Annotated in this window: 98 protein-coding genes and 2 pseudogenes (2 of these 100 only partly in view); 49 read left to right on the plus strand and 51 right to left on the minus strand. The window is 64.9% G+C overall.

The features are described from left to right. On the minus strand, positions 1 to 378 hold the 5' portion of the coding sequence (locus ACVWY5_RS08680; protein WP_028334464.1) for an MFS transporter. The gene continues 969 nt to the left of window position 1, outside the view; 378 of the gene's 1347 nt are visible here — the first part of the coding sequence; it begins with the start codon at positions 376 to 378; its stop codon lies off the left edge, out of view. Between the two features lie 126 nt (positions 379 to 504). Further along, a complete protein-coding gene (locus ACVWY5_RS08685) occupies positions 505 to 1377 on the minus strand; it encodes a phytanoyl-CoA dioxygenase family protein (RefSeq protein ID WP_028334463.1) in 873 nt (290 codons plus the stop codon). A 98-nt stretch (positions 1378 to 1475) separates the two neighbouring features. Between ACVWY5_RS08685 and ACVWY5_RS08690 the strand changes: the two genes are divergently transcribed. Then, positions 1476 to 2486 (plus strand): LacI family DNA-binding transcriptional regulator, encoded by a 1011-nt coding sequence (locus tag ACVWY5_RS08690; protein WP_028334462.1) that lies wholly within the window; start codon positions 1476 to 1478, stop codon positions 2484 to 2486. A 49-nt stretch (positions 2487 to 2535) separates the two neighbouring features. Here the strand turns inward: ACVWY5_RS08690 and ACVWY5_RS08695 are convergent, their stop codons facing one another. The 8 genes from ACVWY5_RS08695 to ACVWY5_RS08730 form a co-directional block, all read right to left on the minus strand. Next, positions 2536 to 3069, minus strand: coding sequence for an NADH-quinone oxidoreductase subunit B family protein (locus tag ACVWY5_RS08695; RefSeq protein ID WP_028334461.1), 534 nt, complete (start codon positions 3067 to 3069; stop codon positions 2536 to 2538). Positions 3070 to 3081: 12 nt separating this feature from the next. Then, positions 3082 to 4593, minus strand: a complete 1512-nt coding sequence (locus ACVWY5_RS08700) for an NADH-quinone oxidoreductase subunit D-related protein (RefSeq protein ID WP_028334460.1) — start codon at positions 4591 to 4593, stop codon at positions 3082 to 3084. A gap of 18 nt (positions 4594 to 4611) precedes the next feature. Beyond that, entirely contained in the window at positions 4612 to 6060 is a 1449-nt protein-coding gene (locus tag ACVWY5_RS08705; RefSeq protein ID WP_028334459.1) for a hydrogenase 4 subunit F, read from the minus strand. Beyond that, positions 6057 to 6719 (minus strand): hydrogenase-4 component E, encoded by a 663-nt coding sequence (locus ACVWY5_RS08710; RefSeq protein WP_028334458.1) that lies wholly within the window; start codon positions 6717 to 6719, stop codon positions 6057 to 6059. The genes ACVWY5_RS08705 and ACVWY5_RS08710 overlap by 4 nt, the downstream gene beginning before the upstream one ends. Continuing rightward, a complete protein-coding gene (locus ACVWY5_RS08715) occupies positions 6719 to 7675 on the minus strand; it encodes a respiratory chain complex I subunit 1 family protein (protein WP_028334457.1) in 957 nt (318 codons plus the stop codon). The genes ACVWY5_RS08710 and ACVWY5_RS08715 overlap by 1 nt, the downstream gene beginning before the upstream one ends. Then, on the minus strand, positions 7666 to 9681 hold the full coding sequence (gene hyfB / locus ACVWY5_RS08720) for a hydrogenase 4 subunit B (protein WP_028334456.1): 2016 nt from the start codon (positions 9679 to 9681) through the stop codon (positions 7666 to 7668). Before hyfB ends, ACVWY5_RS08715 begins: the two co-directional genes overlap by 10 nt. Beyond that, positions 9678 to 9950, minus strand: coding sequence for a helix-turn-helix domain-containing protein (locus tag ACVWY5_RS08725; RefSeq protein WP_038377518.1), 273 nt, complete (start codon positions 9948 to 9950; stop codon positions 9678 to 9680). The genes hyfB and ACVWY5_RS08725 overlap by 4 nt, the downstream gene beginning before the upstream one ends. Positions 9951 to 10115: 165 nt before the next feature. After that, the gene (locus tag ACVWY5_RS08730; protein WP_244978632.1) at positions 10116 to 11015 is read right to left on the minus strand and encodes a CHAD domain-containing protein; all 900 of its coding nucleotides are present in this window, start codon (positions 11013 to 11015) and stop codon (positions 10116 to 10118) included. Between the two features lie 299 nt (positions 11016 to 11314). Between ACVWY5_RS08730 and ACVWY5_RS08735 the strand changes: the two genes are divergently transcribed. The 3 genes from ACVWY5_RS08735 to ACVWY5_RS08745 all read left to right on the plus strand — a co-directional run bounded on the left by ACVWY5_RS08735 (position 11315) and on the right by ACVWY5_RS08745 (position 13575). Then, positions 11315 to 11749 (plus strand): MarR family winged helix-turn-helix transcriptional regulator, encoded by a 435-nt coding sequence (locus ACVWY5_RS08735; protein ID WP_028334454.1) that lies wholly within the window; start codon positions 11315 to 11317, stop codon positions 11747 to 11749. A 77-nt stretch (positions 11750 to 11826) separates the two neighbouring features. Further along, on the plus strand, positions 11827 to 12594 hold the full coding sequence (locus ACVWY5_RS08740) for an enoyl-CoA hydratase-related protein (RefSeq protein ID WP_028334453.1): 768 nt from the start codon (positions 11827 to 11829) through the stop codon (positions 12592 to 12594). Positions 12595 to 12705: 111 nt separating this feature from the next. Then, positions 12706 to 13575, plus strand: a complete 870-nt coding sequence (locus ACVWY5_RS08745) for an aldose 1-epimerase family protein (RefSeq protein WP_028334452.1) — start codon at positions 12706 to 12708, stop codon at positions 13573 to 13575. 11 nt (positions 13576 to 13586) lie between these two features. Here the strand turns inward: ACVWY5_RS08745 and ACVWY5_RS08750 are convergent, their stop codons facing one another. The 4 genes from ACVWY5_RS08750 to opgC form a co-directional block, all read right to left on the minus strand. After that, complete coding sequence (locus ACVWY5_RS08750) at positions 13587 to 13787, minus strand: hypothetical protein (protein ID WP_028334451.1); 201 nt, start codon at positions 13785 to 13787, stop codon at positions 13587 to 13589. Between the two features lie 83 nt (positions 13788 to 13870). Next, a complete protein-coding gene (gene trpS / locus ACVWY5_RS08755; protein WP_028334450.1) occupies positions 13871 to 14872 on the minus strand; it encodes a tryptophan--tRNA ligase in 1002 nt (333 codons plus the stop codon). A 314-nt stretch (positions 14873 to 15186) separates the two neighbouring features. Continuing rightward, positions 15187 to 16035, minus strand: a complete 849-nt coding sequence (locus ACVWY5_RS08760; protein WP_038377531.1) for an Npun_R2479 family HD domain-containing metalloprotein — start codon at positions 16033 to 16035, stop codon at positions 15187 to 15189. A 281-nt stretch (positions 16036 to 16316) separates the two neighbouring features. Further along, positions 16317 to 16631 (minus strand): OpgC domain-containing protein, encoded by a 315-nt coding sequence (gene opgC, locus ACVWY5_RS08765; protein WP_321176830.1) that lies wholly within the window; start codon positions 16629 to 16631, stop codon positions 16317 to 16319. A 77-nt stretch (positions 16632 to 16708) separates the two neighbouring features. Between opgC and ACVWY5_RS08770 the strand changes: the two genes are divergently transcribed. Further along, positions 16709 to 17395 carry a hypothetical protein gene (locus ACVWY5_RS08770; protein ID WP_028334447.1) on the plus strand — a complete coding sequence of 229 codons (687 nt, stop codon included), beginning with the start codon at positions 16709 to 16711 and terminating at the stop codon, positions 17393 to 17395. A 77-nt stretch (positions 17396 to 17472) separates the two neighbouring features. On the opposite strand, the gene ACVWY5_RS08775 is transcribed toward ACVWY5_RS08770, so the two are convergent. Next, the gene (locus ACVWY5_RS08775; RefSeq protein WP_028334446.1) at positions 17473 to 18078 is read right to left on the minus strand and encodes a CarD family transcriptional regulator; all 606 of its coding nucleotides are present in this window, start codon (positions 18076 to 18078) and stop codon (positions 17473 to 17475) included. Positions 18079 to 18172: 94 nt separating this feature from the next. Here ACVWY5_RS08775 and ACVWY5_RS08780 point away from each other — a divergent pair, with 94 nt between their 5' ends. After that, entirely contained in the window at positions 18173 to 18592 is a 420-nt protein-coding gene (locus tag ACVWY5_RS08780) for a hypothetical protein (RefSeq protein WP_321176829.1), read from the plus strand. Here the strand turns inward: ACVWY5_RS08780 and ACVWY5_RS08785 are convergent. Next, the gene (locus ACVWY5_RS08785; RefSeq protein ID WP_028334445.1) at positions 18553 to 19020 is read right to left on the minus strand and encodes a MarR family transcriptional regulator; all 468 of its coding nucleotides are present in this window, start codon (positions 19018 to 19020) and stop codon (positions 18553 to 18555) included. The genes ACVWY5_RS08780 and ACVWY5_RS08785 overlap by 40 nt on opposite strands. 155 nt (positions 19021 to 19175) lie before the next feature. Here ACVWY5_RS08785 and ACVWY5_RS08790 point away from each other — a divergent pair, with 155 nt between their 5' ends. The 3 genes and pseudogenes from ACVWY5_RS08790 to ACVWY5_RS08800 all read left to right on the plus strand — a co-directional run. After that, positions 19176 to 20039: an isocitrate lyase/PEP mutase family protein gene (locus tag ACVWY5_RS08790; protein ID WP_028334444.1), complete on the plus strand. Its 864-nt coding sequence runs from the start codon at positions 19176 to 19178 to the stop codon at positions 20037 to 20039. Positions 20040 to 20047: 8 nt separating this feature from the next. Next, complete coding sequence (locus tag ACVWY5_RS08795) at positions 20048 to 20593, plus strand: cytochrome b (RefSeq protein WP_028334443.1); 546 nt, start codon at positions 20048 to 20050, stop codon at positions 20591 to 20593. 193 nt (positions 20594 to 20786) lie between these two features. Then, a pseudogene (locus ACVWY5_RS08800) lies at positions 20787 to 21009 on the plus strand (IS5/IS1182 family transposase); the annotation flags it as partial. On the opposite strand, the gene ACVWY5_RS08805 reads toward ACVWY5_RS08800, so the two are convergent. Further along, entirely contained in the window at positions 21006 to 21740 is a 735-nt protein-coding gene (locus ACVWY5_RS08805; RefSeq protein ID WP_028334442.1) for an SDR family NAD(P)-dependent oxidoreductase, read from the minus strand. The pseudogene ACVWY5_RS08800 and the gene ACVWY5_RS08805 overlap by 4 nt on opposite strands. A 196-nt stretch (positions 21741 to 21936) precedes the next feature. Between ACVWY5_RS08805 and ACVWY5_RS08810 the strand changes: the two genes are divergently transcribed. Next, positions 21937 to 22350, plus strand: coding sequence for a DUF3830 family protein (locus ACVWY5_RS08810; protein ID WP_016843084.1), 414 nt, complete (start codon positions 21937 to 21939; stop codon positions 22348 to 22350). A gap of 1 nt (position 22351) precedes the next feature. Beyond that, complete coding sequence (puuE, locus tag ACVWY5_RS08815; RefSeq protein ID WP_028334441.1) at positions 22352 to 23290, plus strand: allantoinase PuuE; 939 nt, start codon at positions 22352 to 22354, stop codon at positions 23288 to 23290. A gap of 300 nt (positions 23291 to 23590) precedes the next feature. Here puuE and ACVWY5_RS08820 read toward each other — a convergent pair whose 3' ends face one another. Genes ACVWY5_RS08820 through ACVWY5_RS08840 form a run of 5 tightly spaced genes read right to left on the minus strand, consistent with a single transcriptional unit; the run spans position 23591 to position 28966 of the window. Further along, positions 23591 to 25123, minus strand: coding sequence for an ABC transporter ATP-binding protein (locus ACVWY5_RS08820; protein ID WP_028334440.1), 1533 nt, complete (start codon positions 25121 to 25123; stop codon positions 23591 to 23593). Beyond that, a complete protein-coding gene (biuH, locus tag ACVWY5_RS08825) occupies positions 25120 to 25803 on the minus strand; it encodes a biuret amidohydrolase (RefSeq protein ID WP_028334439.1) in 684 nt (227 codons plus the stop codon). Before biuH ends, ACVWY5_RS08820 begins: the two co-directional genes overlap by 4 nt. Before the next feature lie 19 nt (positions 25804 to 25822). Then, on the minus strand, positions 25823 to 26749 hold the full coding sequence (locus ACVWY5_RS08830; RefSeq protein WP_028334438.1) for an ABC transporter permease: 927 nt from the start codon (positions 26747 to 26749) through the stop codon (positions 25823 to 25825). A 1-nt stretch (position 26750) separates the two neighbouring features. Continuing rightward, complete coding sequence (locus tag ACVWY5_RS08835) at positions 26751 to 27860, minus strand: ABC transporter permease subunit (protein WP_028334437.1); 1110 nt, start codon at positions 27858 to 27860, stop codon at positions 26751 to 26753. Further along, complete coding sequence (locus ACVWY5_RS08840) at positions 27857 to 28966, minus strand: BMP family ABC transporter substrate-binding protein (protein ID WP_028334436.1); 1110 nt, start codon at positions 28964 to 28966, stop codon at positions 27857 to 27859. The genes ACVWY5_RS08835 and ACVWY5_RS08840 overlap by 4 nt, the downstream gene beginning before the upstream one ends. A 373-nt stretch (positions 28967 to 29339) precedes the next feature. Between ACVWY5_RS08840 and ACVWY5_RS08845 the strand changes: the two genes are divergently transcribed. The 3 genes from ACVWY5_RS08845 to ACVWY5_RS08855 all read left to right on the plus strand — a co-directional run bounded on the left by ACVWY5_RS08845 (position 29340) and on the right by ACVWY5_RS08855 (position 32420). Further along, entirely contained in the window at positions 29340 to 30611 is a 1272-nt protein-coding gene (locus tag ACVWY5_RS08845) for an allantoate amidohydrolase (protein WP_028334435.1), read from the plus strand. 199 nt (positions 30612 to 30810) lie between these two features. Continuing rightward, on the plus strand, positions 30811 to 32049 hold the full coding sequence (locus tag ACVWY5_RS08850; RefSeq protein WP_028334434.1) for an ATP-binding protein: 1239 nt from the start codon (positions 30811 to 30813) through the stop codon (positions 32047 to 32049). Positions 32050 to 32198: 149 nt separating this feature from the next. Further along, complete coding sequence (locus ACVWY5_RS08855; protein WP_038377517.1) at positions 32199 to 32420, plus strand: hypothetical protein; 222 nt, start codon at positions 32199 to 32201, stop codon at positions 32418 to 32420. Here the strand turns inward: ACVWY5_RS08855 and ACVWY5_RS08860 are convergent. Continuing rightward, the gene (locus ACVWY5_RS08860) at positions 32368 to 33339 is read right to left on the minus strand and encodes a LysR family transcriptional regulator (protein ID WP_028334433.1); all 972 of its coding nucleotides are present in this window, start codon (positions 33337 to 33339) and stop codon (positions 32368 to 32370) included. The genes ACVWY5_RS08855 and ACVWY5_RS08860 overlap by 53 nt on opposite strands. An 86-nt stretch (positions 33340 to 33425) precedes the next feature. Here ACVWY5_RS08860 and ACVWY5_RS08865 point away from each other — a divergent pair, with 86 nt between their 5' ends. Further along, complete coding sequence (locus ACVWY5_RS08865; protein WP_028334432.1) at positions 33426 to 34496, plus strand: YeiH family protein; 1071 nt, start codon at positions 33426 to 33428, stop codon at positions 34494 to 34496. Between the two features lie 63 nt (positions 34497 to 34559). Here the strand turns inward: ACVWY5_RS08865 and ACVWY5_RS08870 are convergent, their stop codons facing one another. Beyond that, a complete protein-coding gene (locus ACVWY5_RS08870; protein WP_028334431.1) occupies positions 34560 to 35573 on the minus strand; it encodes a formamidase in 1014 nt (337 codons plus the stop codon). A gap of 145 nt (positions 35574 to 35718) precedes the next feature. Between ACVWY5_RS08870 and ACVWY5_RS08875 the strand changes: the two genes are divergently transcribed. Continuing rightward, on the plus strand, positions 35719 to 36396 hold the full coding sequence (locus ACVWY5_RS08875) for a cysteine hydrolase family protein (protein ID WP_028334430.1): 678 nt from the start codon (positions 35719 to 35721) through the stop codon (positions 36394 to 36396). Here the strand turns inward: ACVWY5_RS08875 and ACVWY5_RS08880 are convergent. The 4 genes from ACVWY5_RS08880 to ACVWY5_RS08895 form a co-directional block, all read right to left on the minus strand. Next, complete coding sequence (locus ACVWY5_RS08880; protein WP_028334429.1) at positions 36393 to 37217, minus strand: carbohydrate ABC transporter permease; 825 nt, start codon at positions 37215 to 37217, stop codon at positions 36393 to 36395. The two genes, ACVWY5_RS08875 and ACVWY5_RS08880, sit on opposite strands and share 4 nt — an antisense overlap. Further along, positions 37214 to 38152: a carbohydrate ABC transporter permease gene (locus tag ACVWY5_RS08885; protein WP_028334428.1), complete on the minus strand. Its 939-nt coding sequence runs from the start codon at positions 38150 to 38152 to the stop codon at positions 37214 to 37216. The genes ACVWY5_RS08880 and ACVWY5_RS08885 overlap by 4 nt, the downstream gene beginning before the upstream one ends. Then, positions 38149 to 39471, minus strand: coding sequence for an ABC transporter substrate-binding protein (locus tag ACVWY5_RS08890; RefSeq protein WP_028334427.1), 1323 nt, complete (start codon positions 39469 to 39471; stop codon positions 38149 to 38151). The genes ACVWY5_RS08885 and ACVWY5_RS08890 overlap by 4 nt, the downstream gene beginning before the upstream one ends. Positions 39472 to 39588: 117 nt before the next feature. Beyond that, positions 39589 to 40443 (minus strand): VOC family protein, encoded by an 855-nt coding sequence (locus ACVWY5_RS08895; protein ID WP_028334426.1) that lies wholly within the window; start codon positions 40441 to 40443, stop codon positions 39589 to 39591. A gap of 77 nt (positions 40444 to 40520) precedes the next feature. Between ACVWY5_RS08895 and ACVWY5_RS08900 the strand changes: the two genes are divergently transcribed. From ACVWY5_RS08900 to ACVWY5_RS08910, 3 genes are all read left to right on the plus strand, one after another. Then, the gene (locus ACVWY5_RS08900; RefSeq protein WP_028334425.1) at positions 40521 to 41888 is read left to right on the plus strand and encodes an NAD(P)/FAD-dependent oxidoreductase; all 1368 of its coding nucleotides are present in this window, start codon (positions 40521 to 40523) and stop codon (positions 41886 to 41888) included. Between the two features lie 218 nt (positions 41889 to 42106). After that, positions 42107 to 43294: a 6-phosphofructokinase gene (locus ACVWY5_RS08905; protein ID WP_028334424.1), complete on the plus strand. Its 1188-nt coding sequence runs from the start codon at positions 42107 to 42109 to the stop codon at positions 43292 to 43294. 142 nt (positions 43295 to 43436) lie between these two features. After that, on the plus strand, positions 43437 to 44654 hold the full coding sequence (locus tag ACVWY5_RS08910) for a fructose-1,6-bisphosphatase (protein ID WP_283063110.1): 1218 nt from the start codon (positions 43437 to 43439) through the stop codon (positions 44652 to 44654). A 16-nt stretch (positions 44655 to 44670) separates the two neighbouring features. Here the strand turns inward: ACVWY5_RS08910 and ACVWY5_RS08915 are convergent, their stop codons facing one another. The 4 genes from ACVWY5_RS08915 to ACVWY5_RS08930 all read right to left on the minus strand — a co-directional run bounded on the left by ACVWY5_RS08915 (position 44671) and on the right by ACVWY5_RS08930 (position 49991). Then, on the minus strand, positions 44671 to 46296 hold the full coding sequence (locus ACVWY5_RS08915) for an ABC transporter ATP-binding protein (protein ID WP_028334423.1): 1626 nt from the start codon (positions 46294 to 46296) through the stop codon (positions 44671 to 44673). Further along, entirely contained in the window at positions 46293 to 47123 is an 831-nt protein-coding gene (locus ACVWY5_RS08920; protein WP_028334422.1) for an ABC transporter permease, read from the minus strand. The genes ACVWY5_RS08915 and ACVWY5_RS08920 overlap by 4 nt, the downstream gene beginning before the upstream one ends. Positions 47124 to 47125: 2 nt before the next feature. Further along, positions 47126 to 48103 carry an ABC transporter permease gene (locus tag ACVWY5_RS08925; RefSeq protein WP_028334421.1) on the minus strand — a complete coding sequence of 326 codons (978 nt, stop codon included), beginning with the start codon at positions 48101 to 48103 and terminating at the stop codon, positions 47126 to 47128. A gap of 274 nt (positions 48104 to 48377) precedes the next feature. Further along, on the minus strand, positions 48378 to 49991 hold the full coding sequence (locus tag ACVWY5_RS08930; protein WP_028334420.1) for an ABC transporter substrate-binding protein: 1614 nt from the start codon (positions 49989 to 49991) through the stop codon (positions 48378 to 48380). A gap of 433 nt (positions 49992 to 50424) precedes the next feature. Here ACVWY5_RS08930 and ACVWY5_RS08935 point away from each other — a divergent pair, with 433 nt between their 5' ends. Further along, positions 50425 to 50724 (plus strand): HU family DNA-binding protein, encoded by a 300-nt coding sequence (locus tag ACVWY5_RS08935; RefSeq protein ID WP_021077434.1) that lies wholly within the window; start codon positions 50425 to 50427, stop codon positions 50722 to 50724. A gap of 167 nt (positions 50725 to 50891) precedes the next feature. Here the strand turns inward: ACVWY5_RS08935 and ACVWY5_RS08940 are convergent, their stop codons facing one another. The 3 genes from ACVWY5_RS08940 to ACVWY5_RS08950 form a co-directional block, all read right to left on the minus strand. Then, the gene (locus ACVWY5_RS08940) at positions 50892 to 51671 is read right to left on the minus strand and encodes an SDR family oxidoreductase (RefSeq protein ID WP_028334419.1); all 780 of its coding nucleotides are present in this window, start codon (positions 51669 to 51671) and stop codon (positions 50892 to 50894) included. Positions 51672 to 52008: 337 nt separating this feature from the next. Further along, positions 52009 to 52995, minus strand: a complete 987-nt coding sequence (locus tag ACVWY5_RS08945) for an ABC transporter substrate-binding protein (RefSeq protein ID WP_157345688.1) — start codon at positions 52993 to 52995, stop codon at positions 52009 to 52011. Between the two features lie 18 nt (positions 52996 to 53013). Next, positions 53014 to 53337 (minus strand): hypothetical protein, encoded by a 324-nt coding sequence (locus tag ACVWY5_RS08950; RefSeq protein WP_157345689.1) that lies wholly within the window; start codon positions 53335 to 53337, stop codon positions 53014 to 53016. A 130-nt stretch (positions 53338 to 53467) separates the two neighbouring features. Between ACVWY5_RS08950 and ACVWY5_RS08955 the strand changes: the two genes are divergently transcribed. The 8 genes from ACVWY5_RS08955 to ACVWY5_RS08990 all read left to right on the plus strand — a co-directional run bounded on the left by ACVWY5_RS08955 (position 53468) and on the right by ACVWY5_RS08990 (position 62404). Continuing rightward, positions 53468 to 54565, plus strand: coding sequence for an ABC transporter substrate-binding protein (locus ACVWY5_RS08955; protein ID WP_430648912.1), 1098 nt, complete (start codon positions 53468 to 53470; stop codon positions 54563 to 54565). Beyond that, positions 54543 to 55559 (plus strand): ABC transporter permease subunit, encoded by a 1017-nt coding sequence (locus ACVWY5_RS08960; protein ID WP_028334416.1) that lies wholly within the window; start codon positions 54543 to 54545, stop codon positions 55557 to 55559. The genes ACVWY5_RS08955 and ACVWY5_RS08960 overlap by 23 nt, the downstream gene beginning before the upstream one ends. After that, positions 55553 to 56350, plus strand: coding sequence for an ABC transporter ATP-binding protein (locus ACVWY5_RS08965; RefSeq protein WP_028334415.1), 798 nt, complete (start codon positions 55553 to 55555; stop codon positions 56348 to 56350). The genes ACVWY5_RS08960 and ACVWY5_RS08965 overlap by 7 nt, the downstream gene beginning before the upstream one ends. Then, a complete protein-coding gene (locus tag ACVWY5_RS08970; RefSeq protein WP_028334414.1) occupies positions 56344 to 57516 on the plus strand; it encodes an acyl-CoA dehydrogenase family protein in 1173 nt (390 codons plus the stop codon). Before ACVWY5_RS08965 ends, ACVWY5_RS08970 begins: the two co-directional genes overlap by 7 nt. Positions 57517 to 57548: 32 nt before the next feature. Beyond that, positions 57549 to 58643 (plus strand): LLM class flavin-dependent oxidoreductase, encoded by a 1095-nt coding sequence (locus tag ACVWY5_RS08975; protein ID WP_028334413.1) that lies wholly within the window; start codon positions 57549 to 57551, stop codon positions 58641 to 58643. After that, positions 58640 to 59581: an ABC transporter substrate-binding protein gene (locus ACVWY5_RS08980; RefSeq protein ID WP_028334412.1), complete on the plus strand. Its 942-nt coding sequence runs from the start codon at positions 58640 to 58642 to the stop codon at positions 59579 to 59581. The genes ACVWY5_RS08975 and ACVWY5_RS08980 overlap by 4 nt, the downstream gene beginning before the upstream one ends. A gap of 521 nt (positions 59582 to 60102) precedes the next feature. After that, positions 60103 to 60948, plus strand: a complete 846-nt coding sequence (locus tag ACVWY5_RS08985) for a CmcJ/NvfI family oxidoreductase (protein WP_028334411.1) — start codon at positions 60103 to 60105, stop codon at positions 60946 to 60948. Positions 60949 to 61165: 217 nt separating this feature from the next. Next, positions 61166 to 62404, plus strand: coding sequence for an MFS transporter (locus ACVWY5_RS08990; protein ID WP_028334410.1), 1239 nt, complete (start codon positions 61166 to 61168; stop codon positions 62402 to 62404). Here the strand turns inward: ACVWY5_RS08990 and ACVWY5_RS08995 are convergent. Genes ACVWY5_RS08995 through ACVWY5_RS09010 form a run of 4 tightly spaced genes read right to left on the minus strand, consistent with a single transcriptional unit; the run spans position 62401 to position 65623 of the window. Then, positions 62401 to 63165 carry an anti-sigma factor family protein gene (locus ACVWY5_RS08995; RefSeq protein WP_028334409.1) on the minus strand — a complete coding sequence of 255 codons (765 nt, stop codon included), beginning with the start codon at positions 63163 to 63165 and terminating at the stop codon, positions 62401 to 62403. The genes ACVWY5_RS08990 and ACVWY5_RS08995 overlap by 4 nt on opposite strands. Then, entirely contained in the window at positions 63162 to 63689 is a 528-nt protein-coding gene (locus tag ACVWY5_RS09000; RefSeq protein ID WP_028334408.1) for a sigma-70 family RNA polymerase sigma factor, read from the minus strand. The genes ACVWY5_RS08995 and ACVWY5_RS09000 overlap by 4 nt, the downstream gene beginning before the upstream one ends. Next, positions 63686 to 65143, minus strand: a complete 1458-nt coding sequence (locus tag ACVWY5_RS09005; protein ID WP_028334407.1) for a YncE family protein — start codon at positions 65141 to 65143, stop codon at positions 63686 to 63688. The genes ACVWY5_RS09000 and ACVWY5_RS09005 overlap by 4 nt, the downstream gene beginning before the upstream one ends. A gap of 12 nt (positions 65144 to 65155) precedes the next feature. Beyond that, entirely contained in the window at positions 65156 to 65623 is a 468-nt protein-coding gene (locus tag ACVWY5_RS09010; RefSeq protein WP_028334406.1) for a DUF305 domain-containing protein, read from the minus strand. A 271-nt stretch (positions 65624 to 65894) separates the two neighbouring features. Between ACVWY5_RS09010 and ACVWY5_RS09015 the strand changes: the two genes are divergently transcribed. From ACVWY5_RS09015 to ACVWY5_RS09025, 3 genes are all read left to right on the plus strand, one after another. After that, a complete protein-coding gene (locus ACVWY5_RS09015) occupies positions 65895 to 67547 on the plus strand; it encodes a hydantoinase B/oxoprolinase family protein (RefSeq protein WP_028334405.1) in 1653 nt (550 codons plus the stop codon). A gap of 6 nt (positions 67548 to 67553) precedes the next feature. Further along, positions 67554 to 69593, plus strand: a complete 2040-nt coding sequence (locus ACVWY5_RS09020) for a hydantoinase/oxoprolinase family protein (protein WP_028334404.1) — start codon at positions 67554 to 67556, stop codon at positions 69591 to 69593. Between the two features lie 108 nt (positions 69594 to 69701). Beyond that, a complete protein-coding gene (locus ACVWY5_RS09025; protein ID WP_028334403.1) occupies positions 69702 to 70934 on the plus strand; it encodes an ABC transporter substrate-binding protein in 1233 nt (410 codons plus the stop codon). A 79-nt stretch (positions 70935 to 71013) separates the two neighbouring features. Here the strand turns inward: ACVWY5_RS09025 and ACVWY5_RS09030 are convergent, their stop codons facing one another. Both ACVWY5_RS09030 and ACVWY5_RS09035 read right to left on the minus strand, forming a co-directional pair. Continuing rightward, positions 71014 to 72228 carry a mandelate racemase/muconate lactonizing enzyme family protein gene (locus tag ACVWY5_RS09030; protein ID WP_028334402.1) on the minus strand — a complete coding sequence of 405 codons (1215 nt, stop codon included), beginning with the start codon at positions 72226 to 72228 and terminating at the stop codon, positions 71014 to 71016. A 257-nt stretch (positions 72229 to 72485) separates the two neighbouring features. Next, positions 72486 to 73745 carry an amidohydrolase family protein gene (locus ACVWY5_RS09035; protein ID WP_028334401.1) on the minus strand — a complete coding sequence of 420 codons (1260 nt, stop codon included), beginning with the start codon at positions 73743 to 73745 and terminating at the stop codon, positions 72486 to 72488. 153 nt (positions 73746 to 73898) lie between these two features. On the opposite strand from ACVWY5_RS09035, the gene ACVWY5_RS09040 reads away from it, so the two are divergent. Next, positions 73899 to 74318, plus strand: coding sequence for a nuclear transport factor 2-like protein (locus ACVWY5_RS09040; RefSeq protein ID WP_028334400.1), 420 nt, complete (start codon positions 73899 to 73901; stop codon positions 74316 to 74318). Positions 74319 to 74504: 186 nt separating this feature from the next. Here the strand turns inward: ACVWY5_RS09040 and ACVWY5_RS09045 are convergent, their stop codons facing one another. Both ACVWY5_RS09045 and ACVWY5_RS09050 read right to left on the minus strand, forming a co-directional pair. Further along, positions 74505 to 75263: a GntR family transcriptional regulator gene (locus tag ACVWY5_RS09045; protein ID WP_028334399.1), complete on the minus strand. Its 759-nt coding sequence runs from the start codon at positions 75261 to 75263 to the stop codon at positions 74505 to 74507. Positions 75264 to 75304: 41 nt separating this feature from the next. After that, positions 75305 to 75466 (minus strand): hypothetical protein, encoded by a 162-nt coding sequence (locus ACVWY5_RS09050; protein WP_160321815.1) that lies wholly within the window; start codon positions 75464 to 75466, stop codon positions 75305 to 75307. Here ACVWY5_RS09050 and ACVWY5_RS09055 point away from each other — a divergent pair. The 11 genes from ACVWY5_RS09055 to ACVWY5_RS09105 all read left to right on the plus strand — a co-directional run bounded on the left by ACVWY5_RS09055 (position 75465) and on the right by ACVWY5_RS09105 (position 91320). Continuing rightward, a complete protein-coding gene (locus tag ACVWY5_RS09055) occupies positions 75465 to 76319 on the plus strand; it encodes an ABC transporter ATP-binding protein (protein ID WP_050387287.1) in 855 nt (284 codons plus the stop codon). The genes ACVWY5_RS09050 and ACVWY5_RS09055 overlap by 2 nt on opposite strands. 2 nt (positions 76320 to 76321) lie before the next feature. Continuing rightward, positions 76322 to 77098 (plus strand): ABC transporter permease, encoded by a 777-nt coding sequence (locus ACVWY5_RS09060; RefSeq protein WP_028334397.1) that lies wholly within the window; start codon positions 76322 to 76324, stop codon positions 77096 to 77098. Positions 77099 to 77142: 44 nt separating this feature from the next. Beyond that, positions 77143 to 78168 carry an ABC transporter substrate-binding protein gene (locus ACVWY5_RS09065; protein WP_028334396.1) on the plus strand — a complete coding sequence of 342 codons (1026 nt, stop codon included), beginning with the start codon at positions 77143 to 77145 and terminating at the stop codon, positions 78166 to 78168. Between the two features lie 109 nt (positions 78169 to 78277). After that, complete coding sequence (locus ACVWY5_RS09070) at positions 78278 to 79714, plus strand: amidohydrolase family protein (protein WP_038377516.1); 1437 nt, start codon at positions 78278 to 78280, stop codon at positions 79712 to 79714. A 173-nt stretch (positions 79715 to 79887) separates the two neighbouring features. Further along, complete coding sequence (locus ACVWY5_RS09075; RefSeq protein ID WP_028334394.1) at positions 79888 to 82320, plus strand: CoA transferase; 2433 nt, start codon at positions 79888 to 79890, stop codon at positions 82318 to 82320. Then, entirely contained in the window at positions 82320 to 83396 is a 1077-nt protein-coding gene (locus tag ACVWY5_RS09080; protein ID WP_051376172.1) for an ABC transporter ATP-binding protein, read from the plus strand. Before ACVWY5_RS09075 ends, ACVWY5_RS09080 begins: the two co-directional genes overlap by 1 nt. Further along, the gene (locus tag ACVWY5_RS09085) at positions 83393 to 84397 is read left to right on the plus strand and encodes an ABC transporter ATP-binding protein (RefSeq protein ID WP_028334392.1); all 1005 of its coding nucleotides are present in this window, start codon (positions 83393 to 83395) and stop codon (positions 84395 to 84397) included. Before ACVWY5_RS09080 ends, ACVWY5_RS09085 begins: the two co-directional genes overlap by 4 nt. A 20-nt stretch (positions 84398 to 84417) precedes the next feature. Continuing rightward, entirely contained in the window at positions 84418 to 85965 is a 1548-nt protein-coding gene (locus ACVWY5_RS09090) for an ABC transporter substrate-binding protein (protein WP_028334391.1), read from the plus strand. Between the two features lie 3 nt (positions 85966 to 85968). Then, positions 85969 to 86925 (plus strand): ABC transporter permease, encoded by a 957-nt coding sequence (locus ACVWY5_RS09095; RefSeq protein WP_028334390.1) that lies wholly within the window; start codon positions 85969 to 85971, stop codon positions 86923 to 86925. Then, positions 86922 to 87806, plus strand: coding sequence for an ABC transporter permease (locus ACVWY5_RS09100; RefSeq protein WP_028334389.1), 885 nt, complete (start codon positions 86922 to 86924; stop codon positions 87804 to 87806). The genes ACVWY5_RS09095 and ACVWY5_RS09100 overlap by 4 nt, the downstream gene beginning before the upstream one ends. A gap of 211 nt (positions 87807 to 88017) precedes the next feature. Further along, positions 88018 to 91320 carry a carboxyl transferase domain-containing protein gene (locus ACVWY5_RS09105; protein WP_028334388.1) on the plus strand — a complete coding sequence of 1101 codons (3303 nt, stop codon included), beginning with the start codon at positions 88018 to 88020 and terminating at the stop codon, positions 91318 to 91320. A 210-nt stretch (positions 91321 to 91530) separates the two neighbouring features. Here the strand turns inward: ACVWY5_RS09105 and ACVWY5_RS09110 are convergent, their stop codons facing one another. Further along, a complete protein-coding gene (locus ACVWY5_RS09110) occupies positions 91531 to 93165 on the minus strand; it encodes a flavin-containing monooxygenase (protein WP_038377514.1) in 1635 nt (544 codons plus the stop codon). A gap of 234 nt (positions 93166 to 93399) precedes the next feature. Between ACVWY5_RS09110 and ACVWY5_RS09115 the strand changes: the two genes are divergently transcribed. From ACVWY5_RS09115 to ACVWY5_RS09130, 4 genes are all read left to right on the plus strand, one after another. Further along, a complete protein-coding gene (locus ACVWY5_RS09115) occupies positions 93400 to 94623 on the plus strand; it encodes a cytochrome P450 (RefSeq protein WP_028334386.1) in 1224 nt (407 codons plus the stop codon). A gap of 117 nt (positions 94624 to 94740) precedes the next feature. Beyond that, on the plus strand, positions 94741 to 96339 hold the full coding sequence (locus ACVWY5_RS09120) for a GMC family oxidoreductase (RefSeq protein WP_028334385.1): 1599 nt from the start codon (positions 94741 to 94743) through the stop codon (positions 96337 to 96339). A gap of 17 nt (positions 96340 to 96356) precedes the next feature. Continuing rightward, complete coding sequence (locus tag ACVWY5_RS09125; RefSeq protein ID WP_028334384.1) at positions 96357 to 96806, plus strand: gluconate 2-dehydrogenase subunit 3 family protein; 450 nt, start codon at positions 96357 to 96359, stop codon at positions 96804 to 96806. Positions 96807 to 97030: 224 nt separating this feature from the next. Next, entirely contained in the window at positions 97031 to 98065 is a 1035-nt protein-coding gene (locus ACVWY5_RS09130; RefSeq protein WP_028334383.1) for a trypsin-like peptidase domain-containing protein, read from the plus strand. A gap of 410 nt (positions 98066 to 98475) precedes the next feature. Here the strand turns inward: ACVWY5_RS09130 and ACVWY5_RS09135 are convergent. Both ACVWY5_RS09135 and ACVWY5_RS09140 read right to left on the minus strand, forming a co-directional pair. After that, a pseudogene (locus ACVWY5_RS09135) lies at positions 98476 to 99854 on the minus strand (SagB/ThcOx family dehydrogenase). Positions 99855 to 99947: 93 nt separating this feature from the next. After that, positions 99948 to 102194 (minus strand): TOMM precursor leader peptide-binding protein, encoded by a 2247-nt coding sequence (locus ACVWY5_RS09140; RefSeq protein WP_028334381.1) that lies wholly within the window; start codon positions 102192 to 102194, stop codon positions 99948 to 99950. Positions 102195 to 103178: 984 nt separating this feature from the next. Here ACVWY5_RS09140 and ACVWY5_RS09145 point away from each other — a divergent pair. Next, positions 103179 to 104066, plus strand: a complete 888-nt coding sequence (locus ACVWY5_RS09145) for a VOC family protein (protein WP_028334379.1) — start codon at positions 103179 to 103181, stop codon at positions 104064 to 104066. An 899-nt stretch (positions 104067 to 104965) separates the two neighbouring features. On the opposite strand, the gene ACVWY5_RS09150 is transcribed toward ACVWY5_RS09145, so the two are convergent. After that, the gene (locus ACVWY5_RS09150) at positions 104966 to 105991 is read right to left on the minus strand and encodes a helix-turn-helix domain-containing protein (RefSeq protein ID WP_028334378.1); all 1026 of its coding nucleotides are present in this window, start codon (positions 105989 to 105991) and stop codon (positions 104966 to 104968) included. Positions 105992 to 106466: 475 nt separating this feature from the next. Between ACVWY5_RS09150 and ACVWY5_RS09155 the strand changes: the two genes are divergently transcribed. Next, a complete protein-coding gene (locus ACVWY5_RS09155) occupies positions 106467 to 110441 on the plus strand; it encodes an autotransporter domain-containing protein (protein ID WP_321176827.1) in 3975 nt (1324 codons plus the stop codon). 674 nt (positions 110442 to 111115) lie between these two features. Here ACVWY5_RS09155 and ACVWY5_RS09160 read toward each other — a convergent pair. From ACVWY5_RS09160 to ACVWY5_RS09175, 4 genes are all read right to left on the minus strand, one after another. Further along, a complete protein-coding gene (locus tag ACVWY5_RS09160; protein WP_028334376.1) occupies positions 111116 to 111895 on the minus strand; it encodes an alpha/beta fold hydrolase in 780 nt (259 codons plus the stop codon). A gap of 4 nt (positions 111896 to 111899) precedes the next feature. Next, complete coding sequence (locus ACVWY5_RS09165) at positions 111900 to 113195, minus strand: O-acetylhomoserine aminocarboxypropyltransferase (protein ID WP_028334375.1); 1296 nt, start codon at positions 113193 to 113195, stop codon at positions 111900 to 111902. 44 nt (positions 113196 to 113239) lie between these two features. Continuing rightward, positions 113240 to 114544, minus strand: coding sequence for a nicotinate phosphoribosyltransferase (gene pncB, locus ACVWY5_RS09170; RefSeq protein ID WP_028334374.1), 1305 nt, complete (start codon positions 114542 to 114544; stop codon positions 113240 to 113242). Between the two features lie 61 nt (positions 114545 to 114605). Beyond that, positions 114606 to 114942: the end of a molybdopterin cofactor-binding domain-containing protein gene (locus tag ACVWY5_RS09175; protein WP_028334373.1), read on the minus strand. Its footprint extends 3206 nt past the window's final position; the window shows 337 of its 3543 coding nt (coding positions 3207–3543); the start codon falls outside the window, past its right edge — the gene reads right to left on this strand; it ends in the stop codon at positions 114606 to 114608.

Here is a 114942-nt window from a genome sequence, read left to right on the forward strand (position 1 = left end):
GACGCGCATCGCGACCAGGAGGATCGGCGCCCAGATCCCGATCTGCCCATAAGTCGGCAGGAAGCCGATCGCGGTGGTGCCGATGCCGATCATCAGGAGTGTGGAGACCAGCACCGGCTTGCGGCCATAGCGATCGCCGAGGATGCCGAACAAAAGGCCGCCGAACGGCCGCACCACGAAGCCGACGCCGAAAGTCAGGAACGACAGCAGCGTGCCGACCACCGGATCGCTCTTCGGAAAGAACAGCTCGCCGAACACCAGCGCCGCTGCGGTGCCGTAGAGGAAGAAGTCGTACCATTCGAGCGCGGAGCCGATGCTTGCGGCCAGGATCACACGCAGGCGCGATGTGCGAGCGCCATCTCTTGCCATCTCGGTCATTCGTTTCCCCGTTGTTTTGGTTTTTATGGTCGTTTTGATCGGGCACGATCTCCGCAGTTGTCGCGGCGGATCGTGCTCGTGAAAGCGGCAATGCCCGCGGCCTGGCCGCGGGCATTGTGGTCGGTCTTAAGCGGCGCGCGTGAAGTAGGATTTCTTCGATGCCGACTGGGTCTCGTAGATCGATCCCTGTCGCTTGGCCGGCGGCAGTGGCATCCGCACCGGCACGTCGGTGAGCCGCGGCGCGACCACTGGAGGGCCCGCCAGCAGGCGGCTGTTGAATTCGTCGAAGTCCTTGACGCCCATCAGCGGCCAGGCGTCGCTGGCGGCCACTTCATAGAGCAGCAGGTTGCGCGGCCGGTTCGACGTGTTGGTCGCCGAGCCGTGCAGCGCGCGCACGTGATGGAACGACATGCTGCCGGCCTTGCCCATGCAGGGCACCGCGCGCTTGATGTCGTCCTGGATCTGGTCCGGATCGATCAGGCCCGCGAAGTGGCCGTCCTCGCCGTGATGATCCCACATCGTGGCGCCGGTGTGCGATCCCGGCGTCACCAGCATCGGGCCGTTCTCGATGTCGCAATCGTCGAGCAGCACGCCGATCGCGAGGATGTCGTCATTGGTATGCGGATAGAATGCCCAGTCCTGATGCCACTCGACCGGCGAGCCGTATTGCGCTGACTTCATGTTGAGCTTGGAGCCGTGCAGGCGAAGGCCGGGGCCGATCAGCTTGGTGAGGATCGAGATCACGGCGGGGCTGCGCACGATCTCGTCGAAGATCGGATGCACCTTGTGCGGCGCCTTGATGCGGCGGACGCGCGGATTGTCAGGCGAATGGCCCGGCTCGAGGTCGTAGACGTCGGTGTGCTCGCTCACGCTGGCGGCGCCGGCCACGAGCTCCGCGAGGACCGTGCGCACCTTGCCTAAGGTCTCCTGGTTGAGCACCTCGGGGACCACGATCACCCCGTCGCGCTTGTAAGCCTGGGCCTGTTCGTCCGAAATCATGCCGTTTCTCCATTTTTGTTTCATGTTAGCGCTAACATAAGGTGATGCTAGCGCTAACATCATGGCTTGGCAACCCGGAATCGTGCAGGCTCCAGCCCATGAGCTCCGAACTGACCGCCCCCGGGACCGGCCCGGCCGGTGCCGCGCCCACCCTTTCAGAGGTGGCCAAGCGCGCCGGCGTCTCCTCGATCACGGTGAGCCGGGTGGTGCGGATGCCCGACCTGGTCGCCCCGGAGACCCGGGCGCGGGTCGAGCGGGCGATGCGCGATCTCGGCTATGTCCCGAACCTGGTGGCGGGCGCGTTGGCGAGCGCGCGGACCAATTCGGTCGGCGTGCTGGTGCCGACCATCGCCAACTCGATCTTCGCCGACACGGTGCAGGGCCTGTCCGACAAGCTCGAGCCGCTCGGCTTCTCCGTGATCCTGGCGCAGTCGCGCTATGACGCGGCACGCGAGGACCGCATGCTGGCGGCGCTGTTGTCGCGGCGGCCCGAGGCGATCATCATGGTCGGCTCGCCGGCGACCGAGGAGGGCAGCCGCCTGCTGCGCAATGCGCGCATTCCGATCGTCGAGACCTGGGATCTGCCGGCAAACCCGATCGACGCGGTCGCGGGCTTCGACAATTACAAGGCCGGTGTCGCCGTCGCGAAGCATCTGGTCGCGCAGGGCCGCAGGCAGCTCGCCTTCATCGGCGGCGACGATCCGCGCGGCACGCGCCGCTGGTTCGGCTTCAGGGACGAGGCGCTGGCCAGCGGCCTTGCCGAGCCGCGCCGGTTGATCCTGGACCGCAAGGATTCCGGCAGCGTGGCGGCGCATGCACGCCTGCCCGGTGTCGACGCAGTGTTCGCCGCCAACGATGCGCATGCGATCGGCTTCATGTCCGGGCTGCGCAAGGCTGGGCTGCTGCGCGACGGGCCTGCATCGGCGCAACCGGTCGCCGTGATCGGGCTTGGCGATCTCGAAATGGGCCAGTTGATCTCGCCGACGCTGAGCACGATCAGCGTGCATGGCGACGCGATCGGCCGCACCGCGGCGACGCTGACGCTGGAGCGCGGCGGCGAGCGCCGCGTCGATCTCGGCTTCGAGCTGGTGCTGCGCGACAGCGGCTAGCGCGCCTCGTCCATGGTGCGGGCGGAGGTGCTCGTCCCTTTCCGCGCTTTCACCTTGCCGCGACCCCGGAGTCAACCGCCTCGAGCAAGGTCACGAGGCCCCGCAGGATGGCGATCGGCGAAGGCGGGCAACCCGGAATGTGGAGATCGACCGGAACAACCGCGGAGACCCCGCCAACCACGGCGTAGCTGCTGGCGAAGCATCCGCCATCCCTGGCGCAATCGCCCGCAGCGATGACCCATTTGGGATCCGGCGTCGCACGGTAGGTGCGCTCCAGCGCCTCGCGCATGTTCTTGGTGACCGGACCCGTGACCAGCAGCACGTCGGCGTGACGGGGCGAGGCGACAAACCGGATTCCAAACCGTTCGACGTCGTAATACGCATTGCTTAACGCGTGTATTTCCAGCTCGCATCCATTGCAGGAGCCTGCATCAACCTCGCGGATCGAGAGGCTGCGGCCGAGGCGTCGTCGTGCGGTGTGGCCGACCATGGCCGCGAGCTCCGCGAGCGCAGCGTCGTCCGGGCGCGGCGCCTGCTCCGTCAATGGCTGGCGAAACAGGCTCTGGAACAGAAGTTTGCGCATCGCCTCAAGCCCTCAGAGATCCTGCCCGGAATAGGAACAGTTGAACGACTTATTGCAGAGCGGGAAGTCCGCCACGATGTTGCCTTCGATGGCCGCCTCGAGCAGCGGCCACTGAAACCACGACGGATCGCGCAGATGGCATCGCTCGATCCGATCGCCGTTCAGGCGCAGCCAGGCCAGGATGTCGCCGCGGAAACCTTCGACGAGCGCCATGCCTTCGCAGGGCTCTGCCGCACTGTGCAGCGGCACTTTGACCGGGCCGGCCTCGAGGCCAATGAGGATCTGGTACGCCAGCGCAAGACTCTGCTCAACCTCGCGGATCCGGATCCAGACCCGGGCGTTGACGTCGCCGTCGCTGAGGACGGGGACTTCGAAGCGGAGGCCGTCATAGGGGAGATAGCCGGGCTTGCGTCGGGCATCATGGTCGCGGCCGCTCGCGCGCCCGACATAGCCCCCGGCGGCGAATTGCCGGGCGAGCGTTGGAGCAACGATGCCGGTGCTGACGGTGCGGTCCTGCAACGAGGCGGTGTTGTCATAGAGCTCGACCAGCGCAGGGAAATGCCGGCGGATCTGGTCGAGCGCGGCCCGGATCGCGTCGGCTCCATCGCCGGCGATATCGCGCGCGACGCCGCCGGGCACGACAAGGTCGCGCATCAGGCGGTGGCCGAATGCAGCGTCGGCCGCGCGCAGCACGGATTCGCGCAGCACGGCGCAATGCGCCTGCATCAGCGCAAATGACGCATCGTTGCAGATCGCGCCGATATCGCCGAGATGATTGGCCAGCCGCTCGAGTTCGGCCATCAGCGCGCGCAGCAACAGCGCGCGCGGCGGCACGGCAATCCGCTGCGGGGCCTCGACGGCTTGCGCGAACGCCAGCCCATAGGCGACCGTGCTGTCGCCGGAGACCCGGCCGGCGAGCCGCGCGGCCTGCTCGATCGTGCTCCCGGTCATCAGCCCTTCGACGCCCTTGTGGGTGTAGCCGAGCCGCTGCTCGAGGCGGACCACCGTCTCTCCGCTCGCGGTAAAGCGGAAATGCCCAGGCTCGATGATGCCGGCATGCACCGGACCGACGGCGATCTGATGCAGACTGTCCCCCTCGGCCGAAAGGAATTGATAAGGCGCGGCGTCCGCCGATGCATCGAGACGTTCGCCCAGCGGGAAGCGCGTTTGCCAACGGCCATGGTCGAGCCAGGGGCGGGAATCCGGTATGCCCATAGCCTGCAATCCGAAGAGGTCATGCAATGTGCGCTCCAATCGAAGCGCCGGCGGATGATGGGCCGCAACCGAAGGAAATTGGCGATCGGGACAATCCAGGCTGATCACGCCGATATCGGACGTGCGCTCGTCGAGGATGGCCATGTGCACGCGCGACGGCTCACCCCACAGCCCGAGCAGGCTCAGGCCGCCATCCGCAAATGCGTGAGCTGTGGTGCGCCAGGTATCGCCGTCCACCACGGCGCGCGGCCATGGATGATGCCGTTCGATCCTGTGGCCCGCCCGGATCAGATCGATCAACCTCGGCATATCCCGTTCTCCCTCGCGCTAACCCAGCAGGTTGGCGACGTGCTGGAACCAGACGACCAGCGGTCCCGGAAGGTAGATGCCCGCAGTCAGCACCAGCGCGAAATGCGCGAACATCGGCAAATAGGACGCATCCGCCGGCGCGGCATTGCCGCGCGGCTCGCCGAACGCAAGGCTGGTCAGGCGCAGGATCAGCGCGCCGAAGGCGAGCAGCAGGCCGAACACCAGCGGGATGGCGAGCAGCGGCTGGCGCGCGAAGGTGGAGCTGACGATGAGGAATTCGCTCATGAAGATACCGAGCGGCGGCAGGCCGGCGATCGCGACCACGCCGATCACGAGACTCCAGCCGAGTGCCGGATGCGACTCGGTCAGGCCGCGAATGTTGGCGATCCGCTGCGTGCCCTTCACCTGTGCGATGTGACCGACCGCGTAGAAGATTCCCGACTTGGTGAGGCTGTGCATCACCATGTGCAGCAGGCCGGCAAAGTTGGCGAGCGGGCCACCCATGCCGAACGCAAACACGATGATGCCCATATGCTCGATCGAGGAGTAGGCGAACAGCCGCTTGATGTCGCGCCGTCGGTAAAGCATGAAGGCGGCGAACAGCAGCGAGGTCAGCCCCATGGTCACCATCAGCGGGCCCGGCGATATCGCATCCGGATTGGCGGCGAGCAGGATCTTGAAGCGGAGCACCGCGTAGAGCGCGACGTTGAGCAGCAGGCCGGAAAGCACGGCGGAGATCGGGGTCGGGCCCTCGGCATGTGCATCCGGAAGCCAGGCGTGCAGCGGCGCCAGGCCGACCTTGGTGCCGTATCCGAGCAGCAGGAAGATGAAGGCGACGTTGAGCAATGCCGGGTCGAACGTCGCCGCACGGCTGATCAGCACCGTCCACACCATGGCGTCCTGACCCTCGCCGACCACCGGCAGGGCCGCCATGTACACCAGGATCGTGCCGAACAGCGCCAGCGCGATGCCGACGCTGCCGAGGATGAAATACTTCCAGGCCGCTTCCAGCGCCGCATGGGTCCGGTAGATGCCGACCATCAGCACGGTGGTGAGCGTCGCGATCTCGACCGCGACCCAGATCAGGCCGATATTGTTCGACACGAATGCGAGGTTCATGCCGAACATCATCACCTGATACATGGCATGGTAAAATCGCAGATAGCCCGGCGTCAGCCGTCCGGTCTCGAGCTCATGGGCGATATAGCTCGCGCTGAACACGCTCGTGGTGAATCCCACGAAGGTGTTGAGCACGATGAAGACGATGTTGAGATCGTCGATCAGCAGGTACTGGCCGGGTTGCGGGCGCTTGACCACGAGCAGCGAAAGCGCTGCCAGCAAGGTGCCGAGACTGGCCACGATGTTGAGACCCGCGGTCAACCGGTAGCCGGGCAGCGCGGCCAGCACCGCCGCGGCGGTGATCGGTATCAAAAGAACCCAGGTGACGGCATCCGACGCGGCAGTCATCGGCGCTCCCCCCTGAATTCATCGAGCGCGCCGACGTCGACGGTGTCGAACCGCTCGCGAATGCGGAACAGGAACACGCCGATCACGATGAACGCGATCAGGATCGAGAAGGCGACGCTGATCTCGACGACGAGCGGCATGCCCTTGGCGCCGGTCGCCGCCAGCACCAGGCCGTTTTCCAGCGACATGAAGCCGACGACCTGGCTGACGGCGTTGCGCCGCGTCACCATGACGAGCAATCCCAGCAGCACCACCGACAGCGCGAAGGCGAGGTCTTCCCGCGCCAGCGGATCGGCCGCGCCGGTGACGCGCAGCATCAGCACCATGGACAGGGCGACGAGCCCCATGCCCGCAAGCATGGTCGGACCGATGCTCACCGCGGTCTCGATATCGCGATGAATGCCGAGCTGCTTGATGATCCGATGCAACGCCACCGGGATGACGATCGCCTTGAAGACCAGTGCGATGGCCGCGGTCACGTAGAGATACGGCGCATTCTGGATGAAGGCCTGCCAGGCGACGGAAGCTGCGAGCACCACGGCATGAAGTGCGAAGATGTTCAGCAGCGCATACAGGCGGTCCTGGTACAGCATCATGAAGCTGATCAGCACGAGCCCGCCGGCGAGCAGATGGGCGATGTCGAAGGCGAGGTTGTGCATCAGAAGCCCCGTGACACGAACCGAAGCAGCGTGCCGAGCAGGCCGAGCATCAGCGCCGCGCCGAGGAATTCGGGGACGCGGAACACCCGCATCTTGGCCGTCGCGGTCTCGAACACGGCAAGGAGAAAGCTCGCGACCGCAAGCTTGAGGATGTAGGCGGCAACGCTGACGAGATAGGACAGCGGCCCCGCGCCTTCCGTGGTGATCTGCCACGGGAAGAACACGCAGATGATCAGGGAGATGTAGAGCAGCAGCTTGAGGAAGGCGCCGAACTCGATCATGGCGAGGTGACGCCCGGAATATTCGAGGATCATCGCCTCGTGCACCATGGTCAGCTCCAGATGCGTCGCCGGGTTGTCGACCGGGATGCGGGCGTTTTCGGCGAGCGCCACCATGATGAGGGCGATCATCGCCATGCCGAGCGAGACGCGCAGTCCGACCTCCGACGACGCCATGAAGGTTGCGACCGTCGATAACTGGGTCGAGCCGGCAATCAGCGCGACGCAGAACACCATCAACAGCATGGCCGGCTCGGCGAGCGCGGCAATCATCACCTCGCGGCTGGAGCCGATGCCGCCGAAGCTGGTGCCGACGTCCATGCCGGCAAGCGCGAGGAAAAACCGCGCGCTTCCGAGCAGGGCGACGATCGCGATCAGGTCGGCGCTCCAGTTGAATTGCAGTCCGGTCGCAAATGTCGGGACCAGCGCCGCCGCGACCCAGATGGCCGCGAACGTCACATAGGGCGTGACGCGGAACAGCCAGGATGCGTTTTCGGCGAGCACGACCTCCTTGCGCAGCAGCCGCAGCAGGTCGCGGTAGGGTTGGAAGATCGACGGTCCCTTCCGCCGCAACAGGCGGGCCTTGATCTTGCGCACGACACCGGTCAGCAGCGGCGCGAGCAGCAGCACAAGCGCCATCTGGCCCAACTGAACGAGGATGTCCGAGATCACGACCATATCGCGAGCGCCAGCAGCAATGTGACGAGGGTTGCGAACACCAGGCTGAGATAGCGGCGGATGGTCAGGAACTGGAGCTGGTTCAGCCGGTCGGCGAAAAACCACACCATTTCAGTCACGGGTGTGTAGAGCCGCTCCCAGACCAGATCGTGCATATCGACCTTGAGGCGGGCCGGCCGCATCTCGCCCGGCGCGGGCATGTCGACATGCTCGCGGGCCTGGAACACCAGCGTGCCGAACACGCGCCGGATCGGCTGCACGAAGCTCACGCCGGAATACTGCGCTGCCGGTGTCGGGTCGGAGAAGCCGCAACCCCAGGCCGGTCCGCGCCGGATCGCGCGCGACGCAAAGCGATGGATAAAATACACCGCGAGCGACGCCGCGGCGGTGATGAAAGCAAAGACGAGCAATCCGTTGTAGGAACTGCGGCTCTCCGCAATCGGAACGATCGAGAGCCAGGCGTCGTCCAGCTGAACCGGCATCCGGTGGCCGATCACGGCCTGCGCAACCGGCGAAAGCGCGTCGATCACCAGGCCCGGCACAATGCCGGCGAGGAAGCAGAGTGCGGCGAGGCTGAACATCGCGGCGAGCGACCAGCGATCGACCTCGCGGGCGGCTTCTGCGGCCGGGCTCCGCGCGCGGCCGAGGAACGTGACGCCGAAAGCCTTGACGAAGCATGCGGCGGCAAGCGCCGCGGCAAGCGCCAGCAAGGCGCCGACCGCGGGCACCATGATCTTCAGCAGCCATTGCGGCAGATCGGGGCTCTGCAGGACGGCCTGAAACATCAGCCACTCCGACACGAACCCGTTGAACGGCGGCAGCGCCGAGATCGCGACGCAGCCGACCAGAAAGACGAAGCTCGTGAGCGGCATGCGGTGGATCAGGCCGCCCAGCTTCTCCATGTCGCGTTCGCCGGTCGACGTCAGCACCGCGCCGGCCCCGAAGAACAGCAGGCTCTTGAAGAACGAATGGTTCAGCACGTGGAACAATGCGGCCGTGAAGGCGAGGGCTGCCGCGAGGCCGAGGCCGTTCGCCTGAAATGCCAGCGCAAGGCCGAGGCTTGCGAAGATGACGCCGATGTTCTCGATCGTGCTGTAGGCGAGCAGGCGCTTGAGATCCTTCTCCATCAGCGCGTAGAGGATCCCCATGACGGCGGTGGCGCCGCCGAGGATGAGAACCGCGACACCCGCCGACCAGCTTGGCGGCCCGAGCAGATCGAATACGATCCGGATGAATCCGTAGATCGCAACCTTCGTCATCACGCCGCTCATCAGCGCCGAGACATGGCTCGGCGCGGCGGGATGAGCCAGCGGCAGCCACACGTGCAACGGGATCAGGCCGGCTTTCGACCCGGCGCCGAGCAGCATCAGCGCGAGCACCAGTGCGGCTTCGGACGGGGTGTGCTGAGCAGCGCGGATGGCCGCAAAGCTGTAGCTGCCGCCGGCTCCCGCCAGCAGGCCGAAGGCAAGCAACAGAGCCAGCGTTCCGAAGCTTGCCATCACGAGATAGACGTAGCCTGCGCGGGCGTTATCCGCGTCACGGTGATGCGCCATGACGAGCGCCCACGACGCGAGCGACATGAATTCCCAGCACAAGAGGTAGGTGAACGCATCGTCGGCGAGCACGACGAGATTCATGCCGGCCAGGAACGCCGGGAAAAAGGGAAGGATGCGCTGCGGCGCGGATTCGTGGCTGCCGTAGCCGAGGCCATAAAGACTTGCGGCCGCACCGCCGAGATTGACCACGACGAGAAAGAATGCGGCGAGCGCGTCAAGGCGAAAATGCGATCCCAGCCAGGGCAAGCCGATCGGCAGAGCCAGTTCTGTCGCGCTGGTACGGGAGATGAGCGCGAGCAGGGCCCCGGCCAAGGCGACCAGCGAAATCGAAAAGGTCGTGCCGTAGACGATGGCTGTCGATTGGCGCGATCTGCTCGCTGCAATCGCGAGAGCGGTCGTTCCCAGCAGGGCGGCTACACACCAGATCTGCTGAGTGACCGCCGGGATCATGTCTGCACCGTCGGTGAGCCTGATCCGGCCTTCAATCGCACCCCGCGGCCGCCGCCGTTGCTGACGGCACCCTCATTGATGACCTCGACGCCGGCTGTGCCGAGCGCGTCGATCAGTTTCACGAGCGAGTCGACGTTGCCGCGAATGGTACCTTCGCTCGCCTCCATCCGCTGGATGGTTGGCACCGAAAGTCCGGACAGCTCGGCGAGCTGCCGTTGGTCGATGCCGAGCAAGGCTCTGGCCGCTCGTAGCTGCGCCGCGGTGATCATCGATTAATGGCCGTCGATGTGAGAGTCGCGTCAATTTGGATGTCATTTATACACACCAAGTAATGATGTTACAAGTACAACAAATGATGTTTTATACGTCATTCCAATGTGCGGTCCTCAACGCGAGCGGTATCCGCGCGCCGACGAGGCTTCGCTGATGCGCACTCAGTCGGAGATTTTTCGATAGACCGCCGCGGCGTGGCGCAGCAGCCGGCTCTTGCGCTTCCGCTCGTGGACGCGCTGGTGCTTGGCCTTGCGCTCGTGGGCACGTTGCGCGGGTGCATCGACGCTCTCGAGCAGCCCGCGACGGACCTCGTCATCGTTCAATTCGCCGAGCAATTGCTGTCCCTTGCGCAGATGCTTCAGGATGATCCGCCATGACGCGTATTCGTCGGGGGGCAAGCCGCCCTCCGAGAACTCGATCGCGTAACGCAGCCGCTTGCTGGCGAGACGGACGCGGTGGCGCTTGTTCTTGCCCATGCCTTGCAGCCCGCGGCTCTTCTGGCACAGCTTGCCATGCCATCGCGCCAGCCGCCGCGCGTGAAACACCGCAACCGGCACGGCTCGCCGCTGCGCGGCGCGGGGGTCCTGCCGCGTGGTCCAGGGGCCGCTGCCGACCCAGTCCCACATGCCGTCGAACCATCGCCAGTATCGATCGCTTTGCAACGCCTCCTTGAGCGCCTCGAACGCGTCTGTTCGCGCCGTCTGGAGCATGCCTTCTTCAGGCAGGCCCTTGCTGTTCTCGATCGCGACGTCGAGGTCGCGCGTGGCGCCGAGATGGGCGCTCAGCCATTTCAACTCGGATTTCAGTCGCGTCCATTCGGCGTCCGCCACCATCGGCCCATAGAAGGCGATCGCCGCCTTCAGCCGCGTCAGCGCGATACGGGTCTGGTGCAGCGCGGCGGGATCGCCGGAGCTCATGGCCTCGTGATTGGTCGAGACTTCCTCGAGGCATTCGGACAGGATCAGGCGGAACGCGGTCTCACAACGCATGGCTTCGCTGAGATGGCGTGGCCGCTTCGGGCGGACAACACGCTCCCTGGCCGGACTTGCCGCTAACGTCATGACACTCTCGTGACCCCGCGAGAGCTGCAACGCGGCTCCCGGATGCAAAGATTTCCCGTTTGATCGATGTCGATCAAGCGTTTTCTGCTGGCTGCAGCGCAGCGATGCGGCGACGCGATCAAAATGTCGCAATCAATCCGACGGCAGGAGCTCGTTTCGGTCGATATCCCGGCTGAAACTTTCCGGGGAACATCAAGGTTTCGAAGCCGCGGCAAAGGGAGGGTGGAGTTCGCCGCAGCGCCGGATATTTCGTGCACGAAATATCTTGATATTTCGCATACGAAATATATAACGGCGTTATGAAAGCGGAACACCGGCTGATCTTTCTCCTGACCGTGGGCTATCGCCGGTTGCAGCGCGCCATCGAGCAGGAGACGGCCATCCACGATCTGACGTCGGCCCAGGCCGGCGTGCTGTTCTTTCTCGGGCGCAATGACGGCGCGCTGATCGGCGACGTCTCGCAGGCGCTCGACATCGTGCCGTCGGCGATGAGCGGCCTCGCCGACCGGATGGAACGTGCAGGTCTCGTGAAGCGCCGGCGCGATGGCGAGGACGGGCGCAGCCAGCGGCTCCATCTGACCGCGGCGGGGCAGGAACTCGGCAAGCGCGCCGCAACGCGGACCAGGGCGATCAATAGCCGCCTGATGGACGGCTTCTCGGACGCGGAGATCGAGGTGGTGTCGCGCTGGCTGACCAGCCTGCAAGACAAGTTTCCGAAAGACAAAGACAGCTAGAGCGTCTTCAAGCGAAGTGGCTACCGGTTGGCGTGAAGAAGGCGCGTCAAACACGAACCGAGCAACAGGAGTGAAGCATGAGTGAAGTGGTCGTAGTGCTGGACGGTGGCGTCCTCACCGTGACGATGGCGCGCCCGGACAAGAAGAACGCGATCACCAACGCGATGTATGGCGCGATGGCCGATGCGCTCGAGCGCGCGGAGGGCGATTCTGCGATCCGCGCCGTGCTGTTGCAGGGCGACGGCGACAGCTTTACCGCAGGCAACGATCTCGCCGATTTCGCGGCGGTGTCGCGCGGCGTGCAGGGCGAGCGCCACGTGACGCGCTTCCTCGCCGGGCTAGCCAAGGCGACGCGGCCGCTGGTTGCCGCCGTGCAGGGCAATGCGGTCGGCATCGGCACCACCATGCTGCTGCATTGCGACCTCGTCTACCTCGCGCCGACCGCGCGGCTGATCACGCCGTTCGTCAATCTGGCGCTGGTGCCGGAGGCGGCCTCGACCTATCTGCTGCCGCAGCGCATCGGCTATGCGCGGGCCTATGCGATGTTCGCGCTCGGCGAACCGGTCGAGGCGGAGACGGCGGTCTCGATCGGCCTCGCCAACGCGGTTGTGCCGCTCGCGGACCTGCGCGCCAAGGCCCGCGCGGCGGCGGACGCGCTGGCGAAGCGGCCGTTCGGCTCGCTCCAGCACACCAAGGCGCTGATGCGCGACCCCGCCAGGATCAGCGCGCAGATGGCGCGTGAGGGCGAGATCTTCCAGGAGCGGCTGATGAGTGCGGAAGCACGCGAGGCCTTTGCCGCCTTTGCCGAGCGCCGCCAGCCCGATTTCTCCAAGATTACCGGCTAGGCCCGAAGCGTGGGCCGCCACGCAAGGGCGGCCCCATTGCTTTGGGGTTGACGGCCTCGCCGGCTTCGAACATCTCCTGTCGGGGCATAGCGCAACCCGGCGAGGCGAGGCATGAGCGACAGTCACACGCTGCGCGGCGATGGAATCGCCGCGACCATTTCGGCGCAGGGCGCCGAATTGTCGTCGCTCAGAAATGCCGACGGGACCGAACTGTTGTGGCAGGCCGGCCCGCAATGGCCGCGTCATGCGCCCATCCTGTTCCCGATCGTCGGCCGATTGAAGAACGATACGCTGCGCCACAACGGCACGACCTATCCGATGACGCAGCACGGCTTTGCGCGGGATCGCCGCTTTGCCTGGGTGGAGCAGGGGCACCGATCCTGCAAGCTTGCGCTCACCGACGATACGGAGACGCGTGCGCGCTATCCCTTCGCGTTCAGGCTCGAGGTCACCTATACCATTGATGGCGCCGATCTCGATGTCGCCTTCGACATCGTCAACACCGGCACCGAGACGCTGCCGGCCTCGCTCGGCGGTCATCCCGCCTTCGACTGGCCGCTGCTTCCGGGGGTGCGGAAGGAAGCCTACGCGCTGACCTTCGCGAAGGATGAGCCGGCGCCGATCCGGCGGCTTGAGGGCGGGCTGATGCGGCAGCAAGCCGAGCCGAGTCCGATCAGGGGCAGGGTGCTGGCGTTGTCCGAGCAATTGTTCGACGACGATGCCATGATCCTCGATCAGGTTGCGAGCGCGTGGGTCCGCTTTGCAGCCGGTCGGGGACCCGCGATCGAGCTGTCCTGGCGCGGCTTTCGCGAACTTGGCATCTGGTCGAAGGTCGGTGGCGCGGCGTTCCTCTGCATCGAGCCATGGCACGGTTTCGCCAGCCCGGTCGAATTCGACGGCGAGTTCGCCGGCAAGCCCGGCCTCATGCACATCGCGCCGGGCGCGCGGCAGTCACTGGGCTATCGCATTCGCGTGAGCTGACGAAGAACAGGTCAATGTGCGCGGGGGCTGAGTGCACTGGTGATCGCGCCGACCGATGGCGGGTTCTCGTTCGCCCAGGCCTCGTGCGCGGCCAGGTCGCGGTAATGCTCGGCCATGCGTAGCAGCCGCTCGCGGATGCCGGCTTCTTCCTCGCCCTTGGCCTGATCGGTCAATTGCGCGGCGCGTTCGAGAAGCGTTTTCGGATCGATCACGACAAGCTCCAAATCCGGTTTTCGCCAAGCGGACAACTGTTACAGGCAAGCACAGTTCCTGCCATGGTTTGATGACAGCGCATTCAGAGCTGGAACAAGCCGAGTCGCGCCGTCACATCGCGCTTGGTGCGCTCGGTGATCTCCCGGGCTTTGAAGGTTCCGCGCCGGATCACGTCAGCGATATGGTCGCGATTGCTTGCCAGCTCGGCGCGCCGGGTCCGGATCGGTGCGATCAGGGCTTGCAGGATGTCCTCCAGCCGCCGCTTGACGGCTGCGTCGCCGAGACCGCCGCGCCGATAGCGCGCCTTCAATTCCTCGACGGCATGCTGATCGTCATCGAACGCGTCGAGATAGAGGAAGACGACATTGCCCTCGATCTTGCCGGGGTCGCCAATGCGCAGATGATCGGGATCGGTGAACATCGCACGCACCGCGGCCGAGATGTCCTTGGGCGAGGCCGAGAGAGCAATCGCATTGCCGGCGGATTTGCTCATCTTGGCGCGCCCGTCGACGCCCGGCAGCCGTCCCGCGCGTGGTATGACGGCCACTGCCTCCTGCAGGATCGCACGGCCGGCGAGTGCGTTGACGCGCCTGATGATCTCGTTGGTCTGCTCGATCAGGGGAGCCTGGTCCTCGCCGACCGGCACGACGGTGGCCCGAAACGCGGTGATGTCGGCGGCCTGCGCCACCGGGTAGCACAGGAAGCCTGCCGGGATGTCGCGTCCGAATCCGCGGGCGCGGATCTCGTCCTTGATGGTGGGATTGCGCTCCAGCCGCGCGACGGTGACGAGATTGAGATAGAGCATCGACAATTCCGCGAGCGCCGGAAGCTGCGACTGCAGGCAGATCGAGGTCCGTTCGGGATCGATGCCGACGGCGAGATAATCCAGCGCGACCTCGATGACGTTGCCGCGGACCTTGCCGATGTCGTGCGCATTGTCGGTCAGCGCCTGCATGTCGGCGAGCAGCAGGTATTGCTCATGGCTGTCCTGAAACGCGAGGCGGCTTCGAAGCGAGCCGACGTAATGGCCGAGATGCAGCGGCCCGGTGGTGCGGTCGCCGGTGAGGATGATCGGTTTGGTCACGGCTTATCTCCATTCGGTTGAATGGGGACACCGCATGCGGGCTGGATGAGGTGAAAGAAAAAGGCCGCCCATGCGGCGGCCCCGAAATGCATGAACGCGTTCGGCCCGCCTGTCAGTCGGCGAGCCACCAGAGATTGACGATCAGGATCGAGCGGTTCATGGCTTGAGGCGTAAGGCAATCGAGCGATCCGGTCAAGACGGCGTAGCCAGTCATTCTTGCTAGAATCGTGACGGACCATCTGTTGCACGGGAACGCTGCATGAGCGCTTATCCCGGATCCACACGTTAAGATTTCCATGGATTGGTCCACCCGGCTATGCTCGAGTAATCGCTCCCCGGTGCTCCTCCGAGAACACGTGCGCATAAAGGTTGGCGATCCATTGCTTACCTTCCTGCGTGACCCGCAGATATCGAAGTGCGTCGCCGATATAGGGGCAGACGGCCTTCCAGAAGAAAGCAGGGTACGCTGCACGTAGATCATCGGGAGTCTGATATCCGAGTTTCGCGCTTGCGCCAGTCTCCTGAAATTCGGCAAACAAGGCTGACGTCTTCCGCAAATAGTCAATGTCGGCCAATTGGCCGATCAAATCTGCGGCACGAAGCAGGCCGGGATAATCTGCCGTACTGGCATGCTCCTCTTCCCCCGGTACCGGAAAGCGCGTGTGCTCGATGTTTGCCTCGATTTCTTTTGTGTCGATGGAGGTCAAGCTCACCTTGCCGAAACGCTCGCGGACGAAGAGCTTGGATCGTGTCACATGATAGGGGGTCAAGGATGCGTCCGTGGCTCCAGCAGATATCCGGACGCGATCACCGTTTTCGTTGCAAACATAAAGTCCGTCTCGGTCGCCTCGACATACCCCGCGTACATAGCCGATGTCGTGGCATAAGAGCGAAATCATGAAATGGAGCCAGTCGCGCGGCCTGACGCCGCCTTCGCTCGTATGCTTCCCGAGTAAAATGTTCTGTCCCACCAACGTCACCATGATGGTGTGGTTCATGTCGTGGTAGGCCGCATCGCTATTGGCGATATTCTCCAACGCGAGGCGCCCAACGAAACCGATGATGTCCGGATAGGCGGGCTCGAGGATTCCGTAGATTTGGCCGTATGTACCTTTAAGTTGATCGACAAACGCTTGGATGACAATTTGAGTTGGGTTGAACATGATCGCCTCCAATGCGCGGATGCTATGCCGGTTTGAGTGCGTCGTCACCGGGTTGTTGGTCCCGCGAATTGGGCCGGAGCCTGGGAGCCGGAGGCCCGTCGAGCCCGGTTTTGAGAGCTACCCGGGATGAGGCAAGGCTGAACTGTTGCTGATGGCCCATCGCGATCAATGCACCCGACCGCCAAACTGTCCGCTGTGAGGTGCATGCCGGATTTTGCTGAGACCGGGCGAAACGGTCGCGCTTGACCTGAAGCTGACGCGAGAGCCCTAGTCAATGCCCTTCAAAGACTAGCGCGGTCTTTGGGTCCGAACTCGAGCTTGTCGCTCTCGGAGGTCTCCGGTACCGCGAAGAGCGTCGGTAGGCTGCGGTACCAAGTTGCCAACCAGGCGATGCCCACCAGAAGTACGATGCCCAAGACACTCACGAGTATCTGGGCAAAAATTCCGCCCGAGACTTGAACAAGTATCCAGTGAGCAGCGAACGATAGGAACCGCCGAAGCAAAACACAGGGAGGGAGCGTCGAAATCCGGCAGGGCGGTCCTGGCGCCACCAAAGTCCACGTTGAACCGTCATCAATCCAGCGGGGACTAACCATTCAGCGCGGCTGGTCCAACCGCAAGCGGAAAAGACCGCGAAGCCGCCGCAGCCGAATGCCTTATATGGACCCTTTCCATGCCCGACACCCATGTCCGCGACTCCTCGTGGAAAACCGATCTAATCTGGCACTATTTCCACACCGTCACGACGGTGGCCAAGGCACCCACCGCCTATCGCAAGTTCTACAGCAATCAGGACGCCAGCGACGTATTGGACAACCGCCATCGCGTCTATGAAATGCTGGTGGATGAACAGCTGCACACCCTTCCCGCCCTGGCGGCGACCGCTGACGCGTCGATGGAAAACTACAAGAAGAGCAAGCTGCCGTGGAACCAGAACAATGGCGGTTTCCTCAAGGCAGTTAACAATGAATATTGGTGCGGTTCGATCATCAAGATCGTGTTTGTCCGCTACATGGGCTGGAAAATGGCCGAACCGACGGCGCGCGACCAGGTGAGCGCGGGCCGCGATCCCAGCAAAGCGGTGGATTGGACAATCAAGAATCTCGAAAACAAGGTGCCGGTGAGGGCCTCCCTCGGCGGCGCTCATTATGTGGGCATCGTCGGGCACCGCACATCGGGAGCCGACGGCAAGATCACCGAGTTTCTGTGCCTCGACCCATGGGCCTACGGCATCGACGGGGGCAATCGGGACATGAAATATGCCGGTACAAAGACCGCCTTTCTCGGGATCAGCAAACGCGACGGCGCGATATGGACCTACAGCAATAAGGCCGTCGCCTTCGTCGAACGGCCATCCTAGGAAATCATATCTGGCCAGGGCGCCGGAACGTCGGCCAGGACCCGGACGCAGACGTTCCGAGGATGTCCGATTGGTCTCTATGCGCTCCGCCTGACCTCAGCAATTATGAGGCTTTCAAGCTCCCTGACGGCTTCTGCTTCAGTAATGCCGCTAACAAGCGCCACTTCTCCTGACAGGCGTTCGACTGCCGCAGCGTACAGCTGTCGTTCGCTGTAGCTCTGCTCGGAATTGACCGCGGGCCGATACAGATCGCGCATGACCTCCGCGATAGCGACAATATTGCCCGAATTGATCTTGCTTTCGTATTCTTGGGCAAGTCGGGACCAATTACCCCGCGCTTTGTGCGGCGCCTGCCCCAGAATTCGTCGCATGTGCTCGATGGAAACGGGATCGGACAGTTGACGCATTCCGGCGTTTGCCGCCTTCCTCGTCGGAACGCGTAGCGTCATCTTGCTCTTCGCGAAATAGACGACAAAGAACTCGAGGCAAGCCCCTGCCATTGTCTGTTCCTCAATCGCTACAATTTGGCCGACGCCGTGCGCAGGGTATACGATCAAGTCCGTTGCTCTAAATCCAAAGCGTGTCTCGCCGTCCTGGCCCTTATTCGTTTCATCGGCGGAGGTCGCTGATGCTGAATGTGTGTGGTTCGAATAACTAGATCTGGTCTGATTATTGAAATTCATTTCGCGAAACTCCATGGCTTCTGGAATGGGCTCGTGCCAATTCCAGCTCTAATCAATCAGCGTCTGAAACAAACTGCCGGGCTGGAAATGATTCATGTTGCCCGATCTGATCCCTAAACCAATAAGCCGTGAGCGCGCGCGCCGCCACGAGAATGACGGCTCCAATTTCTATTCCCTTCAATCGCTGTGGCTTCTTGGCAACGTGTTCCCACTCGGCGAAATCAATCGTTCCGTGCCGATGAAACGAACACTTGCCAAACCCAAGAGACGCGATCTCTCATGCCTCGATCAGCTCACTCATTCGTACCGCAGGCGCGATGATGCCGCGACCGCTTGGGGTCAAAAGCCGCCGATAGCGACCGAACCCATAGATTCCCGGTTCACTTCGGAGAGCCGTCATTCTCGTTGGTCATCCAAAGACCGTCAGCTATGGGCCAATTGCGACATTCAAACTGAAATCAGTCCTACGGAATCTCACGATTTTCGGCTGCGCCGCGTTGCCGCTTTGGAATAAGCCGTGACGCGGTCGAGCAAGGCCCCGGCTTTGATCAGGTCCGAGCGCTCGCTGGCCGTGAGGCATGCATCCATGGCTTCGGTGAGCCAGTGCTCGCCGCGGGCGCGGCTGTCATCGAGAAATCGCTGCCCGGCTGAACTAAGCCGGAGCCTGACTTTGCGCCGGTCCTTGGTGTCCGGCGTCCGCACGATCAGCTTGCGCGCTTCGAGGGAGCGCAGCGCTGCAGCAAGATTTGAAGAGCGCATGCCTTCGTCAGCCGCGAGCACCGAAGGTGTGGCCGACTCGCCGTGGCGGTCGATCGCACCCAGCACGAGCAACCGCGCCCAGGATCGATCGTCCGCGGTGGCTTCACGACGCAGCCGGCGGGAAGCGTCCATCAACTGTTTTCGCAGTTGCGTGATGTCGCGGTTCCGGCGTTGAATTTTCATATTGCTACTATCAAATAGCTATTGACGGATAGCAATAGAGGCCATGAGCGATCTGTTGAATGCTTCCGTGCAGGAGGACTGCTGCGCTGGCCGCCTCCGGCAATCGTGACGATCGCAGCCCACCTCATCATCCAAAATCAGTTGAGGAGATCACGATGACGTCCAAAACCCTGAGAAAGATGATCGAGGAAAAGCCGTTTGTGACCTGTCCCGGTGTCTTCGATCTGGTCTCCGCCAAGCTCGCCGATCGCACCAAGGCCGACGCGCTCTACATGACAGGCTATGGGGTCGCGGCGTCCTACCTCGGACTGCCTGATGCCGGTCTAGCGACCTATTCGCAGATGCTAGATCGCGTGCAGGTTATCGCCCAAACCGTGCGCAAGCCGCTGATCGCCGATGGCGATACCGGTTACGGTGGTCTGCTGAATGTTCATCATACGGTCCGCGGCTACGAGAAGGCTGGAGCCGCAGCGATCCAGCTTGAAGATCAGCAGAGCCTTAAGAAATGCGGGCATACGCCGAACCGGCACGTGATCTCTGCCAAGGAGATGGTCAACAAGTTGACCATCGCGAACGATGCCCGCTCGTCGAAAGATTTCCTAATCATCGCGCGCACGGACGCTCGCACGCAACTTGGTCTCGATGAAGCGATCCGCCGCGGCGAAGCCTATGCTAAAGCCGGGGCCGACATTATTTTCATCGAGAGTCCGGAATCGGAAGCGGAGATGCGAAAGATCGGAATGGCTTTGGGCGTGCCGCTGGTCTCGAACCAACTACACGGGGGTCGGACCCCCATTCTCAGTCAGGATAAACTTAGGGAAATCGGCTACCGGATGGCTATTTATCCGACGGCGGGCCTGCTCGCTACCGCTTATGCTCTGAACAACGTCTATAGTGCGCTGGCCGAAGACAAGCCGGTGCAGGAGCCGCTCTATGACTTCAACGTGTTCAGCTCGTTGATTGGTTTTCAGGAGGTGTGGGCTTTCGAGGAAAAATACGCCTCATTGGAAGCGGATTGAGCCGCGACGTGACCGACACATCTGGAAGCCAGCCGGAAGTCTATGACCGCACGACGATCACGCTGCACTGGGCGACCGCAATTCTCGTCGCGATCCAGTTTCTGATCGGTAGGACAACTAACCTTCTGCAGCGGGGCCCGCTTCGGGTCGACATCTGGTCCGTGCATGTCCTGTTTGGTTTTGCGTTCGCGAGCGTAGTGATCTTCGGAATGTTCTGGCGCGCCACACGCGGCCGTAGATTGCCGCCGATTAACCGCGGCGTCCTCCATGTGACGGCAGTGGCAATGCACCGGCTGATCGATCTGCTGCTCGTGATCATGGTCGCACTAGGTATCGCCAATGTGTTTGCGCACGGTTTCCCACTGTTCAATATTCTGCACTTTCCGAAATTCGGCGGTGACGAATTCATGCGTAGCGTCAATGCCTGGCACGGATTGATCGCAAATATCATCGTCGTCGTGGCACTGCTTCATTCCGCGGCCGCGCTTTTCCACCGCCATGTGATCAAAGACGGTGTTTTGCGCAGGATGTGGCCAACCCTGACTGAGCGGTGAGCCCGATGACGGCGATTTGGCCGTCTCGAACCGCCGCGCCGCGCGCCCGGGGCGGGCGGCGGGGTTGGACAAAGAGTGACTTTCAGTTCGGCAATGGGTCACGAACGACAAAACTCAAAGTGAGCATGACGCGTCCGCTTTCGGGCGCATCGTGGCCAGAGCATTCCTTGGCCGGGCATGTTGCCTTGCGGTCGAGAAGGGTGCATGGGCCAACATCCCGCCACGATGCAACTGAGCCTATCCGCTTCAGCCTGTATCTCTGCCGCGCCCGGAACTTGGTCGAGCGCTTCTTCAACAAGATCAAGAACTGCCGCCGGGTTGCGACGCGCTAGGACAAGCTCGCCGCCAACTACCTTGCTTTCGTTCAACTCGCGTCGATCAGGCTATGGCTGCGCGCTGATGAGCCTGCGTCCTAATTGAACGCCATGCCACCGCTCATCGCGATGGTCTGTCCGGTCATGTAGGGATTGTTGACCAGCAGCATCACGGCCTGCGCCACCTCTTCCGCTGTGCCGAAGCGGCCGACCGGGATCCGGCTGACGAGCTCGCTCTGTCCCTTCATCATGTCGGTCTCGATCAGCGACGGCGCGACGGCGTTGACGGTGATGCCTTCCTTGACGAGGCGCGCGGCATAGCCGCGGGTCATCCCCTCCATCGCCGCCTTGGATGCATTGTAGTGCGGCCCGATCGAGCCGGCGCCGCGCGCCGCGCCGGAGGAGATATTGACGATACGGCCCCATTTGCGGGTGCGCATCATCGGCAGCACCGCCTGCGTGCAGAGAAACGCCGATTTGAGATTGACCGTGATGGTGCGGTCGAAATCCTCTTCGGTGAGGTCGTCGACACCCCTGACGATGGCGATGCCGGCATTGTTGACGAGGATGTCGACCGGGCCGAGCTCGGATTTGGCGCGCTCGACCAGCGCGGCCACGGCGGCAGCTTCCGAGACGTCGGCGGCGATTGCGACGGCGCGGCCGCCGGCGGCGGTGATGCCCTTTGCCAGCGTCTCCGCCTCGGCCGAGCGCTCGCGATAATTGATGGCGACGGCGGCGCCGGCATCCGCCAGCATCTTGACGATCGCAGCACCAATGCCGCGCGATCCGCCGGTCACCAGTGCCACATGTCCGTGCAGACTGCTTGTTGTCATCAAAGTCACCCTGTTCGATGTACCCTCGCAGGCTCGCAAACGGGAAGGCGCGGCGCAATGCAACTCTGCTCAAATCTGCGTTGGAGGCCGCAGCGCGGCGAAAAACCGGCTTCCGGGGCCGGAATCGGCCTTGCGTCCGGCCCGGGCCGGCGGCAATGGTTGGGACATCACTTCTTGGCCCACCCACGAGAGATCGATGAGCAAACTGATTGTCCGCGCCGGCGAGTTCACCTTTGACGCCCGTTTCGAGGAGCAGCTCGCGCCGAAGACGGTCGCCGCGTTCCGCAAGGCGATGCCGTTCGAGAGCCAGGCGATCCACGTGCGCTGGAGCGGCGAGGGCGTCTGGATGCCGCTCGGCGATCTCGACTTCGGCGTGTCCTACGAGAACCACACCAGCTACCCGGCGCCGGGCCAGATCATCCTCTATCCCGGCGGCATCAGCGAGACCGAGATCCTGCTCGCCTATGGCGGCGTGCACTTCGCCAGCAAGATGGGCCAGCTCGCCGGCAATCACTTCATTACGCTGACCTCGGGGCTGGAGAACCTCACCGCGTTCGGCAAGACCGTGTTGTGGAAGGGCGCGCAGAACATTCGCTTCGAGGAAATCTGATGTGACCGAGGCCCGCTATCCGCGCGATCTCCGCGGCTACGGCCGCAATCCGCCCGATCCGAAATGGCCCGACGCGGCGCGCATCGCCGTGCAATTCGTGGTCAATTTCGAGGAGGGCGGGGAGAACAACATCCTGCATGGTGATCGCGCCTCGGAAGCGTTCCTGTCCGACGTGCTCGGCGCACAGCCCTGGGTCGGCCAGCGGCACGCCAATATCGAGACGATGTTCGAATATGGCGCGCGCGCCGGCTTCTGGCGGCTGTGGCGGATATTCACCGAGCGGAAGCTGCCGGCCACGGTGTTCGGCGTCGCGATGGCGCTGAGGCGCAATCCGGACGTCGTTGTCGCGATGCAGGAGGCGGGCTGGGACATCGCAAGCCACAGCCTGCGCTGGGTCGAGCACAAGGACATGTCGGAGGACGAGGAGCGCGAGGAGATCGCTCGCGCCATTGCCGTGCATGCCGAGGCGACCGGCGCGCGGCCGCTCGGCTGGTACACCGGCCGCTCCTCGATCAACACGCTGCGGCTTTTGATGGAGGCGGGCGGCCTGCGCTATCTCTGCGATTCCTATGCTGACGATCTGCCGTACTGGATCAAGGCAGCCGGCACCGAGCCGCATCTCGTGATCCCCTATACGCTCGATGCCAACGACATGCGCTTCATCAACGCGCAGGGCTTCGGCGGCGGCGAGGAGTTCTACACCTACCTGAAAGACAGTTTTGACGTGCTCTATGCCGAAGGCGCGACCTCACCGAAGATGATGTCGGTCGGGCTGCATTGCCGCGTCGTCGGGCGTCCTGGCCGCGCCGCCGCGCTGATGCGCTTTCTCGACTACATCCAGAAGCACGAGCACGTCTGGGTGCCGACGCGGCTTCAGATCGCCGAGCATTGGCACGCCAATCTCAAGCATCTCGCCGCGGACGCGTTCGAGATCGGGTAGCGCGGTCGTTAGCGAGCCGCGGCCGCTTCGCCTCGCCTGCGGCAGGGCAATCGCATATGGCAAAGAACTTCGTCGTCCCGGACAAGCGCAGCGAAGCGGAGCGCAGATCCGGGACCCATAACCACAGGGCGTGGTGATAAAAGCGAGCTGGGGCCACGGCCTTGTTCAACAACAAGGTTCTGTGGCTATGGGTCCCGGCCTACGCCGGGACGACACCAAGCTTTGCATATGCGATTGCCCTGCCGCCTGCGGGGAGAGACCGGAACGCATCGCCAGATGCGTTCCGGGTGAGGGAGAGCCTCAATGCCCGGCCATATGCCGGCCGATCTCGGTGAGATCAGCCTCGCTGGCGCGGGCCTCATGCACGAACGCGCCGTGGAACATCACGACCAGCCGATCCGACAGCTCCAGCAACTCATCGAGGTCCTCGCTGACCAACAGCACCGCAGCGCCCCGGTTGCGGGCGGCCATGATCTCGGCGTGGATTTGCGCCACCGCCGCGAAGTCGAGTCCGAAGCAGGGATTGGCGGCGATCAGCACCTCGACGTCGCCGGAGAGCTCGCGCGCCAGCACTGCGCGCTGCACATTGCCGCCCGACAGTGCCGCGATCGGCGTCTCCGGCGTGCGGGTCTTGATCTTGTAGCGGTTGATCTTGCGCTCGGCGTCGTTGCGGAAGGCGGCACGGTTCAGCCACCAGCCGCCGCGCGCGAACGGGGCGCGATCGAACTCGCGAAATGCGATGTTGTCGGCGACGCTCATGCCGCCGACGCAGGCGTTCTTCAGCGGCTCTTCCGGCAGCAGCGACATCCTGTGGCGCCGCATCTCAGTGCGGCTCGCCGCATAGGTCTCGCCCTGGACGCGGATGGTGCCGCTCTCGGCCTCGCGCTGGCCGGCCAGGACCTCCACGAGCTGGGGCTGGCCGTTGCCGGAGACGCCGGCGATGCCGACGATCTCGCCGCTCTTCACGGTCAGCGACACCCCGTGCACGGCGATCGCGCCGGCATCGTCAAGCGCGGTGAGCCTGTCGAGTTCGAGCCGGGCCGCTCCGGTCTCGCCGGTGCGCGGCGGTTGCACCGTCAGCTGCTCGGCGCCGATCATGGTCCGGGCCATCTCGTCCGGCGTCAGCTCGGCGACCCGGCCGCTGCCGGCGAGCTTGCCGCGGCGCAGGATGGTCACCTCGTCGGCAAAGGCCATCACCTCGCGGAACTTGTGCGTGATCATCAGGATGGTGAGCTCGCCCGCGACCACCATGCCGCGCAGCATGCCGAGTACCTCGTCGGCCTCGCCCGGCGTCAGCACCGAAGTCGGCTCGTCCAGGATCAGGAAGCGGCGCTTCAGATAGAGCTGCTTGAGGATCTCGCATTTCTGCCGCTCGCCGGCGGAGATGTCGGAGACTTTTGCGTCGAGCGGCACCTTGAACGGCATCCGCGCCAGGAAGGCCTCCAGCTCCTTCTTCTCCTTGCGCCAGTCGACCACGGCAGGAACGTCGTCGCGCGCCAGCACCAGATTTTCGGCAACCGTCATCGCCGGCACCAAGGTAAAGTGCTGGTAGACCATGCCGAGCCCGAGCGCATGCGCGTCCTTCGGATTGGCGATGGCCTGCTGGCGGCCGCCGACAATGATGTCGCCTTCGGTGGCGTGGTAATAGCCCATGATGCATTTCACGAGCGTGCTCTTGCCCGCGCCGTTCTCACCAAGCAAGGCGTGGAACGAGCCTGGACGCACCTTGAGCTCGACATTGTCGAGCGCTGTGAAATCGCCGAACCGCATCGTCATGGCGATGGCGTCGACGCCGAATGCGCCTGATGGTGCGGGCGGCTCGCCGATGATCACGACAGCGCCCCGATCAGGTCGGCGGATCTGGTCACCGCGCCGAACACGCCGCCCTGCATTTTGATCATCTTCAGCGCGTGGTCGTGGTTGCTCCGGTCGGTCGCGCCGCAGCAGTCCTCGACCAGCACGCATTCGAAGCCGCGGTCATTGGCCTCGCGCATCGTGGTATGGACGCAGACATCGGTGGTGATGCCGGTCAGCACGATGTTCTCGATGCCGCGCAGCCGCAGCATCAGCTCGAGATCGGTGGCGCAGAACGAGCCTTTTCCGGGCTTGTCGATAACAGGCTCGCCCGGCAGCGGCGCGAGGTCGGGAATGATCTCCCAGCCCGGCTCGCCGCGCACCAGGATGCGGCCGCAGGGGCCGGGATCGCCGATGCCGGCGCCGATCTGGCGCGAGCGCCAGCGCTTGTTGGCGGGCAGGTCGGCAAGGTCGGGCCGGTGCCCCTCGCGTGTATGGATGATGTGAAAGCCCTGCGCGCGCATCACCGCGAGCAGCTTCCTGATCGGCTCGATCGGCGCCCGCGTCAGCGAGAGGTCGTAGCCCATCTTGTCGACATAGCCGCCGACGCCGCAGAAGTCGGTCTGCATATCGATGATGATGAGCGCGGTATTCTCTGGCCGCAGGTCGCCATTGTAGGGCCAGGCATAGGGCTCGGACTTGATGAAGCGCTCGGGCATGAAATGATCTCGCGAGATGCTATCGGGTGATGGACAATTCGGCGGGCGCGCCGGTCAGCGTGCGTCTCGGCGAGCAGGTGATGATCATGATCGCGAGCGTCAGGATGTAAGGCGCGGCGTTGAACAAATGATAGCCGGAGGTGATGCCGACCGATTGCAGCGCGGGCCCGAGCGCGGCGGCGCCGCCGAAGGCGAGCGAGGCCCACAGGCAGAGCATCGGGTCCCAGCGCGCGAAGATCACCAGCGCCACGGCCGTGATGCCCTGTCCCGAGGAGAGGCCTTCGTTCCAGCTGCCGGGATAGAACAGCGACAGGAACGAGCCGCCGATGCCGGCGAGGAAGCCGCCGACCATGGTGGCGCGCAGCCGGATCAAGAGCACCGAATGGCCCATCGCGCGCGCGGCATCCGCGCTCTCGCCGGCGGTGCGGATCAAGAGGCCCCAGCGCGTGGTCCTGAAGGCCCAATAGAGCAGCGGTGCGATCGCGACGCCGATCAGGAACAGCACGTTGATGCGCAGCGCCGCGCGCAGCTGCGGCACGTCGCTCCACCAGCCGAAATCGATCGCCGGCAGCCGGGCCGCCGTGGGCTCGATCAGCGGCTTGCCGAGGAAGAACGCGAGCCCGGTGCCGAGCAGCATCAGCGCGATGCCGACCGCGATGTCGTTGACCCGCGGCAGCGAGCAGATGCCGGCATGCAGCGCGCCGAACAGGGCACCGGTGATTCCGGCCGCGAGCACCCCTAACCACGGCGAGCCCGACAGGTAGGAGATGCCATAGGCGCTCATCGCGCCCATCACCAGCGTGCCCTCGAGGCCGAGATTGATGCGGCCACTTCTCTCGGTGATGCATTCGCCGAGGCTGACGAACAGGAACGGCGTCGAGACGCGGATGGCGCCGCCGAATACGGCGAGCGGAACGGTCCAGAGCCCGAGCGATGCGTCCGCCATGTCAGGACTTTCCCTTCAGGAAGCCGATGCGCCCGTAGAGCGCGTCGCTCGCCAGCACGAACACGAAGATGATGCCTTGCAGCACCAGCACCGAAGCGTCGGGCAGGCCGAGCCGCCGCTGCAACAGGCCGCCGGAGGCCGAGATGCCGCCGAGCAGGATTGCCACTGGAATGATCGCCAGCGGATTCTGCCGCGCCAGGAACGCGACGAGGATGCCGGTGAAGCCGTAGCCCGCCGCAAGATTGGCATTGGTGCGGCCCTGCACCGCCGCGACCTCGATCATGCCGGCAAGCCCGGCGCAGCTGCCGGCGAGGAAGCAGACGGTCAGGATCAGCTTGCCGACACTGAGGCCCACGATCTTCGCGGCGCGGATGTTGCCGCCGGCGACGCGCGCGGCGAAGCCGAAGGTGGTGTGATAGATCAGGATGTACGCGGCAACGGCGGCGACGAGGCCGAACGCCAGGCCCCAATGCACGTCGGTGCCGGGAATGGTGCCGATCATGTTGGCGGCGCCGATCTCGCGCGTCGACGGCTTGTTGAGGCTCGCCGGATCGCGCATCGGCCCCTCGACCAGATGGTTGAGGACGGCAAGCGCGATATAGACCAGCAGCAGGCTCGAGATCGTCTCGTTGACCCCGCGATATTGCCGCAGGCCGCCCGACAGCGTGATCCAGAGGCCGCCGCCGATCATGCCCGCGATCACCATGGCGATCTGCACGACGATCGGCGCCGCGCCTTGCAGCGCCAGCGCCGCGGCGGTCGCCGACAGCGCGCCGATCAACAGCGCGCCTTCGCCGCCGATGATCACCATGCCGAGCTGCGCCGGCAGCGCCGTGCACAGCGCGGTCAGGATCAGCGGCGCGGCGCGGGTCAGCGTGTTCTGCCAGGAGAAGGCGGTGCCGAACGCGCCGTAATACATGTAGAAATAAAGATCGAGCGGGTTCTTGCCGTAGAGCGCGACAAAGCCGCCGAACACCGCGAGCGCGCCGACCAGCGCCGCGCCCGGGATCAGGATGTATTCGATGCGCGCGCCGTGGCGCTGGAGGAATCCGGGATCGGCGGCCGGAGCGATGCCGGCCGCCTCCACCGATTCCGCCGTCTCGGTCGTCACGCGGTGGCTCCGATTACGCCCTCGACGAGATAGTCCATCTTCTCGAGTTCGGGATCCTGCTGGCCGCGATCGGTGCCGGACGCGATCACCGTCTTGCCCTTGTTGTCGACCAGCGGGCCCTTGAAGATCGTAAACTCGCCGGCCATGAACTTGGCCTTGACGTCGTCGGCATGCTTGCGCGCCTCGGCGGACACCATCTCGCCATAGGGCGACACCTTGACGATCTCTTCCTTGAGGCCGCCGCGATAGAAGTTCGGGATCGCTTCACCCGCGGTGATCATCTTGACGAATTTCGGGTAGAGCGCCTCCCAATTCCACTCGGCGCCGGTGAGATAGGCCTTCGGCGCCAGCGGCGACTGGTTGACGTGATAGCCGCATACGAAAGCGCCGCGGCGCGCGGCGTTCTCGACCATCGTCTTCGGTCCGTCGACATGGCAGGTCAGCACGTCGACGCCCTGGTCGATCAGGCTGTTGGTCGCCTCGGCTTCCTTGACCGGCATCGACCAGTCGCCGGTGAAGATCACCTGCGTGGTCGCCTTTGGGTTGGCGAGCCGCGCGCCGAGCGTGAATGCATTGATGTTGCGCAGCACCTGCGGGATCGGCTTAGCGGCGACGAAGCCGAGCTTGCCGCTCTTGGTCGAATAGCCGGCGACGATGCCGGAGATGTATTGCGCCTCGTCGATATAGCCGAAATAGCTGCCGGCGTTCTTCGGGTCCTTGTCGGACCACAGGCCGCCGCAATGCTCGAAGCGCAGTTTTGGAAACTTGCCCGCCATCTTGAGGACGTGCGGGTTGTAGTAGCCGAACGAGGTCGGGAACATGAGCGTGGCGCCGTCGAGATTGATCATGGACTCGATGGTCTTCTCGACCGCATCGGTCTCCGGCACCTTCTCTTCCTCGATGACCTTGACGCCACGAAGCTTCTTCACCGCCGCCGCACCCTGGGCGTGGGCCTGGTTGTAGCCGTAGTCGTCGCGCGACCCGACATAGATGAAGCCGATCGTGGTTTCGGCTGCCGCCGCGCCACGAATGCCGAGCGTGCTGCCGAGCGCCAGTGCGGCGCTCCCTTGCAATAAATGCCTTCTTGAAATCCTGCCAAAATCCATCGCTCGCTCCCTCCGGCGGGTCCGGCCCGCCTATCCCTGTCGCGACCGCCTGTCGGCGGAGCATGAGGGAAGTGTCGCAAGCTTCATGCCAGAGCATGTTTGGCGGTCATTCCTCCGTAAGCGGTTGAATGTACGTTGGAATGATGATCGGCCCCGGAAAGGTCGGAAGCTGATTGAGATTCATTTGCCTATTTTATAAGCGATCGATCGCTGTTGTATGCAATGCCGTTAAGCAGTCGCTAACCGCTGGACTGCCGGTGCGCGCCCGGTCGGGGCCTGGGCACGACGCGCCAATTGCCGGCTGGTGAATCGGATCGGGCCTGCTACGAGTGAAGCGAGCTCCGCCGGCCGCGTTGGACTGATGGGAAACAGCATGAGCGAGATAAAACCGTCATCGAAATCGTCTTCCCTTGGCGAGGAGATCGTGGCGCGGATCGATCAGCTCGCGTCGATCTCCGAGACGCCGGAGCATCTGGCGCGAATCTTCCTCACCGACGAGCATCGCAAGGCAGCCGATCTCATCCTGTCCTGGATCCGCGAGGCCGGCATGAGCGCGCATCTCGATGCGATCGGCAATGTCTGCGGCCGCTATGAGGGCGAGCGGCCGGGGCAGCCGGCGCTGATGCTCGGCTCGCATTACGACACCGTGCGCGACGCCGGCAGATGGGACGGCCCGCTCGGCGTCATCACCGCGATCGCCTGCGTCGCCGATCTGAACCGGCGCGGCAGGCGATTGCCGTTTGCGATCGAGATCGTGGGCTTTGCTGACGAGGAGGGTGTGCGCTTCGCCTCGACCCTGCTCGGCAGCCGCGCGGTCGCCGGCACCTTCGACGAGAGTGTGCTCAACACGCGCGACCGCGCCGGCACGTCGATGCGCGATGCGCTGATCCAGTTCGGGCTCGATCCCGATCATATCGGCAAGGCGGCGCGCGCCCGCCGCGAACTGCTCGGCTATGTCGAGCTGCACATCGAGCAGGGCCCCGTGCTGGAAGAGAAGGCGCTGCCGGTCGGCGTCGTCACCGCGATTTCGGGCGCGACCCGGCTGGCCGCTAGGCTCACCGGCGTCGCCGGCCATGCCGGCACGGTGCCGATGAAGCTGCGGCGCGATGCGCTGGCGGGCGCTGCCGAATGCATCGTTGCGATCGAACAGTTTTGCAGGTCCGACGAACAAGGCCTCGTCGGCACCGTCGGCTATGTCAACGCGATGCCGGGCGCCACCAATGTGATCCCGGGCAAGGTGTCCTTCACCATGGATATCCGCTCGCAGAACGACATGCATCGCAAGCGCGCCGTCGCCGACATCGTGCGGCAGATCGAGGCGATCGCAAAACGCCGCGACCTCGCCTTGCAGATCGACGTCACTCACGAGAACCGCAGCGTGCCCTGCGCGCCATGGCTGAAGTCCCAGATCGCCGAGGCAGTCGCGGCCGAGGGCTATGCCGCGTTCGAGCTGCCGAGCGGGGCGGGGCATGACGGGATGGCGATGGTCGATGTCGCCGATATCGGCATGATCTTCGTGCGCTGCCGCGGCGGGATCAGCCACAATCCGGCCGAGCATGTCGAGCTCGCCGATGCCGACACCGGCGCGCGGGTGCTGCTGCGCTTCGTCGAGAATTTTCGTCCGCACGGTTTAGTGAATAGCTAAAATTGCGCGCTTCGCAGGCCTTGGCCGAGGAGCGCTTGCTGTCCACGTTGCGTCAGCACGCCGCAGGCACCGGTCCAGGGGCCGCTGCCGGCCCCCTCGTGCCTAATCCGGACAGATCAGACCACCGTTTCCGGCCCAGCTGGCCTATTTGCGAGCCGGGCGTGAAGCGCTAGACTTGGTGCAACGGGGGGTAGTGGACATGAGGTCGTCCGTCGTCCAGGACGTTCAGTTCCCAAAGCAACCGGCGCTGCAGCTGATCTATGACACGGCGCCGATCGGTCTTGCCTACCTCTCACCCGATTGCCGTTACCTTCAGATCAACCAGCGGCTCACCGAGATTTGCGGCATTTCGGTCGAAGGCCACCTCGGGCGCACGGTGCACGATTGCGTGCCCGCACTGGCTTCGGCCGTCGAAGGTATCGTTCAGTCGATCATGGAGACCGGGGAGCCCGTGACCGACGTGGAGGTCTACGGCCAGCGCCCTGGCCACAATGACGAGCGATGCTGGATCACGCATTGGCATCCGCAGCGCGAACCGAACGGGAGCATCGTCGGCGTCAACGTTGCGGCCGAAGAGATCACCGATCGCAAGCGCAGCGAACGCGAGATCCGCGCCGCGCGCGATGCAGCCGAGAAGGCCTTGCACCATCTGCAGGAGACCCAGGCGTCGCTGATCGAGGCGGAAAAGCTCGCGGCGCTCGGCCGGCTGGTGGCCGGCGTCGCGCACGAGATCAACAGTCCGGTCGGCACCAGTCTCACCGTCGCCTCGGTGCTGGAGCAGAAATGCGCCGACTTCGCCGCCGAGGCCGCGCGCGGCAAGCTGAAGCGATCCAGCCTGAGCGATTTCATCGAGGTCGTCGAAAGCGCCTCGTCGCTGCTGGTTGGCAACCTCCAGCGCGCGGCGGATCTGGTGCAATCGTTCAAGCAGGTGGCCGTCGATCGCAGCTATTTCGACCGGAGCCAGTTCGATCTCGGCGCGGCGACCGAGCAGGTTCTCTCGAGCCTGCGTCCGGCCTTGCCGAAGAACAACCTCGCGCTTGAGGTCGATTGCCCGCCCGGTCTTGCCATGAATAGCTATCCCGGCCCTTACGGCCAGGTGCTGACCAACCTGTTCGTCAATTCGGTGGCGCACGCGTTTCCGGACGGCAAGGGCGGCATGATCACGATCCGGCTGCGCGCCTCAGGCGCGGACCAGGTCGAGATCCTGTTCGCCGACAACGGTTGCGGGATGGACGACGACGTGCTGCGGCAGGCCTTCGATCCATTCTTCACCACGCGCCGCGATATCGGCCGCATCGGGCTCGGTCTCCACATCGTTCATAACATCGTCACGAACCGGCTGGGCGGAGAGCTCAATCTCGACAGTGCGCCGGGCATGGGGACACGCATGCGGATCACGCTGCCGCGCGTGGCGCCGCGGCGCGTGACCGATAGTTGATGGCTACAGGGGAGGCCGAGAAGGAAATGCTCCCCGGCTTTCGGGCCGGAAAACGTCCTTCCAAGTAACCGCCGCAAAAGGCATTCCACTACCCTTGCTTCCGCCCCCGTCGTCGCGACATTCTCAGGGTATTCCTGATGGTTACGACGATGAGCCAATCCGCATTCGATCCCTTCGGCGAGCCGGTCCCCGCGGTCGATCCTTCGATCGCCAGCGAGGGCGTGTCGAAATGGCTGAAGACCGCGGGCACCAGCGTGTTCTGGGTGCTGGTGGTCGGCATCGTGCTGGCACGGGCCGTCTATTTCGAGCCCGGCGTGTTCAGCTTCGAGCATGCCGTTGCCTGGGCGCAGGGTCTGTTCGCCGCGCTCTAGCCGCAGGTCCGCGCGGGGCCGTCCTGGCCCTTTGTGCTTCCCGAATGATCCCCTCGAACGCCACCGCCGCCGGCACGTCCAGCCGGCCGGGCGATTTCAGCTGCCAGAGCGTGCGCTCGATATGGATGCCCTTGATCGGGATCACCTTCAGTTTTCCGAGCTTCACTTGATCGTCGATCGTTGCGATCGACACGATGGCGACGCCGACGCCGGCCGCCACCGCCTGCTTGATCGCCTCGGTGCTGCCGATCTCGAGCGTCCGCTGCGGCTCGACGTGGTGGGCGGCCAGCGCCTGCGCGACCACCTCGCGCGTGCCTGAGCCGGGCTCCCGCACGATCAGGATCTCGTCGTTCAGCGACCGGATGTCGATCGGCCCCTGGACCGCCGCGAAGCGATGATCCGGACCTGCGATCAGCGCCATCACGTCGGTACGCCAGGCTTCGCTGATCAAATTCTCGTCCTCGACCGGCCCCTCGACCAGCGCGATCTCGATCTCGTGCCCCAGCATCAGCGTGGCGATATCGCTGGTGTTGGCGCTCACGACGTGCAGATCAATGCCGGGAAAGGCGCGGTGGAACACACCGAGATATTCCGGGATCATGTAGGTCGCGATCGTGGTGCTGGCGCCGATCCGCAGCGAGCCGCTGCCGAGATTGCGCAGCGCCTGCAATTCGTCCTCGGCGGCGCGTTCGGCCGCGAACAGGGTCTCGGCATGCCGCGCCAGCGCCGCGCCCTCCCGGGTCGGCCGCACCCCCTTCGGCGTGCGGTCGAGCAGCCGGCAGCCGACCTGCAGCTCGAAATCCCGCACGCCCTTGGAGATCGCGGGCTGGCTGATGTGCAGGAGGTCGGCGGCACGGGAGAAACTTCCGGTTCTCGCCACGGCCGCGAACAGGCGGAGCAGATGCAGGTTGAGGGACATAACTTCTCTCTATCGGGGCAGTCCGAAAATATATTAGCCAAGAGGTGCGCCTTGGCGCATAAAATCTTCTCCGAAAAGAGGATTTTGTGCCGGAACAAGAACAAGACCAGGGGCAGAAGCAGGGGGCGCTGCGGCGCATATTCCAGCTCATTCCGGGGATTCTGCTCTGCGGGGCGGTCACCGTCATCTCGCTCGGCGTCCAGGCCGCCGAGGAGCGCGTTTTCGACCATCCCTATATCGAGGCCCTCGTCGTCGCGATCCTGCTTGGCATGGCGGTGCGCACCGCCTGGGAGCCGTCGGCGCGCTGGCGCTCGGGCATTGCCTTCAGCGCCAAGCAGCTGCTCGAGGTCGCGGTGATGCTGCTCGGCGCCTCCATCAGCTTTGCCGCGATCGTGGCGTCGGGCGGACTGCTGATCGGCGCCATCGCGGTGACCGTCGTGATCATGCTGGCGGTGAGCTATGGCCTCAGCCGGATGCTCGGGCTCAAGACCAAGCTCGCGATCCTGATCGCCTGCGGCAATTCGATCTGCGGCAACTCGGCGATCGCGGCGGTGGCGCCGGTGATCGAGGCCGATGGCGACGACATCGCCTCGTCGATCTCGTTCACCGCGATTCTCGGCGTGCTGATGGTGCTTGGCCTGCCGCTCTTGATTCCGCTGCTCAAGCTGACGGCGACGCAATACGGCATCCTCGCCGGCCTCACCGTCTATGCCGTGCCGCAGGTGCTGGCGGCGACCGTGCCGGCGGGCATCGTCTCGACCCAGATCGGCACCCTGGTCAAGCTGGTGCGGGTGTTGATGCTGGGTCCGATCGTGATCGGCCTCTCGCTGCTGGTGGCGCGGCGGCGCAAGGCCGGCGCCGCCAGCGACGGCGCCTCAAAGGCCGCCTCGATCAGCCCGTTCAAGCTGGTGCCCTGGTTCATCATCGGCTTCCTGGTGCTGGCCGCCCTGCGCTCGTTCCAGCTCGTGCCTGACATCGCGATCGCGCCGGTGACCAAGGCGGCGGCGATCCTCACCGTCGTCTCGATGGCAGCCCTCGGGCTCGGCGTCGATGTGCGGGTGCTCTCGACGGTCGGCGGCCGGGTGACGGCCGCCGTCACGCTGTCGCTGTTGTTGCTGCTGGCCTTGAGCATCGGTCTCGTGCATTTCTTCAAGTAGAGCATGATCCGGAAAAGTGTGGAGCGGTTTTCCGAAGAGATCATGCTCACATCAAAGGGCCGGCTACTCGGCGGCCTTCGCGGTCTTGCCGAACATCCGTGTCGGCGCCGGGAAGCCGCAGGACGTGCCGTCGGTGATCTTGACCTGATCTTCCCACGGAAGGCGGAAGCGGCCGGACACCATGTCCTGCATGAACGTGTACGGGCAATCCATCGCACCGCCCTTCACCGCGACATAGCCGCGGTGCCAGAGCTGATAGATGTTGTTCTCGACGCCCCAGTTGATCCGTGCCTCGCGCACGAGGTCGGGCCGCACCTCGGCGGTGATGATCTCGTCGGCCCGTCCCGTGGTCCCGTGCGCGATGATGCTGCCGTCGAAATTGACGATCATGCCTTCGCCCATCGAGTCGAACGACCCGTCCGAGCCGCACATGCAGACATTGGCCGTCACCATCAGGTTCTGGAACGCGTTGGCCTGGTTGGTGAAGCGCCAGCTGTCGCGGATCGGCGCAGTGTAGCCTGCGGTGCGGATCATGAGCTCCGCGCCCTTGTAGGCGCATTCGCGGGCCATTTCCGGGAACATGCCGTCATGGCAGATGATCAGCGCGAGCTTCGCGCCCTTCGGTCCGTCGATCACGGGAATGCCGACATCGCCCGGCTCCCACGGCTCGACCGGAATCCAGGGATGGAATTTGCGGTAGTACAGCTTGATATCGCCGTGATCGTCGATGATCAGGCCGGAATTGTAGGGGTTGCCGTGCGGATTGAACTCCATGATGGAGAAGCAGCCCCAGATCTTGTTGTCGATGCAGGCCTGCTTGAAGGCCGCGACTTCAGGCCCGTCGAGCCGGCACATGATCTCCGGATTGGTGTCCATCGAGAGGCCGTGCAACGAGTATTCCGGGAATACGACAAGATCCATGGTGGCGAGATTGCGCCGTGCCTTGCCGACCATCCAGACGATGCGCTCGGTCTGTCGTGCCAGATCGGCCTTGGTCGCAACCACGGCCAGCTGTAGCTGCACCAGCCCGATCACCACACCGTTGGGTGATTTGTTGAGACCGCCAAGTCCATTCATGCTGTCCTCCCGCTTGTTTGAGACGCTTGGGTGCTTCGTTCGATCCTGCCTTAGGCTAGCAACGATCATGCCAGCACCATTGTTGCGCCATGGCATGCGGTTTGCTTAACCAGGCGCGGGTCTTCTCACATTCAAGGCGTGGGTCATGGCGAATTCAAGCGGTACGATCGCGGCGGAGCCGGAGCCGATCACGCTCGACTGGAGCAGGACCGCGCTCGTCATCATCGACATGCAGCGCGATTTCATGGAGCCCGGCGGCTTCGGCGAGACGCTCGGCAATGACGTCAGCCAGCTCGCCCGCGCGGTGAAGCCGATCGCCGCGGTGCTCGCGGCGGTGCGCGACGCCGGGCTGCTCGTGGTCCACACCCGCGAGGGCCATCTGCCCGATCTCTCCGACGCGCCGCCCGCGAAGCTCGAGCGCGGTGCGCCGTCGCTTCGGATCGGCGATCCCGGACCGATGGGACGGATCCTGATCCGCGGCGAGGCCGGCCACGACATCATTTCGGAGCTCTATCCCCTCGACAGCGAGATCGTGATCGACAAGCCCGGCAAGGGCGCATTCTACGCCACCGAGCTCAGTGACATCCTGCAGAAATACGGCATCGAGAATCTCCTGGTCTGCGGCGTCACCACCGAGGTCTGCGTCAACACCACGGTGCGCGAGGCCAATGACCGCGGCTATCGCTGCGTCGTGATCTCAGACGGCTGCGCGTCCTATTTCCCGGAATTCCACGAGATGGGCCTGAAGATGATCAAGGCCCAGGGCGGCATTTTTGGTTGGGTCGCTGATTCAGCCGCGGTGCTGGAGGCGCTCGGGGACTAGCCACCTTTGACCGCACCCGCCGTCAGCCCGGCGACGATCTGCCGCTGCGCCATCACGGTGAGCAGCAGCACCGGCGCGGTCACGATCAATGCGGCGGCGGCGAGCGGGCCCCAGCTCAGCTGATCGAACGAGATCATGTTGTAGACCGCGACCGGCAGCGTGCGGGTCTCGCGCCCCGCCAGCACGATGCCGAACACGAAGTTGTTCCAGGAGAAGATCACCGCGAGGATGAAGGCGACCGCGAGCCCGGGCCTCGCGATCGGCAGCGCGACATGGCGGAACACCTGCCAGCGCGTCGCGCCGTCGATCAGCGCGGCTTCCTCCAACTCCAGCGGCGTGGTCTCGAAATAGCCGATCATGATCCAGATCACGATCGGTACCGTGACCACCAGATGAATGATGATCTGCGGCACCAGCGTGCCGAGCAGGCCGAGCCATTGGAACAGCAGGAACAGCGGGATCAGATACGACAGGCCGGGCGTGATGCGCGCGATCAGGATCACGATCGCCGATTTATGCGCGGCCATCCGCGCGATGCCGTAGCCGGCGGGTACGCCGACCAGCATCGCAAGTCCCGTGGCGCAGCCGGTCACGATCAGGCTGTTGCTGAAATAGGTCAGGAAGCGGTTGGAGGCGAATACGTCGGCATAGTTCTTCCAGGCAATATGCTCCGGGAAGAACACCGGCGGATAGGAGGCGTTGTCGATCTCGAACTTGAGCGACAGGGAGGCCATCCAGAGGAAGAACAGGATCGCCGGCGAGACGATGACGAACACCGACAGCCACAGTCCGATCCGACCGAGGATGTAGCGCGGGTTCATGCCTCGCTCCCGAGCTGTGAGGTCCACAGCAGGCGCTTGCGCAAGTAGAGCAGCAGCGCCGCCAGCGCCACGATCAGGAGGAAGAACACCACCGCGATCGCCGAGCCATAGCCGAGGTCGTAATAGACGAAGGCGACGCTGTAGAGATAGACGTTGATGGTCTCCGAGGCCGAGCCCGGTCCTCCTTGCGTGATCGCGAAGATGATGTCGAAGCTTTTCACCGCGTCGATCATCCGGATCATGCCGGCGATGAACAGGAACGGCATGATCAGGGGCAGCGTGATGAAGCGGAACACCTGCCAGAAATTGGCGCCGTCGATCTGCGCACTCTCGTAAGGCTCGGTCGGGATCGCGGCGAGGCCGCCGAGCACGATCAGCATCACCAGCGGCGTCCATTGCCAGGTCTCGACCAGCACCAGCGAGGGGATCACCGTCGCGGGGTTGAACACCCAGAGCTGCGCCGGCAGCCCGACCAGCGACAGCAGATAGTTGAGCACGCCGAGCTGCGGGTGGAACATCATGGTCCACACCAGCGCGATCGCCACGGGAGTGGCCATCATCGGCATGATGAAGATGCCGCGCAGGAAGCCGCGCGCCGCGAATTTCTGGTGGAACACCACCGCCGCCAGCGTGCCGAAGACCAGTGGCAGCAGCACCGACAGCGCGGTGTAGGATAGCGTGTGCCCGACCGCCTCGACGAAGCGCGGATCGGTCGGCAGCCGCAGATAGTTGGCGAGCCCGACGAAGACGGTCGGCGAACCGACCTTCCATTCCTGCAGGCTCATCCAGATCGTGAACACCCACGGAAAGATGATCACCGCCAGCACCACGACGAGCGCCGGGATCACGAACGGCCAGTAGGACGGCGGACGCCATTCACGTGCCGGCGCGGCGTTATCGGCCGCCGCCGGCGAAGCTTGTGTCACCACACTCACGCTTTTTCGCTACGCTCCAGGATGGGGCGGAATTGCTCGTGCGCTTTTTTCAGCTCGGTGGCGGGGTCGGCGCCCGACAGCGTCGCGGTCAGCGCGGCGCCGACGATGTCGCGGAATTCGGCGACCGGGATGATGACGGGCAGGCCGAGCTTCGAAATCTTGGCGGAGTCAACCACCGACTGCAGCCATTCCTTGGTCTTCACGCCCTTGGCGACTTCGGCATCGTCGACGATGGAGTTGCGGAACGGCACGCCGCCGCCGGCCTGCAGCAGGCGCGCGCCCTGTCCGCGCGAGACCACCCATTGGCAGAGCAGATAGGCGGCTTCCTTGTTCTTGCTCGCCGCGGCGATACCGACGCCGTCGCCATAGGTCGAGGAGAACTTGCCCTTGGGACCGGCGGGCACCAGCGTGTAGCCAACCTTGCCGACGACGCGCGAGGCGGCGGGATCTTCCAGCGGCGGCGCCCAGCCGTCGGCGTCGATCCACATCGCGGACCTGCCCTGCGTGAAGGACGCCATCGACTCCATCCAGTTGAAGCCGGCGACGCCGGGAGGCGCGCATTTCGTCAGCAGCCGCTGATAGAGCTTGGTGGCCTCGATCGCCTCGGGGCCGTCGGTCAGGATGTTGCCCTTGGCATCGAGGAATTCGCCGCCATAGTTCAGATAGAAGTTGGTCCACATCGCCATGTTGGCGTTGCGCAGGCCGCGGCCGACGAAGCCGTAGATGCCTTCCTTCGGATCGGTCAGCTTTTCGGCCGCGATTGCCATCTCCTCGAGCGTCTTCGGGACCTCGACGCCCTTCTTCTGGAACAGCTCCTTGTTGTAGTAGAGGATGAAATAGTCGACCGACCACGGCAGCGACAGCATCTGGCCCTTGTCGTTGCGGGCATATTGCAGCCCGGCCGCCGAGAAATCGCTCTCGACGAGATCCGGCGGCGTCATGCTCGGATCCTTGAGATAGGGCGACATGTCGGCGAGCCAGCCGGCCTTCTCGAACTGCCGCTTCTGCACGTGATAGCTCAGGTGCACAACGTCGAAGCTCGGCTTGCCCGAGGACAGCTCGATCACGCATTTCTGGCGCTGCTGCTGCTCGGGGATCTGCTCCGACTCGACCTTGATGCCGGTCAGCTCGGTAAATTCCTTGATGTATTTTTGCAGATTGTCGCCGCGCGGCCCCTTGGCGAGGATCACCTCGAGCGTGGTGCCGGAATATTTCTTCCAGTTGACGTCGGCGCGGGCCGGAAATCCGGTCAGTCCAACCGCGCCAGCCGCGGCGGTGCCGGCCAGCATCTGCCGGCGCGAGATCAGGTGATGCGACATGTTTCTCTCCCCTGGGACGGTTCTTGTTTGGGAGAGATACTAGCGCCTCAACTTTCTGTGCCTAGTCCCACATGCGCGGCGACGTTGCATAACGCTGCGCCGCGCATGGTATGGCAGCTATGCCTTGACGAAAGCGAGCAGGGTGCCGTTGCCGGAAGCCGGCGGCACGGTGATGCTGTTGCCGCTCTTCACGCCGGCTGAGCCCAGCGCCTTTTCGGTCGCGGCAAGATCGGCCGCGATCACGAGGCCGGCGCCGCCGCGATCGGGCAGGCCGTCGAGCGATACGCCGGGATAGCGCTTGCCGAGCTGGTCCCTGGTCAGGAACACGAAGTCGGCGCGGTCGCCGCCGGACGGCACGGCAACCGCACCGTCGGCATCGTGCCTGACGGCGATATCGATCATCTTGGAGAGATGCGCGGCATCGGTTGCGGGATCGGGCGAGACGATCAGCACCTGCTTGAGGCGTTTTGCCCCATTGGCGTGCGTCATCAATTCGGGAATCCACACCGTTTCGCGGGTCTTGTGCTGGCAGGCGAAGATGCGGACGCCGCCGGGCGCTTCGGCGGTCGGCCACTGGAAGGTGCGGAATTTCGCCGCGGAGATCGTGCCGTTCGGTAAGGTCACCGGGCGTTCGAAATCGGTCGGCCCGATTGGCGCATAGCCGCGCACGCGGATCTCCTCGGCACCTAGCGCGGAATCCACCGCGGTGAATGCGATGCGTTCGATGCCTTCGCCGCGCTTCTCGAGGAAGGCGCGCGCCGGAGCATTGTGTTCGGTCGGCGTCAGCACGCCGAGCAATTCCATGTAGTCGGGGTCGAACATGATGGTGTAATTGCCCGATCCCATATGCGCGCTATGGGTGCCGCGCGGCGACACGGTGAAGCCGAGCCGCTTGTAGTTCTCGGCGGCCTTGTCGAGGTCCTTCACCATGACCACGGCGTGATCGATTCCGATGACGTTCTTGAGTGCCACTTGTTGTCTTCCCGGCTGGAATAGGAGAGTAGAATTAGCTAACCAGAATGACCGGGCGCCCGCAAGAAAGGATCATGATGAACAGCAATGCCGTGCGCTGGCCCAATTCGCTCTGGGCGGCAGTGACGCCCTCCGGCCCTGATTGTCCCGAGCTGACCGGCGCGCAGCAGGCTGATGTCGTGATCATCGGCGGCGGCTTCACGGGTCTATCGACCGCGCTGCATCTGCGCGAGGCCAGTGTCGACGTCGCGATCGTCGAGGCCGCCGAACCGGGCTGGGGCGCCTCCGGGCGCAACAATGGCCAGGTGATCCCGACGCTGTCGCGCCCCGATCCGGATGACATCATCGCGAGGCACGGTGCGGCCGGCGAGCGCTTCGTCGCGATGCTGCGCGACAGTGCCGCTGATCTGTTCGACGTCGTCAGGCGCTACAACATCGCGGCCGAGCAGGAGCAGGCCGGCTGGGTGCAGCCGGTGCATTCGCCGGGCCGCATCAGGATCGCGGAGCGGCGGGTGCAGCAATGGTCGAAATTCGGCGCGCCGGTCGAATTGCTGTCGCGCGATCAGACCAAGGACATGCTCGGCTCGGATGCGTGGTACGGCGGCTTCTGGAACAGGACGGGCGGTCACGTCAATCCGCTGGCGCTGGCGCGGGGCCTTGCGCGGACCGTGGTCGGCCTCGGTGCGCGGATCTATGCGCGTTCGCCTGCACTCAGTTTCGAGCGCCGCGGCGATCGCTGGGTGGTGAAGACCGAGAAGGGTGAAATCTCCGGCCGCTCGCTGGTGGTCGCCACCAATGCCTATAGCGGCGAGTTCGCGAAATCACTGGTGCCCGAAATCGCGACCGAGGTGATGCCGGTGCTGTCCTGGCAGATGGCGACGCAGCCTCTGTCGGACAATGTCCGCAAGACCATCATCCCCGGCCGGCAGGCGATGTCGGATACCCATGGCGAGCTGTATTTCGCGCGCTACGACGCCCGCAATCGCCTCGTCACCGGCGGTGCTGTGCTCGGTCCGGGCGACAAGACCGGGCGGCTGAAGGCACGGGTGACCGAGCGGTTGCAGCGCCTGTGGCCGCAGATCGGCGAGGTCTCCTTCAACTATGTCTGGAACGGCTATGTCGGGATGACCGCGGATTTCCTGCCGCGCATGCATCGGCTGGGTCCCAACGCCTATGGCTGGACCGGCTGCAACGGCCGTGCCGTCGCGCTGACGATCCCGCTCGGCCGCGAATTGGCACGCGCGGTCCAGGGCGTGCCGGAAAGCGAACTGGCGCTGCCATTCTCCGAGCCGGTGCAGTACATGGCGCATGGCTTGCTGCGCAAGCTCGCTCCCTGGATGCTGGTGCTCTACCGGCGCCGCGATGCACAGGAGCTGGTCAAGGGCGATCGTTTCGAGTTGCTGCGATGGGCGGAGTATTTCCTCGCCTCGCGCCGTTCGCGGTGAACGCGGAGCAACGTCGCGCCGCGCATGCGAGATAAAGGGCATGGAGGGGCAAGCCGCCCGAGGTGGGGCTGGTCGGAGAACGTCGCTGGAAGAATGCGGGCCCAAGCAGGTTCGGCCGGGTGCCGCGATCACGAGGATTCCGCCGTTGGCGGATAGCGTTGTGGAAACCCCGACGCGACGCAGGCGTTATTGCCAGATAGCAACCCTGGGAGGTGGGCATGGCGAGGAAGCGCATTGGTATTCTCACGGGAGGCGGTGACGTCCCCGGCCTTAACGCGGTGATCAAGAGCGTGACCTATCGCGGCAGCGAGGACGACATCGAGGTTGTCGGTCTCCGCCGAGGCTGGGAGGCCCTCACGCACCTGAACCTCGACGACCCGTCGAGTAAGTCCCATTACATCATCCCGCTGAACCGCGAAAACACGCGCGTGATCGACCGGCGCGGCGGCACCGTGCTGCACTCGAGCCGCACCAATCCCTCCAAAATGAAGAAGTTGCCCGATCATCTCGCGGGCCGCGACTTTCCGGCTTCCCAGAGCACCAAGGGCGGCATCGCAACCACGACGTGGGACCTCACCAACGAGGTGCTCGCGAACCTCGCGGGGCTCGGTATCGAACATCTGATCGCCATCGGCGGCGACGATACGCTCAGCTACGCGGACAAGCTCAACAGGCGAGGCGTCAAGATCATTGCCATCCCGAAGACGATGGACAACGACGTTCGCAACACCGAATACTGCATCGGCTTCTCGACCGCGATCACCCGTGCCAGCGATGCCATCCAGCGCCAGCGCACCACCGTCGGCTCGCACGAACGAATCGGCATTTTCCGCGTCTTTGGTCGCGATGCCGGCTTTACGGCACTCTATACCGCATACGCAACCTCGATCCGATGCGCCATACCGGAGTTCAAGGTCAATCTCGACAAGCTGATCCAGCTTCTCCTCGATGACAAGCACGGCAACCCAAGCAACTACGCGCTGATCGTGCTCAGCGAGGGCGCCGAGTGGGAGGGCTACAAGGTGCAGGAATTCGGCGAGCCTGACGCCTACGGTCACCGCAGGAAGACGAGCGTGGCCGAAGCGTTCGCGGACGAGATCAAGCGGCGCACCGGCGAGGAGACCATCGTCTCTGACCTCACCTACGACCTGCGGTCAGGCGATCCGGACTTCATCGACAAGCTTGTGGCGCTGACGTTCGGCAACATGGCTTACGATGCGATCCTGGAAGGCAAAACCGGCCTCATGTCGGCGCTGGTCGAGGGCCGCTACGACCTCGTGCCGATCCCTGACGCCAAGCTCGGGCCACGCAAATTGGACGTCGCAAGCGCGTACAACACCGAGCGGTACCGCCCTCTCTATTCCAACAAGCGGGGCCTGCCGATCTTTCTCAACCGCGCTTCATAGGGTTGGTGGTAACCCCATCGAGCATGACGAGCTATTCCAGATGCGTCGATAGCCCGTATCGACACGCGGTGACGGAGGGGGCATAGTTCCGCAAGGAATTTGCTCAGGGAACCTGTCGCACCACACGACGTTCTTTTCGCAAATGAGCGCGCCGTCGCCCCCGGCGCAGCGAGCGCCGAGGCGAAGGCGCTGCGCTGCGGTCGGAGGGATGCTCATGAAACTCACCATTTCGGTCATCAAGGCTGACATTGGCTCCGTTGGGGGCCACACAAAACCATCTGCGCGCATGATGGCGGCTGTCGAAGGGGAGGTCGCGAAAGCGATCGACAACGGTCTCCTGATCGACGGTTTCGTGCGCCATACCGGCGACGATATTGCGATCATCATGACGCACACGCGGGGCGAAGGGAGCTCCGAAGTCCACCAATTCGCCTGGAAGACGTTTCTCGCGGCCACTGCGGTTGCGAAGACCTCCGGGCTCTACGGCGCCGGCCAGGATCTTCTTGTCGACGCCCCTTCCGGAAACGTTCGCGGCGCGGGCCCGGCCGTCGCCGAACTCAGCTTCGACCACAGCCTCTCGGGCGCGAGACCCGCGGAGTCCTTCATGGTGTTCGCCGCAGACAAATGCGGCCCCGGCGCTTACAACCTGCCGCTCTATCTGGCTTTTGCCGATCCCATGTATTGCGCCGGGCTGATGCTGCCCCCGATGATCAAGGGCTTCCGTTTCCATATCATCGACATGGACAACACGGCCGGCGACAGCGTGATCGAACTCGATGCGCCCGCGGACGGCTACCACATTGCGGCGCTGCTTCGCGACAACGAGCGCTTCGGCATTGATCGCATCGTCTCGAAAACCTATGGCGAGGTCGCCGTCGCCGTTTCGGCGCAGCGCCTTCACTCCATCGCAGGCAAGTACACCGGCAAGGATGATCCGGTCGCGGTCGTCAGGAACCAGGGCATTTTCGCGGCGCCCGAAGAAATCATCTCGCCCTTTGCCAAGGCGCACTTCGTGGGCGGCGATGCGCGCGGCTCGCATGTGATGCCGCTCATGCCGGTGCCGCTCAACACCCCGGTGACGGGGATGTACTGCCTGCCGATCGTTTCCTGCGTCGGCTTCTCGATCGACCGGGACGGGAAGTTCTCGGAGTCCTATACCGATTTCTTTGACAACCTCGCGTGGGACGAGGTCCGCCAGCGCGCGCAGCGCAAGGCGATCGAGATGCGCAGCCAGGGCTGGTCCGGTGCTGCGATGCTGCCCTATTCAGAGCTGGAATATGGCGGCTTCCGCGACACGGTATCCGGATTGCTGAAGCGCTTCCGGCTGCGCGAGGAGCCCAAGCCGCAAGCGGCGGAGTAGGGCCGCGCGTGCCCGGCTATTCGGTTGCGGTGCCGTGCTCGCGCGCGAACGCGCCGCCGGGGATCGCCGACAGCAGCGCCTGCGTATAGGAATGCTGCGGCCTGCCGAACACCTCGGCGGTCAGGCCTTGCTCGACCACGGCGCCATCCTTCATCACGGCGACGAGATCGCAGATCTGGGCGGCGACCCGCAGATCGTGGGTGATGAAGATGATGGAGAGGCCAAGCTGCTGGCGCAACCCGGCGAGCAGTTTCAAGACCTGCGCCTGCACCGAGACGTCGAGCGCCGAGACCGGCTCGTCCGCCACCAGCACATCCGGCTTCAACGCCAATGCCCGGGCGAGCCCGATGCGCTGGCGCTGGCCGCCGGAGAATTCGTGCGGGTAGCGATCGCCGGCGGACGGATCGAGCCCGACCAGCCCGAACAGCTTTCGCGCTTCCGCAATCGCGGTGGCGCGATCGGTGCCGTGCACGATCGGTCCCTGCGCCACCAGCTCGGCCGCCTTGCGGCGCGGATTGAGCGAGGCGAACGGATCCTGGAACACCGTCTGGATGTGGCGGGTCTCGCGCCTGATATCGTCGCGGCCGAGCTTTGCCCAGTCCTTGCCGTCGAGCACGATCGACCCGGTGTCGGGATCGATCAGCCGCACGATGCAGCGCGCGAGCGTCGATTTGCCCGAACCGGATTCGCCGACGATGCCGAGCGTCGCGCCGCGCGGGAGATGCAGCGACACGTTCTTGACGGCTTCCGTGATCCGCGCGCCGCGGCCAAGGAAGCCGCCGGTGCGGTAGGTCTTGGAGACGCCGTCGATGGTCAGGATATCCTTGCCGGAAAGGATGCGCGGCGGCGGTGCCTTCAGCGGCGGCACGGCCGCAATCAGCTGCTTGGTGTAGGCGTGCTGCGGATCGTTCAGCACCTTGTCGGCCGCGCCTTGCTCGACGATCGAGCCGTGCTGCATCACCACGACGCGGTCGGCGATCTCGGCGACGACGCCGAAATCATGGGTGATGAACAGCACCGCCGTCCTCTTGCGCTGCTGCAAATCGCGGATCAGCTTCAGGATCTGCGCCTGCGTTGTGACATCGAGCGCGGTGGTCGGCTCGTCGGCGATCAGGAGCTTGGGGTCGAGCGCCAGCGCCATCGCGATCATCGCCCGCTGGCGCTGGCCGCCCGACAGCTCGTGCGGGTAGGCTTTTGCGGCAGCCCTGGGGTCGGGGATGCGGACGTCCTCGAGCAGCGCCAGCACGCGCGCATTGATCTCGGCCTTCGAGAGAGCGGTGTGGATCGCAAACATCTCACCGATCTGGTCACCGATGGTGCGCAGCGGGTTGAGCGCGGTCATCGGTTCCTGGAAGATCATCGCAATCCCGGCGCCGCGCACATCGCGCATTTCGGCGCTATCGGCGGCGCAGAGGTCGCGGCCGTCGAACATCATCCGGCCCCGTTCGATCGTCACCTCGTTCGGCAGCAGCCGCATGATGGCGTTCGCCATCATCGACTTGCCGGAGCCGGACTCGCCGACCACGCAGAGGATCTCGTTGGAGGCAATTGAAAGCGAAACGTCGGACAGCGCATGCGGCCGGTCGGCGCCCTTGGGCAGGCGCACCGTCAGGGCGTCGAGGGAAAGGACCGTCTCGCTCATCGGCTCTTCAGCCTCGGATTGAGCGCATCGTTGAGGCCCTGGCCGACCAGCGACACCGCGAGCACGGTGACGAGGATCGCAATGCCGGGGATCGCCGAGACGTACCACTGCACCCGGAGCACGTCGCGGCCGAGCCCGATCAGATTGCCCCAGGAGGCGACGTTGGGATCGGACAGCCTCAGGAAGGCGAGCGCGCTTTCCAGCAGGATCGCGACCGCCATTACCACGCTGGCATAGACGATCACGGGCGGCAGCGCGTTGGGCAGGATTTCGCCGAGAATGAGCTGGACGTCCTTCATGCCGAGCGTCTTGCCGGCCTGGACGAATTCGCGGTTGCGCAGCGACAGGAACTCGGCGCGGGTCAGCCGTGCCGGCGCCGGCCACGACACCACGCCGACTGCAATGGTCACCGTGGTCAGGGTCGATCCGAACACCGCGACCAGCACCAGCAGCAGCACGAAGTTCGGCAGCGTCTGGAACGCCTCGGTGATACGCATCAAGACATTGTCGACCCAGCCGCCGTAATAGCCGGCGAAGGCGCCGACCAGGATGCCGATCAGGATCGCGATCACGGTGGCGACGCCGCCGATCAGCAGCGAGATCCGCGCGCCGTAGAATATCTGGGCGGCGATGTCGCGGCCGGAATTGTCGGTCCCAAGCAGGAAGCGCGGGTTGGAGAACGGCCAGATCAGCGGCCGGCCGGCAAGGGCGAGCGGATCGCGCGGATAGAGGACACCCGCGCTGATTGCCATCGCGATGACAAGCAGCAGCAGGATCAGGCCGATCACCGCGGCCGGGCTGCGGAAGTAGCGCTTCACGGCATCCATCGTCAGCCCTCCGCCGCGATGCGCGGATCGAGCCGCGCGTAGAGCAGGTCGACGACGAAGTTTACGGATATGACGAGTAGTGCGGACACGAAGACGATGCCGAGCAGGGTGTTGAGGTCGCGCTGCACCACGGATTCATAGGCAAGGCGACCGAGGCCGGGCAGGGAGAACACGCTCTCCACCACGACCGAGCCGCCGAGCATGGTGCCGGCCTGCAATCCGATCAGCGTCACCATTGGCAGCAGCGCGTTGCGCAGCACATGGCGGGTGATGACATGGGTCTCGTCCAGCCCCTTGGCGCGGGCGGTGCGGACGAAATCGAGGTTCAGCACCTCCAGCATCGAGGCGCGCATGATGCGCAAATAGATTGCGAGGAAGATCAGCCCGAGCGTCAGCGTCGGCAGCACCAGATGGGCCGCGATATCCAGCACGCGCCAGATCCCGGTCTGCACCGTGCCGATGTCCTCGAAGCCGCCCGGCGGCAGCCACTGCAGGTAGACCGAGAACACCACGATCGCCATCAGCCCGAACCAGAACGAGGGCGTGGCGTAGAAGATCAGGCCGAGGGTCGAGATCATCGTGTCCGGCCAGCGGTTGACGCCGCGCGCGGCGATCACGCCGAACACGAGGCCAAAGAAGAACGCGAATGACAGCGACGCCGTCATCAACAGGATGGTCGGCGGCAGCCGTTCCAGGATCACGGTCGCCACCGGCTTGCCGTAGATCGAGGAGAAGCCGAGGTCGAGCCGGACCAGGTGCCACAGATAGTTCCCGAGCTGCGCCGGAACGGAGAGGTTCAGCCCGTAGAATTTGCGCAGCGCCTCGGCGGTCGCGGCGTCGCCGCCGCCCATCTGCGCCATCAGCGCATCGACGGTGTCGCCCGGCGCGAGCTGCAGCAGCAGGAACACGCCGATCAGGATCAGGAACAGGGTCGGGATCGAGGCGGCGAGCCGCCGCCCCGCAAGGCTCAGGATACGCATGCCTTATCTATAGCGTTTTCGAAGGAAGTGGCCACCGGTCGCCGTCATTGACTTGAACCAGCGTCGGCCGCTCGGTCAGTTCGCCCCGCTTGCGGGGTCGAGACGAGCGAAGCTCGCTCTTAGAGGTCGGATCGCATCGTCAGATGCGATCCGGGTGAGGGGGTACCGGACCATCCACCCGCATCACTTGCGGAGACAGCCCCTCACCCCAGCCCTCTCCCCGCGAGAGCGGGGAGAGGGAGAAGTTGGGCGTACGCCGTTGCCGGAAGCAGCCTCATGCGCTCAGCCAAAGATCGTGCCAGCTCGTCGAGCCCCAGCGCGGGGTATTGGAGTGGTTGCGCGCCTTGGCCGTGATCACGGTGACGAAGATCTGCTCGATCGGCATCCAGACCGGCAGCTCGGTGTTCACCTCCTTGACGAAATCGGCGTAGAGCGCCTTGCGCTTGACCGGATCGACTTCGGTCGCGGCATCGTCGATGGTCTTGTCGACGGTCTTGTCCTCCCAGCCCCATTGGTTGGTCCACGGCGCGCCCTTGGGCTGGCCGGAGCGGTACCATACCGTGGTCGAGACCGCGGGGTCGTTGCGGTACTGGTGCCAGCCGGTCGCGAGATCGAAGGCGTGCTCGTCATAGACCTGCTTGAGGAAGCCGCCGCCGTCGTTGCGCACGATGTCGACCTGGATGCCGACTTCTCCCAGCGACTGCTGGATGAAGGTCGACCACAGCGAGATGTCCTCGCCCCACGGCGCCGGCAAGAGCCTCAGCGAGAAGCGGTTGCCGCTACTGGCCTTGAAGCCGGCCTCGTCGAGCAGCGCGATCGCCTTGGCCTTGTCATAGGGGTATTGCGGCGTGTTCGGCCCGGGATAGAAGTCGGTCGAGGTCGACGGGATCGGGCCGGTGCCGAGCTTGGCGAAATCGCCCAGAAAATTGTCGATGAAGAACGGCACGTTGATCGCGTGCGCGATGGCACGGCGGACCCGGATGTCGGCCAGCTCCTTGCGGCGGAAGTTGAACTCGATCGTGTTGGTGCGGGCGTTGCCCTCATTGCCCTTGGTCTGGACGATGAAGCGCTTGTCCTTGCCGAGCCGCGCCATGTCCGAGATCGTGAGGCCCGAGAACGGGCTGTAGTGCAGTTCGCCGGCCTCCATCTGGGCGGCTGCGGCGGCGCGGTCGGTGATCACCTTCCAGACGATGCGGTCGAGATAGGGCGCGTTCGGCCGCCAATAGTCCGGGTTGCGGTCGGCGATGATGTATTGCCCGCGCTCGTATTTGACGAATTTGAACGGGCCGGTGCCGACCGGCGCCAGATTGGTCGGGTTCTGCCTGATGTCGCCGTTCTCATAGAGATGCTTGGCGGAGACGTAGCCGAGGTCGGGCAGGGCCCGGAGCAGCAGGTTTAGCGGCATCGGCCGCTCGTAGCGGAAGATCGCGGTCTGCGGATCGGGCGTATCGACCGATGTGAGGAACAGCTGCAGCGTCGATCCGTAGTTGAGGATCTTCTTCCACATGTTCATCGCGGTGAAGGCGACGTCATCAGAGGTGAACGGCTTGCCGTCGTGCCAGGTAACGCCCTTGCGCAGCTTGAAGGTGACGGTCTTGCCGTCCGGGGTCGCCTCCCAGCTCTCGGCGAGCACGCCGACCGGCTGGCCGTTGGCGTCGAGGTCGACCAGATTCTCCTGGATCTTGCCGCCGATGATGTAGACGCCGGTCGAGGCCTGGATGCTGGGGTTGAGCTGGCGCTGCTCGGCGCCGTAATGGACGTTGAACACGCCGCCCTTGCGCGGGGTTTCCTGCGCGAATGCCCGCATCGGATTGATGACGTTGGCCGCAATCGCGGCCGAGGTCAGAAGGGCCGTGCGGCGGTTGATCTCGAGGCGGCTCAAATCCATACGCGGGTCTCCGGTACTTACATAAAGGCTTGCATTGGGCGGCCAGCCGATCGGTCGTGGCCGTCATTCGGCGATGTTAGCTTGGAATGGGAACCCAAGTCATTTTCTAATGCCTCGGCCTTTTGGAGGATCGTTTCCGAAACCTGAAGTGGCGCACTGGGGCGCTTCGCAACCGCGATTGCGCGCAACTTTGTCGCGCGGCGGCGGCTCAAGACGCGCGCAGTGATTCTCTCAAGGGGACGTTTCGGGAGCGCCGAAGCCGCGCAAACCCTGTAATTTTAGGGGTCGGAAGCGCCTTGACTTGAAAAAACACTGGAAAAATCCCTGATTCGGGGGCTGTCCACAGCGATATTCGTGTGGTGAATGCAGAAAACACTGTTTTTCTCGGCGTTTTCCGCCATATCGTGCCCACTCCAGAATCAATGGAGCAACCATGGCTACCCAACTGTCGAAGTCGCAAGTGATCGAGAAGATCGCGACCACCACCGAACTCTCCAAGCGCGACGTCAAGAACGTTTTGGACTCGCTCGTCGATGTCGGCCACAAGGAGCTGAAGAAGGCCGGGGTGTTCCTCGTCCCCGGCTTCGCGAAGTTCGTTGTGGTCAAGAAGCCTGCGACCAAGGCGCGCAAGGGCACCAACCCCTTCACCGGCGAAGAGATGATGTTCAAGGCCAAGCCGGCCCGGAAGATCGTCCGCGCACGGCCGGTCAAGGCCGCCAAGGACGCGGTTTAAGACGAAAAGGCCTCCGGTGACGGGGGCCTTTTGCTTTTGAGCCGTCGCTTCCTGCCGTTGGTTGCCCGCTTGAGCGTTTTCGAGCGCAGCGGACACCGGTTCGCGTGAAGAAAACGCGCCAAAGCAGAATCTGGAGCTCCGGACCGGGTTGAACCGGGACCGGGGCTCTAGACCACCGGCGACCGGCCACCATCGACATTGATGGCGGTGCCGGTGATGTAGGAGCCTTGCTCCGAGGCCAGGAAGCAGGCGAGGTTGGCGAACTCCTCCGCCGTGCCGATGCGGCCGAGCGGGGTGCCCTTGGCAAGGCCCTTGGCGAATTCCCCGAAATCCGTGTTCGGCGCCTGGGCAGCATGCCGCTTGACCCATTGATCGCTCATGATCAGGCCGACCAAGAGCGCATTCACCAGGATGTTGTGCTCGCCGCCTTCATTGGCCATGACCTTGGTCAGCGCCATGCCGGCGGCGCGCGAGACCGAGGTCGGCGCGGAATTGCCGGCCGGCGCCTTGGCAAAAGTGTTGAGCACGTTGATGATGCGGCCCCATTTGCGCTGCTTCATCCCCGGCCACACCAGCCGGCTGAAGCGGATCGCGGCGAACAGCTTCAGGTCGAGGTCCTCCTGCCAGGCCTCGTCGCTGATGCTCTCGAACGCCAGCGTGCGTGCCGTGCCGGCGTTGTTGACGAGCACGTCGATCTTGCCGAGATCGGCAACGATCTGGTCGTGGGCCTTGCTGATGTCGGCGGCCTTGGCGACGTCGCAGACATAATCGCGCACCACAAGGCCATCCCTGGCGAGCGTCTCGCGCGCCGCGGCGAGATCGGCGGCGCCGCGGGCGAGGATCGCGACCCTGGCGCCGGATTCGGCAAACCGCCGCGCCACCGCGATCCCGATGCCCTTGCTGCCGCCGGTAACCACCGCGACGCGGTCCTTCATTGATAGGTTCATTGTTGTTCTCCCTGGGGCTGGCCCGGAGAGGACGCTATCAAACCGACAGCGCGACCAACAAGGTCATGCAGAGCAGGTGTGCTGTGACAATCAGTGCGAGATGGAGCGGGCCGGACATCGGATGTCTCCATGGTGGTGCGTGCGCGGCTTGATGCTCCGTGAGGTGGGCACCGCCGCTCGTCTCCCTCCCCCTGAAAGGGGGAGGGCGGGGTGGGGGTTGCTCTCCACGGCGCCGGCGCTTGTGGAGGCAGATCCCCACCCGGATTACGCTTGCGCGCAATCCGACCTCCCCTTTTCAAGGGGAGGTGAGGAAAGAGCGCGCCAGTTCAGGCGCGCGTCAGTTCAGGTTCGCGCTCGCCGTGAAGCTGCGGTCGACGGCCTTGCCGACATCCAGCGTCTTGCCGAGGATGCCGTAGCGGGTGGCGCGGTCGGAGGCGGCCTGCACCTCCTTGACCACGGCTTCGTCGATCGCGATCGGGCTCGTCTTCTGCGCGGTGTAGGCGGCGAGCAGCACGTCCTCCGGCAGTTTTGTGAGCTCGGCCGTGTTCCTGGCATACTCGGCGAGATGGTCGAGCGACCACAGCCGCGCCTTGTTGAGCCGCTGCACCAGGTCCTGCACCGCCGCGCGCTTGGTTGCGATCGCGTTGTCGGAGGCGACGATGAAGGTGATGGTCGGCGTCAGCCCCTCGCCATCGGCGACGACGCGCGCCTTGTCCTTCAGCGTGGCGTAGGAGATATACGGCTCCCACACCGCCCAGGCGTCGATCGAGCCGGCGAGCAGCGCGATCTTGGCGTCGACCGGGCCCAGCGGCGCGAAGGTCGCGTCCTCGATCCTGCTTCCGGCTTTTTCCAGCGTCGCATTGATGAGGAATTGGCCCCAGCCGCCCCGCGTGCCGGCAAGGCGCTTGCCCTTCAGATCGGCCGCGGTCTTGATCGGCGAATCCCCGCGCACCAGGATCGCCTGCGTCCGCGCATCGGAGCGCGTGCCGCCGATCGCCTTGATCGGCGCGCCCGACGCATAGACGGTGAGGAAGGACAGATCGCCGGTGTAGCCGACGTCGAGCGCGCCGGCATTGATCGCCTCCAGGATCGGGGCCGCGGCGGGGAATTCCGACCATTCGATCTTGTAGGGCAGATCCTTGGCGAGGCCGGAAATCTCCAGCAGCGAGCGGTTGCCGCCCTTCTGGTCGCCGACGCGCAGCACGATCGCGTCGGCCGCGAGTGCCGCGGCCGACGTCGACAGTGTGATCACGGCCGTGATCAGCGCGGCCGCCGTGCGGCGGGTGAGAGAATAGGCAGGGCCCGAGCGGGTCAGTTTGCGCATTTGAATTTTTTTCCTGATTCATTCGCTGCGCGGCGGAACGCGTGGCAGCGTTCGATCAAGTCTATGAGCAAGCCGTTCGCCGTCAACGAAACGGAAATCTGAATTCGGCGGCTGCGCGGCAAGGATGATCTCGTCAGGCATGCCGCGCGTAGAAGACATGGCGCATGCGGCCGCAGAACGCTCAAATTTGATGCAGTCACGGTGATCGCGCCGCATCTCCGTGTGGGACGATCGTGAAAATCCTTTCATCGCCGCGCGATGCGATCGTGGAGAGTTCAGCTGTGGCGCCGACAACATTCGAAATTCCATTTCATTGACGATGATCTTGTCGCGCCGCATCATTTGCACGTTGCTTTGAGTGCAATCGCGCCGGAGAAATCCGCTTTTTCTAAAACCATGAGCTTCGAACGACGGGGCGCGCAAACGGAGACGTTTTGCGCGCGGGGCGGAGCCTTGCCGAAATGCAGGAGTGATGATGTCGACGGATAACAAGAAGACGGTGATGGATCGCCGCACATTGCTGCGTGCGGGCGCTGCCGCGGCCTTTGCCGCGCCGATCGGGGCGTATAGCGCGCAGGCCTTCGCGCCACGGGCGATCACGCCGGCGATCGACTTCTCCGAATTCCCGATCTGCAAGACCGCGTCCGATGCACCGGCTTTGACCGGCGCGCCGCGCAAGCTGAAACTGTCCTGGAACGCCGGCGCGGTCTGCCTTGCGCCGCTGCCGGTCGCGATCGACCACGGCTTCTTCCAGAAGCAGAATCTCGACGTCGAGCTGGTCAACTATTCGGGCTCGACCGACCAGCTGCTGGAAGCGATCGCCACCGGCAAGAGCGACGCCGGTCTCGGCATGGCGCTGCGCTGGCTGAAGCCGCTTGAGCAGGGCTTTGACGTCAAGATCGCCGCCGGCACCCATGGCGGCTGCATGCGCGTCCTGACCCGCACCAATTCCGGCATAGGCAAGCTCGCCGATCTCAAGGGCAAGATCGTCGCGGTCGGCGATCTCGCAGGCCCCGACAAGAACTTCTTCTCGATCCAGCTCGCCAAGCTCGGCATCGACCCGATCAAGGACGTCGACTGGCGTGCCTATCCCGGCAATCTCCTCAACGTCGCGGTCGAGAAGGGCGAGGTGCAGGCCTTCCTGTCGTCGGACCCGCTGGCCTATCTCTGGCTGAAGGATGCGCAATACAAGGAGGTCGCCTCCAACCTCGACGGCGAATATCGCGACAAGAGCTGCTGCATCGTCGGCCTGCGCGGCAGCCTGGTGCGCGAGGAGCCTCAGGTCGCGCGCGCCATCACCCAGGCGCTGCTCGACGCCGCGATGTTCACCTCGCAGAACCCGGACAAGGCGGCGAAGTCGTTCCAGCCCTATGCGCCGAAGGCGGCGAGCCTCGCCGATCTCGAGGCAATGGCGCGCTACCACACCCATCATCATCACCCGACCGGCGAGGTGCTCAAGCGCGAGCTGAAGGGCTACGCCGACGACCTCAAGACGGTGCAGGTGTTCAAGCAGAGCACCGACACGGCCAAATTCGCGGAGCGGATCTATGTCGACGTATTCAGTGTCTGACGCGACCGCCGCGGCCGCGCCGCGCGCGGTGATCACGCTCGCGGACCTCTCCGGCAGTTACGGTGTGGGCCTTGCGGCGAGCCTCGTCTGGCTCGCCTTCGGCCTCTCCTGCCTTTATTGGCCCGATGTCGGCGACTGGTCGCGGACCGGATCGCTCGGCATCGGCGCGATCGTCATCGCCGCCTTCATCCTGTTCGGCACATTCAGCGCGGATTATCTCGGCGGCGCCGGGCAGGCGTTGCGCAAACGCGCGCCGTGGCTGGTGGCGTTCGGCGCCTTCGTGACGTTGTGGGAGGTCGCCACCGCAAAGTTCGCGTGGCTGCCGCTGCCGTTCTTCCCGCCGCCGCAGTCGATCCTCGAGGTCTATACCGACGATCTGCCGAAACTGCTCGACAGCGTGTTTGCCTCGATCAAGCTGCAGCTCGGCGGCTACATCATCGGCGCGACCGTCGGCTTTATCACCGGTGTCTCGATCGGCTGGTCGCAGAAGATCGGCTACTGGGTGCATCCGGTGCTGCGCTTCATCGGCCCGCTGCCGGCCACTGCCTGGTTGCCGATCGCCTTCTTCACCTTTCCGTCGAGCTGGAGCGCCTCGACCTTCCTGATCGCGCTTGCCACCGGCTTTCCGGTGACGGTCCTGACCTGGTCGGGCGTCGCGAGCGTCAGCAGCGCCTATTACGACGTCGCGCGCACGCTCGGCGCAAAACCGTCATTCCTGGTGCTGAGGGTCGCGATCCCCGCCGCGCTGCCGCATGTGTTCGTCGGCCTGTTCATGGGGCTCGGCTCGTCCTTTGCGGTGCTGGTCGTCGCCGAGATGATCGGCGTCAAGGCCGGGCTCGGCTGGTACCTGCAATGGGCGCAGGGCTGGGCGGCGTATGCCAACATGTATGCGGCGCTGATCGTGATGTCGCTGCTCTGCTCCGGCGCGATCACGCTCTTGTTCCGCACCCGCGACCGCCTGCTGGTCTGGCAGAAGGGCGTCGTCAAATGGTAGTGCAGTCCGCAGCTGAGGCGATCACCTATCCGGCGGTCGGCGCCGAGCTCGATATCGAAGGCGTCAGCCACGCCTTCGATATCGATGGCGCCACGCTTCCGGTGCTCGATAATGTCAATCTCGCGATCGCGCCGGGCGAGTTCGTCGCGCTGCTCGGCCCGTCCGGCTGCGGCAAGTCGACCTTGCTGCGGCTGGTCGCGGGACTGGAGAAGCCGCGCGCGGGCACGCTGCGCGAGGATGAAGTGCGCATCAGTGGCCCGCATCCGTCGCGGGTCGTTGTGTTCCAGGATCCGACGCTGTTTCCGTGGCGCACGGTGTGGGACAATGTCGCGCTTGGCCTCGAAGCGCAGGGCATCCTGAAGGCGCAGCGCCACCGCGTCGATGACGTCATCGAGCTGGTCGGCCTGTCCTCGTTCCGCAACGCTTATCCGCACCAGCTGTCCGGCGGCATGGCGCAGCGCGTGGCGCTGGCGCGCGCGCTTGTCAACGATCCGAAGATCCTGGTGCTCGACGAGCCGCTCGGCAAGCTCGACTCGCTAACGCGGATCGCCATGCAGTCGGAGCTCGTCGCGCTGTGGCAGCGCAAGGGCTTCACCACGCTGTTGGTCACCCATGACGTCGAGGAGGCGCTGGTGCTGGCCAACCGCGTCATCGTGCTGTCCGATCGGCCGGCGCGGATCAAGGCTGACATCGCCGTCGCCCGGCCGTACCCGCGGCATCGCGGCGATCCCTATCTGGCGGAGCTGCGCAAGCAGATCCTCGGCCTGCTCGGACTGGAGGCGACATGGTGACATCAGCGGCGAGGGAGCTGCCGCCGGCGAACGAGCCGGAGTACATCGCGCGCGCGTTGCTGCTCGCCGCTGTGTTTGCTGCGCGCGCGCCGGCGCACGACCGCGACGCCAGCTTTCCCTTCGAGAATTTCGCCGATCTGTCGCGCGAAGGCCTGCTGGCGCTGACGGTGCCGGCAGCGCTCGGCGGCGGCGGAGCGGGTGTCCGCGACGCCACGCGCGTGCTCGGCATCATCGGCAAGGCCGATCCGTCGACCGCGCTGGTGCTGTCGATGCACTACATCCAGCATCTGGTGATGGCGCGCAGCACGCGCTGGCCGGCGCGCCTTTCGCGCAAGCTCGCCAAGGAAGCCGTCGAGGGTGTGGCGCTGATCAACGCTTTGCGCGTCGAGCCCGAGCTCGGCTCGCCCGCGCGCGGCGGCCTGCCGGCGACAACGGCGCGCCGCACCGAGACCGGCTGGCGGTTGACAGGCAAGAAGATCTATTCGACCGGTGCGCCGATCCTGAAATGGTATTCGGTCTGGGCAAAGACCGATGAGCCGGAGACCCGTGTCGGCTTGTTTCTGGTTCCCGCCGGGTTGCCGGGAACGCGGATCGAGGAGACCTGGGACCACCTTGGCCTGCGCGCCAGCGGCAGCCACACCGTGATCTTCGACGACGTGGTGTTTCCGCTGGATTACGAGATCGACGTCCGCGGGCCCGACGACTGGAAGGTTCCTGACGTCACCCAGGCGACCGTGCACGCGATTTTCGTCGCCGCGATCTATGACGGCATCGCCCGCGCGGCCCGCGACTGGCTGGTCACATTCCTGAAGCAGCGGGTGCCCGCCAATCTCGGCGCGCCGCTCGCGACCTTGCCACGGATGCAGGAGGTGGTCGGCGCGATCGAGGCGCGGCTTGCGGTCAATGCGCGCCTGATCGACAGCTTCGCCGCCGATTTCGATAACGGCTTCCCGCTTTCTGCGATCGAGTCTAACATCATCAAGCTGACGGTGACCAACAACGCCGCGGCAGTGGTGGAGGATGCCTTGTCGCTGACCAGCAATCACGGCCTGTCGCGAACCAATCCGCTGGAGCGGCATTACCGTGACGTGCTGTGCGGCCGCGTCCATACCCCGCAAGACGATGCCACCCGTGTCTCCGCCGGACGCTCCGCGCTGGGCGTCTGAAAACAACAGCCAACAACAACGGAGTTCCCGTCATGCCGGTCGAATTCATCGGCTTCATCACCAACAACAATGCTTCCGAGACCATCGTCCGCTCAGGCCCGGTGCTCGATCCGCCCTATATCGAGACGGTGGCCAAGGCGCATGAGCTCGCCGGTTTCGACCGCGCGCTGCTGGCGTTCCACTCTACCACGCCGGATGCGTTGCAGGTCGCGCAGCATGTCCTGACCATCACCAGGCAGCTCAAGGTGATGATCGCGCAGCGCCCGGGCTTTACCGCGCCGACGCTGCTGGCGCGCCAGCTTGCGACGCTGGATCAATTCTACGGCGGCCGCGTCTCGCTGCACGTCATTACCGGCGGCAACGCCATCGAGCTGCGCCAGGACGGCAACACGCTCGACGACAAGGACGAGCGCTACGCGCGCACCAGCGAATTCCTCGACGTGGTGCGGCTGGAATGGACCAGCGAGAAGCCGTTCAACTACAGCGGCAAGTATTACAACGTCGAGAACGGCTTCTCGCAGGTGAAGCCGTTGCAGAAGGGCGGCATCTACACCTTCGTCGGCGGCGGCTCGGACGCCGCGGTCGAGGTCGCGGGCAAGCACGCCGATACGTTCGCGCTGTGGGGCGAGTCCTACGCGCAGGTGCGCGACGTCACCGCGCGGGTGCGCGCGGCCGCGGCCAGGCACGGAAGGCCGACTCCGCGCTTCAGCCTGTCGGTGCGGCCGATCCTCGCCGATACTGAAGAGAAGGCGTGGAAGAAGGCGGAACATATCCTCGAGCGCGCCACCGCGCTGCAGGACCAGACCGGCTATCGTCGTCCCAACCACGCGACCGACGGCGCCAAGCGGCTGCTGGCGCTCGCTGATCAGGGCACGCGCATCGACAAGCGGCTGTGGACCGAGATCGCCAAACTGACCGGCGCCAACAGCAACACCACCGCGCTGGTCGGCACACCCGAGCAGGTCGCCGAGGTATTCGGCGACTATTACGATCTCGGCGTCAGTCACTTCCTGATCCGCGGCTTCGATCCCTTGGTCGATGCGATCGACTATGGCCGGGCGCTGATTCCGCTGACCCGCAAGCTGATCGAAGCGCGGGACCAGCAGCGGGGAATTGCCGCCGAATGATCCGTCTCATTGTTGCGGCAGCGCTTGCGCTCGCCGCCATCGACGCGGCCTTCGCGCAGACCACGCTGCGCGTCGGCGACCAGAAGGGCAATTCGCAGGCCGTGATGGAAGCGGCCGGTGTGCTCAAGGACGTCCCCTACACGATCGAGTGGAAGGAGTTCGCCGCAGCCGCGCCGCTGCTGGAGGCGCTTGCGGCAGGCGCGATCGATACCGGCCTGGTCGGCGACGCGCCGTTCACCTTCGCGGCGGCCGCCAAAATTCCGGTCAAGGCGATCGCGGCGGTGCGGCAGTCGCGCGACGGGCTCGCGGTCGTGGTGCCGGAAAACTCCGCGATCAAGAGCTTTGACGATCTGCGCGGCAGGAAGATCGCAACCGGCCGCGGTTCGATCGGCCATCAGCTGATCCTGGCGGCGCTGGAATCCAGGGGTTGGCAGGCGAGCGACGTGCAGATCGTGTTTCTCGCGCCGTCGGACGCGAAGGTCGCCTACACGCAGGGCGCGGTCGACGCCTGGTCGACCTGGGAGCCTTATGTCAGCCAGGAAGAGGTGCTGTTCAAGTCGCGCCGCGTCATCACGGCCGACGGCATCACGCCCGGCCTCGGCTTCCAGGTCGCAACCCCCGATGCGATCAAGGGCAAGCGCGCCGAGCTCGAGGATTTCGTGCGGCGGTTGGCGGCCGCGCGCGCATGGTCGCAGAACAATGTCGAGGGCTACGCCGCCACCTGGGGCAGGCTGATGAACATCCCGCCCGCGGTGCCGCTGAACTGGCTGACGCGGGCCAAGATCCGCATCGCGCCGATCGACGACAGCGTGGTCGCCGACGAGCAGAAGACCATCGACCTCTACGACCGCTGGGGCCTGATCCGGCAGAAGATCAACGCCGCCGACATCGTCGACCGCTCGTTTGGTGCGGCCGTCGAGAAGGGCGCGGGACTGTAGGCAATTTGCAAGCGATACATTCAACGTCGTCCTGGCGAAAGCCAGGACCCATTACCCCGGATGGCAGTTGTTGCACGACGCCGGGGCCGCGATCCTGCTCATTATCAAATTTAATGGTAATGGGTCCTGGCTTTCGCCAGGACGACGGTGCTTGCACGATTTCGGAATACTGGAAATATATTCCTGATTTGCCCGACGTGTCAAGCTGCCCTGTCGAAGGCCGGCAGCCGCGAGCTCCTTTGCATGGGGTTGTTTTCGATATTTTGCCAGCGCACCTGCGGCGGCCCTGCAAGCGGGAGATGCAGACCGTCTGCGCGGAAGCGGATTCAACTCCGCACCATTGCACCGCTAACGAACCCGTGATTCAAAACATCCATTCGTCCGTGGGCTGCCGCGCGGCAAGGATTTTCCCCGTTTGGCATATTCCAAAACCGCAACGTTGCTATTTTCGCCGCGGCCTTGCCGCTTCCTCCGGCGCTGCCAAGATCAAACAGACGAACAATCGAGTCCGGGAGATCACCATGGGCCTTCAACAAACTCGCATCGAGTCGCTGCCGTTTGTGACCGCTGAACTGAATTATCTCGCGCCGACGCCGGGCAAGCCCCGGACCTACGCCTTCGATCCGCCGCCCGGCGAACCCAAATCCACCGCGCTGCCCGAAGCCCACAATGTTCCGATCTTTGACGGACGCCTGATCGCCGACAGCTTCTCGCTCGATCGCGAGGGCTTTGCGCTGGTCAAGCATCCGACCAGCGTGAAGGATTATTACGACGAGAACGAAGTCCGCAACGTCTACTATCCCGCCGTCGAAGCCTTCCTGAAGGCGACGCTGAAGGCGGATCGTGTCTTCATCTTCGATCACACCGTGCGCAAGCGCGTCGAGGGTGCGGCGGACATCCGCGGCGGCGGACCGCGCCAGCCCGCGACCCGCGTCCATGTCGACCAGACCGCCGTCTCCGGCCGCAACCGCGTGTTCGAGCACCTGCCCGACGAGGCCGAGCAGCTGGTCAAGGGCCGCATCCAGGTGATCAATCTGTGGCGTCCGATCCGCGGTCCCCTGCTGGATTCACCGCTCGCGATGGCCGACGGCACCACCGTCGCGCCGGAGGATCTCATTGCTTCGGACCTGATCTATCCCAACCGCAGCGGCGAGACCTACTCGGTGAAGTACAATCCGAACCATCGCTGGTTCTACATTCCCGAGATGACGCCGGACGAGGCGATCCTGCTGAAATGCTACGACTCGGCGACCGACGGCCGCACGCGGTTCGGGCCGCATACCGCGTTCGTCGATCCGACCACGCCCGCGGACGCCGCGCCGCGCGAGAGCATCGAGCTGCGCACGCTGGTGTTCCATAAGCAGTAAGGGCGACGGAATCTCAGCGAACTCGTCATGCCTGGGCTCGTCCCGAGCATCCACGTCTTCGGCCCTGCGTGAAGCAAGACGTGGATGGCCGGGACAAGCCCGGCCATGACGGCGTGTGGGGTGCCAAGATCGCGTTGCCGCCAAAGTTGGCACGCGCTGCCCAATAATGTTACGCCCGTCGCCAAACCGCTCGGGGAAGAGGCGATTCGTGGACGGCGTGGTGACGAAGGAAGAGGCGGGGATCGGGTTCCGCGCCCTGGTGCTTGCGCTTCTGGCATTGGCCTCCGGCCACATGCTGTCGACGCTGCTGCGGACCATCCCGGCGATCAGCCTCGATCTGATGGCGTCGGATTTCGGCACCTCGCCGCAGGCGCTGGCGAGCCTCACCTCGATCTATCATTTCTCCTTTGCCGCCTCGCAAATCCCGGTCGGCGCCGCGATGGATCGCTTCGGCGTGCGGCCGGTGTCGCTGAGCCTGCTCGCCGGTACCGTGGTCGGAACGCTGGTCTCGGCGCTTGCGACGGGGCCTGCGAGCTTCGTGCTCGGGCAATTGATGCTCGGCGTCGCCACTTCGGGCATGCTGATGTGCCCGATGACGCTCGCGGCGAAGCAGATGTCGGCGGCGAAGTTCGGCCTGTGGTCCGGCCTGATCCTCTCGATCGGCAATATCGGCATGCTGCTGTCGGCAAGCCCGCTGGCGTTCGTGGTCGATCAGTTCGGCTGGCGCGCCGGTTTCTGGGTTTCGGCCGGTTTCGGCATTGTCGTGCTGATCGCGGTGTTCGCGCTGGTGCCGCGGCAGCCGGCGGCGCATGCGGATGATTCCTCGCCGCTGCACCAGATGGCCGAGGTGCTGCGGCTCGGCATGTCGCGCGGGCTGCGCGGCCTGATCGCGCTGTCGCTGGTGTCGCTCGGCGCGTCGCTGACCTTGCGCGGCTTGTGGGGTGGCCCGTGGCTGATGGACGAGAAGGGGCTGAGCCGGATCGAGGCCGGCAATGTGCTCGGTCTGTTCACGCTCGCGATGATCGTCGGCCCGGCCTGCATCGGCGCCTTCGATCGCAAGTTCGGGCACCGCCGCGCCATGGTGGCGGTGACGCACGCCATCGCCGCGCTGCTGCTCGTCTTGATGGCGGCCGGTGCGCCGCATTTCCCGGTCTCGAACCTCTTCGGCGTTGCTGTGATGCCGACGCAATATGACCTGGCGCTGTTGATCCTGATCGGGTTTGCGACGTCGGCGCAGCCGCTGATTTACGGCATGACGCGCCAGCTTGTCGCCGCGCAGAACACCGGCAAGGCGCTGTCCTCGGTCAATCTTGCGTTCTTCCTTGGCGCAGCGCTGCTGCAATCGAGCACCGCCGGCGTCGCGGCGCTGTTCGGGCTGCCCGCGGTGCTGCTGTTCATCGCCGGCGCGCTGGTGATCGGGACCGTGCTGTTCCTGGTCTACACCAGGCCTGCCTAGATCGTCTGCGCCTGCTTGCGAATCTCGTTGGCGAGCGGCCGCAGGGAATCCACTCCGCGTGGCCCCACCAGGGAGTAGCCCGTACCGCCGTCAGCCCACGAGAAGCCCGCGACGTCACTGCCCGAATGCGGCGCCATCGGTGCGTTCTGGTCCGACGTCATCGGGCGGGTAAGAACCACAAGCCGCTCGCCGCGATCGTCGTCGTACATGAACATGGCCGCAGGACCATGTGCGGTCGGCACTACCCGTCCGCCCATCAAACGATATCCCGACTTGGTGAGATCTGGCAGCTTCACCGGTTGATGCAACCGGTTGGAGACCCATTGCACAAGCTCGGTGCTGTCGCGCAGCTCGACCGGCCGCGTGCGATCGGAGGCGTACACTCTGTAGGAATCGCTGGCCTCCTCGGCGAGCGCCACAATTCCGCCGACCGGTGCCTGTGTCGCGCCACGGATCACCCATCCGCCGAGGCCGCCGAGCGAGAGCATCAGCATCGCTGCGATGGCCCAGCGCAACGACGAGGGGCGGCGGCGTGGGCTCTCGATCATCCTGGCGAGGTTGAGCCGCGGCGGCAGTGGCTCCTCGGCGATCGGCAGCAGCACCGATCGCAAAAGGTTACGCTCATCGGAGTAGGCGGCGATGCGCTTGGCCACGTCCGGATGCTTGTCCAGATAGACGCGGACCTCAGCCTCGCGTTCCGGCTCGAGCGCGCGATCGACAGAGGCATGCAGATCGTCTTCTGTAATGGGTCGGTTGCTCATGTCTTGTTCCGCAATTGCACGATATTATGATCCAGGTCGCCCGGCGTCTCCTCCAGTTCGTGGTGCAGCCGCTCGCGGGCGCGCGCGAGGCGGGACATCACCGTGCCAACAGGCACGCCGAGCACCTTCGCGGCATCGGCGTAGGACAAATCCTCGACGCCGACGAGCAGCAGCGCCGCACGTTGGTCATGCGGAAGCCTGGCGAGCTTCGCCATGACGTCGCGATACATCACCTTGTGCTCCTGCGCCGCTTCCTGACCGAATGCATCCTCGTTGGTTTCGTCGATCGCGACATGAACGCCGCGCACCGTTGCGCGGCGAAATTGGTTGATGGCGAGATTATGCAGGATCGCGAACAGCCACGGGCGCGGATTGTCCGACCGCCGCTGCTCCCAGTGGATGACGGCACGTTCCAGGCAGTCCTGCACCAGGTCGTCGGCCGCGGCGTGATCGCGGACCAGGGCCCGCGCATAACGCCGCAAGGCTGGTATCAGCGGCTCGACCAGGTGCAGCATGTCGCTCATGGCGCTTGTACCTGCACGACCGCGCCGAGTTTCGCCGGCTCGCCGGATGCGATGACGAGGTAACGCCGCTCGGTCCTGGCCGCGCTCTGCACGATCTGCCGGATCGGGCCGGCCGCGTTGACGATGGCGGAGCCGGCCGGATTGGTCATGAAGGCTGCCAGCGGCTCCACCATGCCGCCACCGTCGGCGTGTTCGGCCAATCCCAGCACGTAGCGCTGCTTCGGCTCGAGCCCGGTCACGGAAGCCTGCAGCACCTGGATCAGCCCTTGATCGAACAGCGATACGCTGGTCGGCGGCTTCTCGCCCTTGGCTTGCTTTTTCGGTGCGAGCGCGAGGTGGGCGGCCTGGCCGGCGACGCCGAGGGCTTGCAGGTTCTGGCGGTCATCCGGATTTGGCGCGGCGTTCGGCACATAGACGATCGCCTGCGGCGCCTGGCCGATCGGGATGTTGGCGATCACCTTGTTGGTTGCGGTGTCGATCGCGGCCAGCGCGTCGGCGTTTTCGAGACCGACATAGACCCGCGTGCCGTCGCCGGACGGCCAGACGCCGTGCGGCAGATTGCCGACGGGGATGGTCGCGACTTGCGAGAAGTCGTCGGTTCGAAACACCTTGACCTCGTTGGTGCCGCCGATCGTGACATAGGCGAGCGTGCCTTTAGGCGTCTTCGCGAAATTGACGTGGTTGGTGATCGGGCCGGTGTCGATCGTTTTGATCAGGTTGAACGGCGGCTTGGCGTTGAACACCTGCGTCCTGCCGACATCCTTCAGCGTGAACCAGACCTGGTCGCCATCGGGCGAGGCCGCGATGTTCGGGCAGAACGGGCTTTCCTGCTTCACCTTCGCGACGATCTGATGGTCTGCGACCGAGACCACGTCAGTCTCCGGATTGAACGACGAACAGATGTAGCCGTACTTGCCGTCGGGCGAGAAGATCTGCATGCCGGGTCCTGCGGGGACCTCGATGCGCGTCGTTTCCTTGAAGCTCTGCGCGTCGATGACCGAGATGTAATTCTCGCCGCGCACGGTGACCCATACTTCCTTGCCGTCGGGCGTGAAGAACGCCTCGTGCGGTGACCGCCCGATATAGGTGACGTGCTTGACCGAGTTGGTTGCCGTGTCGATGAAGCTCACCGAGTTCGAACCGATCGAGACCACGGCGAGGGTGCGGTGGTCGGGCGAATAGCCCATGCCGTGGACCAGCACCTGGCCCTTGTAGAGCGGGCTGAAATTGCCCGGCTGCGGGTCGCCGAGCCGGATCACGCCGAGCAGCTTGTTGTCGGCCGGGTCGGTGACCGACACCGTGTTGGAGAACTGCTCGGCGGCGTAGACGCGGTCGTGATGGCTGACCGGAATGTCGGGCGAGGACGCAGCGCCCGGCGCCTGCCCGGCGAAAGCGGAGCTCGACATCGCCAGCACGGTCGTGGCCAGCAGGCTCTTGAGGATTTGACGGTTCATCGCTCGAAACTCCTAGTTCTTCATTCCGTGGGACATGTTCATATGATCGTGAGCGGCAGGCGCCGGGCTCTGCTGCGTCGGGGCCGGCACGGACGCCGTAACCGGGTCTCCGATCGCGAGCTTCATGGCGTCGATCTCCTGCCGCTGCTCGACGATGATTTCCTGCGCGATCCGGCGTAGCTGTTCGTTCTTGCCGTAGCGGAGCTCGATCACGGCCATGTCGATCGCGCCCTGATGATGCGGCGTCATCATCGCGACGAAGTCGCGGTCGATGTCGCCGCTCGGCTTGGCCGCCATGTCATTCATCATCTTGGTCATCGCGGTATCGTTTTCAGCAAGGAAGGCGCTCTCCTCTGCGGTCTGCGCGCCCTGCGCCGGATGAAGGTCGTCATGTGCGGACGCGGCCGCTGCGGCGGCGAGGGCGAGCACGACGGACGCGCCGAGCGGGGCGAGGACGGACTTAAGGAATCGAGGAGGCATTTGCGTTCACCCTGGGAGTTGTCGGGAAAGCCGAACGGTCCGGCCTCGGGGGCCGGCTTGCATGGGTGGGACGCGGCAGCGTGAGTTCTATTCCGTCGCAGGGGCGAAGATTTCTTGTCGATCACGACTTGCTGATCGACGGAATGATCCGTTTCGGCCGAGCCAGCCGATTTGCGATCGGCAAGCCACTGGCTATAAGAGGGAATTCCGGTTCCGGTCGACCGGTTCCTCGATCCTCCCTGCGCAAGTCGCTCGCGCCAAGAAGGCCAAGATGTCCGCCAAGATCGATCCGATCACCCGCTCCGTCGTCCAGCACCGCCTGTCGTCGATCGTGAAGGAGATGGGCGAAGCCATGCTTCGCACTTCCTATTCGCAGATCCTCAATTCCAGCCGCGATTTTTCGCTGGCGATCTGCGACACCGACGGGCGGCTGATCGCGCAAGCCGACCACATTCCAGTTCATGTCGGCGCCTTGCCCTGGGCGACGCTGGCGGTCGAGGAGCGCTTCAAGGATGTCGCGCCCGGCGACGTCATCCTGCTCAACGATCCCTATCAGGGCGGCAGCCATCTGCCTGACCTGACCGCATTCGTGCCGGTATTCGATGGCGGCAAGCGGCTGCTCTGGACCATCGTACGCGCGCATCAGAGCGACATCGGCGGCGCCACCCACGGCGCCTACAATCCGGCCGCCACCGAGATCTATCAGGAAGGCATTCGCATTCCGCCGATCAAGCTCTACGAGGCCGGCAAGCCGCGCGAGGATCTGCTCGACTTGCTGGCGCTCAACATCCGCAATCCCAGGGAATTCCGCGGCGACCTCGCGGCGATGCTCGGGGCCGCGCATCTCGGCGAGCGCCGTGTCGCAAAGCTGTTCAGCGAATTCGGCGCGGACACGGTCGAAGCCGCGATCGAGGCGATTCTGGACGCGACCGAGCAGCAGACCCGCGCCGTGGTGTCGACCTGGAAGGACGGCGTGTTCTACGGCGAAGCCCTGCTCGACGATGACGGCCACGGCCGCACCGACATCAAGATCGCCGCCAAGGTGACCAAGAAGGGCAGCGACATCGAGGTCGATCTCACCGGCTCCGATCCGCAGTCGACCAGCTTCGTCAATTCCTCGCACGCCAACATGCAGGCAGCGGTCGCGATGGCCTTCGCCTATCTGATCGACGCCGACATTCCCAAGAACACCGGCGCGCTGCGGCCGCTGAAGGTGGTGGCGAAGCAGGGCACGATTGTCTGGGCCGATCCCGGCCGTCCCGTCACCTTGTGCACCAGCCATCCATCTAACGAGATCGTCGAAGCCATCATCAAGGCGATGTCGGCGTCCTGTCCGGATCGCGTGATGGGCGGCTGGGGGCGCCGCTTCCGCATCGCGATCCAGGGTGAGGATCCGCGCACCGGACGCAATTTCATCTGGCACATGTTCCAGGCCCGGCCCGGCGGCGGCGCCTCGCCCGGCGGCGACGGCTATTCGTCGATCGGCGAGTGGCATTCGGTCGGCGGGCTGAAATTCGGCAGCATCGAGGTTGCCGAAGTGCGCTTTCCCCTACATTTCCGCCAGCACGAATTCCGGCCGGATTCCGGCGGCGACGGCCAGCATCGCGGCGGCCTTGGCGTCGCGCTCGACATGGTGCTGGAGACGCAAAAGCCTGCCAAGGGCAACACCGCCGGTGATGGCGCGCGCCATGGTCCCTGCGGCATGCTCGGCGGCAAGGACGGCGAGCCGCATCATTACCGGCTGCTCTCGGAAGGCCGCGCGCCGCGCGTGCTGAAGACCAAGGAAGTCGGCATCGAGCTGTGCCCCGGCGATTGCCTCGAGATCCGCTCTTCCGGCGGCGGCGGCTGGGGGCCGCCAGAGAAGCGCTCGGCGGAAGCGCGGGCGCGCGATCTTGCGCAAGGTTTGGTTTCGAAAGCGTTGTAGGCAGCGATGTACACGATTGGGGTCGACGTCGGCGGCACTTACACCGACCTGGTTGCGACGGATCAAACCGGGCGAACCGTTTTCGCGAAATCGCCGTCCACGCCGGCCGATCAGTCGATCGGCGTCATGGCGGGACTGGAAGAGCTGGCGCGCCGCCTCGGCGTGACGCGCGCAGCGATGCTCGCCGCGACCGATCGCCTGGTGCACGGCACGACGGTCGCGACCAATGCGCTGCTCGAGCGCAAGGGCGCGAAGGTTGCGCTCTTGACCACCGACGGACACCGCGATGTCGTCGAGATGCGCGAGGGGCTGAAGCCGGACCGCTACGATCTGCGCACGCCGCCGCCCGAGCCGCTGGTGCCGCGCGAGCGTCGCTTTGGCGTGCGCGAGCGGCTGAAGGCCGACGGCGGCGCCGCGGTTGCGCTCGATGCCGCCGCGCTCGGCGACGTCATCGCCGAGGTGAAACGTTCGGGTGCGAATTCCGTCGCGGTCTGCTTTCTGCACGCCTATCTCAACCCGGCACATGAGCTTGCCGCCGTCGAGCAGCTGGCGAAGGAGCTGCCCGACGTCAGCGTGTCGCGCTCGAGCGACGTGCTGCCGCAGATCAAGGAATACGAGCGCGTTTCGACCACGATCGTGAACGCCTATGTCGCGCCGACGGTGCGGCGCTATCTCACTAATCTGGAGCGCAGCCTGCATGAGGCGGGTTTCAAAGGCTCGCTGTTCGTGGTGCTGTCGCATGGCGGCATGGCGCCGGTGGAGGAGGCCTCGCGGCTCGCCGCGGGCACCGTGCTGTCGGGACCGGCCGGCGGCATCTCCGGCAGCCGCCGCTGCGCGGATCTTCTGGGGATTCCCGATCTCGTGCCGTTCGACATGGGTGGCACCTCGACCGATATTTCGCTGATCGCTGATGGCCAGGCCTCGCTGTCGGCGGACGGCATGCTCGCCGGCCAGCGCATCGCGCTGCGCAGCCTCGACATCGCCAGCATCGCCGCCGGCGGCGGCTCGATTGCGAGCGTCGACGGCGGCCGCACGCTGCGGGTCGGGCCGGAGAGCGCGGGCTCGGTGCCGGGCCCGGCCTGCTACGGCAATGGCGGCACGGCTGCTACCGTCACCGATGCCAATGTCGTGCTCGGCTATCTCGATGCCGCCGCCTTCATGGGCGGCGCGCGCCCGCTCGATCGCGCAGCGTCGGAGGCTGCGGTCGATCGTATCGCCGCAGCGCTCGAGCTGTCGCGGATCGAGGCCGCCGCCGGCATCTACAAGATGATCAATCTGAAAATGGCCGACGGCATCCGCCTGATGACGCTGCGTCGCGGCGTCGATCCCCGCAAATTCGCGCTGCTCAGCTTCGGCGGCGCCGCCGGCATGCACGCCGCCGAGGTCGCGCGCGAGCTTGAGATCAAGCGTATCATCGTGCCGACGGTCGCCTCCGTCCTATCGGCCTGGGGCATGCTGACCAGCGATCTGCGCTACGAGGTCAGCCGCACTCATTACGGCACCGGCCGGATTTCCGCCGACGAAGTCCGGGCGCTGTTCGAAGGGTTAGAACAGCAGGCCGCGGGGCGGCTGCGCGACTGGTTCAAGGGCGACATCGCCATCGAGCGTTCGGCCGAGATGCGCTACGGCGAGCAGGTGTTCGAGATCGACGTGCCGCTCGGCGACCTCGATCTCGGCGCCGCGGACCTGGTGGCGCAGATCGAGGAGCGCTTCCATCGCCGCCACGAAGAGCTCTACACCTATGCCTCGCGCGGGCAGGAGGTGGTGTTCGTCAACGCCCGCGTCGCCGCGGTCGGCAAGGTGGCGCGCGGCAGCGTTGATGCCGGAAAGGCCAGCTCGGATGCACCTTGCGCGCCGCGCGGCAAGCGGCAGGCCTGGTTCGGTGCCTGGCGCGAGGTGCCGGTCTACGCGCTCGACGATCTCAGGCCGGGCCATTCGCTGGCCGGTCCCGCGATCATTGAGGCCGAAACCACGACCGTCCTGGTCGACAGCGGCGACCGCGTCGCGGTCAACCCGCTGGGCTGGCTCGACATAACATTGCGCTGAGGCCGGCCTCCGCCATCAACATTTCATTTTTCCGGCATTGGCTTGGGCGATAAACTCCGCTCGCTCGGGAGGAGCGCCGGCCCGCTACCGGCGTTTGTGGCGATGTTGATGCAAACAAAAAGACAAACGGCGCTTTCGATATCCCTCGTCCTCGCAGCTGTCCTTGCGGCGGCGCCGTTGCGCGCGCAGCAGGCGCAGACGGCGGCCGGCAACGAGATCCGCATCGGCAACGTCATGCCCTATACCGGGCCGCTCGCGGCGTTCGCGACCATCGGGCGGGCGGAGGCGGCCTATTTCGACATGGTCAACGAGCATGGCGGCATCAACGGCCGCAAGGTCAGGTTCGTCTCGGTCGATGACAGTTCCAATCCGAAGATCGCGATGGAGCAGACCCGCGATCTCGTCGAGAAGCAGGGCGTGCTGTTGATGTTCGGCTCGTTCGGCACGCCGAGCAATCTCGCGGTCCGGAAGTACCTCAACGAGAACAAGGTCCCGCAGCTGTTCGTCGCTTCCGGCGACGAGGCGTGGGCGCATCCTGTGACCTTTCCCTGGACCATGGGCTGGCAGCCGACCTTCCGCGCCGAGGGGCGGATCTACGCCAATTACATCCAGGCGGCCTATCCCTCCCGCAAGATCGCGGTGCTCTGGCAGAACGATCAGTTCGGTCGCGACCTATTCAAGGGATTGCAGGAGGGGCTCGGCGACACCGCCGGGATGATCGTCGCCGATCTCGCCTTCGACGCGTCGGAGACCGCGATCCAGAACCAGATCGGAATCCTGAAGAACTCCGGCGCCGACATCCTGGTGTTCGACGGCGCGCCGGCGATCGCGGCGCGCGCGATCCGCGTCGCCGCGGACCTAGACTGGCATCCGGTGTTCATCCTCGACAATGCGTCGGCTTCGATCGCCAGCGCCTTGCGGCCAGCAGGTCTGCAGAATTCGCTCGGCGTGATCTCGACCTCGTTCCTCAAGGATGCCGGCGATGCCTCCTGGAAGGACGATCCGCAGATCAAGGCGTGGCTCGCCTTCATGGACAAGTATTATCCCGACGGCGACAAGGACGACATCTACGCCGTGTTCGGCTACGCCGCCGCGGACACGCTGATGCAGGCGCTGCGCCAGTGCGGCGACGATCTGTCGCGCGAGAACATCATGCGGCAGGCGGCGTCGCTGAAGGACTACCAGAGCCCGATCGCGCTGCCCGGGATCGTGATCAATACCGGCCCGAAAGACTTCCGCCCGATCAAGCAGATGCGCCTGGTGCAGTTCGACGGCAATGCCTGGCAGCCGATCGGCGACGTGATCGACAGCGCGTTCACGGCCGTGCGGGAGGATAATTGAGGTCGCGATAGTTGGGACTAGCGTCGTCCCGGCCTAGTGCGCAATTGCGCACTAGGCCGGGACGACGGTGTAGAGAGACCTACTTCTTCAATCCATAATTCAACAGCCCGCCCTTGTTCTTCGGCGGATGCGCGCGCAGGCCTTCCTCGTTCGGCTCGGTGCCCCAGCCCGGCCGATCCGGGATCACGAGATGGCCGTCGACGAATTCAGGCACGTGGGTGAACAGCTCGTGGTCCCAGGCCAGCCGATCGATGTCGGTCTCCATGATCCGCAGGTTCGGCACCGCGGCGCAGAAATGCGCGTTCATCATGGTGCAGAGGTGGCCGTAGAAATTATGCGGCGCGACGTTGACCTCGAAATGCTCGGCGGCGGCGGCGATCTTCATCGACTGCCAGACCCCGTTCCAGGGCGTATCGATGATCGCGACATCCATCGCCTGCTCGGTGAAATAGGGCAGGAATTCGCGCAGGCCGAGCAGCGTCTCGCAGGACGAGATCGGGTGCGGGCTCTGGCGGCGGATATAGCCGAGCGCCTGCGGGTTGAAGGTGTCGATCTCGACCCAGAACATGTCCATCTTCTCGATGGCGCGCAGGATCTTGAGATAGCCCTCGGTCTTGGCGTTGAAGTTGAGGTCGAGCAGAAGATCGACATCCGGCCCCGCGCCGTCGCGGATCGCCTCCAGATGCATGCAGAGATTGCGCAGCACGGTGCGATCGATATTGATCTCGGGCTGGAACGGCGAGCCGAAGCCGGGGCGCCAGCCTTGCGGCTTGCCGTCGGTGTAGACGAAGATGTTGGTCTTCATCGCCGTGAATTTCTTCTCGCGCACCTCGGCCCCGATCGCCTTGACGCCGTCGAGATCAGTGATCGCCGGCTTGTACCAGTCGGGATGATTGATGCGCCAGGTCGCGCAATGCGACCAGTACACCCGCACCCGGTCGCGGATCTTGCCGCCGAGCAGGTCGTAGCAGGGCACGCCGAGTGCCTTGGCCTTGACGTCGAGCAGCGCGTTCTCGATCGCTCCGAGCGCCAGCGCCACCACACCGCCGGCGGCGGGGCGCGTCGCGGCGAACAGCTCGACATAGATCCGCTCGTGCTCGAACGCGTTCTTGCCGACCACCCGCGCCGACAGCCGCTCGATCGCCGCCGTCACGCCGGGCGCGCCGAAGCCCTCGTCATATTCGCTCCATCCGACCAGCCCGTCCGTGGTCGTCACCTTGACGAAGTGATAATTCCGCCAGCCGGCATCGCAGGCGAGCGTCTCGACGCTTTTGATTGTGGTGGATTTGCTCATGGCTTCCTGCCCGGGTTGTTTGTTGCTGTTGGGAAGTACCAACAACGGATCGGCGAAGACGTCAATTCGCGCCAGGGCAAGGCGACAATGCAGCCCCGTCATTGCGAGGAGCTCGCGACAAAATTGCAAAGCAATTTTGCGCTGAAGCGACGAACCAATCCCCGAGTGGTGCGATGGATTGCTTCGCTACGCTCGCAATGACGGGGAGGGAACGTATGCACAAACCGTGACCCTTCGAGACGCCGCTTCGCGGCTCCTCAGGGTGACGGGGAGAATCCTGTGTCAGGCCGGAACAGCGTCGGCCGCTGCCGTTCGAACGTCTTGCGGCCGCGCTTGAAGCCCATCAGCACGTCGGGCAGCTCGGCGATCGCGTTGGTTCCGCTGTCGGTGTCGAGCACGACGATGTCGGCGGGATTACCGACCGTGATGCCGTAGTCCTTCAGGTTCATCAGCCGCGCCGGCAGGTCGGTGACGAGATCGAGGCAGGCGTCGAACTCGCCGATCCCGGCATGCGCCGCATTGGCGTAGAGATTGGCCATGCGCAGCAGCGATGCATCGCCGAACGGGGTGAAGGGATTCTGCACATTGTTGGTCGCGACCGAGCACAGCACGCCATCGGCGACGAGCCGGTGCGCGGCGGTCAGCCCGCGCGGCGCATTATGGGTGGCGTCGCGTCCCATCAGATAGAGATCGGTCGCCGGCAGCACGGTGACCGCAACGCCGGCCTCGGCGAGGCGCGCGCTCGCCGCCTTCAGCCGCTCGGGCGGCAGCGCGGAAAGTTTGGTCGCATGCCCGATCGCAACGCGCCCGTGATAGTTGCGCCGCTCGGTCTGCCGGCAGACCTCCTCCATGTGCCACCAGGAGGGATCGAGGTCGAAATCGAGATGCAGGTCGACATCGACGTCGAACTCCTGCGCGAGGTCGAAGATGCGCGCGATATGCGCGTTCGGATCGCAGTCGACATAGGGGCAGCCGCCGACCGCCTCGGCACCGTCGTGCAGCGCCGCGACCAAGAGCTCGTCGGCCCCGGGATCGTTGGTCAGGCCCTCCTGCGGAAAGGCGCAAAGCGAGAGGTCGAGCGCCCAGGCATAGTCGCGTTTCAAGGCCTTGACTGCCTCGAAGCCGCGCAGCCCGATCCTCGGGTCGATCTCGACATGCGTCCGCATCCGCGTGGTGCCCGCCGTGATCGCGCGCTCGATCACCCTGCCGCCACGCGCATAGACATCCTCGACCGTGAAGTCGCGCTTCATCGCCGACACCGCGCGGATCGCCTCGCCGAGGCTGGCGTGATCGTGGCCGCAGCGGCCGAGCAGGCAGGCCTTGTCGAGATGGATATGGGTGTCGACGAAGCCGGGCAACGCCAGCCGGCCGTTGAGGTCGACGTCGACCGCCTCGCACACGAGGCGCGGCGCGATCGCGGCAATCCTGCCGCCGGCGATGCCGATATCGACCGCGGCGGCAGAGCTGCGCGTCACGGCATTGCGGAAGACCAGGTCGAAGGCAGGTGTCGCGATCATCGGTCAGGAAACATCAGGATGGTCTGAGCCTAGCGGAAGGGCAGGGAACCAGCAGCACCAGATTGTGTGCAGTTCTATGGTTCGATTGTCTAAAAAATATGCATACACTTTGGCGGTCAGATTGTAGAGTCCTGATTATCTCCGGAGGCCCCCATGTCCGCACCCGCCAAAGCCGATGCCCGCCCGATGTCCGACGCCGAGATCGTCGAGGCTTATCTGACGGCGTCGATGATCCCGGATCCGGATGCGGCCGCGGCCCATATGAAGCCGGGCACGGTGATCACCTTCACCGGCGGGCGCGAATTCGACCATCCGCGCGGGCCGACCGGCTTCAATGCGAAGCGCTATCGCTGGGTGAAGAAGAAGATGGACCGCTTCGATGTCTGCCCTGGCACGGACGAGACCGTCGTCTACAGCGTCGGCACGCTCTACGGCGAATGGACCGACGGCACGTCGTTCGAAGGCAACCGCTATGTCGACCGCTTCGTGGTGCGGGACGGGCAGATCGTAAAGATGGACGTCTGGAACGACAGCGCCGAGCGGATTTTGGTGCAGCGGGGGATCGAGGCGTAGGGAGCGGTGCCAGTTCTCCCTCGCCCCGCTCTTGCGGGGTCGAGACGAGCGAAGCTCGCTCTTAGAGGGTCGGGGTGAAGGGCTGCATCCGCGAGTATCGGCCGCGGATGGACCTGTATTCCCTCACCCGGATCGCATCTGCGATGCGATCCGACCTCTCCCCGCAGGCGGGGCGAGGTGAGAGCATCAGCGCCGCGCCGCCTTCGGCAGCTTCACCATCTTTTCGCCGCTCGCCTCGTCGGCATAGGGCGCCAGAATATCCAGCAGATCGCGCCCGCGCTGCGGGCTTGGCGCGACCAGCGCGCGGGTCGCCACGGAATCCAGGTGGCTGTGCATCAGCCCCATCACCTTGTCGACGTCGCCTTTCGCCAGCGCGGCGATGATCGCGCGGTGCTCGTTGATCGCGCATTCCGATGAATGCGGCCGGCTGTAGAGCGACAGCGTCAGGCAGCAGCGGTAGGCGACCTCGCTGACATAGCGCACCAGGATCGGGCTGTTCGTCATGTGGGCGAGCAGGATGTGGAATTCGGTGGCGAGCCGGATCGACACCGCGTCGCTGCCGTCGCGGGCCCGATCCTCGGCGTCGACATGGGCTGTGAGCTCGGCGATCTGCGCCTTGGTCAGCTTGCCCGCGAGCTGCCGCACCACCAGCCGCTCGAGCTCGATGCGGATGTCGAAGGCATCGCGCGCCTCCTGCCAGCTCGGCGTCGCCACCACGGCGATGCGGTTGCGGCGCAGCTCGACCAGGCCTTCCGCCGCCAATTGCCCGAGCGCATGCCGTGCGATGGTGCGGCTGACGCCGAAGCGCTCGCCGAGGGAATCCTCGGGCAGCTTGGCGCCGGGCTCCAGCGCCTGCTCGATGATCGCGCGCCGCAGCGCGCGGCAGATCACGCTGACCTTGTCTGACGATTCAGCCGTCTTGCCGCTGTCGGCGCGCCCCGCCATTGCCGCGAATCCCTCTCGAAGCTGCTTCGAACGCCTCTTTATCATACCGCCAAAGCAATCGGGCGCTCGAATTGCATGCAGTTTGAGCCACGGATTGCCCAAAAGGAATCCGGCCATTTGGGCGCGGAATGCGCGATCCCCTTGATTTTCAACGCGGCGGCCGCTGGCATCCAGTTTGCATGCACTTTGCTCGTGATGCGCATGCAACCAAACTCCGAATTTGCCGGCGAGCCGATGGCCGCCGGATCCGCGCCGACCGCGATCGAGCTGTCGGACGCCTCCGTGACCTTCGGCCGCGGCGCCCGCGCCGTGCCGGCACTGTCGACAACCACGCTGCGGATCGCCGAGGGCGAGTTCGTCGCGCTGGTCGGCCCGTCCGGCTGCGGCAAGTCCACCATCCTGCGGCTGGTCAGTGGCCTGACGCGGCCGACCACCGGCGTCGTCATCGTCGGCGGCCGCGAGGTCGCGGCGCGCGCGATGCGCGTCGGTATGGCGTTCCAGAACCCGACCATGCTGCCGTGGATGACGATCGAAAAGAACATCATGCTGCCGCTGAAGATCGTCGAGCCGTTCCGCTCGCAATTCCGCAAGCTGCGCAAGACCGAGTTCCGCGACAAGGCCAATGCGCTGCTCGAGCAGGTCGGGCTGAAGGGATTCGGCGGCCGCTATCCGTGGCAGCTCTCCGGCGGCATGCTCCAGCGCGCCAATCTGTGCCGCGCGCTGATCCACGAGCCGCGCATGCTGCTGCTCGACGAGCCGTTCGGCGCGCTCGACCAGTTCACCCGCGAGGAGCTGTGGGGAATCCTCCAGCAGCTCTGGATGACCCACAGGCCGACCGTGCTGCTGGTCACCCATGATCTGCGCGAGGCCGGCTTCCTCGCCAGCCGCATCTGCGTGATGAGCGCGCGGCCCGGCCGCATCCTCGACGACTCCAGGGTCGATTTCGCCCGTCCGCGTACCGTGGCGATGACCTTCGAGCCCGACTTCGTCGCGCTCAACCAGAAGCTCCGCGCCTTCATCGTCGATGCGCGCACCGCGGCGCGAGAGGGAGCCTGACCATGTCCACGTCAGACATCAGGCAGAAGGCCTGGTCCGCGGCGCTGATCGTGCTGTTCTTCGTCGCCTGGGAATTGTTCTGCCTGATGACGGGGATGTCGGACCTCGTGTTGCCGCGGCCGTCGCAGATCTTCGTCACGCTGTTCGAGAAATTCCCGATCCTGTGGCCGCACATCGTGCAGACCCTGGTCACCACCATGATCGGCTTCGTGCTCGGCGTGGCGCTCGGCTTGGCGCTCGGTGCCGTGATCGGGGTGTCAAAAACCGCCTACGACACCTGTTATCCGCTGCTGGTCGGCTTCTCGTCGATCCCGAAGGTCGCCGTGGTGCCGATCTTCGTGCTGTGGTTCGGCTCCGGCACCGTGCCGGCGGTGTTGACCTCGCTGTCGATCTGCTTCTTCCCGATCGTCGTCAACATCGCCACCGGTCTTGCCACCACCGAACCCGAGCTCGAGGACGTGCTGAAGGCGCTCGGCGCCAGCAAGTTCGACATCCTGTGGAATGTCGGGCTGCCGCGCACGATGCCGTTCTTCTTCGCCTCGCTGAAGGTCGCGGTCTCCTACGCCTTCGTCGGTGCGGTGCTGTCGGAAACCGTCGCGTCGAACCGCGGCATCGGCAACGTTATGATGACGGCGTCCTCCAATTTCAACGTGCCGCTGGTGTTCGCCGGGCTGTTCGTGCTCGCCGGTCTCGGCGTTGCGCTCTACGTCCTGTTCTCGCTGATCGAGGGCCAGGTCACCGGCTGGGCGACGCGCAAGGACAATGTCATCGCCACTTGAGACACTTCGTCAACCGTCAAGCAATGAAGCTTAAGGAGATCTCGATGCTGAGAAAGATAAGCGCCGCGCTGTTGGGATTGGCCCTGGTCGCCGGTCCCGCGCGCGCCGAGGACACCACCATCAAGTTCACGCTGGGCTGGAAGACGCAAGGCTCGGACGCCGCGTTCTTCTACGCCAAGGACAACGGCTACTTCAAAGAAGAGGGCCTCAATGTCGTGATCGACCAGGGCGAGGGCTCCGGCGCGACCGTGACGCGCATCATGTCGGGCGCCTATGACGCCGGCTTCGGCGACGTCAACGCGATCATCCAGAACGCCGCGACCAAGCCGCAGGATGCGCCGATCATGGTCTACATGATGTGGAACCAGCCGCCGTTCGCGATCGTCGCCAAGAACTCGAGCGGCATCAAGTCGATCAAGGATTTCGAGGGCCATACGCTCGGCGGCGCGCAGGGCACGCCGACCACGCGGTTGTTGCCGGTGTTCGTGCACAAGAACGGGCTCGACGGCGAGAAGATCAAGGTCTCCAACATGGCGCCGAACCTGCAGGAGCCGATGCTGATCAAGGGCGACATCGACGCCGCGCTGGTGTTCAACATCACAAGCTATTTCAATTTGGTGCTGAACCGCCAGGACCCCGACAAGGACTTCAAATGGTTCTCGTTCGGCGATTACGGGCTCGACCTCTATTCCAACGGCGTGATGGTCTCGCGCAAGCTGATCGCGTCGAACCCGAAGGCGGTGGCCGGCCTCGTGCGCGCCATCAACAAGGGCGCGATCGCGGTCGCCAAGGACCAGAACGCCGCCATGAAGGCGGCGCTGAACTACGACAATCTGATCAATGTCGATGTCGAGAAGCGCCGCCTGCAATATTCCTTCGAGAAGCTGATCGTCTCGCCGGAGATGAAGGACATCGGCATCGGCGACGTCAAGGACGACCGCATGGCCCGCGCCATCGGCTTCATCGTCGAAGGCTACCAGCTCGCCCGCACGCCGGCCCCCGCCGAGGTGTTTTCGCGGGAATTCCTGCCGCCGCGCGCGGAGCGGGAGTTGGTGTATACGGCGAATTGAGGTTACGCGTCATTGCGAGGAGCGAAGCGAAGAAGCAATCCAGCTTTCCCCTAGCGGAGAGGGGGATTGCTTCGCTGAGCTCGCAACGACGACCAAGCGGAGAAGGTCGATGGACGTCACGGCAACCCGTCTGTTCTCCGCTTCTGACCTCGAGATCCGCAATGACGTCCTGCTCCGTCACGACGCCGGCATCATCGCCGATATTTCCGAAACCGCGCGCCCGGCGACAGGCCCGCGTTCCCTCATCCTCCCCGCTTTCGTCAACGCCCACGACCACGCCCGCCCGCAGGCCTCGAGCTTCGGCGCGGTCGGCATGCCCCTGGAGAGCTGGATCCTGCGCACGGTGGTCGGCACGCCGGTCGATCCGTATCTCACCGCGGCCTCGGCGTTTGCCCGCGCAGCGCAGGCCGGCTGCGCCGCCATGATGGTGCACTACACCCGCCCGAGCGGCACCATGCCGTTGCTCGATGAAGCCAGGGCGATCGCGCGCGCCGCCGGCGATGTCGGCATCCGCATCGCCTTTGCCATCGCCGTGCGCGACCAGAACCCGATTGTCTATGGCGACAGCGAAGCGGTGCTGTCATGTCTTCCGGCCGATGACCGCAAGACGATCGAACAGCTGTTCGTGCGCGCCCCGATGTCGCCGCAGGCCTATATCGAGCTGACCGACGCGATCGCTGCGGCGATTGGCGGGCCGAAGGTCGACGTCCAGCTCGGGCCGGCCGGCGTGCAGTGGTGCTCGAAGCCGCTGCTGGAGGCCGTCGCGGAAAATTCGGCGCGGACCGGCCGTCGTATCCATATGCATCTGCTCGAGACGACCTACCAGCGCGCCTGGGCCGACCGGTATTTCCCCGGCGGCATCGTCCGCTATCTCTGCGACATCGGTTTCCTCTCGGAGCGGTTGACGCTTGCGCATTGCATCCACGCTCGGCCTGACGAGCTCGAGATGATCGCGGCGTCGGGTGCGCGCATTGTCACCAATTTCTCCTCCAATCTGCATCTGCGCTCCGGGCTGGCGCCGATCGCGGCCGCGCACGGCTGCGGCTGTGCAATCGCGGTCGGCGTCGATGGCCTCGCGCTCGATGAGGATGACGACGTGCTGCGCGAGATGCGGCTGGTGCAGATGATGCACGGTGGTCTCGGCTTCAAGCGTACATGGACTGCTCAGGAATTCTTCACGCTCGCGATCCGCAACGGCCGCCGCGCCACCGGCGCGCCGGGCACCGGCGAGCTCACGGTCGGTGCGCCGGCCGATTTCGTCAGCATCGATCTCGACCGCCTCGAGCGTGATCAGATTCTCGATGCCGATCCGCTCGACCTCTTGTTCGCACGCGGCAATGCGTCGCTGATGTCAGAGCTTGTGGTCGATGGTCGCACCGTCGCCAAGGCCGGCCGGTGCCTCGGTGTTGATCTTCCCGCCATTGAGCAGGAACTGCGCGGCATCACCCGCGCGGGCGCTGCCTCATACGCGCATGTCTTGCGCGCATGGCCGCGACTGTCGAACTCAGTGCAACACTGGTTCGAAGCGCAGCTCACCTGCAATTAGCTGCACAATCTTCGCTTAGCGCCGAGCAGCAACTTCGGTCATACGCTCGCTAATTCCGTCAAGCGGAAGAAAATTCCACTTGCATCACACTCGTCGCGCGGCTTCAAGTTCATTCAACAAAAAAACTGAATCAGCCGCTGTCACCGGCTGGTCATGTGTCGCGAGGAAGCCTGATGGGCGCGTTGTCGCATCTGCGGATTGTCGAGATCGGAAGTGCTGCGGCGACGAGCTATTGCGCGCGGCTGTTTGCCGATTTCGGCGCCGATGTGCAGAAGGTCGAGCCGCCGCACGGCGATCCGCTTCGCCGCACCGCGCCGCTGACGCCCAAAGGCCGGAGCGCGTGGTTCGCGTTTCTCAACTTCAACAAGTCGAGTGTCGTGCTCAGCACGGGCGATGCGGGCGCGGCATCGCGCTTGCGGGAGCTGATTGTCGGCTGCGACATCTTGCTCGACGGGCGCGGCATCGCCGCGGCGGATTGTCCCGAGATCGATCTCGACGCGATCAAGCGGGATAATCCTGGCCTGATCCATCTCGACCTCGCCTGGTTCGGCGATCGCGGTCCCTACGCCAATTTCGCGGCGACGGACTCCACGATCCGCGCGCTGACCGGACTGGTGAAGCTGGTCGGTCCGGAGCAAGGGCCGCCGATGCACGCGCCGGATTTCCAGATCGGCATTCTGGGCGGGCTGTGGGGTTTCATCGCCGCCGCCTCGTCGGTGCTCGGCCGTATGCAGGACGGGCGCGGGCGGGAAAACCATCTCAGCCTGTTCGAGGCCTCTATCGCCGTCACCGAATACATCATGTTCGAGGCGTTCCAGCGCGGCGACATCATGCGGCGGATCGGCGTCAACCGGTTCTGGCCGACCTTTCCGGTCGGCATCTACGAGACCAAGCAGGGCTGGCTCGGCGTCACCACGGTGACCCCGGCGCAGTGGCGCGCGTTCTGCGAGATGCTCGGGCTCAACGAGCTGCGCGACGATCCGACGCTGGTCATGGGGGTCGACCGGCTGCGCCATGTCGCGGAGATCGAAGGCAGGATATTGCCGAAGCTGAAGCAGCGCACCGCGCAGGAGTGGTTTGCCGAAGGCCTCAGGCGCAAGATTCCGATCGTGCCGGTGCCGGAGATCTCCGATCTCATCGCCGACGAGGAGAAGCGCGCCCGCGGCGCCATCGTCCCGATCACCGTCGGCGACGAAACCGGCTTTTCCGCCGGCACCATGCAGCGGCTGACCGCAACGCCGCCGCTGCGCGGCGGCCGGGTGCCTGATCTCGGCGAGCAGCAGGCGAGGCGCGAGGCGGCGCCGCGCGTGCCGGCGCCCAAGCCCGCTGCAACCGATCGCTTGCCGCTCGAGGGCATCCGCGTCGTCGACTTTTCGATGGGCTGGGCCGGGCCGATCTGTACCCGCACGCTCGCCGATCTCGGCGCCGACGTCATCAAGATCGAGGCGACCCAGTATCCGGACTGGTGGCGCGGCGTCGACCGCCGTCCGGCCTATGTGCTGGAGCAGATGTACGAGAAGTCGGTGCGCTACTGCATCATGAACCGCAACAAGCGCGGCATCACGCTCGATCTGACCCGGCCGAAGGGGCTTGAATTGGCGAAGCGCCTGCTCGCCGATGCCGACCTCGTGGTCGACAATTATTCGGTCGAGGTGCTGCCCAAGCTCGGCCTCGGCTACGACGTGCTGAGCGAGATCAATCCCAAGCTGGTGATGATGTCGATGTCGGCGTTCGGCGCCGGCAGCGTGCACCGCGATTGCCGCGCTTACGGCTCGACGCTGGAGCAGGGCTCCGGCCTGCCCAGCGTGGTCGGCGATCCCGATGGTCCGCCGGTCATGAGCCATACCGCGTTCGGCGACGCCGTGGGCGGGCTTAACGGCGCCGCCGCGGTGCTGACCGCGCTGATCCACGCCAAACTGACCGGGCAGGGGCAGTTCATCGATCTGGCGCAGATCGAATGCATGATGCCGTTCGCCGCGCCCTGGATCGTGGCGCATTCGACCAGTGGCAGGCCGCCGACCAAATACGGCAACCGCCATCCCGATTTCGTGCCGCATGGCTGCTTTCGCTGCGCCGGCGAAGACAACTGGATCGTCGTCGCGGTGTCCGACGACGCGATGTGGCCAAAGCTCGCGCGGCTGCTCGGCCGCGAGGACTGGGCAGCGGACGAGGCGCTCAAGACGGCCGGGGGCCGCCGCGCCATCGAGGCCGAGATCGAGGCTGCGATCACGGCCTGGACCGCGGCGCGCGATGCCGATGCGGCGATGACCGCGCTGCAGACCGAAGGTGTCGCCTCCGGCGTGGCGCGGCTGCCGATCGATCTCCTGGAGGATCCGCAGCTCCACGCTCGCGGCTTCATCCAGCAGGTCGACCGCGCGTTCATCGGACGACATCCGCAGCCGTCGATGCCGTTTCGCGAGAGTGATGCGCCGTTCGCGATCCGCTCGGTGCCGCCGACGCTCGGCGAGCATAACCGCGAGATCCTCGGCGGCATGCTCGGGCTCTCCGACGCCGAGCTCGATGAGCTCACCCGCGAGGGCATCATCGGCACCGAGATGCTGATGGAGGAGCAGCTGGTGAAAGAAAAGAAGCGGGCGGCGGGCTGATGGAGGCAGGCCAGCCGGCACAGCGCAGGGTGGAGGGGGCGCGCGACGGCGCGCGGCCGCTGCTGTCCGTGCGGGGGCTCGGCATCCGCTTCAAGACCGCGCAGGGCGTCTGGCAGGCGACGCGCCGCATCGACTTCGACATCGCGCCCGGCGAGCGCGTCGGTATCGTCGGCGAGAGCGGCTGCGGCAAGACCATTACCGGCCTGTCGATCCTGCGGCTGTTGCCGGGCAATTTTGCCGGCCTCGACGGCAAGATCCTGTTCGACGGCGTCGATCTCGCCTCCTGCGGCGCGCGGCAGATGCGCGCGATCCGGGGCAAGCGGGTCGCGATGATCTTCCAGGAGCCGATGAGCGCGCTTGACCCGGTGTTCACCGTCGGCCACCAGATCGCCGAGACGCTGCGCGTCCATACCGACGTCAGCCATGAAGAGGCGCGCGCCAAAACGCTGGAGATGCTCCGCCGGGTCGGCATCGCCTCGCCCGAGCGGCGGATCGACGACTATCCGCATCAGCTCTCCGGCGGCATGCGCCAGCGCGTGATGATCGCGGCGAGTTTGATCTGCGGGCCGCAGCTTTTGATCGCGGATGAGCCGACCACCGCGCTCGACGTCACCGTGCAGGCGCAGATCCTCGAGCTGCTGCGCGACATCAGCGAGACCTCGAAGACCGCGCTGATGCTGATCACCCACGATCTCGGCGTCGTCGCCGAGACCTGCACGCGGATGATCACGATGTATGCCGGCGAGGTGATCGAGGACGCCACGGTCGACGAGGCGCTGGTGCGGCCGCTGCATCCCTATACGTCGGGACTGTTGCGCTCGCTGCCGCATTTGAGCTCGCGCCACGGCCGCCTGCCGTCGATCCCGGGCCGGGTGCCGTCGATCGCGGAGATGCCGAACGGTTGCCGCTTCCGGGCCCGCTGCGCGCATGCCACGAAAGGCTGCGAGGCCGAGCAGAAATTGCAGGACGCCGGCGGCGGCAGAAGAGTGCGCTGCTGGCGCTTTGCCGAGCTCGATCTGCCGGGCGCGCTGCATCCGCCCTCGGCGCCGGTTGGCGCGAAGGTCGCGACGCAATGACCACAGCCGGTGCCGAGCCCCGCCGCAACGCCATCGTCTCGGTGCGCGACCTTCAGGTCCGCTTCCAGACCTCGGACCGCCGCGCCACCGTGAAGGCGGTCGACGGCGTCAATTTCGACGTCCGCCGCGGCGAGACCTTTGGCATCATCGGGGAGTCCGGATCGGGCAAGACCACGATCGGCCGCGCGCTGGTGTTCCTGCTCAATCCCAGCGCCGGCGCCATCCTGCATGACGGCATCGATCCGCTGGCGCTGCCGCGCCGGGAGTTTCAAAACCATCGCCGCGACTATCAGATCATCTTCCAGGACCCGAACGCCGCGCTGAATCCGCGCATGACCATTCTGGCCTCGGTGCTGGAACCGCTGGAGCTCGCACGTGTCGGCAGCCGTGCCGAGCGCGAACGGCTGGCACGGCAGGCGCTCGAGCGCGTCGGCCTGCCGCAGGAATTCGGCGCGCGCTACCCGCATCAGCTGTCCGGCGGCCAGAAGCAGCGCGTCGTGATCGCGCGCGCGCTGACGCTGAAACCCAAACTGATCGTCTGCGACGAGGTGGTGGCCGCGCTCGACATGTCGATCCGCGGCGACGTGCTCAATCTGTTTGCCGATCTGCAGCGCGATCTCGGGCTGACCTATGTCTTCATCACCCATGATCTCGCCGTTGTCTCGCACATCAGCGAGCGCGTTGCGGTGATGTATCTCGGCCAGTTCGTCGAGCTCGGGCCGACCGAAGAGGTCGCCGAGCGGCCGCTGCATCCTTACACGCTCGCGCTGCTGTCGGCCGAGCCGCGGCCGCTGCCGTCTTCGATGCGGCAGGAGAGCCGTATCGTGCTGCAGGGCGAGGTGCCGAGCCCGATCGATCCGCCCTCGGGTTGCCGCTTCCGCACCCGCTGTCCGCATGCGCAACCGCTCTGCACCGCGCGTGTGCCGGAGTGGCGCGAGCTGAAGCCCGACCACTGGGTGGCCTGCCATTTCGCCGACCGCCCGAATTTTTCATCGAACTAAGAACACCGGAGGATGACGCCATGACGATGACGACACGACGCGAGGTTATGGCGCTGATCTCGGGCGCACTCGCCACCACCACGCTCGGCGGCCGCGCCTTCGCGGAAGGCGCGCCGAAGAAGGGCGGCACCTTGCGCATCTCGGCGCCCGCCAATCCGTCGAGCCTGGATCCCGCGACCGGCGGCGCCGGCTCCGACCACGCCTTCCTGTTCACGATCTACGACACGCTGACCGAATGGGAGTTCGACACGCTGAAGCCGAAACCCGGTCTTGCCGAGCGTTGGAAGTTCACCGACCCCACCACGCTGGTGCTCGACATCCGCGCCGGCGTCACCTTCCATGACGGCACGCCGCTCGATGCGGAAGCCGTCAAGTTCAATCTCGAGCGCAACCGCAGCGATGCGAAGTCGAACATCAAGGCCGACCTGCTCTCGGTCGCCGCGGTCGAGGTCACTGGCCGGCAGCAGGTGACGTTGAAGCTGAAGACACCCGATACCGCGCTGCCCGGGATTCTCTCCGACCGCGCCGGCATGATGGTGTCGCCGACGGCGCTGAAGGCGGCCGAGGGCGGCGTCGTGACGCGCAAGCCGGTCGGCGCCGGCGCCTATTCGTTCGTCAGCTGGGCCGACGGCGAGAAGATCGTGGTCAAGCGCAACGAGAAATACTGGAAGCCGGAGCGGCCGCTTCCCGACGGCATCGAGATCTCGATCATTCCCGAGCTCACCACCGGTGCCCGCTCGGTCACCGCTGGTCAGAACGATCTGATCTACCAGCTGCCGCCGCGGCAGAAGGTGATCATCGAGCGCGCCTCCAGCGTCAAGGTGGTGCATGGCCCGACGCTGTACGTGTTCCAGATCTTCCTGAACTGGGCGAAGCCACCGTTCGACAATATCAAGGTCCGCCAGGCGCTGAATTTCGCGATCGACCGCGAATCCTTCGTCAAGGCCGCGCTCGCCGGCCTCGCCGAGCCGGCCTACATGAACCTGCCGAAGGCGCATTGGGCCTATGACGCCGAGGTCGCCAAACTCTACCCCTACGATCCCGACAAGGCGGGCAAGCTGCTCGCCGAGGCCGGCTTCAAGGAGGGCACCCAGATCGAGTTCGGCGGCTATCCGGACCAGGATTCGGTGCAGCGTCAGGAGATCCTGATCGAGCAATTGCGCAAGGCCGGCATCAACGCGCGCTTCGTCAACGCCCCGGTCGCGGAGGCCTCTGCCGCCTTCTTCGGTCCGGAGAAGAAGGGCGCCGGGTTGCTCTCGGCCTGGACCGGCCGGCCCGACCCGAGCCTGACCTATTCGCTGATGTTCACCAAGGACGCCTATTACAATGGCGGCCGCGCGCCGGTGCCGGCCGAGCTCGAGGCCGCGATCAAGGAATCGCGCGCCTCGGAGGACATCGACACCAGGCGCAAGGCGTTCTCCACCGTGCAACGGCTGGTGATGGAGAACGCCTTCGTCGCGCCGCTGGCGTTCCAGTTCGAGCTGGTCGCCATGAACAAGAAGGTGCAGGGCTATCGACCGAACCTGCTCGGCAAGCCGAAATACGACGACGTTTGGCTCGGGAGTTAGGCGATGGCGCGACGGTCACCGGTCAGGGTCGTCGGCAGCCGCCTCGTGCAGGCGCTGCCCGTGATCCTGCTCGCGACCTTCATGGTGTTCGCGCTGCTCAAGCTGGTGCCCGGCGACATCGCCGTGACGCTGGCGGGCGACAACGCGACCGACGCACGGATCACCGAGATCAGGAAGATCTACGGTCTCGACCGCCCGTTCCTAGTGCAATATGGCGCCTGGCTCGGCAATGTCGCGCAAGGCGATCTCTCGCAATCGCTATTGACCGGCGAGAAGGTCGCGGACTCGATCGGGCGCGCGTTTCCGAACACGCTCCTGATCGTCGTGATCGCGCTGGCGCTGGCGCTGGTCACGGGCATCCCGATGGGCGTGATGGCCGCGATCAAGCCGAGCGGCTGGATCGACAAGCTGATCAGCATGCTGGCCTCACTCGGCGTCGCGGTGCCCGGCTTCTGGCTGGCGATGATCCTGGTGGCGGAATTCTCGTTGAAGCTGAACTGGCTGCCGGCGACCGGCGCAAAATCCTTCAGCGCCTCGCCGGTCGATGCGATCAGGCATGCGCTGCTGCCTGGCATCGCGATCGCGGCCTACGGCATGGCCGAGGTCGCGCGCCAGCTGCGCGGGGCGCTGCTGGAGGTGCTGTCGTCGCAATATGTCCGCACCCTGCATGCCAAGGGGCTGTCGATGTCCCGCATCCTCTGGCAACACGGCCTGAAGAATGTCGGCGTCAATCTGCTCACCATCATCAGCCTTTTAGTCAACCGCATGCTGGCGGCGACCGTGGTGATCGAGGCGGTGTTCGCCATTCCCGGTCTGGGCAGCCTGATTGTGCGCGGCGCGATCCAGCGCGATTTCCCGATCGTGCAGGGCGTCGTCTTCACCATGGTGGTCGTTGTCATCGCGGTGAACCTGATCACCGATTTGCTGTGCGCCGCGGTCGATCCGAGGATCGAGCAATGACCGACATGGCGCTCGCTCCCCTGAAGGCACCGGCGCGGCCGACGCGGCTGCGGCGCTTTGTGCGCTGGCTCGCCGGCGACCTCCGCGCCGCGCTGTCGATCCTGGTGCTCGTGGTGCTCGTCGTCGTCGCAATCGGCGCGCCCTGGATCGCGCCCTATGCGCCGACCGCGCAGGACGTCAACAACATGCTGGCGCCGCCGGGGCCGGCCCATCTGCTCGGCACCGACGATCTCGGTCGCGACATCTTCTCGCGTTTGATCTACGGCGCGCCGGCCACCGTCTATGCCAGCCTGCTTGCGGTCGGCGTCGCGGTCCTGATCGGGCTGCCGGTCGGCCTCATCGCCGGCTATTTCGGCGGCTGGATCGACGAGATCATCGGCCGCATCATCGACACCTTCCTGTCGTTCCCCGCCATCGTGCTGGCGATCGCCGTCACCGGCGCGCTCGGCATCGGGCTCACCAACGGCATGATCGCGGTCGGCATCACGATGTGTCCGGCGCTGGCGCGCATCGTCCGCGCCCGCACGCTGATCGTGCGGCAGGAGCTCTATGTCGATGCCTCCAGGGGATTTGGCGCGCCGACCTTGCATGTGCTGTGGCGCCACGTGCTGCCGAACACGCTGCAACCGGTCATCGTGCAGGTGACGCTCCTGCTCGCGGCCGCGCTGCTGGCCGAAGCCAGCCTGTCGTTCCTCGGCCTCGGCATCCAGCCGCCGGACCCGAGCTGGGGCGCCATGCTGGCGCGCGCCTATCAATACATGGAAATTGCGCCGGAGCAGATGTATGCGCCGGGCCTTGCCATTCTCGTCGTCTCCCTGGCGTTCAATGCGCTCGGGGAGTCCTTGCGCGTCGTGCTCGATCCGACCATGAAGGATCGCTAGGGGTACAAATGCTGACGGGATGCCGCGCTGTGTTCACCTCGCCCCGCTTGCGGGGAGAGGTCGAAATTTGCGCGCAGCGCGAATTTCGGGTGAGGGGGAGTCTCCACGAGCGAGCCTGCGGAGAGTCCCCCTCACCCGAAGCCTACGCTTCGCTTCGGCTTCGACCTCTCCCCGCAAGCGGGGCGAGGTAAGCAAACTTACGGAACCGATCATGTCCTTCAAGAAATTGCTGATTGCCAACCGCGGTGAGATCGCGATCCGGATTGCCCGCGCCGCCGGCGAAAGCGGCCTTGCCACGGTTGCGATCTATCCCGCCGATGATGCGGCTTCGCTCCATGTCCGCGCCGCCGACGAGGCGCGCGAGATTCCCGGCCATGGCGCGCGGGCCTATCTCGACATCGAGGCGGTGATTGCGGCGGCCAAGGCCGCAAGCTGCGACGCGCTGCATCCGGGCTACGGCTTCCTCAGCGAGAACACGCAGCTCGCGCGGCGCTGTGCCGAGGAGAAGATCACCTTCGTCGGCCCGTCGCCGGAGGCGCTCGACCTGTTCGGCGACAAGGCCAAGGCAAAGGCGCTGGCAAAAAAATGCGGCGTCCCGATCATTGCCGGCACTTCGGGCGCGACCAGTCTGGACGAGGCAAAGGCGTTCTTCGCCGCGCTCGGCGCCGGCGCCGCCGTGATGATCAAGGCGATCGCCGGCGGCGGCGGGCGCGGCATGCGCGTGGTCGAGGATGCCGCCAAGCTCGACGAAGCCTATGCGCGCTGCCAGTCGGAGGCCAAGGCGGCGTTCGGCAGCGATGCTGTCTATGTCGAGCGGCTGATCCGAAAGGCCCGCCATATCGAGGTACAGATCATCGGCGACCGTCACGGCGTCATCAGCCATCTCTGGGAGCGCGAATGCACCATCCAGCGCCGCAACCAGAAGCTCATCGAGGTGGCGCCGAGCCCGTCGCTGAGCGATGGCATGCGCGCGCGCATCATCGAAGCGGCGAAGCAGCTCGCGACCGCCGCGCGCTACGACAACCTCGGCACCTTCGAATTCCTGGTCGACGACGAAGCCGGCGAAGGTGAGGGCGCGTTCGCTTTCATCGAGGCCAATCCGCGGCTCCAGGTCGAGCACACCGTCACCGAGGAGGTGCTCGGCGTCGACCTCGTGCGCGCGCAGCTCGCGGTCGCCGCCGGCGCCACGCTGGCCTCGCTCGGGTTGGCGCAGGCTGCGGTGCCGCTGCCGCGCGGCTACGCGATGCAGCTCCGCGTCAACATGGAGGTAATGGACGAGAAGGGCATCGCGAAACCGACCGGCGGCACGCTCAGTGTGTTCGACCTGCCGTCCGGTCCCGGCGTTCGCGTCGATACCTTCGGCTATTCCGGCTACCGGACCTCTGCCGCGTTCGACTCGTTGCTGGCAAAAGTCATCGTCCATTCGCCGAGTTCAAAATGGACCGACGTGGTGCACAAGGCATCGCGCGCCTTGCGCGAATTCCGGATCGGCGGCGTCGCCACCAACATCCCGTTCCTCGGTGCCATCCTGGCGCATCAGAGCTTTGGGCGGAACAAGATCAGCACCAATTTCATCGATACACATGTGGCGGCGCTGGTCGGCGGGGCGAGGGAGCTTGCACCTCCGCTCGTCGAGGTGAACGAAGCCGTTGTTGCCAAGCCGGTTACCGCCGAAGCGGCCCCAGAAGGATCGCTCCCGGTGCCCGCGCCGCTGCAGGGCACCATCGTGGCGATCGAGGTCACGGAGGGCGATCTGGTCCGTCCCGGCCAGCAGATCGCGGTGCTGGAATCGATGAAGATGGAGCATCTCGTCACCGCGCCGCATGGCGGCCGGGTCACCAGGATCGCGGGCGGTATCGGCGTCACCCTGATGCATGGCGAGCCGATCCTGTTCCTCGAACCGGCCGAGGTCGACGGCCATCACGCTGCGGAAGAGGCCGCGATCGATCTCGATCATATCCGGTCTGATCTCGCCGAGCTGATCGCGCGCAAGGCGATCACGCTGGACGAGAACCGCCCGGCCTCGGTCGAGCGCCGCCGCAAGACCAACCAGCGCACCGCGCGCGAGAACATCGCGCAGCTGGTCGATGAGGGCTCGTTCGTCGAATACGGCTCGCTGGCGATCGCGGCGCAGCGCCGCCGCCGCAAGGTCGAGGATCTCATCAAGAACACGCCGGCCGACGGCCTGATATCAGGCGTCGCCACCGTCAATGCCAAGGATTTCGGCGCCGACGGCGCGCGCTGCATGGTGATCTCCTACGACTACACCGTGCTCGCCGGCACCCAGGGCCATATGAACCACAAGAAGATCGACCGCATGCTCGGCCTCGCCGAGCAGTGGCGCATGCCGCTGGTGTTCTATGCCGAGGGCGGTGGCGGCCGTCCCGGCGATACCGACCGGCTCGGCATGACCGGCCTCGACGGCCCGTCCTTCGTGCAGTTCGCAAAACTTTCCGGGTTGGTGCCCGTGGTCGGCGTGGTCTCCGGCTATTGCTTCGCCGGCAACGCCGCGATGCTCGGCGTCTGCGATGTGATCATCGCCACCAGGAATGCCTCGATCGGCATGGGCGGTCCGGCGATGATCGAGGGCGGCGGGCTCGGCGTCTATCATCCGGCCGAGGTCGGCCCGGTCTCGTTCCAGTCGTCCAACGGCGTGATCGACATCCTGGTCGAGGACGAGGCCGAGGCGACCACGGTGGCTCAGAAATATCTGTCCTATTTCCAGGGCGCGGTGCAGGACTGGAAGGCGCCGGACCAGCGGCTGCTGCGCCGTGCGATTCCGGAAAATCGGCTGCGGGTCTACGACATCCGCAACGTGATCGACCTGATCGCCGACGAGGGCTCGGTGCTGGAGATCCGCAGGGATTTCGGCGTCGGCATGATCACGGCCTTCATCCGCATCGAGGGCAAGCCGTTCGGCCTGATCGCCAACAATCCGAAGCATCTCGGCGGCGCGATCGATGCGCCGGCCGGCGACAAGGCCGCGCGCTTCATGCAGCTGTGCGACGCCTTCGACATCCCGATCGTCTCGCTCTGCGACACGCCCGGCTTCATGGTCGGCCCCGAGGCCGAGAAGACCGCGATCGTGCGCCACGTCGCGCGGATGTTCGTCACCGGCGCGAGCATCACGGTGCCGCTGTTCGGCATCGTGCTGCGCAAGGGCTATGGCTTAGGGGCGCAATCGATGATCGGCGGCGGCTTCCACGCCTCGTTCTTCACGGTGGCGTGGCCGACCGGCGAGTTCGGCGGCATGGGTCTCGAAGGCTATGTCCGCCTCGGCTTCCGCAAGGAGATGGAGGCGATCGAGGACCCGGTCGAGCGCGAGAAGTATTTCCAGACCAAGGTCGCCGAGCTCTACGCCAACGGCAAGGCGGTCTCGATCGCCTCGGTGCTCGAGATCGACGAGGTGATCGATCCCGCCGACACCCGGCACTGGATCATGGCCGGCCTGCGCTCGGTGGCGAAGGTCGAGCCGCGGACCCACCGCAAGCGACCATGTATCGATGCGTGGTAGGGCTGCGTAGGGTATATAACTCGCGCAACAAGCTCGGTGTCGTCCCGGCGAAGGCCGGGACCCATAATCACAAATGCTGCTTGTTGCGCGATGCTGGAACGACCGATCCCATCAACAACTTCCGCCGCGGCGTATGGGTCCTGGCTTTCGCCAGGACGACAGTGGTGGATGGGGCAGGCGCCTCGCGTCACCGAGAGAGCGACCCCAAGCTCAGCCCAATCGCAACTCCGCATACCCCTTCGCCGCCACCGCGTCGCATCTCTCACGATATGCCGGCGCGCTGCCGCTGTAGCGGGCGACGATGCGGGTCTGCTTGCCCTCGACGTTGCGGTTGATGCCGGTCATCCAGGAATCGACCTCGTTGGAGAGCAGGCCGACGCCGAGCGCTTTGACATGCTCGGTCCAGTCGGCGGTGCCTTCAGGCGTGGCATCGAGGAAGGTCAGGCCTTTCGCTTTCGCGAAGCGGATCAGCCCGGTGACCCAATCCACGCTGTATTCGATGCTGCGCGGGATGTTGCCAAGCGCGGTGTGCGGGCCCATCAGCATCATCATGTTGGGGAAGCCGTCGACCATCAGCCCGAGATAGGTTTCCGGGCCGTGCGTCCATTTCTCCTTCAGCCGTGCACCGTGCGCGCCGCGGAAATCGATTTTGTCGAAGCTGCCGGTAATGGCATCGAAGCCGGTGGCGTAGATGATGATGTCGAACGCGTAATCCCTGTCGCTGGTGCGGATGCCTTCCGGCGTGATCCGCTCGATCGGCGTCGCCTTGATGTCGACCAGCTCGACATTGTCGCGGTTGTAGACCTCGTAATAGAAGGTCTCGAGCGGCAGACGCCGCGTGCCGAAGCCGTGGTTCTTCGGGATCAGCATCTCCGCGACCGCCTGGTTCTTCACGCGCTCGCGGATCTTGCGCGCGACGAAATCGCTGATAGTGGCATTCGCCTTGCGGTCGATCAGGATATCCTTGAAGTTGCCCTGCCAGATGCCGAAGCCGCGTTCGCCATAGAGCTTCTCGTAGAACGCCTCGCGCTCCGCTTCGCTCACCTCGAACGCGCCGCGCGGATCGGGCGTATGCACGAAGCAGGCGAAGGTCTCCTTGCAGCGCGCGAAGATCTCGGGATAGCCGGCCTTGATCCTGGCTTGCGTCTCAGCGTCGATCTTGCCGTTGTGCAACGGCGCCGCCCAATTCGCGGTGCGCTGGAACACGGTGAGATGCCCGACCTCGCCGGCGATGGTCTGAATGGTCTGGATGCCGGTCGCGCCGGTGCCGATCACGGCGACGCGCTTGCCGGTGAAATCCACCTTCTCCTTCGGCCAGCGCGCGGTGTGAAACGATTGACCCCTGAAATCGTCGCGGCCCTCGATCCGCGGCAGGGTCGGCGTCGACAACGGGCCGATCGCGGTGATCAGGAAGCGGCAGGAGTGCTGCGCGCCGCTCTCCAGCGTGATCCGCCAGCTTCGCGTGTCGTCCTGGTAGATCGCGGACGTGACGCGGCTCTCGAACTGGATGTCGCGGCGCAGGTCGAACTTGTCGGCAACATAGTTGCAGTAGCGCAAGGTCTCGGGCTGGCCGGCGAAATGCTCCGACCATTCCCATTCCTCGAGCAACTCCTTCGAGAACGAGTAGCCGTAGGAATAGCTCTCGGAATCGAAGCGTGCGCCGGGATAGCGGTTCCAGTACCAGGTGCCGCCGACGCCGGTGCCGGCTTCGAACACGCGCGCGCTAAGACCAAGCTCGCGCAGCCGGTAGAGCTGGTACATGCCGGACAGGCCGGCGCCGATGATGATGACGTCGTAGTCCAGCGCAGCCGTCTCGGGGCTGTTGTCCTGGCGCGATGCGGCCACCTGTCGTTGCTCCCTGATGGATTGATTGCCGGCAAGGCTAACCGGTCTTCCTGCCGCCGACAAACATCGCGGAGCGGGGCAGCTATCGGGATTTGCCGGGTGCGTCGGCCCGCGCGCATTCCGCGCGGCGGACTGTCCGCCCCGCGGCTTTACTCGGCCGCGGGATTCCCTCTATCGTCGGCCCGACACTACGATCGCCCGCCAAGCGGCGACGGAACCAGCGGGAGTGAAGCGATGGGAGAGGCGCTGCGCAGGCCGATGTCCATAGACGTCAGCAATCCCCGGCTTTATCAGGACGACACCTGGCGGCCGCTGTTCGCGCAGCTCCGCCGCGACGATCCCGTGCATTATTGCGAGGCGTCGGCCTACGGTCCTTACTGGTCGGTGACTCGCTACGACGACATCTTCGCGGTCGAGCTGGATCACCAGAACTATTCGTCGGCTTCCGAGCTTGGCGGTATCCAGGTCGCGGACCAGCCGAAGGGGCAGGAGCGGCCGAGCTTCATCCGCATGGACCCGCCCGGCCACACCGCGCAGCGCCGCACGGTGGCGCCGATCGTGGCGCCGTCGAACCTCGCCAATTTCGACGCCCTGATCCGCAAGCGCACCGCAGCCGTGCTCGATGCGCTGCCGCGCAACGAGACCTTCGACTGGGCCGAGCGGGTCTCGGTCGACCTCACCAACATGATGCTGGCGACGCTGTTCGATTTCCCCTCTGAAGACCGCGCCAAGCTGACCTGGTGGTCGGATGTCGCGATCGCCAACGTCGAATCCCCCGACGCGGTGGTGCATTCGGAGGCCGAACGCACTGCCGAGCTGGTCAAGATGGGAGAATATTTCCGCAAGCTGTGGGACGCGCGGGTCGATGCGCCGCCGACCTTCGATTTGATTTCGATGCTGGCGCATTCTGAAGCGACGCGGAATCTGGAGCCGCGCGAGTTCATCGGCACGATCGGGCTGTTGATCGTCGGCGGCAACGACACCACGCGCAATTCGATGTCAGCCGGGCTGATGGCGCTGTGCGAGAACCCGGAGCAGTTCGAGCTGGTCCGCGCGAGGCGCGAGCTGATCCCGAACCTGGTGTCCGAAACCATCCGCTACCACACGCCGGTGCTGCACATGCGCCGCACCGCACGCAACGACGTCGAGCTTGCCGGCCGCCGGATCAAGAAGGGGGACAAGGTCGTGATGTGGTACATCTCCGGCAACCGCGACGAGGACAAGATCGAGCGCGCCGATGAATTCATCATCGACCGCGCCAAGCCGCGCCAGCATCTCGCCTTCGGCGCCGGCGTCCACCGCTGCGTCGGCGATCGCCTGGCCGAGCAGCAGCTGCGCATCCTCTGGGAGGAGGTCCTGGCGCGCGATCTGCGTTTTGAGATGATGGGCCCGCCGCAAAGGCTCTATTCCAATTTCATCCGCGGTATACGAAGCTTGCCGGTGAGAATCGTCAATTGAAGTTGTGGGTTTGTCATTCCGGGATGGTGCGTAGCACCAGACCCGGAATCTCGAGATTCCGGGTTCGATGCTGCGCATCGCCCCGGAATGACGGGATCATAAGAACAAGGAATCCGAATGAACGATCCCGTTGACGTCCTGATCATCGGCGCCGGCGCGTCCGGCGCCGCGGTGGCCTGGAGCCTCGCCGATACCAAGATGCATATCCTCTGCCTCGATCAGGGCGGCTGGATGAATCCTGCCGAATATCCGAGCACCGGGCGCGACTGGGAGGCGAAGTTCTACGGCGAGTGGTCGTCCAGCCCGAACGTCCGCCGCCGGCCCGAGGACTACCCGATCAACGACGACAATTCGCCGATCAAGGTCGTCAATTTCAACGCCGTCGGCGGCTCGACGGTGATGTACACCGCGCACTGGCCGCGGCTGCATCCGTCCGATTTCAAGGTGAAGACGCTCGACGGTGTCGCCGACGACTGGCCGATCGACTACGACGCGCTCACCCCGTTCTTCGAGGAGAACGATCGGATGATGGGTGTCTCCGGCCTGTCCGGTGATCCGCTGTCGCCGCTGAGCCATCCGCCGATGCCGCAGCAGCCGCTCGGGCTATCCGGCCCGCTGATCGGCAACGCCATGAACAAGCTCGGCTGGCACTGGTGGCCGTCGGACACGACCGTGGCGACGATGGATTACGAGGGCAGGGCGCGCTGCATCAATCTCGGCCACTGCACGCCGGCCTGCGCGCAGGGTGCCAAGGCCTCGACCGACATCACCTACTGGCCGCACGCGGTCCGCGCAGGGGTCGAGCTGAAGACCCATTGCCGGGTGCGCGAGATCCTGACCAACGAACACGGCATGGCCTCCGGCGTCGTCTATTACGACAAGGACGGCGTCGAGCAGTTTCAGCCGGCTGAAGTCGTCATCATCGCCTGCAACGGTGTCGGCACGCCGCGGCTGCTGCTCAATTCGGTGTCAGGCAAATTCCCCAATGGCCTTGCCAACTCGTCGGGCCTGGTCGGCAAGAACCTGATGTTCCACCCCTATGCGCAGATCTACGGCTTCGTGAAGGAGCCGACCGACAGCAACCGCGCGCCGCCGACCTGCCTATGGAGCAAGGAGTTCTACGACACCGATCTGTCGCGCGGCTTCGTCCGCGGCTACGGCATCCAGTTCGGCCGCGGCGCCGGGCCGGTGTTCGAGGCGGTCGCGAGCGAGCAGAAGGGCATCCTGCCCTGGGGCAAGGATCATCACCGTGTCTTCCGCAAGCTCAACGGCCATCGTCTCGCGGTGTCGGCGATCTGCGAGGATCTGCCGGAGGAGCACAACCGTGTCACGCTCGATCCCGTGTTGAAGGACAGCCACGGCATCCCCGCGCCGAAGATCGATTACACGATCAGCGCGAACAGCCGGAAGATGATGGATCACGGGCTGGCGCGCGGCCGGGAGATCCTCGAGGCCGCCGGCGCCACCGACATCTGCATCAACGATCCGATCCCGTGGGGCGGCTGGCATCTGCTCGGCACCGCGCGGATGGGCACCGATCCGGCGCGCTCGGTGGTCAACGAATGGGGTCGCTCGCATGATGTGAAGAACCTCTTCATCGTCGACGGCAGCATCTTCGTCACCTCGGGTGGCGTGAACCCGACCTCCACCATCCAGGCCCTCGCGCTCTACATCGCCGACCAGATGAAGCAGCGCCTCGCCAATCTGTTCGACTGAGACCGCCAGAGACCGACATGCCCGATGCAAAACAACTGACCGCAGCCCAGCGCGCCGATCTGCGCACCGTCGCCGCGATGATCGTTCCCGAAAGTGACGAGTACAAGGTGCCGGGTGCGGACGATGCCGCGATCCAGGCCGACATGCTGGCGACGCTCGGCCGCGACACCGCGCTGGTCGCGCAGGCGCTGGATCATCTGGCTGAGCTCGCGGGCAAGCCGCTCGCCGAGCTCGACGATGCCAGGCGCGATGCGGTGGCGCAGGAGTTTCGTACCGGCGGCGGCGCTGCCGCGGCGACGCTCGTCCGCGTGGTGCTGCAATGCTACTACCGCGACGACCGCGTACTGCGCTCGCTCGGCCTCGAGCTGCGCGCGCCGTTCCCCAAGGGCCATGTGCTGCCGGAGGGCGACTGGTCGCTGCTCGATCCGGTCAGGGCGCGCGGCGGCACGTTGCGGCGGGCGCCGTAGTGTTGTGCAGTCCATTCCGTCATTCCGGGGCGCGACGAAGTCGCGAACCCGGAATCGAGAGGTCGTGCATCGAGATTCCGGGTTCTCGCTTCGCGAGCCCCGGAATGACACTGAGTGAATCACACGTCAGAGACACAATCCTGGCCGATCGGGCAGGTGCCGGGCGTAACCACTTGCGGCGCGGGGAGCCGGTCACCATCTGAGGGGACCAAAGGACTCTCGCCATGCTGGATATTACCTCAGATACCGCCGGTGACACGCCGTCGCCGCGAACGGCTGACGCTGCCCAAGTCGCAACCCAGGTCGATGACCGGGCTTTGCTGGATGCCTATTCCAATGCCGTGATCGACGTCACCGATCGCGTCGGCCCCGCCGTGGTCCGGGTCGAAACCGGGCCGAAGGTGCGTAATGCGCGCGAGCGCGGCGGGCTCGGCTCGGGTATCGTGATCTCGCCCGACGGGTTCGTGCTGACCAACAGCCATGTGGTCGGATCGTCGAAGGAGATCCGCCTGCGCGACACCGAGGGCTTCGTCACCGACGCCCATGTGCTCGGCGTCGACCCCGACACCGACCTCGCCCTGCTGCGGGCCGATGGCGCGCGCGATCTGCCCTATGCCTCGCTCGGCAACTCCAAGACGCTGCGGCGCGGCCAGCTGGTGGTCGCGATCGGCAATCCGCTCGGCTTCGAATCGACGGTCACCGCTGGTGTGGTGTCGGCGCTCGGCCGCTCGATCCGCTCGGTGAGCGGGCGCACCATCGAGGACGTGATCCAGACCGATGCCGCGCTCAACCCCGGCAATTCCGGCGGGCCGCTGGTGTCGTCGAAGGGCGAGGTGATCGGCATCAACACCGCGATCATCAACGGCGCGCAGGGCATCTGCTTTGCGGTCGCCAGCAACACCGCGCAGTTCGTGCTGTCGGAGATCATCCGCCACGGCTATGTCCGCCGCGCCTATATCGGCGTCGCCGGCCAGACCGCACCGGTGCCGCGGCGGCACGCGGTGCTGGCCGGCGTCGAGAACAAGATGGGTGCATTGCTGATGCAGATCGAGCCGGACAGCCCGGCCGCGCGCGCGGCACTGCTGCCCGGCGACGTCGTGATCCGGCTCGACGGCATCGAGATCAACGGCGTCGACGACCTGATCCGCGCGCTCGATCACAGCCGGATCGACCGCACGCTGTCGATGGACGTGCTCCGTCTCGGCCGCCTGCGCGCGATCGACATCCACCCGATCGAGCGCAAGCCGGCGAAGCAGTGATGCCATCCACGCACGAGATACACCCTCTTCGCTCATGTCCGCCGTAGCCTTGGCGAAGGCGGATGTGGGAGAGGGTCGCTTCGCGCAGCGACGCGGGGTGAGGGGTCTGCCTCCGCGATCTCATCTGTGGCGAGAACCCCTCATCCGGCGCCCTAGCCGACGCTGCGCGTCGGCGTTGTTTAGAAACGGCGGCCGTTGGCCGCCTATGCCACCTTCTCCCACAAGGGGAGAAGGGAAGAGGCACCCTCTACGCTGCTACCGCAACGCCGCGGGCAACTCGTCGGGCTGCTCGACCATCATCATGTGGCCGGGCGCCCGGCAGCACCACAATGCGAGCATTCGGAGTCGCGGCATCGTCCGCCAAGCTGCGCCTTGAGGTTACGCCCAAAAAACGCGGCTGGCCTTCTAGTCTAGCTTGCGGCCAGCGGTGCCTTTCCGCGTCCGAGTGCAAATTGACCGACCGGGCTCTCGACATGAAATTCGAGCTCGGTGATTTTCGCAAACAGATCGATGTTGGTCGTGCCGATGGCGCAGCCGCCAAGGCCCATATCGGTCGCCGCCAGATAGAATGTCTGGATCATGGTGCCGACATCCTTCAGGATCAGCGAATATGCGATTGAGCTGTATTTCCAGGATACCCGCCCAAAACGCGCAGCGATCGTGATCAGGACCTGCGGCGGGCCGGGCGCGTCCATGGCAAACTCGGCCGCCGTCGAGAGCGCCTGGAGCTGCTGGGCGGAAGCACCGATCGCGACCAGTGCGTGACCACCCGCATCGTAGTGGTAAAATCCGCGCGCAAGCCCCTCGCAATTCGAGACCGCCAGGTACAATTCCAGCTCGTAAGCGCTGCCCGCCGATGGATAAGGCCTCGCGCTGTAGGTGACTTCAGGACCGCCGTCAAAATTCGCGCCGTTCTTCCATTCCGATAGCACGCGGGCGGTGGTGTCGAGAAACTGTGCGAGTTCGGCGAGCGTGACCGGGTGCTGGTCGTCGAAATCCCGTATCGAATGGCGTTCACGCAACAGCTTCGCGAAGGGCGAGATCGGCTCCGGCGTGGAGAGCTTGTGGAGGGCGAACTTCTTGCCTGGCCAACGCGGACGTATCGCAGGCAGCGGTGTGGAACGACGCCCGCATGGGTGAACGCGCCGCCAACTGGATCGGCATGCCGGCCCTCCGTGCTCCGCGTGTGAAACACGAGATCGTGGAAATCCCAGAGAACGAGATTGCCGTCGCCTTCATTCACCCGAAGGCCGTCGCCGTCTTTCGCATTGAGCTTGATCAGCATCTGGCTGTCGAGCAGCAATCCGAGCAGATCGAGGTTCAAGGAGGTCGCGTGGCGGCGAAGCTTGCTGATCTTCTGGGGCTGCGACAGGGCCGCGAGGGTGGCAGCGATGGCGGGATCGCAAATCCGGAACAGCGCCCCGGCGCGCGGCGATTCCAGCACCATCTCGTTGCCGCGCCGGCGCAGATAGGCGAAGCGCGACAACACGATGGTATCACCGTTCCCCAGCTTTGCAGGTTGCGGCCAGTATTCGGCGACCTGCGGCTCGATGACCACGAGGTCCTGCTCTTCGCGCGGAGAGGATAGGCGGTATTCGAGAAGCCCGTGCCGCGCCAGTCGCTGCACCAGGGCATGAACCTGCCTCGCGAGGGCGCTTTTGCCGGCAAAGGAGGCGAGCGGCAGGCCGGAGGCGAGATGTCCCGCACGGTCGATCGCCGCCGTGCTGAATTGTCCCAGATTGACCGTATAGTGGCCGAGGGCAGCGGCGATGCTTCCGTCCGCCTGCATATGAAGGGAAAAGCGACCGTTCAATCGGGCGGCGATGACTGGTGCGATCTTCCTGGTCGGCTTTTTCCGGAGCACGCGCACGGAGGCCAACCTTCAGGTGTGTGGAAGAAACGGAGTGAGTTCGCTTTCCAGTCGTGGGCGGTCCAATAATCCAAGCTTCACCGGAACATCGTAAAGCCGGCCGGCCGCGAAGCGGCGATAGAAATGCCGCAAGCCCGGAACGAGCACCCTGACGACGGGGACTTCGACGTCGGGCCGCGTCTGGTCGAGCACGAGGAAATCATGTCCGGCACCGGTGGCAATCTCGATGCAGGCATTGACCTGGTCGCTCGTATTGTCGTGAACCTTGAGGCCCGGTGCCGGCGGGACGATCGGATTGTCGCTGGGGATCAGGAAGGGATAATCGTCAAGTCGCAGCGGCGTAACGCCGTCAAGCGTCGGCTTCTCGCCGCTTCCGCCGCCCATCATGCCAATCGACATGAATTGGGTCAGCTCCGTCAGGGAACGCAGCAGGGCTATGCGGCGATCGAAATGCGAGCCGGAGCCGAACTCGATATTTTCGTGTCCGTTCTGCATCCAGTGCGTGATCGCCACGTAGGAGGGAATGCCGAGATCGCTGGTGATGTCGAGCACCCAAAGCCTGCGCCCCGCATCGGCAAGCTGGGCTTGCAGATCCCGCACATAGGAATCGTCGAATTGCGTGAGGTCGACTTCGGCCCGCTGCAGCCGATTGTACCACCAGATGGCGTAGGCATCGCGTTCGACCAGTTCGAGGAAGCCTTGAACGATGGCTTCCTCACGGGTGTTGCCGGCCGCACATCCGTTGGAATCCGTGTGGAAGCCGCCATAGAAAAAATACAGCAGGCCGGTCGGAAGAAATTTGAAGCGCTTGTCGCGTAACGACCAGACCGGCGACCACTCGTTTTTTGTCGAGGGATCGAACGGCTCGGGAACCGGGTGTGAATCGTCCGGCTGCGGGGCATGTCTGTTCTGAAACTGCGTGTCGCTGAAAAGCTGGACGTCGTTGGGAAGAAGAGCGTCACCGGGAGCGAAATCGGCAAAGCGGCGGTTCGTCCTGATCTCGTCACCCTGGAAAATGCCCGAATAGCGCTCGATCGCCTCCATCAGCGCGCTGGCCTCGCCCTGCTCGGCCGTGGAGCCCTTGCCGAAGCTGCCGCCGCTCAGTCCGGATCTGAGCTGGTCAACGTTCCAGGCCGGCGCGGAGAAGTTGTGGTAGGCGAAAAAATTCGTATTCATCGGCAGATCGGCCTCGATCCGCTCGAGCCGCGAAACGACGCCGGTCAGCGGACTGACGTGTTTGCGGAACCGCGCGACGGTGGTTCGCGACGTCACGGTGCGGTATCCGCCGCTGGTGGCTATGAGCTTTCTGCCCTCGGCAATCTCGATCGGGGTTGCCGCCCGGCGCGCGCTCTGCAGCTTCTTGCTGCCGCAAGTGGGACATTGCGGGCGTTTCGCGACATAGTGCTTGGCGATGACGGCACCAGTCAGGTCGAAGCTTGCAATGTGATCGCGCAGGTCGGTGCGAAAACCCGAGGCAATCGCCTTCGTGATCTCCACGGCAGCGAAGTGAACTGCGGTCTGTCCAACGGTGTCGTGGACCAGGGGCGATACGGCGACCGCTTGCGCCGGTCCGCGGTCGAGAAATCCCTTGATCTCCCGATTGCGTATCATGCGATCGAACAGGCAGGTCCAGCAGGCGCTCTCGCCCGGCTTGAACACAGGTCCCACCAGCGGAATCACACCGGACGGCTGCACCAGGAGCCACGGCGTCCCATCGGCGACGCGCACCCCGTTCAGCTCGGCGAGCCCTCGATCGAGATAGTCGTTCACCAGCGTGATGATGAGCCTCGGCGACCGCTTGGCGATCTGAACGCCAAGCTTGCTCAAGGCCGTGCTCAGTTCCCTGGCGCCTTTGACATCGATCGATTCCACTCGCACGGGACAATCGCGGAGATTCTGTTCCGCAACCTCGGGAGGCAGGCCGAGGCTCGCCCAATACCCATCAACGGCGCCTGCGAATGTATGCGATGCTCCACCAACGACGTATCGGCGCTCCAACAGCCGCCTGATCGCTTCCTCGATCTTGTCGGCGGGAAAACTCTTTGAAAGCTGGCGAACGATCTCTGGCGCAGCCTTTCCATTTTTTCCGATCGCCGTGGCTACCGCACAATACAGTTCGCCGTGCAGGAAGAACTTGCGATTCTCGGAATAGAGACAGACCACATTGGGAGGAATGACATAGGCGGTGAAGTTCGGCGCGAAGCGCAAAACGCCCTTGCGGGTCTGCCTCGCGGCGCGGCTCTTGCGATTGACTGTCATCGGGTCAGCACGCCGATCCTGTTCCCGTCACTGCCGGTTGCCGGCGCACGACAAACCGCCGCCCCGCCCAACTTGTGCGCCGAGCTCGACCATTCTTCGAAATAAGTTGGATCACACTCGCCCGCCATCGGCAAGCTGACCAGCCAGGCGCGCCGAACGTTGCAACGAAGGCAAGAAAATGGCCGGGTCGTTCGCGGGCCCGGCCGATGAAATCGCGACGTGTCCATACCTAGTCAGGGAGCGCTGCGTCCTAGCACCAGCGGCAGCGGCCCCACGATGCACAGCACCCTGCGCATGACACCAATGGCACGCCTACCCCGATCCAACCAACGCCGCAGCCGCCACATCCACCGCAACCGACGCCGCAGCGGCAGCCTCTGCACGCTCTGCAGCCGCCGCAGCCTCTGCAGCCTCCGCAACCTCTGGCGCCTCCGCAACCTCTGGCGCCTCCGCAGCCATGACAACCACCGCATCCCCGCGCGAGCAGCACGCCGCCCGCGACGCTTCCATGGTCGATGAGATTGAGATGGAAGGTGGCGAGGTTGACGTCGGCGAGTTCTTCCTCGCTGAGCGCGGTCACTTGGCCGGGCGCGAAGCTCGGCCTGTGTTGAACGTCCACGGTCGGTACGGCCGAAGCCGATGCACTTCCCGCCAGCGAAAAGGTTAGACCGGCTACTCCCAGCGCCGGCATGGCGGCTTTGGTCATTCGCTTCTTTTTCGAAGCTTGCTTCGCCCGCTGCATGGCCGCATCCTCCAATGTTGGAAGAAGGATCTCCGTAAGCCGTGATCCTACCCCGAGCGAACAAGGCAGGCAAGATTTGGGGGTACACGAAATGTCATGGGGCTGGGTTGCATGTAATGGGGCTGGGTTGCATTCACCTTCATGAACAATATCGCTGCAATTTCATCGAAGGCGCCGAATATCTGCGCCCGTGAGCGGATTGCGCGGGGGCGGTTTGATGCAGTGCGCAATTGCCGGCCCGCTTGAACAGGGAAATTAGCTTGGTCGATCAGCCCGGACGCTTCGCCTGGTATGAACTCCTGACGACGGACATGCGGGCGGCAGCTGCCTTCTATGGCAAGGTCGTCGGCTGGGCGACGAAAGATGCGTCGATGCCGGAGCTGGCCTATACGGTGCTTGCTGCAGGCGACACGCCGGTGGTTGGTCTCATGGAGCTCCCCGAAGAGGGGCTGCGATTGGGTGCAACGCCGAGATGGGTCGGCTATGTCGCCGTCGATGACATGGATGCGAAGGCCGCGCAGATCCGCCGTCTTGGCGGCGCCATCCTGGTATCGCCGACCGACAGCAATATCGGCCGAATTTCAGTGGTCGCCGATCCGCAAGGAGCGACGTTTGCGCTGGTCACGGGACTGACATATGGCCAACCGCAACCCGGCGGATTGGACGAGCCCGGGCGCGTGGGCTGGCACGAGTTGCTGGCCGAAGACCGGAACAGGATCTTTGCTTTTTACGACGAGCTTCTTGGCTGGCAGAAGGCCCATGCTGGAGCCGATCCGGCAGATATGTATGAATTGTTTTCAGTGGCCGGACAGACGATCGGCGGCATGCTCACCAAGCTTCCGAGCGTGTCGCAGCCCTGTTGGCTCTACTACTTCAATGTCGACGACATCGGCGCGGCCGCCAAGCGCGTTCATGCCGGCGGAGGCCGGGTCCTCCAGGGTCCGATCGAGTTGCCCGATGGTTGCTGGATCGTTCGATGTGCCGATCCCCAGGGCGCCCTGTTTGCGTTGCAGGGCGCCTGGGATCAGACGCGCACCGAACGCCCCTCCACCTCGGAAGTCGGCTGGTCTGCCAGGTGGGGTGGCATTGCTTCAAAGGGCAGGATGGTGCTTCACAAGACGAAGCGCTAGGCCGAAGCGTTTGCTGCTTGCGGCCTGAAGGCGGGACAGGCGGAATGGGTACGCGCCGATACCGCGTTCGAGGCAGATATCCGATCGGCCTTGCAGTGGCATGGTGGGTGAGAATTTTCGGCCGCAATCGCGACGGAGGCGTGCGCTGCTGCGGTGGCGCCGGGGCGTTCGTGGGATTTCGGAATAATAGAAGATATCGCTGATTTGCCCGACGCGTCAAGTGGTTTGTCCGAGTGTCGGCGGCCGCCCTGCTCCTTTGCATGGGGTTGTTTTCGACATTTTGGGGGCGCTCACCTTCCAAGGAAGGTCTCCGACGTCCCCAGCAGCCGTGGCGGCCGAGGGCACTTCGAATGATATCAGACCCTCATGGTGAGGAGCCGCCAACGGGTCCGCGCAAAGCGCGGTCCGATGACAGGCTCCGCGGCGTCTCGAACCACGAGGCCCCGACTGTGGCCTCATCCTTCGAGACGCGCTACGCGCTCCTCAAGATGAGGGGTGAGCGTTGAGCGCGAGGATATTACCGCAGCGCCGCCAGCAGTTCGTCGGGCTGCTCGACCATCATCATGTAACCGACACCAGCGAGCACCACGGTGCGGGCGTTCGGCGTCGCGGCATCGTCCGCCAAACAGCGCCTTCGCCGTCCGACGCGTGCCGCAAGCAGCCGTTTGGAAATTCTTTCCGATCGCCTGCGTGGCCGTGCGCGTAAGCGCTTTTGGCTGCACGATCCGTGTGGACCGACCAGGCCGGGCGTGTGCCCATAAACGCGCAAAATGTCGGGTCTTGGGGGGCGAAGCGGAAATCTTGTGGTCGTCCTGAGCTTTACCGCTTGTGACCCTGGAGCGGACGCCGAACTTTTCGGGCTGGCAACCGCGCCGCTGGAAGCGGAAAGCGAGGGCGGTTCAGCGCCCACCTGTGTCGAGGCCGAGAAGCCAGCGGCTCATGGTCCCGAAACCGGCCTCGCCGGAAAACACGACATCGGCAAATTCGGCGCGTTCAAGTGCTTCGCGCATTTCCGTGGGAGGCAGGCCAAAGGCCTGGCGAAAAGCGCGGCTGAACACCGAGATGCTGCCGAAACCGCACCGAGCAGCGATGACGCCGATGCGCTGGTGGGCGTGCGCCGGATCTGTGATCAATTGATGCGCGCGCCCCAATCGACGCTGTTGGATATAAGAGCTAACGCCGCCCATCGGTTCGAACGTTCGATAAAGTTTCGCGCGCGATACGCCAAGCTTGCGGCATATGAACTCCGGTCCCAGTTCCGGGTCATGCAGGTTCGCCTCGATAAATCGCCGGAAGCTAACCATCGATGCGGCGGATTCGGACCGCGCGATCACGTCCCGACCGTTGGCCGACGGTCCCGCGAACGCGGCAATGAGCGCCGCGGTTCCGTTCACCGCCGCGCGGCCATCCGCCAGACTCAGCGCCGAGGCTTCCGCGAACAACGTCTGAAGATGACCGACCAGCATCGCGTTCAGCGGATTCTTCTTTTGCAGCACCCGTCCGTGAAGGCCGTCGAGGTCGGCGAGGTACGGTTGAAGCGCATCGCGCGGCAGTATGAGTGTGAGGCTCTCGTAGTTGGGAGAGCGCAGGGAACTGGGGCGCGACAGGTCGAGAAAACAAACGTCTCCGGCGCGAACCTCGGCGGCGCGTCCCTCGGCGTCGAACGCACATCCGCCTTCCGCGTAGACAACGAGCGAGATGTTGTCGACGCCGCTACGCGCGATCAACGGCGCCGTCCGTTCAAACGTGGCGGCCGACGAACGGCCGGAGACGATGGCGACGTCCGCAAACTGATAGCTGGTCATTTGGACCGCGAAGGAGGAGCGCGCCTCAGCATCCGCGGCGTCCAGCGCGAATAGAGGAGACATGCCGCCGCGCCAGAGATCGAATTCGCGCGCGTTGCCCGGCGCGACTGACAGGTCCAAGCGGAATTGAGACGGCATCCTGCCACGCATCCGAGTCGCCGACCGCTTCAAGGAACTCTCCATTTGATTTCTGTGCTCAGCGTGCCGCGCGAGCTCTCGGTTTGCAAGGCGTCTCATTCTGTTGATCCAGTGTCTCATTCCCGCGGCTCAACCTCTCCGGCCGCAGACCTCAGTGCGGTCGCGCCAAAGATTGCAAGTCGCGGATTGGCTGGGGGAATTGGAGATTTGTTCAGGTCGTTTCGCGGTCCGCGCTGGGAGCAAGCGTCGCTCAGCAAATGGTGTCATCGGTTGCTGTTGCAACCCGGCTACATCCCGAGTCTGTCGCCTTGCCTATATTTCCCGCGTTGGCTGGTTTTTCAAAAGTTTGCTCGGGGAAGCGAGAATGCTTGAGCGTCAATTGTCCGCGTTCATTTCCATCGTGGTCTCCTCAAGGGTTGTCGTTTTCAGGGGGCGGGCGTCAGCTCAGGATCTGCCGGTGGCCGACCACGGCAGGATGCTGCGATCGGAGCGCCGGGCGTGCAGGCGTGCATTGCGCGCTGCGCTGCTCGCATCGACGTGCCTCGGCGTCATCGCGATGTTTGCCCCGGACGCCGCGCAAGCCGTCGACGGCACCTGGAACGGCCCCGGGGGTGAGTGGACCACGGGCGTCAACTGGAGCTCCACGCCGACCGTTCCTGACGGCAGCGCGACCTTCGCCAACAATGGCGCCCCCACCTCGGTGACCATCAGCGCCAGTACATCGATCAACACGATCCAGTTCGGCGCAGGCGTGCCGGCCTACAGTTTCATCCTTCAGGGGAATGGTACTACGTTGACCGTCACCGGCACCGGCATCGTCAACAATTCCGCATCTGCACCGAGCTTCACCAACAACGCCATCTTTCTTTTCTCCGGCACGAGCACCGCCGGCAACGCCACTATCACCGACAACGGCACCGTTCGGTTCCTCGATACGAGCACCGCCGGCAACGCCGCCATCAACATCAACAGCGGCGCCCAACTTCAATTCTTCAACACGAGCACGGGCGGCAACGCCACCATCACCAACAACAGCAACCTCGACTTCTTCAACTCGAGCAGCGCTGGCAACGCCACCATCATCAACAACTACAATTTTCGATTCGCCGATACGAGCACCGCCGGCAACGCCACGATCACCAACAACGCCGGCGGCCTTTCGTTTGCAAACACGAGCACGGCCGGCAGCGCCAGCATCACCAACAACACCATTCTCAACTTCAACGGCTCGAGCAGCGCCGGCAACGCCACCATCATCAACAACGGCGGTGGCACCCTCAACTTCAACGGCACCAGCACTGCTGGTAACGCCGGCATCACCAACAACAGCATCATCCAGTTCTTCGGCACCAGCACGGCCGGCACCGCCACCATCAATAACTCCCTCGCCAACCTGTCCTTCTTCAACAACAGCTCGGCCGGCAGTGCCACCATCACCAACAACTTCGGTATCGAGTTCAACGACAGCAGCACGGCCGGCACCGCGGTCATCACCAACAACGGCGCGGGCGTACTCAACTTCCACGGCACCAGCACCGTTGGCAACGCCACTCTCACCAACAACGCCCTTACGCAGTTTTTCGACACCAGCACGGCAGGCAGCGCCGGCATCACCAACAACGGCAGCCTCAATTTCAACGGCGCCAGCACTGCCGGCAGCGCCGCCATCACCAACACAGTTACCGGCAGCGTCGGTTTCGCCGGCGCCAGCTCGGCCGGCAGCGCCACCATCATCAACGACACCGGCGCAACGGTCAATTTCGCCAGCACCGGCAGCGCCGGAAATGCCACCATCACCAACCAGGGCACCGTTGGTTTCTTCAACACCAGCACGGCGGGCAGCGCCTCCATCGCCAACACCATCACCAACAGCGGCGTCCTGTTTTTCGCCGACACCAGCACGGCGGGCAGCGCCACGATCGCCAACACCCTGGGAATTGTGGAATTCCGCAACGGCAGCACGGCGGGCAGCGCCACCATCACCAACGGCTCCCTCCTGAATTTCAGGAACAGCAGTACGGCCGGCGGCGCCACCATCACCAACAGCGGTACCCTGGGATTCCGCGACACCAGCACGGCCGACAACGCCACCGTCACCAACAATAACCTCACCCAGTTCTTCAACACCAGCACGGCAGGTAGCGGCAGCATCACCAACAACGGCCGCCTCAATTTTAACGGCACCAGCACTGCCGGCAACGCCGCCATCACCAACAACGCCGGCGCCATGGTCAATTTCCTCAACACCAGCAGCGCCGGCAAGGCCACCGTCACCAGCTACGGCAGCCTGACATTCTCCAACAGCAGCACGGCGGGCAGCGCCGCCATCACCAGCAGCTTCGTCGTGCTCTTCTCCGACACAAGCACGGCGGACAACGCCACCATCACCAGCAACTCCTTCCTCCGCTTTTTCGACACCAGCACGGCCGGCAACGCCACCATCACCAACAATGGCAGCCTTCGGTTCGTCAATACGAGCACGGGCGGCACGGCGCGGCTCATCAACGGCGCGGGCGGGAGCATCGATCTGTCGTTGCTCACCAGTGCCGGCATCACGGCGGGCTCGATCGAGGGTGCGGGCACCATCAGCCTCGGCTCGAAGAACCTGCAGGCGGGCGGCAACAACCTGGCGACCACATTCTCCGGCGTTCTACAGGATGGAGGTTTCGGCGGCGGCAGCGGCGGCTCGCTCACCAAGACCGGGACGGGCACACTGACGCTCGCGGGCGTCAACACCTATACCGGTGCGACCGCCGTCGACGGCGGCACCTTGATCGTGGACGGCTCGATCGCCAGTTCGGCCCTGACGGTGAACGCCGGTGCTACGCTCGGCGGCAGCGGCACGGTGGGCAATACCACGATCAATGGCGGCACGCTGGCGCCCGGCAACTCGATCGGCACGCTGACCGTGCAGGGCAATCTGGTGTTCACGTCGGCTGCGAGCTACCTGGTCGAGGTCTCGCCGGCGAGCGCCGACCGCACCAATGTGGCAGGCACGGCGACGCTCGGTGGCGCCACCGTGCGCGCGACGTTTGCGGCTGGCACCTACGTCGCCAAACAATACACGATCGTCAATGCCACCGGCGGCGTGATCGGCACATTCAGTTCGCTGGTGAACACCAACCTTCCGTCGGGCTTTACCCCGAGCCTGAGCTACGACGGCAACAACGCCTATCTCGATCTTGCGCTCAATTTTACGCCGCCGAACGGTCCAACGCCGCCGGACTTCGGCAGCGGCTTGAACGTCAACCAGCGGAACGTCGGCAACGCGCTGATCAATTTCTTCAATACCACCGGCGGCATTCCGCTGGTGTTTGGCGCATTAACGCCGGCAGGCCTGACGCAGCTGTCCGGCGAGATCGGCACCGGCGCGCAGCAGACGACGTTCAACGCCATGAACCAGTTCATGGGCGTGATCAGCGATCCTTTCATCACCGGGCGCGGCGATCCCATCAGTGGGGGCGGAAGTCCGAATGCCTATGCCGACGAGAGCATGGCCTATGCCGCCAAGGGCAGTGGCCGCGCCAGGAGCGAGCGCGACGCTTACGCTGCGCTCTACACCAAGGCGCCACCGCTGCAGCCTTCCTTCGAGCAGCGCTGGAGCGTGTGGGCGGCCGGTTTTGGCGGATCGCAGCGGACCGACGGCAATACGGTCGTCGGCTCCAACGATACCCGGAGCAGCGTCTATGGCGTGGCCGTCGGCGCCGACTACCGCTTCTCGCCGAACACCATCGCGGGGTTCGCGCTGGCCGGCGGCGGCACCAATTTCAGCGTCAACAATCTCGGCAGCGGCCGCTCCGACCTGTTCCAGGCCGGCGGCTTCATCCGGCACAATGTCGGGCCGGCCTATATCACCGGCGCGCTTGCCTATGGCTGGCAGGACATCACCACCGATCGTTTCGTCACGGTGGCCGGCGTCGATCAGTTGCGCGCGCAGTTCAATGCCAATGCCTGGTCGGGGCGTGTCGAGAGCGGCTATCGCTTCGTCGCGCAGGGTTTTGGCATCACGCCATATGCGGCCGGGCAGTTCACCACCTTCGACCTGCCGACCTACTCCGAGCAGGCGATCGTCGGCAGCAACACCTTTGCGCTGGCCTATAATTCGAAGAGCGTCACCGATACGCGCAGCGAGCTCGGCCTGCGCACCGACAAATCCTTCGCCATGCCGGACGGCATCCTCACCTTGCGCGGCCGCGCCGCCTGGGCCCACGACTTCAATCCGGATCGGAGCATCGCCGCGACATTCCAGACGCTGCCGGGCGCCAGCTTTGTCGTGAACGGCGCAGCGATGGCGTCCGACTCCGCACTGGTGACCGCCGCGGTCGAGAAGAAATGGCTGAACGGCTGGTCGGCGGCGGCGACCTTCGAGGGTGAGTTCTCCAACGTCACGCGCTCCTACGCCGGTAAGGGCGTCGTGCGCTACACGTGGTGAGCGTAACGGCAGCTACTTGCAGTTCTGCTCATGGCTCCTCTCGGACTTTCGACAATGTCCGCTTTCGCGCTCCTGTCAGGGCCATAGCAGACACCCAACGCGTGTGATCCGAGCCGCTTCGATTTATGAGTACACGCCCTGGCTCGTGATTGTCGATCATCTCCACGTCCTCCGGACCCGCGTCGATTCGCCGGAACGCGGCCCGCCATTGGTCATTGATACGGTTCGCGTGCTTATCCGCCAAGTCGCCTTGCAGTGGCATGGTGGGTGAGAATTTTCGGCCGCGATCGCGACGGACGCGTACACTGTTGCGTAGGCAGCGGGACGCTCGAAGAAATTCGGAATAATAGAAGATATCGCTGATTTGTCCGACATGTCAAGTTGCTTGTCCGGGTGCCGGCGGCCGCCCTGCTCCTTTGCATGGGGTTGTTTTCGATATTTTGGGGTGATGGCAGCAAAGGGCACTTCGAATGCGAAAGCATCGGAGCCGGCTGTGGGGTGCGCCTTGATATCAGACCCTCATGGTGAGGAGCCGCCAACGGGTCCGCGCAAAGCGCGGCCCGATGACAGGCTCCGCGGCGTCTCGAAGGATGAGGCCCCGACTGTGGCCTCATCCTTCGAGACGCGCGTTCCGCGCTCCTCAGGATGAGGGGTGAGCGTTGAGCGCGAGGGTATTACCGCAACGCCGCCAGCAGTTCGTCGGGCTGCTCGACCATCATCATGTGGCCGGCACCCGGCAGCACGACGGTGCGGGCGTTCGGCGTCGCGGCAGCGAGTGTCTTGCCGGCCTTGGCCGGCGTCATCATGTCGCGTTCGCCGAGGACGAAGGTCGCGGGCACCTTGACCGCGGCAGCAGCCGTGAGTGCGTTCTGGTAGGCGTTGCAGGCGTTAAGGTCGTTGTACAGCACGCCCGGCTTCGCCTCCTGCAGTACCCGCTGCGCGCCCTGATGCATCCACAGGCCCGGCGCGAGGCTGCCGCCGAGCTCGGCCTTGAAGCCGAGGCCCCAGATCGAGACCATGTCGATCGCGGCGACGTCATTGGCCTCGGCGGCCTTCAACAGATCGGGGCCGACCGTCATGGTCGCGGCGGTACCGATCAGCGCGAGGCCGGAGACCTTGTCGGGATGCCGCGCCGAGGTCTCGATCGCGATCAGCGATCCCATCGAATGGCCGATCAGCCGCGCCTTCGATGCGCCGGCGGCCGTGATCAACGCGGCGATCCAGTCAGCCATCTCCGCGATGGTCGGCAGCGGCTTGCCGGCGGAGCGGCCATGGCCCGGCAGGTCCGGCGCCAGCACGGAAAAGCCGTGATGGGCGAACCAGCGGCTGTGCAGCGCCCAGGTCGAGGAATCGAAGCCGGCGCCGTGGATCATCACCACCGCCAGCAGCGACGGATCGAACGGCTTGCCGCCGGTCGCGATGAAGGTGTCTGATCCGTTCACGGAAAGCTGCATGGCCCTAAGTCCTTTGCGAGGCGCGTAGCGCCTGGCCGAGATCGTCGATGATGTCCTGCGCGGTTTCGATGCCGACCGACAGCCGCACCAGCTCCTCGCCGATGCCGGCGGCCTTGAGCTGCTCGGCGTCCATCTGCTGATGCGTGGTGCTGGCGGGATGGATCACCAGCGTCTTGGCGTCGCCGACATTGGCGAGATGGCTGATCAGCTTCAGGGACTCGATGAACTTCTTGCCGGCGGCGCGGCCGCCCTTGATGCCGAAGCTGACGATCGAGCCGGCGCCGCGCGGCAGCAGTTTCTTGGCCAGCGCGTAGTCCGGATGCGTCTCAAGCGACGGATGCAGCACCCAGTCGACCGCCTTGTTCGCGGCGAGGGCGTCCAGCACCGCATGGGTGTTGCTGACGTGACGGTCCATGCGGACGCCGAGCGTCTCGATGCCCTGCAGCAGCTGGAACGCATTGGTCGGCGACAGGCAGGCGCCGAAATCGCGCAGGCCCTCGGTGCGGGCGCGCATGATGAAGGCGGCCTTGCCGAACTGCTCGTCGAAGACGATGCCGTGATAACCGGCATAGGGCTCGGTGAGCTGCGGGAATTTGCCGGAGGCGCGCCAGTCGAACCGCCCGCCGTCGACGATGACGCCGCCGATCGCGATGCCGTGGCCGCCCATCCACTTGGTCGCCGAGTTCATCGCGATGTCGGCGCCGAGCTCGATCGGCTGGCTGAGATAGGGCGTCGCGAAGGTGTTGTCTATCAAGAGCGGAATCTTCGCATCGTGCGCGATCTGTGCCACCGCGGGGATATCGAGCACCTCGAGGCCGGGATTGCCGATGGTCTCACCGATCACGAGGCGGGTGTTCGGCTTGATCGCGGCGCGGAAGTCGTCGAGCGCACGCGGCTTCACGAACGTCGTCGTGATGCCGAAACGCGGCAGCGTGTGCGCCAGCAGGTTGATGGTGCCGCCATAGAGCGAGGCGGAGGCGACGATGTGGTCGCCGGCATTGAGCAGCGTCGCGATCGCAAGATGCATCGCGGCCATGCCGCTGGCGGTGCAGATCGCGCCGACGCCGCATTCGAGCGCGGCGATGCGCTCTTCCAGCACGGCCGTCGTTGGATTCGAGATGCGAGTGTAGATGTGGCCGGCACGCTCCAGGTTGAACAGCGCCGCGGCATGATCGGCATCCTGGAACACGTAGGACGTGGTCTGATAGATCGGAACCGCGCGCGCGCCGGTCGCGGGATCGGGGCGCTGGCCGGCGTGCAGGCTCAGGGTTTCGAAGGCAGGCGGCTTGGGTGCGGGCATGCGAAACTCGTCAGGTCAGTCGATGGAGTGATATCTGTGCCGGTTTAGACGTGAACTGCGGTGCGAACACGGCCGACATTGCCGAACACGCGCAAATAGCGCTCGACCTCGGACGGGATGCCGGTCGCCTTCTCCGGATTGTCGGAGAGCTTTACGGCCGGGCGTCCGTCGACCGACGTCACCTTGCAGACGATCGAGATCGGGTCGAGCTCGGCGGTGCCGTCGGGCGCGCAGCCGACGAAATCGTTGGTGAGGTTGGTGCCCCAGCCGAAGCTGACGCGCACGCGTCCCTTGAAATGGTGGAACGTCTCCTCGATCGAGCCGACATCCATCGCGTCGGAGAACACCAGCAGCTTCTCCTTGGGATCGCGGCCCTTCTGCTTCCACCATTTGATGATCTCTTCGCCGGCCGTGATCGGCGGCGCGCTGTCGGGACGAAAGCCGGTCCAGTCGGCGACCCAATCGGGCGCGTCGCGCAGGAACGGCTTGGTGCCGAAGGCGTCGGGCAACGCGATCAGCAGGTTTCCGCCATAGGTGTGGCGCCACTGATCGAGGATGCGATAGGGCGCCCAGCGCAGCGCCTCGTCGTCATTGGCGAGCGCGGCGGCGACCATCGGCAGTTCATGCGCGTTGGTGCCGATCGCCTCGAGGTCGTTGTCCATCGCGAGCAGCACGTTCGACGTTCCCGTGAAGGAGGGGCCGAGACCTTCCTTCACCGCCTCGACGCACCAGCGCTGCCAGAGGAAGCCATGGCGGCGGCGTGTGCCGAAATCGGACAGCCGCAAGCCGTCCAGCTTGCGCAGCCGCTCGACCTTGGCCCACAGCTTGGCCTTGGCCCGCGCATAGAGCACGTCGAGCGCGAAGCGGCCGTAGGTCTTGGTCGCCGCGCGCGAGCGCAGCTCGTTGAGGATCGCGAGCGCCGGGATCTCCCACATCGTGGTGTGGGTCCACGGCCCGTGGAAATGCAGCTCGTACTGGCCGTCGACCTTGTGCAGCTCGTATTCGGGCAGCCGGAAGGTCGAGAGCCAGTTGATGAAGTCGGGCGAGAACATCTGGGTCTTGCCGTAGAACGTGTTACCGGCGAGCCAGATCAGCTCCTTCTTGGTGAAGCGGATGGTGCGGGCGTGGTCGAGCTGGGCACGCAGCTCGGCCTCGTCGATGACCTCGGCGAGCCGGATATGGGTCGAGCGGTTGATCACCGAAAAGGTCGTGCGGGTGTCCGGGTAGCATTCCCGGATCATCTGCTGCATCAACAGCTTGTAGAAATCGGTGTCCAGCAGGCTGCGCACGATCGGGTCGAGCCGCCAGCCGTGGTTGTAGGTCCGGGTCGCGATATCTGTCACGGTCATGCGGGAACCTTAGCCTGCCGGGCGGCGCCCGCCCAGTGGGTATCGGGCGGAACATGGCAGGTCAGCGCGCTATGGTCTGCCGTATACGGCCGACGGTGGCGGTGACATCGGCCCAGGCCGGCTTATCAGGCGCAAATTGCCGCCGGAGGAAGGTGACGAGCTCGGCGACCTGGCCGTCGCTCATGCTGTCCTTGAATGCCGGCATGTAGCCCAGATCGGTCACGGCCGGCTTGGCGATGCCGTGCAGGATCACCTGGATCAGGTTATCAGGCGCGTCGCTGTGCAGATTGCTGTTCAGCGCCAGCGACGGCCGGCTGCCGAACAGCGGCGGGCCGCCGACCTCATGGCAGACCGCGCAGGCGCCTTGATAGATCCGCGCCCCCGCCGAGGCCGCGGTG

It is taken from the genome of Bradyrhizobium sp. USDA 3256 (assembly GCF_054058275.1).

Bases quoted from the DNA above. Each gene is read 5' to 3' on its own strand.
- ACVWY5_RS08875 (WP_028334430.1), top strand. From the start codon at position 35,719: ATGGCGAATTCAAGCGGTACGATCGCGGCGGAGCCGGAGCCGATCACG.
- ACVWY5_RS08840 (WP_028334436.1), bottom strand. From the start codon at position 28,966: ATGGATTTTGGCAGGATTTCAAGAAGGCATTTATTGCAAGGGAGCGCC.
- ACVWY5_RS08910 (WP_283063110.1), top strand. From the start codon at position 43,437: ATGAGCGCGCCGTCGCCCCCGGCGCAGCGAGCGCCGAGGCGAAGGCGC.
- ACVWY5_RS09090 (WP_028334391.1), top strand. From the start codon at position 84,418: ATGACGATGACGACACGACGCGAGGTTATGGCGCTGATCTCGGGCGCA.
- ACVWY5_RS08890 (WP_028334427.1), bottom strand. From the start codon at position 39,471: ATGTCGCATCACCTGATCTCGCGCCGGCAGATGCTGGCCGGCACCGCC.
- ACVWY5_RS08880 (WP_028334429.1), bottom strand. From the start codon at position 37,217: ATGAACCCGCGCTACATCCTCGGTCGGATCGGACTGTGGCTGTCGGTG.
- ACVWY5_RS08685 (WP_028334463.1), bottom strand. From the start codon at position 1,377: ATGATTTCGGACGAACAGGCCCAGGCTTACAAGCGCGACGGGGTGATC.
- ACVWY5_RS09060 (WP_028334397.1), top strand. From the start codon at position 76,322: ATGTCCACGTCAGACATCAGGCAGAAGGCCTGGTCCGCGGCGCTGATC.
- ACVWY5_RS09030 (WP_028334402.1), bottom strand. From the start codon at position 72,228: ATGAGCAAATCCACCACAATCAAAAGCGTCGAGACGCTCGCCTGCGAT.
- ACVWY5_RS08735 (WP_028334454.1), top strand. From the start codon at position 11,315: ATGAAAGCGGAACACCGGCTGATCTTTCTCCTGACCGTGGGCTATCGC.
- ACVWY5_RS09140 (WP_028334381.1), bottom strand. From the start codon at position 102,194: ATGACAGTCAATCGCAAGAGCCGCGCCGCGAGGCAGACCCGCAAGGGC.
- ACVWY5_RS08945 (WP_157345688.1), bottom strand. From the start codon at position 52,995: ATGCGCAAACTGACCCGCTCGGGCCCTGCCTATTCTCTCACCCGCCGC.
- ACVWY5_RS09125 (WP_028334384.1), top strand. From the start codon at position 96,357: ATGCCCGATGCAAAACAACTGACCGCAGCCCAGCGCGCCGATCTGCGC.
- ACVWY5_RS09105 (WP_028334388.1), top strand. From the start codon at position 88,018: ATGTCCTTCAAGAAATTGCTGATTGCCAACCGCGGTGAGATCGCGATC.
- ACVWY5_RS08830 (WP_028334438.1), bottom strand. From the start codon at position 26,749: ATGGCGGACGCATCGCTCGGGCTCTGGACCGTTCCGCTCGCCGTATTC.
- ACVWY5_RS09165 (WP_028334375.1), bottom strand. From the start codon at position 113,195: ATGCCCGCACCCAAGCCGCCTGCCTTCGAAACCCTGAGCCTGCACGCC.
- ACVWY5_RS09045 (WP_028334399.1), bottom strand. From the start codon at position 75,263: ATGGCGGGGCGCGCCGACAGCGGCAAGACGGCTGAATCGTCAGACAAG.
- ACVWY5_RS09120 (WP_028334385.1), top strand. From the start codon at position 94,741: ATGAACGATCCCGTTGACGTCCTGATCATCGGCGCCGGCGCGTCCGGC.
- ACVWY5_RS09015 (WP_028334405.1), top strand. From the start codon at position 65,895: ATGTCCGCCAAGATCGATCCGATCACCCGCTCCGTCGTCCAGCACCGC.
- ACVWY5_RS08780 (WP_321176829.1), top strand. From the start codon at position 18,173: ATGTTGCCCGATCTGATCCCTAAACCAATAAGCCGTGAGCGCGCGCGC.
- ACVWY5_RS08920 (WP_028334422.1), bottom strand. From the start codon at position 47,123: ATGGATGCCGTGAAGCGCTACTTCCGCAGCCCGGCCGCGGTGATCGGC.
- ACVWY5_RS08790 (WP_028334444.1), top strand. From the start codon at position 19,176: ATGACGTCCAAAACCCTGAGAAAGATGATCGAGGAAAAGCCGTTTGTG.
- ACVWY5_RS08785 (WP_028334445.1), bottom strand. From the start codon at position 19,020: ATGAAAATTCAACGCCGGAACCGCGACATCACGCAACTGCGAAAACAG.
- ACVWY5_RS08960 (WP_028334416.1), top strand. From the start codon at position 54,543: ATGTCGACGTATTCAGTGTCTGACGCGACCGCCGCGGCCGCGCCGCGC.
- pncB (WP_028334374.1), bottom strand. From the start codon at position 114,544: ATGACCGTGACAGATATCGCGACCCGGACCTACAACCACGGCTGGCGG.
- ACVWY5_RS08745 (WP_028334452.1), top strand. From the start codon at position 12,706: ATGAGCGACAGTCACACGCTGCGCGGCGATGGAATCGCCGCGACCATT.
- ACVWY5_RS09075 (WP_028334394.1), top strand. From the start codon at position 79,888: ATGGGCGCGTTGTCGCATCTGCGGATTGTCGAGATCGGAAGTGCTGCG.
- ACVWY5_RS08965 (WP_028334415.1), top strand. From the start codon at position 55,553: ATGGTAGTGCAGTCCGCAGCTGAGGCGATCACCTATCCGGCGGTCGGC.
- ACVWY5_RS09080 (WP_051376172.1), top strand. From the start codon at position 82,320: ATGGAGGCAGGCCAGCCGGCACAGCGCAGGGTGGAGGGGGCGCGCGAC.
- ACVWY5_RS08775 (WP_028334446.1), bottom strand. From the start codon at position 18,078: ATGAATTTCAATAATCAGACCAGATCTAGTTATTCGAACCACACACAT.
- ACVWY5_RS09100 (WP_028334389.1), top strand. From the start codon at position 86,922: ATGACCGACATGGCGCTCGCTCCCCTGAAGGCACCGGCGCGGCCGACG.
- ACVWY5_RS09065 (WP_028334396.1), top strand. From the start codon at position 77,143: ATGCTGAGAAAGATAAGCGCCGCGCTGTTGGGATTGGCCCTGGTCGCC.
- ACVWY5_RS08705 (WP_028334459.1), bottom strand. From the start codon at position 6,060: ATGACTGCCGCGTCGGATGCCGTCACCTGGGTTCTTTTGATACCGATC.
- ACVWY5_RS09085 (WP_028334392.1), top strand. From the start codon at position 83,393: ATGACCACAGCCGGTGCCGAGCCCCGCCGCAACGCCATCGTCTCGGTG.
- ACVWY5_RS09040 (WP_028334400.1), top strand. From the start codon at position 73,899: ATGTCCGCACCCGCCAAAGCCGATGCCCGCCCGATGTCCGACGCCGAG.
- ACVWY5_RS08855 (WP_038377517.1), top strand. From the start codon at position 32,199: ATGAGCCAATCCGCATTCGATCCCTTCGGCGAGCCGGTCCCCGCGGTC.
- ACVWY5_RS08870 (WP_028334431.1), bottom strand. From the start codon at position 35,573: ATGAATGGACTTGGCGGTCTCAACAAATCACCCAACGGTGTGGTGATC.
- ACVWY5_RS09000 (WP_028334408.1), bottom strand. From the start codon at position 63,689: ATGAGCGACATGCTGCACCTGGTCGAGCCGCTGATACCAGCCTTGCGG.
- biuH (WP_028334439.1), bottom strand. From the start codon at position 25,803: ATGCCCGAGCGCTTCATCAAGTCCGAGCCCTATGCCTGGCCCTACAAT.
- ACVWY5_RS08760 (WP_038377531.1), bottom strand. From the start codon at position 16,035: ATGTTCAACCCAACTCAAATTGTCATCCAAGCGTTTGTCGATCAACTT.
- ACVWY5_RS08970 (WP_028334414.1), top strand. From the start codon at position 56,344: ATGGTGACATCAGCGGCGAGGGAGCTGCCGCCGGCGAACGAGCCGGAG.
- ACVWY5_RS09115 (WP_028334386.1), top strand. From the start codon at position 93,400: ATGGGAGAGGCGCTGCGCAGGCCGATGTCCATAGACGTCAGCAATCCC.
- opgC (WP_321176830.1), bottom strand. From the start codon at position 16,631: ATGGTTAGTCCCCGCTGGATTGATGACGGTTCAACGTGGACTTTGGTG.
- ACVWY5_RS08850 (WP_028334434.1), top strand. From the start codon at position 30,811: ATGAGGTCGTCCGTCGTCCAGGACGTTCAGTTCCCAAAGCAACCGGCG.
- ACVWY5_RS09055 (WP_050387287.1), top strand. From the start codon at position 75,465: ATGCAACCAAACTCCGAATTTGCCGGCGAGCCGATGGCCGCCGGATCC.
- ACVWY5_RS09025 (WP_028334403.1), top strand. From the start codon at position 69,702: ATGCAAACAAAAAGACAAACGGCGCTTTCGATATCCCTCGTCCTCGCA.
- ACVWY5_RS08935 (WP_021077434.1), top strand. From the start codon at position 50,425: ATGGCTACCCAACTGTCGAAGTCGCAAGTGATCGAGAAGATCGCGACC.
- ACVWY5_RS08860 (WP_028334433.1), bottom strand. From the start codon at position 33,339: ATGTCCCTCAACCTGCATCTGCTCCGCCTGTTCGCGGCCGTGGCGAGA.
- ACVWY5_RS09095 (WP_028334390.1), top strand. From the start codon at position 85,969: ATGGCGCGACGGTCACCGGTCAGGGTCGTCGGCAGCCGCCTCGTGCAG.
- ACVWY5_RS08900 (WP_028334425.1), top strand. From the start codon at position 40,521: ATGAACAGCAATGCCGTGCGCTGGCCCAATTCGCTCTGGGCGGCAGTG.
- ACVWY5_RS08930 (WP_028334420.1), bottom strand. From the start codon at position 49,991: ATGGATTTGAGCCGCCTCGAGATCAACCGCCGCACGGCCCTTCTGACC.
- ACVWY5_RS08715 (WP_028334457.1), bottom strand. From the start codon at position 7,675: ATGGTCGTGATCTCGGACATCCTCGTTCAGTTGGGCCAGATGGCGCTT.
- ACVWY5_RS08950 (WP_157345689.1), bottom strand. From the start codon at position 53,337: ATGATGCGGCGCGACAAGATCATCGTCAATGAAATGGAATTTCGAATG.
- ACVWY5_RS09050 (WP_160321815.1), bottom strand. From the start codon at position 75,466: ATGCGCATCACGAGCAAAGTGCATGCAAACTGGATGCCAGCGGCCGCC.
- ACVWY5_RS08925 (WP_028334421.1), bottom strand. From the start codon at position 48,103: ATGCGTATCCTGAGCCTTGCGGGGCGGCGGCTCGCCGCCTCGATCCCG.
- ACVWY5_RS08955 (WP_430648912.1), top strand. From the start codon at position 53,468: ATGATGTCGACGGATAACAAGAAGACGGTGATGGATCGCCGCACATTG.
- ACVWY5_RS08730 (WP_244978632.1), bottom strand. From the start codon at position 11,015: ATGACGTTAGCGGCAAGTCCGGCCAGGGAGCGTGTTGTCCGCCCGAAG.
- ACVWY5_RS09035 (WP_028334401.1), bottom strand. From the start codon at position 73,745: ATGATCGCGACACCTGCCTTCGACCTGGTCTTCCGCAATGCCGTGACG.
- ACVWY5_RS08740 (WP_028334453.1), top strand. From the start codon at position 11,827: ATGAGTGAAGTGGTCGTAGTGCTGGACGGTGGCGTCCTCACCGTGACG.
- ACVWY5_RS08980 (WP_028334412.1), top strand. From the start codon at position 58,640: ATGATCCGTCTCATTGTTGCGGCAGCGCTTGCGCTCGCCGCCATCGAC.
- hyfB (WP_028334456.1), bottom strand. From the start codon at position 9,681: ATGATCCCGGCGGTCACTCAGCAGATCTGGTGTGTAGCCGCCCTGCTG.
- ACVWY5_RS08985 (WP_028334411.1), top strand. From the start codon at position 60,103: ATGGGCCTTCAACAAACTCGCATCGAGTCGCTGCCGTTTGTGACCGCT.
- ACVWY5_RS09070 (WP_038377516.1), top strand. From the start codon at position 78,278: ATGGACGTCACGGCAACCCGTCTGTTCTCCGCTTCTGACCTCGAGATC.
- ACVWY5_RS08915 (WP_028334423.1), bottom strand. From the start codon at position 46,296: ATGAGCGAGACGGTCCTTTCCCTCGACGCCCTGACGGTGCGCCTGCCC.
- ACVWY5_RS08940 (WP_028334419.1), bottom strand. From the start codon at position 51,671: ATGAACCTATCAATGAAGGACCGCGTCGCGGTGGTTACCGGCGGCAGC.
- ACVWY5_RS09130 (WP_028334383.1), top strand. From the start codon at position 97,031: ATGCTGGATATTACCTCAGATACCGCCGGTGACACGCCGTCGCCGCGA.
- ACVWY5_RS08810 (WP_016843084.1), top strand. From the start codon at position 21,937: ATGAGCAAACTGATTGTCCGCGCCGGCGAGTTCACCTTTGACGCCCGT.
- ACVWY5_RS08690 (WP_028334462.1), top strand. From the start codon at position 1,476: ATGAGCTCCGAACTGACCGCCCCCGGGACCGGCCCGGCCGGTGCCGCG.
- ACVWY5_RS08695 (WP_028334461.1), bottom strand. From the start codon at position 3,069: ATGCGCAAACTTCTGTTCCAGAGCCTGTTTCGCCAGCCATTGACGGAG.
- ACVWY5_RS08845 (WP_028334435.1), top strand. From the start codon at position 29,340: ATGAGCGAGATAAAACCGTCATCGAAATCGTCTTCCCTTGGCGAGGAG.
- ACVWY5_RS09010 (WP_028334406.1), bottom strand. From the start codon at position 65,623: ATGCCTCCTCGATTCCTTAAGTCCGTCCTCGCCCCGCTCGGCGCGTCC.
- ACVWY5_RS08770 (WP_028334447.1), top strand. From the start codon at position 16,709: ATGCCCGACACCCATGTCCGCGACTCCTCGTGGAAAACCGATCTAATC.
- ACVWY5_RS08805 (WP_028334442.1), bottom strand. From the start codon at position 21,740: ATGACAACAAGCAGTCTGCACGGACATGTGGCACTGGTGACCGGCGGA.
- ACVWY5_RS08905 (WP_028334424.1), top strand. From the start codon at position 42,107: ATGGCGAGGAAGCGCATTGGTATTCTCACGGGAGGCGGTGACGTCCCC.
- ACVWY5_RS08700 (WP_028334460.1), bottom strand. From the start codon at position 4,593: ATGCCGAGGTTGATCGATCTGATCCGGGCGGGCCACAGGATCGAACGG.
- ACVWY5_RS09020 (WP_028334404.1), top strand. From the start codon at position 67,554: ATGTACACGATTGGGGTCGACGTCGGCGGCACTTACACCGACCTGGTT.
- ACVWY5_RS08975 (WP_028334413.1), top strand. From the start codon at position 57,549: ATGCCGGTCGAATTCATCGGCTTCATCACCAACAACAATGCTTCCGAG.
- ACVWY5_RS08710 (WP_028334458.1), bottom strand. From the start codon at position 6,719: ATGCACAACCTCGCCTTCGACATCGCCCATCTGCTCGCCGGCGGGCTC.
- ACVWY5_RS08725 (WP_038377518.1), bottom strand. From the start codon at position 9,950: ATGATCACCGCGGCGCAGCTACGAGCGGCCAGAGCCTTGCTCGGCATC.
- ACVWY5_RS09160 (WP_028334376.1), bottom strand. From the start codon at position 111,895: ATGCAGCTTTCCGTGAACGGATCAGACACCTTCATCGCGACCGGCGGC.
- ACVWY5_RS09005 (WP_028334407.1), bottom strand. From the start codon at position 65,143: ATGAACCGTCAAATCCTCAAGAGCCTGCTGGCCACGACCGTGCTGGCG.
- ACVWY5_RS08995 (WP_028334409.1), bottom strand. From the start codon at position 63,165: ATGAGCAACCGACCCATTACAGAAGACGATCTGCATGCCTCTGTCGAT.